Genomic DNA, 83,745 nt, shown 5'->3' with positions numbered 1-83,745 from the left:
GCTCGCCTAACTATTTCGGGCTCGCTGAACTCAGCGAGCCCGAAATAGTTAGGCGAGCGCCGGGGTGGGTAGGCTGGGCGGCCGTGTCCGAGGCGCAGTTGAAGTTGGCGGTCGATGCCGCGCTGCCGATCGCTGCCTGGGCCGATGAGATCGTCGCCGCGATCCGGGACAACCAGGTGGTGATCGTGGCCGGCGAGACCGGTTCGGGCAAGACCACCCAGCTGCCCAAGCTCTGCCTGGCCGCCGGACGCCAACGCGTCGGACACACTCAGCCGCGCCGGATCGCCGCCCGCAGTCTGGCCGAACGGATCGCCGAAGAGATCGGGACGCCGCTGGGCGAGGTGGTCGGCTACCAGGTCCGGTTCACCGCCAAGACCAGCCGGCAGACCCGGGTCAAGGTGATGACCGACGGCATTCTGCTCGCCGAGATCGGCCACGACCGCGACCTGCGCCGCTACGACACCCTGATCATCGACGAGGCCCACGAACGCAGCCTGAACATCGACTTCCTGCTCGGCTACCTGAAACAGCTGCTGCCGCGCCGTCCGGATCTCAAGGTGATCGTCACCTCGGCCACCATCGACACCGCCCGGTTCAGCGAGCATTTCGGCGACGCCCCGATCATCGAGGTCTCCGGACGCACCTACCCGGTCGAGTTGCGCTGGCGTCCGGTCATCGAGTCGGGTACCGACCGGGACCTGATCGACGGCATCTGCGACGCCGTCACCGAACTGATGCTGGACGGCCCGGACGGCGACATCCTGGTGTTCTGTTCCGGCGAGCGCGAGATCAGGGACGCCGCGGACGCCATCGCCGGCCTGGACTGGTCGCAGCTCACCCGACGCGAGGTGGAGATCCTGCCGCTGTACGCGCGGCTGTCGGCGCACGAGCAGCACCGGGTGTTCGCCCGGCACACCACGCTGCGGGTGGTGCTGGCCACCAACGTCGCCGAGACCTCGCTGACCGTGCCGGGCATCCGCTCGGTGATCGACCCCGGTTTCGCCCGGATCTCCCGCTGGTCGGCGCGCACCAAGGTGCAGCGGCTGCCGATCGAACCGATCTCGCAGGCGTCCGCGAACCAGCGGGCCGGACGCTGCGGCCGGGTCGCTCCCGGCGTCTGCATCCGGCTCTACGACGAGGAGGACTTCACCGCCCGTCCGGAGTTCACCGAACCCGAGATCCTGCGCACCAACCTGGCCTCGGTCATCCTGCAGATGGCGCAGGCCCGGCTCGGCGACATCGCAGCCTTCCCCTTCGTCGAGCCGCCCGACAAAGCACAGATCAGCGACGGGCTCCGACTGCTCAGCGAACTGGGCGCGATCGAGCCCGAGTCGCGCGGGTCGAGCGTGGCGAAACCCGATTCGGCGAGTCCAGGGGTCTCGACAAGCTCGACCAACCGAGGGTTGAGCTTGTCGAAACCCGACTCGGCGAGTCCAGCGGTCTCGACAAGCTCGACCAGCGGTGGTGGGGCTCCGACCAGCGGACGCGGGAGGCGGGGACGCGGCGCTCGTGACGGACGCGTCCGGCTGACCCCGATCGGACATCAGCTGGCCCGGCTGCCGGTCGACCCCCGGCTGGGCCGGATGCTGGTCGAGGCCGAACGCCAGGGCTGCCTGCGCGAGGCCCAGGCGGTGGTCGCCGGGCTGACCGTGCCGGACGTCCGGGAACGGCCCGCCGACAAGCAGGAACAGGCCGATCAACTGCACCGCCGTTTCTTCAGCGAGTCACCCGAAGACGGCAAGGACGCCCCGCGCGACCCGTCCGACATCGCCGCCCTGCTGCGGCTGTGGCGCTACCTGCGCCGCTCCCGGCGGGAACGTTCCGGCAACGCCTTCCGGCGGATGTGTCGCGAGGAGTTCCTGAACTTCCTCCGGGTCCGTGAGTGGGAGGACCTCAACGAGCAGCTGAAGACGGTCTGCCGCGACCTGGGCATGTCCCGCAACGCCGAGCCGGCGGGGGTGGACCGGGTGCACATCGCGGTGCTGTCCGGACTGCTCTCGCACGTCGGGTTGCTGGACGAGCGGTCCGCGCCCAAACCGGGGGAGAAGCGGCCCGGTGACAAACGCCGACGCGGTCCCCGCGAGTACCTGGGCGCCCGGGGCAGCCGGTTCGCGATCAGCCCCGGTTCAGCCGCGGCCCGGGTCAACCCGCCGCTGGTGATGGCCGTCGAACTCGTCGAGACCACCCGGCTCTGGGCACGCACCGTCGCCCCGATCGAGGAGGCCTGGGTCGAGGAGGTCGGCGCCCACCTGCTCAGCCGCAGCTACTCCGAGCCGCGCTGGTCGGCCCGCTCCGGACAGGTCGTGGCCACCGAACGGGTCACCCTGCTCGGCGTCCCGATCGTCGCCGGCCGGACCGTCTCCTACGGCCGGATCGACCCCGAGGAGTCCCGCCGGCTGTTCATCCAGTCCGCGCTGGTCGAGGGACAGTGGCACACCCGGCACCACTTCTGGGCCCGCAACGAAACCGTCCGTGCCGACGCCGAACAGCTGGCCGAACGAACCCGGCGGCTCGACCTGCTCGCCGACGACGCCTCGCTGTTCGCCTTCTACGATGCCCGCGTCCCCGCCGACGTGGTGTCGGTGGCGCACTTCGACCGCTGGTGGCGCGACGCCCGGCGCCGCGACGAGCACCTGCTCGACCTGGCCCCCGAGGACATGCTCACCGACCAGCGGGTGGACGCCGACCAGTTCCCCGACCACTGGAGCACCGGCGAGCTCGAGCTGCCGGTCAGTTACGTCTTCGACCCCGGCTCGGGCCACGACGGCGTCACCGTCGAGATCGAGCTGGCCCAGCTGAACCAGGTGGTTGCGGACGACTTCGGCTGGCAGATCCCAGGACTGCGGCAGGAGCTGGCGACCGAGTTGGTCCGCACCCTGCCCAAGCAGTGGCGGGCTCGGCTGGTGCCCGCGCCCGACACCGCGAAGCGGGCGATGGCCTGGCTGGCCGAGAACCCGGTGGCGGGGGAGTCGCTGCCGGACGGACTGGGCCGGGCGGTGCGGACGCTCACCGGCGTCCAGGTGCCGGCCGACGCCTGGCGGATCGACGCGGTGCCCGACCACCTGCGGGTCCGGTTCGTGGTCACCCGCGACGGCGAGGAGGTCGCCACCGGCAAGGATCTTCCCGCGCTGGCCGAGAAGCTCGGCGCGCAGGTGCGGGCCGAGTTGAACGCCGGCGCGGCCGAGCACACCCACGCCGGTGCCCGGGAGTGGGCGTTCGGCACCGTCGCGGAACGCGTCGACGGTGCCGTTGTCGGCTATCCGGCCTTGTCCGACCGGGGTGACGCGGTCGGCGTGACGGTCTACGCGACACCGGACGAGGCCGTCCGCTCCCACCTGCGGGGGCTGCGCCGGCTGGTCGTGCTGACCAGCCCCGATCCGACCAACTGGGTGGTCGCCCGGCTCGGCAACCCGGTCAAATTCGCGCTGGCGGCGTCCCCGTACCCGTCGGTGCCGGCCCTGCTCGCCGACGCCCGGCTGGCCGCCGCCGGTGCGCTGATCGGGCCGTCGGTGTGGCCGGCGTCGTCGAATCCCCGGCCGGGCGATCCTTGGCTGGTCCGGGACGCCGCCGCCTTCGCCCTGTTGCGGGACCGGGTCCGGGCCCAGGCGGCCGACCGGATGCTGACCATCGTCAGCACGACCGGCGAGCTGCTGCAGCGCCACCAGCGCGTCCAATTGGCGCTGCCGTCCGCGCCGGCCGGGGTCCGTGCCGACGTCACCGAGCAGCTCGCCGGGCTGATCCATCAGGGCTTCATCGCTGGCACCCCCGAGCCGCACTGGTCCCGGCTGCCGCGCTACCTGCACGCGGTCGAATTACGGCTCAGCTCCGTGCGCAGCAATCCGGGACGGGACCGGGCCGGCGCCGAGGTGATCGAGCAACTCGAGGACGAGTACGCCGCGCTGTGTGCCCGCTACCCGGCCGGCCCGCTGCCCACCGATGTCGCCGACGTCGGCTGGTTGCTGGAAGAACTCCGGGTCAGCCTGTTCGCCCAGACCCTGGGGACGGCCGCGCCGGTGTCCGCCAAACGCGTCCGGACGGCGATGGCCGCGGTCTCGACGACAGCCACCCGCTGATCCCCATCCCGGCCGCCGACCCATCCGCTCGCCTAACTATTTGGGGCTCGCCGAATTCGGCGAGCCCCAAATAGTTAGGCGAGCGCCGGGATGGGGCAGAGCATCGCCGCGCGTACGCCTTCGGCGTAGTCCCTCGGCGGTCGAGACCGCCCGCGCTAGGGTGGCAGGCGTGATCGATCCCCGGTTGCTCTACACATTCGACCCCGAGGTCTGGTCGAGCCTGGACGGCGCTCGTCCGGTGCTGATCCACCTCTTCGAGGGCTATGTGGACGCGGCCTCGGTGAACCGAAGCCTGGCGGCCCACATCCTCAAATACTGCGAGCACGAGGTGCTGGCCGAGTTCGATCACGACCAGTTGCACGACTACCGCAGCCGGCGTCCGCAGATGGTCTTCGACACCAACAGCTGGGTCTCGATGAAGGACTTCTCGCTGCTGCTGTACCGGGTGACGGACGCCCTGGGCGTCCCGTTCCTGCTGCTCGCCGGTCCCGAGCCGGACAGCCAATGGCGCCGGATGACCCACGCGGTGCTGGGCATCGCCGAACGGCTCGACTCCGCGATGCTGCTCACCGCGAGCGGCGTCCCGATGGCGGTGCCGCACACCCGGCCGACGCTGGTCACCTCGCACTCCACCGATCCGAACCTGGCCACCGGCAACCCGCTGTGGATCGACCGGATCCAGATTCCGGGCAGCTTCTCGGCGGCCCTGGAGTATCGCGCCGGCCAGACCGGGCTGACCGGGCTGGGTTTCGTGGCGCACGTGCCGCACTATCTGGCCCAGTCCAGCTTCCCGCAGGCCATCGCCGCGGTGCTGCGCCGGATGAACGACGCCACCGGGCTGGAGATCCCACTGGGCGACCTGGACGAGGAGGCCGAGCAGCAGCTGGCCACCATCGCCGCCGAGGTCCAGGAGGATTCGGAGTTCCCGGCCGTGCTGGCCGCGCTCGAAGAGCAGTACGACCAGCTCTCGGAATCGGGCCGGGCCTCGGTGCCGACCGCGGAGGAGATCGGTGCCGCGGTCGAGCAGTTCCTGGCCGAGCAGGACGACTCCTCCGACGGGCAGGGCTGATGCCCCGGACCACCGGAGAACTGCTGGGTCTGCTGGAACTGGAACAGATCGACACCGACCTGTTCCGCGGCCCACAGCCGGAGACGGTGCTGCAACGCTCCTTCGGCGGGCAGGTGCTCGCCCAGGCGCTGGCTGCCGCCTACCGCACGGTGTCCCCGGAGCGGCTGGCGCACTCGCTGAACGCCTACTTCCTGCGACCCGGCTCACCGGCCACCCCGATCCTCTACGTGGTCGAATCGACCCGGGACGGCCGCACCTTCAGCCAGCGCCGCGTGGTGGCTCGGCAGGACGGCCGGCCGATCTTCTCCATGGTCTGCTCGTTCCACGTCCACGAGGACGGGCTGGACCATGCCGACCCGTTCCCGCTCGGCGTCGCGGCACCGGACGCCTGCCGCCCCGCCGCCCAGGTGCTGGGGGAGCGCTCGTCGCGGACGGCCGCGGTCTGGGAGGCCGAGTGGGGAGCGCTGGAGGCCCGCTACGCCACCGAGCCCAGCCTCGGCAACGAATCGGGCCCGGCCCAGTTGCAGCTGTGGATCCGGGCCGAGTCGCGGCTGCCGGACGACCCGCGACTGCACCAGATGGTGCTGGCCTACCTCTCCGATATCTCGCTGCTGTCGGTCAGCGTGCTGGCCCACCCGGTGGAGTTCCTGTCGCCGCGCCTGCAGGCCGCCTCGATCGATCACGCCATGTGGTTCCACCGCCCGGTGCGCGCCGACGAATGGCTGCTCTACGACCAGTCGTCGCCCTCGGCGTCCGGCGGCCTGGGCTTCTCCCAGGGCCGGCTGTTCGGACGCGACGGCACTCTCGCGGCGTCCTGCGCCCAAGAGGGCCTGATCCGCTTCCTGGACGCCTGACCGGCACCATCGAGGACCCCCAGGGTCACTCGTAGCGCGTCCACATGCGCAGGACGTGAACGATCTGCTCGTCGGGGTGCACCTCGTAGAGAGTCGCCGCACATGACGAAGCGGCCCGCCCCGGGGGGATGGGGCGGGCCGCTTCCAAAAGGGGGTCAGGCGGCGATGTCCTGGGTGCTGCGCAGCTTGGCGATGGCGTGCCGTTCGATCTGGCGGACCCGCTCGGCGGTGATGCCCCAGACGGCGGCGATGTCGGCCAGCTTGGCCTGGCGTCCGTCGAGCAGGCCGTAGCGGCGGCGAACCACGTCCGCGGAGCGCTCGTCCAGGGCGGACAGCATGCCGTCCAGGCGGGCCCGGTCCTCGGCGTCCAGCACCATCTCGTCGGGGCCGGGGGACATCTCGCGGGCCAGCAGGTCGCCGAGCGCGGTGTCGCCGTCCTCCTCGACTGGGGCGTCCAGGCTGACGTGGTCGCGGGCCAGCCGCAGCAGGTCGATCACCTGCTCCTCGGTGAGGCCGAGCTCGTCGGCGATCTCCACCAGCTCGGGCTCGCGTCCGAAGCGGCGCTCCAGGGTGCGGCGCACCGCCGAGACCTGGTTGACCTGCTCGGCCACGTGCACCGGCAGCCGGACGATGCGGCCCTGCTGCGCGATGCCGCGCGAGATGGACTGACGGACCCACCAGGTGGCGTAGGTGGAGAACTTGAAGCCCTTGCTGTAGTCGAACTTCTCCACCGCCCGGATCAGGCCGGTGTTGCCCTCCTGAACCAGGTCGAGCAGCGGCATCTGGGCCCGGCCGTACTTGCGGGCCACCGACACCACCAGCCGGAGGTTCGCGGTGATGAAACGCTGCAGAGCGGCGTCACCCTCGGCGGCGATCTGTTCGAGCTCGTCGGTGGTGGCGCCCTTCGGCGGCGTGGCTTCGGTTCCGGTGGTGCCGTTCAGCAGTGCCTTCGCATACAGTCCGGCCTCGATCCGCTTGGCGAGGAAAACCTCTTCTTCGGCGGTCAGCAGCGGCGTCTTGGCGATTCCGTCCAGGTAAAGGCCAACAGCGTCCTTGCCGTCGATTCCGTCAGTGCTCCGGATCCGGTGCGCAGTCGAGATCATGTGTGTCCTTTCGCTCCGTGATCAGTACAACGCAGCGGGAGCGCCGTTGTTTCACTCGACGGCCCTCAATGAACCCTGAGCCCAGCCCTGAGCGGCAAACCAAGACCACGGTCGTACTCGGACGCCGACCCCGGGGGCTGGTGGTCGATCGGCAGCCGCCGGACCGGACCTGTCGGCGCGGTGCCACGAGGGGGCATACCCCTCGGGCGGCTCAGCCGAGCGTCTCCGGCGCGGCCTGATCGATGATCCAGGCCAGCTCGAAGGCGAGGTCACGCCAGGCCTGGTAGCGACCCGAGACGCCGCCGTGGCCGGCGACCAGCTCAGTGCGCAGCAGGATCGGACGGGTCTCGTCGGCCGGCACGGTGCGGCGCAGCTGGGCCACCCATTTGGCCGGTTCAGTGACCTCCACCCGGGTGTCGTTGAGGCTGGTGGTGGCCAGCACCGACGGGTAGCGCACCGGCTGGACGTTCTCGTAGGGCGTATAGCCCTTCATGCAGCGGTACACCTCGGCGTCGTGCAGCGGGTCGCCCCACTCCTCCCACTCGGTCACCGTCAGCGGCAGGTCCGGGTTGAGGATGGTGGTCAGCGCGTCCACGAACGGGACGTCTGCGTGCACCGCGCGGAAGGCGTCCGGCGCCAGGTTGACCGAGGCGCCCATGGTCAGGCCACCGGCCGAGCCGCCCTGGGCGACCAGCCGGTCGGCACTGGTCCAGCCGGTGTCGGCCAGATGCCGGGCGCAGGCGACGAAGTCGGTGAAGGTGTTCGGCTTGGCCAGCAGCCGGCCCTGCTCGTACCAGCCGCGGCCCAGCTCGCCGCCGCCCCGGACGTGCGCGATGGCCCAGACGAAGCCGCGGTCCAGCAGGCTGAGCCGGGGGATGGAGAACCACGGATTGAGCGAATGCTCGTAGGCGCCGTACCCGTACAGCAGCGCCGGTGCGGTGCCGTCGGGCACGACGTCCGCGCGATGCACGATCGACAACGGCACCCGGGTGCCGTCCGGTGCGGTCGCCCACTCCCGGCGCTGCACGTAGCGGCTGGGGTCGTAGCTGCCGTGCACGGGGTGGTCCAGCACCGTGGTCTGCTTCAGGGTGCGGCGCTCACCGGTGTCCAGCCGGTACTCGTCCAGCCGCCGCGGGCTGACCAGCGACTCGTGCACCAGCCGGATCCGGTCGGTGGCCGGGTCGTCGGCGGACATCGCTCCGGCGCTGTACAGCGGCTCGTCGAACCCGATCGGCACCGGCTCGCCCCAGCCGCCCTCGGCGTCCCGGGTGAGGATCTCGATCAGCGGCAGGCCGTCGCGGCGGGAGGTGAGCACCAGATGGCCGGCGTAGGCGTGCACGCCGAGCATCCGGACGCCGGGGCGCTGCGGCACCAGCGGCTCCCAGTCGTCGGTGCCGGACGCCGTGAACGGCGCGCGGGACAGCCGGAACTCCGGCGCGTTGCCGTTGTGCACGATGTAGAGGGCGTCGGTGCCGACCTCGACGCCGTACTCCAGACCGTCGCGGCGCGCGGCCAGCGGCCGGGGCAGGGCGGTCGGGTCGGCGACGTCCAGCAGCCGGTACTCGCCGGACTGCTTGCTCTCCGCGGCGAGCAGCACCCGGGCCCGGTCCCGCGATTCGTCGACGCCCAGCCAGAACCGTTCGTCGGTCTCGTGCCACAGCAGCAGGTCCGCGCCGTCATCGTCCAGGGTGTGCAGCCAGATCCGGTCCGGACGCCAGGCGTCGTCCACGGTCAGGTAGATCAGCCGGTCGTCGCCGCACCAGCAGCCGCCGCCGGCGACCACCACGTCCGGAGCCGGCAGGTCGGTGCGGGTGGCCAGGTCGATCACCCGCAGCCGGTACCGCTCGTCACCGGACAGGTCCTCGCTCCAGGCCAGCCGGGTGCCGTCCGGCGAGACGTCGCACATGCCGAGCGCGAAGAAGCTCTGGCCGCGGGCCAGTTCGTTCTCGTCCAGCACCACCTGCTCGTCTGCCGGCGCCTCGGTGACGTCGGGAATCAGGTCCGGATCGCCGGCGGCCAGCCGGCAGTGGATCGGGTAGTCCAGGCCCTCCACCGAGCGGCTGTAGTACCACCAGGTGGAGCCGTCGCCGTGCCGGACGAAGTCGGGCACGGTCAGGTCGGTCTGCCGGGTCCGAGCCAGGATGTCGCCGTAGAGCTCCTCGCGCAGGGCGTCCAGGTGCGCGGTGCGGGCCACGGTGTAGGCGTTCTCGGCGGCCAGGTGCTCCAGGAACTCGGGGGCGTGCTTATCGCTCATCCAGGCGAAGTCGTCGACGAAGTCGTCGCCGTGATGGCTGCGGACGACGGGACGGGCCGGCGGGCGCGGCGGCTCAAGCATGCCGACCACCCTAGTGCCGTGCCCGCCGAGGTCTCGCACGCTGCGCGGTGCCCGGGACGGGCCGTCGCGGCAGGTCCGTTTTGGATTGTCGGGCTCCGCGTGCCAGAATGGCTCAGGCGCTGGCCATTGACAACCCCCGGTTGTTGTGCGCCCAAAACCAAGAATCCGAGAGGCTACTTGTGTCACCACGCTCCACTGCCGCAGCCAGGTCCGAAACCGTACCAGTCGAGGCGGCGGCTCCTCGCCGACGTCGTGCTTCGACCGCAGCGAAGGGCCAGGCGTCCGGTCGGGTCCGCAAGCCCAAGGTGGTCCCGTCCCCGGACGAGCCCACCACCGATCAGATCGCCGGCGACGGCGAGGATCTGCCCACCGTCGAAGAGGTGCTCGTCGCACCCGAGGCGATCGACGTCAAATTCACCCGGGAGGGAGATGATGTCGTGCTGACCGTCGGTGGCAAGCGCCGTTCGCTCGACGACGTCGACGACTCCACCTTCGAGGAGGCCAAAGAGGCCGTCACCGAGAAGGAGCTCACCGAGGACGAGGGCTTCATCGTCTCCGATGCCGATGACGCCGATGAGCCCGAGCAGCAGGTGCTGGTCGCCGGCGCCACCGCCGATCCGGTCAAGGACTACCTCAAGCAGATCGGCAAGGTCGCGCTGCTGAACGCCGAGCAGGAGGTCACCCTCGCCAAGCGGATCGAGGCCGGCCTGTTCGCCGAGGAGTCGCTGAACAGCGGACGGTCGATCCCGGCCGCCGACGTCGACGACTACGAGTGGATCTCCACCGACGGCCGTCGCGCCAAGAACCACCTGCTGGAGGCGAACCTGCGCCTGGTGGTGTCGCTGGCCAAGCGCTACACCGGCCGCGGCATGCTCTTCCTCGACCTGATCCAGGAAGGCAACCTGGGCCTGATCCGTGCGGTCGAGAAGTTCGATTACACCAAGGGTTACAAGTTCTCCACCTACGCCACCTGGTGGATCAAGCAGGCGATCACCCGCGCCATGGCCGACCAGGCCCGGACCATCCGGATCCCGGTGCACATGGTCGAGGTGATCAACAAGCTGGCCCGCGTGCAGCGCCAGATGCTGCAGGATCTGGGTCGCGAACCCACTCCGGAAGAGCTGGCCAAGGAACTCGACATGACCCCGGAGAAGGTCGTCGAGGTGCAGAAGTACGGACGTGAGCCGATCTCGCTGCACACCCCGCTGGGCGAGGACGGCGACTCCGAGTTCGGTGACCTGATCGAGGACTCCGAGGCGGTCGTCCCGGCCGAGGCGGTCAATTTCACCCTGCTGCAGGAACAGCTGCACGACGTGCTCGACACCCTGTCCGAGCGCGAGGCCGGCGTCGTCTCGATGCGCTTCGGGCTGACTGACGGCCAGCCCAAGACCCTGGACGAGATCGGCAAGGTCTACGGCGTCACCCGGGAGCGGATCCGGCAGATCGAGTCCAAGACGATGAGCAAGCTGCGGCACCCGTCCCGCTCGCAGGTGCTCCGCGACTACCTGGACTGACCGAGCATCGAAGCGCCCGGCGTCCCTCGACCTGAGGGACGCCGGGCGCTTTCGCGTCCGAGCGGGATGGGTTCCCGGGACGGACAGGCCTCAGTCGGCGATCAGCGCGGGAATCGCGCGGAGATCGTCCACCACCGGCGCGCCCAGGGTCTCCAGGTGCGCCCGGGCGTGGTGGCCGCCACTGAACAGCACACAGCGCGCCCCCAACGCCTGCGCGATCTCGAAGTCGTGCGCGGAGTCGCCGACGAAGACCACCTGTGCGGGTTCCAGCCGGTTGGACTCCAGCCAGCCCTGAGCCAGGGTCTGCTTGGAGGCGGCGTAGATGTCGCTCAGCCCCAACGCCTGCTCGATCCAGGCGTCCAGCGCGAACGGAGCCAGCTGCGCGGCCAGGTTCTGCTGTTCGGACGCCGAGATCACCACTTGCCCGAGGCCGGTTCGCCGCAGCGCCGCGAGGGTCTCCACGGCGCCGTCGTGCAGGACGCAGCCGTGGGCCGCGCTGCGGTACAGCTCGATGTAGCGATGCGATGCCGCCTCGAAGTTGCCGCCGGGGGAGGTGTCGAAGCCGAGGTCGGCGTAGTATTCGGCGATCGGGAACCGGAAGATCGCCTGATAGCTGGGCAGGTCGGTCAGCACCGGCAGGCCGAACTCGGTGAGCAGCTGGTTGGTGACGTCGAGGACGCAGGGCAGATCGTCCAAGAGCGTGCCGTTCCAGTCCCAGACCACATGCGTCACCACGGCGGTCACCCTACCCGGGACGCCGCCGCGGTCCTCCGCTGCGGGCTGGGGATCGCTCCGCCACCCGCAGTGGGCGCGGGTCAGGTCAGAGCGTGCCGGAAGGCGTCCAGCAGCCGGTCGCCGAACAGCACGAAGCGGACCAGTTCGATGCCCGGCTTGGGGTGCTCCCGGACCGCCTGGACCGCGATCCGTGCCACGTCGGCGGGGTCCCAGCCGTAGGCGCCGGCGCTGACCGCGGGGAAGGCGATGCTGGTGGCGCCCAGTTCGGCGGCGATGTCCAGGCTGCGGGTGAAGCAGGACGCCAGCAGCGCCGGGTCGGTCTGCCCACGGTGGGCGTTCGGACCGACGGTATGGATCACCCATCGGCAGGGCAGGTCGAAGGCGTCCGTGGCCACCGCCTCGCCGATCGGCAACCCGTCCGGCCAGCTGGTCCGGCGGACCCGCCGGCAGGCCTCCAGCAACCGCGGCCCGGCCGCCGCATGGATGGCGCCGTCCACCCCGCCGCCGCCGAGCAGCGAGGAGTTGGCGGCGTTGACGATGGCGTCGGTGGTTTCGGCGGTGAGGTCGCCCCGGACGGCTTCGATGCTGGTCACGGTTTCCACCCTGGCACTCGGGGGCGGGTTTGCCCAGACCGCTCCCGGACGGGCCCGTCCGGCGCGTCGGAGCGCTTCCGCGGCGCACTATTCTGGCGGCCATGCCCGATCACAATCATGCGCGCTTCAACGAGGCAGTGGTGGCGCACCTGCCGGTCGCCATGGAGGCCCAGGAGGCCCTCGCCCAGGCGGTGGACCTGAACGGCCCGTACCAGGCCGACATCGAGCAGGGCATCGTGACCATCGCCGGGCGTCCGCTGCGGGTGCTGCTGCTGGGCACCGTGTCCAAGGGCAGCGGAACCTGGCTGTGGTCCTGGGCCAACCAGGGCTTCTCGTCCGTGATCCCGGCGATCGCGCCGGTGCGGCGGGCCGCCGAGATGGCTCAGCAGTGGGGGCTGTGGGAACTGGCCGAGCCGCAGTTCAGCCTGGAGGGCGTCCTGGACGCCGGGCTGGGCGCCGGGGCCAGTGTCGCTCTGGTGGCCGCCCCGCTGGTGGGGGCCACCGCCTTCTACTCCGCCGACTACGGGGCCGGCATCGCCTACTTCGGCATCGTCGATCCGGCCGTGCCGCGTCCGGTCGCCCAGGGCGTCACGTTCCCGCGGCGGATCATGGCGGCGGTCGACCTGCAGCCGTCCAGCCCGCGCGGCCAGGTGCTCACCTACGCGGCGGTGCACAACCTCCGGGTCACCGGCGACCAGCGTCAGTTGAAGGTGCACATCGGCCCCGACGTGCTCAGCGTGCTGTTCGACGAGCAGGGCCGGATCACCACGATCAGCGGAACGTTGAGCCCGAACCCCGCCGGGTAGCCGCCGCGGTCGCCGACGGCGTCCGGGTAGGGGGAAGACCTCGACCTGGTCAGGAAACGTCGAACGCCCTGGACCTGGTCCGGGGCGTTCGAGGTTGTCGATTGGTCAGTTCAGTTTGTCCGTCTCGTCCTGAATGGTCAGTGCCACCTGCTTCAGCCGATCGGCGTGGGCCTTGCCATGGTGTGCACAGAAGAGCAGTTCGCCGGCGGGCAGGGTCACCCTGAGGTAGGCCTGCGCCCCGCAACGATCGCAGCGATCCGCTGCGGTCAGCTCCTCAACCGCTGTCATGCTCATCCGCGTCCCTTCTCTCGCCGGTTGAGTCTATCAGTATCAACTCTTGACCCAGTCGGTTTGTTCCGTGCGGAGAGACTACTCCCGCACACCAGCCCTGTAGGTTCTCGCCCAACGTGTCGGTTTCTCATTATCTTGTCGGCGGCGTGTCGGTCTCTCATTAACTTGTCGGGCTGCGAGGCTCCTGCGTATGGGTAGTGCGGCCCTGCAGGACACGGAGTTCCGTTACCGCGCGGTGGCGGGTGACTGGGTGGTGACACGCCTCGGTGAGGCTGATCTTGCTGAGGTGGTGCGGGGGCTGCCGGTGCGGGCGTTCCCGACGTACCGCGGTCAGCGCAACTATCCGGGGTGGCTGTGGCTGTCTACGACGTGCTCCTTGGTGGGGTACGAGAGTCTCCTCGAGCGAGACCGGCTATGGCTTGCCGATTTTGATCCGGCGGTGTCGTGGGTGTCGAGTCAGCCGTTCTGGGTCTCGGGCCGCGATGGCTCGCAGGTGCGGCGGCATGTCCCCGACTTCCTGTTGCAGACTACGACCGGGTTCGTGGTGGTCGACGTGAAGCCGGCCGAACTGGTCAACGATGCCCGGGTGGCCGCAGTCATGGGCTGGACCCGGAGGCTCTGCGCAGCGAGAGGGTGGCGCTACGAGGTCTGGTCGGGTGCGGACCCGGTGCTGCTACGGAACGTCCGATTCATGGCCACAGTTCGGCGCCAGGTCCTGGTCGCCGAGGACGTCGTCGGCAGGGTTGCCGACGCAGCACGGGCGGGCATGACGATCGCCCAGGTCGAAGCGGCGGCCGGCGTCGAGGTCGAACAAGGCCGCCCAGCGTCGTTGACGCTGTTGTGGACCCGTCGCTGGTCGGTCGATCTCACGCGCCCATTGACGGGTTCGTCGGTACTGAAGGACGTCGCATGACCGCCGGTAGCGTCGAGGTGCGGGTAGGTGACCGAGTCTGGTTCGACGGGCAGGGCTGGGAGGTCTCCGAGCTCACGAACGGAGTGGTCCGCCTTACCGATGGGGGAACAATCCGCGCCGTCAGCATCACGACGCTGCTGGCCAGTTTGCACGAAGCCACCGGCGCGGCGGAGGACCCCGACGCCACCGCTGACCAGCACACTGACATGTGGACGATCCCAGCCGTCCTGCTGGCTGCCCTGTCGACTCGACAGCGCAACTCGCTGGAGGCCAAGCTGACGGTGCTACGTCGACTCCTGGAGCCCAGCACCGAGGATGAGCGGAGCCTTGGGCAACGCTATGAGGACCTTGCCGCATCGCTTGATGTGAGCCGCCGCACACTGGAACGGCAGGTTGCCCGGCTCAGCGAGCTCGGCCCAGCGGGGCTGATTGATGCCAGGTTGCGGCAAGACGTTCGACGCGCTGTCGACCCACGCTGGGACAGCGCCTGCTTGGAGGTGCTCGCCTCCTACGGCAAGGCCAGCAATCCGACCAAGCAGGCGGTGATCCGTCGCGCGAACGAGGCGTTCCGAGCAGCTGCACCCGACGGGAGGGTGCCATCAGCCGCAGTGGCATACCGCCGCCTCGACGAGTTGGATAAGGGTCGTTACACGTTCGGTCCGGCGAAGCAGCGCCGGTCGGTCGCGAAGCGGCCGACCGGTGTGTTGGGTCGGCTGCGGGCGGACCGGCCGGGCCAGTACGTGCTGATGGACTCCTACCGGCTGGACGTGTTCGCGATGGAGCCGGTCACGCTGCGCTGGGTGAACACCGAGTTGACGGTGGCGATGGACTTGTTCGATCGCTGCATCACCGGGTTACGGCTGCGGCCGGTCGCGGCGCAGAGCCCGGACGTGGCGTCGGTGTTGTTCCAGACCGTGACCCCGCAAACGTGGGGCTGGCAGCACGGGGCGCCGCAGGGCCCCTACGGGGGGTTGCCGGACGGCATCGTGCTGGCCGATCCGGGTGGGGTGTTGCCGGACACGATCGTGGTCGATCACGGCAAGATCTACCTGTCCGAGCACACCCGGTCGGTGTGTGAACGGTTGGGGATCTCGATCCAGCCGGCTATCCCGGACAAGCCGACCGACAAGCCGGCGTTGGAGCGGTTCTTCCGGACGTTGCGGCAGTCGCTGTTGGAGCAGCTGCCCGGCTACAAGGGCCCGGACGTGTGGTCGCGCGGCAAGGACGTCGAGTCCGACGCGTTCTACTACGTCGGCGAGTTGGAGCAGCTGATCCGGGAATGGGTCGGCCGGGTCTATCACCACAGCCCGCACGACGGGCTGGTCGATCCTTTGGAGCCGCGGCTGAGGTTGTCGCCGGCGGAGATGTTCGCCCGTGGCGTCGCGGCCGCGGGCCGGATCCGGTTACCGACCCGGCAGGACCTGATCTATGACTTCCTGGAGGTGGAGTGGCGCACCATCCAGCACTACGGCGTCGAGATCGACGGCCGCCGCTACGACGGGCCCGGGTTGAACGACTACCGCGGTGTCCGCTCACCCTATGGCGGGGCGCATCCGGGGAAGTGGCCGGTGATGGTCGACCGTGACGATGTCCGCACCGTCCGGTTCCGGGACCCCGCCACCCGAACCTGGCACGAGCTGGAGTGGGAACACGCACCAGGCATTGATGCCCCGTTCTCGGCCGACGCCGCCCGCTACACCCGCACGATCGCGACCCGCACCGGCCGCCATGTCGACCCGCAGCAGGCCGTCGCTGACCTGCTCGCAGACTGGGCCGCTGGTGCAGTGACCTCGCGCCGGGACCGCAACATCGCGATCCGGCTCGCCACCCAACGCGCCCACCACGCCGGGTCGGACAGTGTCGTGGTGGAGGAACGGGACCGGGTATCGGTGCCTGGGGTGATCGATCTGCTGCAACGCCGGCAGGATCGCGAGCAAGGACTGCGAAGTGACGACGAGGACGTGTTCGCCGCCTACTACGCCGCCCATCCCGACGCGGACGGGTTGGAGGTGTTCGACGAATGAACCCGTGGGCACGCTGGTTGCAGGACAACGGCCCTGGCCGGTTCCAGCTTTCCTACAAGGGCGGCTGGGACGCGTTCGTCAATGCCGCGCCGCGCCAGGATCTGGAGGTGTTGACCCGGCAGCAGATGGGCCGGCTCGACCAGGACAGCCTGGAGGACTACAACGAGGCCCGGCTGGTCTGGAACGCGAACCTGCCGACCGTGAAGACCCACCAACTCAGCGCCGCGTTCGGGGTGATCGATCAGGTGATGGCGTCGAACCGGCGCGACGCCGACCGGCTGCGTGGCTCGGTCGTTGTCGATGCCGCGCCAGGGTTGGGCAAGACCACGATCGCGACCCGCTACGCCCGCGACTTCCACCGCCGGATCATGCGCCGCAACCCTGCCCGCACCACGTCGGGGCATCAGCGGCTGCCGGTGGCGTTCGTGCCGCTGTCGGCCGGGATGACCTTGAAGGGGCTGAACCAGAAGATCCTCGCCTTCTACGGCCACCCGGCCGCCGACCGGGCCTCCTCGGCACGGCTCGGCGCGCTCGCGGTCGACTGCGTCGCCTCCTGCGAAACCCAGCTGATCGTGATCGACGACTTGCACTTCATCGATTTCCGGCACCGCAACGGGCAAGAGGTGTCGAACCACCTCAAGGGACTGGCCAACGAAATGCCGGCCACGTTCATCTATGTCGGTGTCCGGCTGAAGGAGAAACGGTTCTTCGACGAAGGCATCCTCGGCCCCGACGCCGTCTATGCCCAAACCTCCCGCCGCGCCACCCGCTGCGAGGTCGCCCCGTTCGACATCCGCACCAGCCCCGGAGCGCAGGCCTGGACGCATCTGTTGCGGGCGATGGAGGCCCACATCAAGCTCGCCGACGCCAGGCCGGGAATGCTGACCGACCATGCGAAGGTGCTACACCGCCGCACCCAGGGCCACATCGCGTCCCTCACCAACCTGATCGACCGAGCCTGCTACCTCGCGATCGCCACCGGTGTCGAAACCCTCACCGCGGAACTCCTGACCGCCTCCACCGTCGACAATGCCGCCCACACCGCCGCAGCAATCAGCTGAACCACCCCACCGCGCCCAGCCGGCGCGGCGGCCGCCCGCGCTGCGTCTCATCCCCGCCGGCTACGACATCGACACGGTCCCCATCCACCTGCCGCCCCACCACGGGGAAGCGGTGCTGTCATGGATCCGGCGGCTCGCCGTCCGCTACGACGTGCCCGTGCGTGACCTGCTGCGCCACGCCGGCGCGAAACGTCGCATCAGCAGCAGCCGCGGCGTCGCCACCCGACTCCGCAACCTGCCCGGCATGGCTGCCCGGCTCGGCCTGACCCCGGAACAGATCAAACTGCTGGTCAACGTCCAGCCGCTGGCGACAGCGACAAGCAGCTACGCCGCCGCGTTCGGTCACACGAAACCCGTCCAGCCACAGTTCCGCTACTGCCCCCACTGCCTCACCGACCCCGATCCGTGGTGGCCAGACCACTGGCAATCACCCCTGTCGTGGATCTGCCCGATCCACCACACCTACCTGGTCAACGCCTGTCCGGCCTGCGGCCAACCACCACACGCCAGATTCGGCTGGATCGGGCGGGTCATCGAGCTGCATCGCTGCCCCTCCCAGCTACCCGCCACCGACCCGGCAGGCCGAAGGCGACTGCGGGACTGGTGCAACACCGACCTGACCACCGCCCCCACCCGTGCCGCACCGGCAGCCGCGGTCACCACCCAGCAACTCCTGCACGACTGGGCGGCAGCCCCGTCGACCACCCCGGTCACCGTCGCCGGTCTCACCGTGACCCGCCAGATCGCGTTCCAAGCCCTCGCCGAGCTTCTCGACGCAGGCACCCCCGGCTTCGACATCCTCGATGCCGCCAGCGACCCCGCCGAGACCGGCGCCGCGCTCGCCGAAGCAGGCCCGGTGCTGACCGCCACCGATCTGTCCTCAGCAGCCCAACACGCCACGATGCTGACCTACGACGGCGCCCACGCCCCCATCCGGCCGAACTGGCGCTTCACGAACCACCGCTACAGTCCGCTGCTGGCCGCCATCCAGCTCGCCGGCATCCGCGATCACCTACCCCCAATCGACCAGCTGATGTTCCGCACCGCCCAGCACGCACCCCGCTACCCGACCAGCCAGCTGCAGGACCCGACGCAGGCCCGCCGGCTCCGGCTGCCCGAGCACGAACCCAGCCTTCCCGAGCCCACCCCGGCCTGGATCCCGCAAACCATCTGGCCGCTGTGGGTGCCCGGCCAACAGCTCGGCTGCACCGCCCCAACCCTGCGCGACGCGCTGCTCGCCATGGTGCTGGCCAAGATCGGCAACCACGAACCATGGATGACGATCTGCCGCCACCTCCACCTCCCCGCGACCATGTCCAGCCGGATCGGTGCCTACCTGCGCCACGCGCGAGCCCACGGCACCTGGCCGGCCGTCCACACCGCGCTCGACAACCTGATCACCCACCTCCAGCACCACCCGCCACCCATCGACTACCAACAGCGCCGGGCACTCGGCCGCGACATCGATCTGCTCGTCGACGCCGTGCAAGCGGGCCGGCGGCGGCACCCCACCGACACCGACCTACTCACCCTGACAAGGCAGTTCTGGGAGAGATTCACCGGCGGCGCCATCGCCTATGCACCCGAACGACTCTGGCTCGACCCAGCCACACCCGCCTACACCGACTACCGCTGCACCAACCCGCTCCTGCACGCCGACCTTTTCCACAGCGCCCACCTCCACCTACGCACCCACCACCACGTCGACGGCCCGCTCCGCTGGACACCACCAACACCATCACGACACCACGCGGGAGGGACTCACAGCCCCACGGCGCCGACAAACCAGGCTTGACCGGACGCGTCACCGCCAGCTGTCGGCCGCCAGGACCCAAGGTGATGGGACGATTGCCTCGCAGCCAAGCACCCACCCGTCGGGAAGCGAAGAGGTAAGCCATGGCCGACAAGACCCCCAAGACGGGGCGGCGGCGTGGCCGCTGGTCACTACGCGACCTGCCGCTGCCGGCCGCGGCGGCCCTCACCATCGGGGTGCTGCTCCTGGCGGCGTTCGCGGTGCTGTGGGCGACCGGCCGTCCCGAGGGCGGTGACTGGTGGCTGCTGCACGAGAAGCCACTGGGCTGGAAGGACCGCCTCACCATCGCCGGGGCAGTCGCGGCCGGCGCCGGTGCCGCCGTCGCGCTGGTAGTCAGCTACCGCAAACAACGCGACGCCGAAGACAGCAAATTCGCCAACGACTTCGCCGCAGCCGCCGCCCAACTCGGTGACGCCGCACCAGCCGTCCGCATCGCCGGCGTCTACGGCCTCAGCGCACTCGCCGACCGCCACCACGCCCGCCGCCAACAATGCATCGACGCCCTCTGCGGATACCTACGCCTCACCTACGACCCCGACGCGCACGCCCGCAACCTCTCCACCACCACCCGAGCCAGAACCCTCGAAGACAACGACAGCCAGGAAACCGACACCATCAGCTACCGACCCGACGACCGCGAAGTCCGGCTCACCATCATCCGCACCATCCGCGACCACCTCCGCGACCCCCGCTCAGCCACCAACTGGTGCAACAACGACTTCGACTTCTCCAACGTCACCTTCGACGGCTGCGACTTCTCCCGCGCAACCTTCAACGGCCGGGCCTCGTTCAACCGGGCGACGTTCAGCGACCGGGTGTCCTTCGACGAGGTGACGTTTGGCGGCGACTTGGTGTCCTTCGACGGGGCGACGTTCAGCGGCGACTTGGTGTCCTTCGACGGGGCGACGTTCAGCGGCGACCGGGTTTCCTTCGAAGAGGCGACGTTCAGCGGCGACCTGGTGTCGTTTGACAGTGCGTGGTTCGAAGGCGACCAAGTGAGGTTCGACGAGGCGACGTTTGGCGGCGGCCGGGTTTCCTTCGAAGAGGCGACGTTCAGCCGCGACCATGTGTGGTTCGACGGGGCGGGGTTCAGCGGCAGCCGGGTGTCGTTCGACCGGGCGGGGTTCAGCGGCAGCCGGGTGTCCTTCGACGAGGTGACGTTCAGCGACGGCCGGGTCTCGTTCGACGAGGTGACGTTCAGCGACGACCAGGTGACGTTCGACCGCGCGAGGTTCAGCGGCAGCCGGGTCTCATTCGACGGGGCGACGTTCAGCGGCGATCAGGTGTGGTTCGACGGGGCGAGGTTCGACGGCGGCCAAGTGTCGTTCGACCGGGCGACGTTGGGTGGTGATTGGATGTCGTTCGTCAAGGCGAGGTTCAGCGGCGGCCGGGTTTCCTTCGACGAGGCGACCTTCAGCGGCGGCCGGGTGTCCTTCGACGTGGCGACCTTCAGCGACGACCAGGTCTCGTTCGACCGCGCGAGGTTCAGCGGCGGCCGGGTTTCCTTCGACGAGGCGACCTTCAGCCGCGGCCGGGTCTCGTTCGACGAGGCGACGTTCCGCGACGGCCACGTCACCCGCGACGGACACCCGTTCCATGGATGGCCAGAGTCTGACTCGACGCACGACACCCCAGCAGCAAGCGTCGAATGAGGACGCCATCGGCGATCCAACCCACCGGCGAACAAAACCTGAGCCGAGCGGGACAATCGGCAACTGCTGGCAGGTGCCTGAGGGAACTGACAATCTAGTGAGAAACGGCCGCCCGCAAGCAACCTGTCGCTCCGCTAGTCAACAACATGTCACCCACGACAGATCGCGCGAGAACCTACAAGCCCTGACCGCAAGGTGGCCGCGCCGCGCCGGTCCACCGTGCTGTCAGAGCCATCCGTTAGCCTCGTCGCGTGACGATCAAAGGCAAACCCGCCGCCGAGGGGCGCGACTATGAGGCCCGGCACCTGCTCGTCCTGGAGGGTCTGGAGGCGGTGCGCAAGCGGCCCGCCATGTACATCGGGTCGACCGACACCCGCGGCCTGATGCACTGCCTGTGGGAGATCATCGACAACGCGGTCGACGAGGCGCTGGCCGGGTTCGGCGACTCGATCCGGGTCGAGCTGGGCGCCGACGGCAGCATCGCGGTCGACGACGTGGCGCGCGGCATCCCGGTCGACATCGAGCCGCGCACCGGGCTGTCCGGGGTCGAGGTGGTGTTCACCAAGCTGCACGCCGGCGGCAAATTCGGCGCCGGCTCCTACAACGCCACCGGCGGCCTGCACGGCGTCGGTGCCTCGGTGGTGAACGCGCTGGCGTCCCGGCTCGACGTCGAGGTCGACCGCAACGGCGGCACCTGGGCGATGTCGTTCAGGCGCGGGGTCCCGGGCAGCTTCGACGGCCCCGGTCCGGACGCCCCGTTCACCCCCGGCGCCCAGCTCGCCAAAGTGCGCCGCGCCGCGCGCGGCCGCACCGGCACCCGGGTGCGGTACTGGCCCGACCGGCAGATCTTCCTGCCCGACGCCGAACTTTCGCTGACCCATCTGGTGGCCCGGGCGCGGCAGACCAGCTTCCTGGTGCCCGGCCTGGAACTGATCGTCACCGACGCCCGCGGCGACGAGCCGACCACCGAGGTGTTCAAGCACGACGGCGGCATCTCGGAGTTCTGCGACTTCCTGGCCACCGATGCGCCGGTCAGCGACATCCTGCGGTTGCAGGGCAGCGATTCGTTCACCGAGACCGTCCCGATGCTGGACGACGACGGCGCGATGACCCCGACCGACGTCGACCGGACGCTGGAGGTCGACATCGCGCTGCGCTGGGGCACCGGCTACGACAGTCACGTCCAGTCGTTCGTGAACATCATCGCCACCCCCAAGGGCGGCACCCACGTCAGCGGCTTCGAGCGCGGCCTGGTGCGCGCCTTCGGCAAGGCGCTGGAAGGCACCCGGCTGCTGAAGTCCGGCGAAGAGGTGGTCAAGGACGACATCCTGGAAGGGCTGACCGCGGTGGTCACCGTCCGGCTGGCCGAGCCGCAGTTCGAGGGCCAGACCAAGGAGGTGCTCGGCACCCCGCCGGTGACCCGGCTGGTGGCCCGCATCGTCGAATCCGAACTGACCGAGTTCCTCACCTCGAACCGCGCCGCGCAGCGTCCGCAGGCCCGGGCGGTGATGGAGAAGGTGGTCTCGGCGTCCCGCACCCGGGTGGCCGCCCGTGCCCACAAGGAGAACCAGCGCCGCAAGAACGCGCTCGAATCGAGCACGCTGCCGTCCAAGCTGGCCGACTGCCGCAGCACCGACGGCGACCGCACCGAGCTGTTCATCGTCGAGGGCGACTCGGCGATGGGCACCGCCAAGCTGGCCCGCAACTCGGAGTTCCAGGCGCTGCTGCCGATTCGCGGCAAGATCCTCAACGTGCAGCGGGCCAGTGTCGGCGACATGCTGAAGAACGCCGAGTGCGCCTCGATCATCCAGGTGGTCGGGGCCGGTTCGGGACGCACCTTCGAGCTCGAGCAGGCCCGCTACGGCAAGGTGATCTTCATGGCCGACGCCGATTCCGACGGGGCCCACATCCGCACCCTGCTGACCACGCTGTTCTTCAAGTACATGCGGCCGATGATCGAAGCCGGGCGGGTGTACACGGCGGTTCCGCCGCTGCACCGCTTCGAGTTGAGCAACCCCCGCAAGGGGCAGGACCGGTACATCTACACCTACAACGAGGCCGAGTACCAGCGGAAGCTCGCCGAGCTCACCAAGCGGGGGGTGAACTTCAAGGAGCCGCAGCGCTACAAGGGTCTGGGTGAGATGGACGCCGACCAGCTCAAGGAGACCACGATGGATCCGCGGCACCGGACGCTGCGCCGGATCACCGTGGAGGAGGGCGAGTCGCTGGAACAGGCGATGGCCACCTTCGAGAAGCTGATGGGCAACGAGGTCGGTCCGCGCAAGGAGTTCATCGTCGCCGGCGCGTATGCGCTGGATGCCGAGCGGATCGACGCCTGAGCGCTGGCCGCACCAGCGGCGAGCGGCGTGGTTGGGCCATGCCCAGGCGCGTGCCGCTGAGGCCACCGGGGCGTGGGCGATAGCCTGCGGCCATGACAGCGAGCCACTCGACACCGACGATTCTGCTGCGCTCCGAAGAGCGGGCCAGTGAGCGGCGCACGCCGATCACCCCCGCCGGCGCCGCCACCCTGCGGGACGCGGGCATTACCGTGCTGGTGGAGTCGTCACCGGTGCGGGTCTTCGACGACGCCCAGTACGCCGCGGAGGGCCTGGAGATCATCCCGCCCGGCTCCTGGGTGCGGGCCGATCCCGAGGTGGTCGTGGTCGGCATCAAGGAACTGCCGGAGGAGCCGGAGAAACTGCGGCACCGGCACGTCTACTTCGGGCACGCCTACAAGGGACAGCATGGCGCGGAGGAGCTGTTGCGCCGGTTCGTGGCCGGCGGGGGAGAACTGCTCGACCTGGAGTACCTGGTCGACGACGCCGGACGCCGAGTGGTCGCCTTCGGCTACTGGGCCGGCTTCGTCGGCGGGTCGCTGGGTGCGTTGCAGCTGTGCGGCACGCTGCCGGCCCCCCTGGAGCCGATGACCCTGGACGGACTGGCCGGGAGGCTGGAGGACGCGGCCGAGAAGCTGTCCGGAGCCACCGCGGTGGTGACCGGCGCCTTCGGCCGGGCCGGCCGCGGCGCCAGCGACGCCCTTCTGCTGGCCGGGATGGGGGTGTCGCGGTGGGATCGGGAACACACCGCCAACCTGGATCCGGATGCGCTGGTGGCGCACGACCTGCTGGTGCACTGCGTCCACGCCGCGACGCCGCAGCGGCCGTTCCTCACCGAGGCCGACCGGGACCGTCCCGGACGCCGGCTGCGGGTGCTGGCCGATGTCACCGCGGACGTCACCTCGAACCTCAACCTGTTGCCGGTCAGCGACCGGCACACCACCTGGCCCGAGCCGGTGCGGCGGATCTGGGACGACCCGGTGCCGCTGGACGCCATCGTGATCGACAATCTGCCCTCGCTGCTGCCGTTGCAGGCCAGTCAGGACTTCTCCGCCGGCCTGTTGCCGATCCTGCCCGGGTTGTTCACCGGCGAGCCGGTCTGGACCCGGGCCGCCGGGACCTTCGCCGAGGCGACCGGCCGGTTGGGCTGACCCACCTGGGGCTCTCGCGTCCGGCGTCCGGGTGCTGACATACCCGGTATGGCCCTGCCTAATCAGTTCTGCCCTCCCGTCGACGGGAGGGCAGAACTGATTAGGCAGGGCCTTGTGGGTCGGGGCGAGCGGGGCCTGGCGGCGTGGGCGTCGGGTCGGTGCCGACGGGGTGGAGGGGTCAGCCGAGGGCGTGGATCCGGTGGCGAGCCTCGACCAGGGCGCGGCGTTCTGCCGGCAGGTCGAGCGGACGCTTCGCGGCGTCCACCGGGTGCTCCGGCGAGGCGGCGTGCCGATCGCGCTGGGCCCAGCGGATCAGGGCCAGGCCGCCGTGCAGTGCCAGCCGATCGAGAATGCTGAGGCGTCGCAGTTCCGTCGGCCGGGTGTATTCGTGGACGGGGTTCAATAGTGTGTTCATGGCGTTGGAATTCTTGAATCGAGGCAGACTTCAATAACGTGTCCGCGAATTGGCGCGGACCCGGTGGGGCCTAAAAGTGGCTTTTTCATATATTGCGGGCGACGCGGTGGCTGGTTGGTGTCGCGCAGGCACGATCGCCGACGGGCAGCACGCTGCCCAAGGTGGCGTGATCGTCTAGAGTGCGCGGACCAGCATCAGCAGGACGTGAGCGAAAGCTGCCGCATCGCTAGCTGACTAGCGGCGATGAACCGCCCACGGGGCCAAAAGCCGGCGCGACGGTGCCGCCGATCTGCAGGTTCAATCCTGTCATCATCTCTCAGCCTCCCTTCTGTGGTCGCGGTCGTAAGGCTGATCCGACGATATGCCCGAACTCGGGGAATTGCAACCTGGCAGAGGGAATTGATGAGGTGCTAACCAGCGGCGGGTTCTTGCCGAAAGCCTGCCCGGTCGAGAAATGTCGTGTTGACCTGGGGTTTCGAACGGCCAGGTAGGTGCCGGTGCGGGTCGCTTCGAGGACGGGTTTCGAGAAGCGTAACCAGCGACTGGGCCGGCTCGACCAGCGGCTGGATAACCTCACCCGGCGACCGGACCGGCTCACGCAGCGACTCGACGAGGCCGGGCTAACCGGCCAGGGAGAGTGCGAACGGCAGTACGGCGTCCGCCCCGGCCCGGCGCAGCAGCCGGGACGCCACGGTGATCGTCCAGCGAGAGTCGACCAGGTCGTCCACCAGGAGCACCGGACCGTTCAGGTCCCGCAGTTGCGCGGCGAGTTGGTCGGGGACGGCGAAGCGCTCCCACAGGTCCCGTACCCGGTAGGCGCTGTTGCTGGAGCCGCGAGGATCGGCGTCCGGGTTCAGCGCGAGCGGACCGAGCAACGGCAGGCGTCCGGCGGAGGCGATGCCGGTGGCCAGCGACTCGACCAGTCGGGGACGTCCCACGCTCGGCACCCAGACCACCGCTGACGGGCGTTCGGCCCAGTTCCAGGCCGCCAGCACCCGCAGGCTCGCCCGGCCCAGTTCGGCGGGCACCTCGGCGTCCACCGGGCAGCCGTCGGCGTCGGTGGCGAACAGCTCGCGCAACGGGCCGCCCCAGCCCAGGTCGGTCAGCCGGGCCACCACCCGCCCCTCGGACGCCTGGTCCGCGGCGGGAATCTTGCCGGACACGGCCTTGCCGTCGGCGCGGATGCCGAGGCGATCGAGCCCGGTCGGCCACAGCGCCCGGGGCGGCACCGGCACCCCCACCCGGTCGAGCGCCTCGGACGCCGTCTGGGTGCTCGTCACGGTCACGTCGGTGGGATACCAGGGTCCGGCGCAGGCGTCGCAACGACCACAGGGCGCGGCGTGCGGGTCGTCCAGCTGGCGGGTGAGGAACGCCATCCGGCAGTCGTCCAGCTTCTGGTAGGCGAGCATCGCGTCCTGCTCTGCGACCCGGGCGGCGGCGATGCGTTCGTACCGTTCGGCGTCGTAGTGCCACGGACGTCCGGTGCCGATCCAGCCGCCGGCCACGTACTCGACCGCGCCGTCGACGGCCAGCACCTTGAGCAGCAGCTCCAGGGGTCCGCGGCGCAGGTCGACCCGGGCCTCCAGCGCGGGCACCGACAGCGGACGATCGGCGTCGGCGAGCGCGCCCAGCACGGTGTCGGCGCGGGCCTGGGTGGGCATCGCGTTGGTGGCGAACCAATGCCAGATGTCGCGGTCTTCGACCCCGGGCAACAGCAGGACGTCGGCGCGGTCGGTGGCGCGTCCGGCACGTCCGACCTGCTGGTAGTAGGCGACCGGCGAACTGGGCGCGCCGATGTGCACCACGAACCCGAGGTCGGGCTTGTCGAAGCCCATGCCCAGCGCCGAGGTGGCGACCAGCGCCTTCACCCGGTTCGCCTTGAGCGCGTCTTCGGCGGCCAGCCGCTCAGCGGCGTCGGTGCGCCCGGTGTAGGGCAGCACAGTGTGCCCGGCCTGGCTGAGGAAGGCCGCCGCGTCTTCGGCGGCCGACACCGTCAGGCAGTAGACGATGCCGCTGCCCGGCAGGCTGGGCAGGTGCTCGGCGAGCCAGGCCAGCCGGCGGTGCGCGGTGCCGAGCTCCAGCACCCCGAGCCGCAGCGAGTCGCGGGCCAGCGCGCCGCGCAGGGTGAACACGTCGCGGCCGCCGGTGCCGAGCTGCTCGGCGACATCGTCGACCACTCGCTGGTTCGCCGTCGCGGTCGTGGCCAGCACCGGGACGTCGTCGCCGAGCTCACCGATCAGGTCGCGGATCCGGCGGTAGTCGGGCCGAAAGTCGTGACCCCAGTCGCTGATGCAGTGCGCCTCGTCGATCACCAGCAGGCCGAGCGAGGACACCAGCCGAGGCAGCTGTTCGGCCCGGAACCGCGGGTTCACCAGGCGTTCCGGTGAGACGAACAGGACGTCGACGGCATCGGCGTCGAGCAGGCCCTCGACCTCGCGCCATTCGGTGACGTTGGCCGAGTTGATCGCGGCGGCCCGGACGCCGGCCCGCTCGGCGGCCTGCACCTGGTCGCGCATCAGGGCCAGCAGCGGCGACACGATCAGTGCCGGACCGGCGCCCTCGCGGCGGCGCAGCAGGGCGGCGATGAAGTACACCGCCGACTTGCCCCAACCGGTCCGCTGCACCACCAGGGCACGACGCCGGTCGGCGACCAGGGCCTCGATCGCCTCGTACTGGCCGGGGTGAAAGGCGGCGCCGGGGCGTCCGGTGAGGTCGGCCAGGATCGCGGTCGCACGCGCGCGCAGATCACTCGTCGGAGGCGCCGGCTCGGTCGCGGAAGGGGTCATGTCTGCCACCGTCTCACGGCCCACCGACAGTTCGTGCATGCAGAGCGCCGGTGACGGCTCTTCAGCGTCGGGGTCGTGGTTTCGAGAAGCTCAACCACCGGTGATCGAGCTTGTCGAGATCCTCCGAGTTTCGACAGGCTCAACCGGTGAGCGGTATCCGCTCAGCAGACCTGGCTGAGCAGGCCGGTGTCGACGTCATAGAGGAAGCCGCCGATCTGTGCCGTGCCCTCGATCAGCGGATGCTCCCTGAGCAGCGTCACGTCGGCGCGCAGCTTGGCTTCCTGATCGGTGGTGGCGCCCACGCTGAGACCGGAGGCGTCCCGTCCGCTGGCCTCGGCGACCCGGCGTCGCATCTCGGCGTCGTCGCAGGCCGCCATCGCGCACCGGGTGTGGGCGATGACCAGGATGCGCTCGACCCGCAGCAGATGGACGCCGAGGATGCAGCCGTTGACGGCGTCTTCGGTGACGTGGCCACCCGGGGTGCGCAGGATCTTGGCCTCGCCGAGCATCAGCCCGAGCATCTCCAGCGGCTGGAGTCGCGAATCCATACAGGTCACCACCGCGACGCCGGCATGCGCGTAGCCGTCGAAGTTGCGGGGAGCGGAGGTCGCGTAGCGACGATTGGCCTTCAGCAGATCATCGAACTCATCGGTCACGCCGCTCACCATAACGGCACCCGCCGGCCCTCCTACCGAACGCTCGCCTAAGAGGTTCCGCAGGTAGGCACGATCGGTTGGCCGCCGCCCCAGCACGCACCTGAGCACCTTCTCCTCACTCGACGTGGCTCCGCCACGACTTCGCTCGTCGGCGGCACTCAGGCACGCACTGGAACGACGTCCAACTCGACCGCCCTACCTGCGGAACCTCTAACTACTTGCCGCTCGCCGAACTCGGCGAGCGGCAAATAGTTAGGCGAGCGTTCGGCGGGGAGTGGGACGAAAGGAACCGTCCCCCGCGTACCGGAACGGTCTCGGGGTACCGGGGTCAGCGGTGGGCGCGCGTCGAGACCGCGGCGATGGGTTGGCCGACGGAGACGCCCGAGCCGTCCCGGCGGGGGTCGATCGCGGGCAGGTCGACGGGTGCTCCGCTGGCGGCGGACGCCACGGCGGGGGAGGGGCCGACCCAGGCCAGCTGCAGGACGTCCTCGCCCTTCAGGAAGCGCTGGCAGCGGACGCCGCCGGTGCCGCGTCCCTTGCCCGGGTACTCCTCGAACGGGGTGACCTTGACACTGCCGGCGTCGGTTCCGGGCAGCGCTGTGGACGACCCGGCCACCGAGACCACGACCGCATCGGACGCCGGGCTGACCCCGAAGAACACCACCCGGGCACCGGCGGGCAGTTTCACCCCGGCCATGCCGCCGCCGGAGCGGCCCTGCGGACGCACCCCCGCCACCGGGAAGTGCAGCAGCTGGGCGTCCGAGGTGACGAAGACGAGCTCGTCGGTGTCGTCGCGCAACTCGGCCGCGCCGACCACTCGGTCGCCGTCGTCGAGCCGGACGATCTCCCAGGAGTCCTTGCCGAGAATGTCCGGGTTGACCCTCTTCACCACGCCGCGCTCGGTGCCCAGCGCCCAGCCGAAGGTGTCCTCGCTCAGGCTGGTCACGGCGAGGATCCGCTCGTCGGCCTCCAACGCGAACAGCTCGGACGCCGGCGAACCGCCCTGCAGATTGGGCGCCTGCGCGGTGGGCGGCACCGACGGCAGGTCGATGGTCTGGCCGCGGATCACCCGGCCGTGGCTGGTGATCAGCCCGAACTCGCCGCGGGCGGTGGACGCGCAGGTGCTGACGATCACGTCGTGCACCGCCCGGCCGCCGGCGGACGCCAACGGCTCGGCGTTGTCGGTGCGGGCCAGCAGTCCGGCCGACGACAGCAGCACCCGGCACGGATCGTCGGCGATCTCCAACGGCGTCGCCTGGGCCTTCGCGGCGGCCACCGAGCCGCCACCGGAAGCCAGCAGCACGGTGCGTCGCGGTGTCCCGTGGGTGCGGGCCACCTCGTCCAGTTCGTTCGACACCAGCGACCGCAGCAGCGCCGGATCGTCGATGATCGCCTGCAGGTCGGCGATCCGCCTCTGCAGCTCGTCCCGCTCGGACTCCAGCTCGATCCGGGAGAATTTGGTCAGCCGGCGCAACTGCATGTCCAGGATGTAGCTGGCCTGCACCTCGGACAGCTCGAACGCCTCGATCAGTTTGGCCTTCGCGACACCCGCGTCGTCGCTGCCCCGGATGATCGCGATCACGTCGTCGATGTCGAGGATCGCGATCAGCAGGCCCTCGACCAGATGCAGCCGGTCGGACGCCTTGCCCAGCCGGAACTTCGTCCGGCGCAGGGTGACCTCGAGCCGGTGATCGAGGTAGACGGTGAGCATCTCGCGCAGGCTCAGGGTGCGCGGCTGCCCCTCGACCAGCGCGACCGCGTTGATGCCGAAGGAATCCTCCAGCCGGGTCTGCTTGTAGAGCTGCTCCAACACCGCGTCGGGGTTGAACCCGTTCTTGATCTCGATCACCAGCCGGGTGCCGTTGGCCAGGTCGGTGAGGTCCTTCAGGTCGGCGATCCCGGTCAGCTTCTTGGACTGCACCAGGTTCTTGATCTGCTCGATCACCCGCTCCGGGCCGACCATGTAGGGCAGCTCGGTGACCACGATGCCCTTGCGCCGCGGATGCACCTGCTCGATCCGGGCGGTGGCCCGGATCCGGAAACTGCCGCGTCCGGTCAGGTAGGCGTCCCGGACGCCGTCCAGGCCGACGATCTTGCCGCCGGTGGGCAGGTCGGGGCCGGGGACGAACCGCATCAGCTCTTCGGAGTCGGCCCCCGGATGGGCGATCAGGTGCTTCAGCGCCTGGACGCATTCGATCAGGTTGTGCGGCGGGATGTTGGTCGCCATCCCCACCGCGATGCCGGTGGTGCCGTTCACCAGCAGGTTCGGGAAAGCGGCCGGCAGGACGACCGGCTCGGTCTCCTTGCCGTCGTAGTTGGGCTTGAAGTCGACGGTGTCCTCGGCGAGCCCGGCGGTCATCGCCGTCGCCGCGGTCGCCATCCGGCACTCGGTGTAACGCATCGCGGCGGGTCCGGCGTCCAGCGAACCGAAGTTGCCGTGCCCGTCCACCACCGGCAGCCGCTGCGCCCACGGTTGCGCCAGCCGGACCAGCGCGTCGTAGATCGCCGCGTCGCCGTGCGGGTGCAGCAGACCCATCACCTGGCCGACCACCCGGGCCGACTTCACGTGCGGACGGTCCGGGCGGATGCCCATGTCGTCCATCGTGTAGAGGATGCGGCGCTGCACCGGCTTGAGGCCGTCGCGGGCGTCCGGCAGGGCCCGGCTGTAGATCACCGAATAGGCGTATTCGAGGTAGCTGGTCTCCATCTCGTCGGAGATGTCGATGTCGACGATGCGTTCGACCACGTCGTCGTCGGCCGGGGGACGCGCCACCGCTGCCTCGCTTTCCGTTACGTCAGGATCCAGAGCTTCCGCTCAGCCGATTGTGGCCCCTCAGGCAAGCCGGGCGTCCGCCTGACACGCTCCGGACGCCGGGTTTCGGCGAGCCCCACCCCGTCGCGGACGGACCGAGACGACCGGGCCGAGGCGTCCTACCAGCGGGGCGAGGGGCTCAGCAGGCGACGGTGGGGCGTCCCGTCGATCAGCCGGTGGACGAGCCGAGCAGACCGCGGAGCTTGGCGGCCAGCCCGCGTCCGTCCGGCGCCTCCACCCAGCAGGAGTCGGTGCCGGGCAGTTCCTCGGTCTCCTCCAGCGGCATGTTGGTGCCGTGCGCGAGCACCTGTTCGGTGGCGGACAGCTGCCGGATCGCCACCGCCGCGACGTGGTCGGGATGCAGATTGGCGAACTCGGCGTAGATCTCCGGGTCGTGCTGGCCGTCGTCACCGACCAGCACCCAGGCGATTCCGGGGAAGTCGGCGGCCAGCCGCAGCAGACTGGTCCGCTTGTGCTCCATGCCGGACCGGAACCAGCCGGTGTTGGTCGGTCCCCAGTCGGTCAGCAGCAGCGGCCCGCGCGGGTAGTGGTGGCGCTGCAGGAAGCGGCGCAGGAAGTCGTAGGTGTTCCAGGCCCCGGTGGAGAGGTAGATCATCGGCGCGCCCGGGTGGGCGTCCAGGCAGCGGTGGTAGAACCGCGCCATCCCGGGGATGGACTGCCGGTTCGACTCGTCCCGGACGAAGCTGTTCCAGGCCGCGATCATCGGACGCGGCAGCCAGGTGGTGAGCACCGTGTCGTCGATGTCGGAGAGCACCCCGAACCGGGCGTCGTCGCCGACCACCAGGATGTCGCACGGCACCGGATCCGATCCGGCGCTCTGCACCGTCACGGTCTGCCAGCCGGGCTCCAGCCCATGCCCGACGATCCGGTGGTCGAGGTAGCCGCCGCGGTCGGTGTTGACCGTCACGGTGCGGCCGCCGACGGTGATGGTGACCCGGGCACGGACGCAGGGCGCGGTGATGAAGCTGCGCCAGCCCCGGCGTTTGACGAACTCCTTGGTGGCCCGGCCGAGTTGGCTGCGGGACCAGTGCGGGACCAGCTTCACCCGGGCCATCACCCGGACGAAATCGGACGAGCCGTACCCGGTGTAGGCGATCACCCGTTCGCGCCAGCCGATCACCCGGAACAGGGCCTCCAACCGCCGGTCGAGGAATTCCTCGATCCGCGCGGCGATGAACGGCTTGGTGCTCACCGGCCCCACGGTAGACGGCGGCCCCGTCGGGGGCGAGCCGCCGCACCCGTCCGCAAGAGAGTTGGCGGCCGTGGATCGTGGATCGCGGACTTGGGGGCACGCGGCGAGCGGTGACAAGATGAGTCGGTGACCTCGCCCGCCCTGCCTGCCGCGCTGCGCCGGGATATCGACGCCTGCGGGTACTTTCCCGACCTGATCGCCGAGACGATGGCGATGGCGACCGCCGGTGAACCGGTGCTGCACCACGTCGTGCATCACGAGGCGACCTTCGCCCGCGACGAGATCCAGCGGCACATGTCGGTGCTGGTGCTCACCCCGACCCGGTTGATCGTCGGCCACACCGACGAGTCGGACGCCCCCGGCGAGTCCGGCCAGGCGATGTCCACCACCGAGTCGGTCGGCCTGGACAAGATCAGCTCGGTGGCGCTGACCCGCGTGGTGGCGCACCCGGAACGGCACGGCAGCAACCGGTCGGCCACCGTCGAGACCTGGCTCAGCGTCGGCTGGGGGACGGCCCGGCGGGTCGACCTGGAACCGGCACACTGCGGGGATCCGCAGTGCGACGCCGACCACGGCTACTCCGGCACGCTGGCCGCCGACGACCTGACCGTCCGGATGAGCGCCGCCGCCGACGGCGCCGAGAACGTCGCCCGGCTGGTGTCGTTCGCCACCGCCCTGCAGGTCGCCAGCGGCGGTGGCCGGTGAGCGGTCCCGCGCTGCCCGCCTACGGTGCTGGGACGCTGTCCGACGTGCTGCCCAGCCTTTCCGGGGTGCTCGGCATCCCCGGCCGCGACGACGTGCTCGGCCTGCCGGCGGGGCAGCGGTTCGTGCTGCTGCTGGTGGACGGGCTGGGCCGCGACCTGCTGGCCGGACGCGAGGCCGTCGCGCCCTTCCTGTGCTCGCTGCTGGAGGCGCCGGAATCGCTGACCATCACCGCGGGTGCGCCCAGCACCACGGTGACCTCGATCACCAGCCTCGGCACCGGGCTCGCGCCCGGGCAGCACGGCCTGGCCGGCTACAGCTTCCGGCTCGGCGGCCGGCTGCTCAACGCGCTGCTCTGGGAGGACGGCCTGGACGGCCTCGACGTGCAGCCGCAGCTGACCGCCTTCGAGCGGCTGGCGAAGGCCGGCGTCCGCTGCGCCACCGTGACCCCGGCCCGGTTCCGCGGCACCGGGCTGACCACCTGCGCGCTGCGCGGCGCCGACTTCCTCGGCTACGACGACGGGGCGTCCAGCGCCCGCCGAGTGGAGCTGACCGTGCAGGCCGCGCTGTCCGGGCCGCGCAGCCTGGTCTACCTCTACGACCGCGACCTGGATCACGCCGGGCACAAGCACGGCACCGCGTCGGCCGAATGGCTGGCCGAACTGAGCCGGATCGACGCGCTGGCCGCCGGGCTGCGGGCGGCGCTGCCCGACGACGTCCGGCTGTTGGTCACCGGCGACCACGGCATGGTCGACATCGCCGTGGAGCGCCGGATCACCATCGAGGACCATCCCGACTTGCTCGCCGGGGTCGGCCTGATCGGCGGCGAGGGCCGCTTCCGGCAGCTCTACGTCACCGGGGACGCCCCGACGATCGCCGCCCGCTGGGCCGACCGGCTGGGCGAGGACGCCTGGGTGCTGACCCGCGACGAGGCGTCCGAGGCCGGCTGGTTCGGGCCGGTGCAGCCGCGGCTGGCCGACCGCTTCGGCGACGTCCTGGTGGCGATGGCCACCGACCGGGCGATGATGACCCGGACCCAGCCCAACGAGTTCAACCTGATCGGCATGCACGGCTCGCTGACCGCCGCCGAGCTCACCGTCCCGCTGCTGATCGGCTGAGACGATGACGCAGCTGATCTTCTTCACCGGACCGATGAACTGCGGCAAGTCGACCCTGGCGTTGCAGACCGACTTCACCGAGACCCAGGCGGGCCGTTCCGGACGGGTGTTCACCCGCAACGACCGGGCCGGCGCCGCGACCATCTCGTCCCGGATCGGGCTGGAGCAGCCGGCGATCGAGGTCACCGACGACTTCGACTTCTGGCGGTTCGTGATCGACGAGTTGACCCACGGCCGGCGGGTCGACTACCTGATCTGCGACGAGGCGCACTTCTATGCTCCCGAGCACATCGACCAGCTGGCCCGGATCGTCGACGAGCTGCAGCTGGACGTGTACTGCTTCGCGATCCTCACCGACTTCCGCACCGAACTGTTCCCGGCCACCCGCCGGCTGGTCGAGCTGTGCGACCGGATGGAGCTGCTGCAGGTGCGGCCGCGCTGCTGGTGCGGCGAGCCGGCCACCCACAACGCCCGCACCGTGGACGGCGCGATGGTCACCGAGGGCAGCCAGGTGATGGTCGGCGACGTGGTGCCGACCGACGACCGGGTGATCGCCTACGAGGTGCTCTGCCGCCGGCACCACCGGCGCCGGATGACCTCCGCGGTCGCCTCGGTGACGCTGAACCCGGAGCCGCTGCCGTTCGGGTGATCGTGGCGTCGGTCCGCAACGAAACCGCCTTGTGGTGAATCGTTAGGGTGTGACGAGCCACTTCCCACCGGGACCGTCCGCCGACACGGACGCGGACAACCCGCCCGTGCGCTCGTTCGAGGACTACGTCCGGGCTCGTTCCGACGGGCTGACCAGGATGGCGTGCCTGGTCACCAGGGACTGGGACGAGGCACGCGACGCCGTGCAGGACGCGTTGGTCGGCCTCTACCCACGCTGGGCAACCCTGCCCGAGCAGCGGCTCGACGCCTATGTGCATCGATCGGTGATCAATGCCTGCCTGATCAGGCTGCGGCGGCGCCGCCGGGTGCTCCCGGTCGCCGAGCCGCACCGCTTGCCGGACGAGCTGGCGTTCGGCGATCCCGCCGCGGGTGTGGCGTTGGCCGACCTGGCCTGGAGGCTCTGTTCCGAACTGCCGCCGCTGCAGCGGGCCGCCGTGGTGCTGCGCTTCTACCGCGATCTGAGCTACGCCGACGTCGCCGAGGCGTTGGGCTGTTCCGAATCGACCGCTCGGTCGCACGTCCATCGCGCGCTGGCCGCCTTGCGTACCCGCTATCAGGAGGGAGAGAACCATGGATGAGTGGGACCAGGGCTTCCGTTCGGCGCTGCGCCGCGTCGATGAACTCGACCCGTCGGTGGCCCCGATCGACCCGGAAGCGCTCGTGACGCGGGCCGGGCGTGCTCGCCGCTCGCGCGCGGAACGGGCGATCGTGCTGCTCGCGGCCGCGGTGCTCGCCGTGGTGGCGCTGGCCAGCTGGACGGGGTTCGGCAGAACCGCCGTCCCGGCCGTTCCGGAGCCGATGGCGTCCACGACTCCGCCGGACGCCGGGGTGGGCTGGGTGCGGATCGCCGCCGGTCCGCTGTCCGCGCGGTGGGGCGCGGCCGGGGTGTGGGTGGACGACCGCTACCTGGTGGTCGGCGGCCGGGAGGGTGTTCCGTGCCCAGCCGGGGCGAATTGCGCCGACAGGCGGAAGCCGCTCACCGACGGGGCGCTGTACGACCCGGCCACTGACTCGTGGCAGCGGATCGCGGATGCCCCGTCCGAGAACGGGGTCGGTTCCCAGGCGGTCGTGGTGGGCACGTCCGTCTACCTGATGGAGGGGCGGCCGTCGCGCAGCCTGCTGCGCTACGACCTGGCCAGCGACGCCTGGCGGACCTACCGATTGCTCGAATCGTTCAGCGGAACGCTGGTCGCTACCGACCGCGCGGTGATCCTGCTGTCCGACACGGACGAGTTCGGCACGGTTCCCGATCGGGTGTTCGACCCGGCGGACGCGTCCTGGTCGACGCTGCCCGACGACCCGCTCGGTTCCAGCTTCGACCGCACCGCCGTCTGGCTGGGCGACCGGCTGCTGCTCGCCGCACATGATCTGGTGGACAACCCCGGCGGGAAGAAGCCGTCACTGATGCGGCTGGCCGAACTGGACGCCACCCTGACCAGGTGGCGCACGCTCGCCGACTCACCGATCCTCGGCAACGGTGCTCAGCAACTGGTCGTCGCCGGCCGGGTGGTCTGGCCGTCGATCGGATCCGCGGACGGCGGCAAGGTCGGCAACTGGGGCCGCGCCTACCCCTACGGAGGAATTCTCGACCCGGCCACCGGAGCCTGGACGGAACTGCCCGAAGCCGGGCGCAAGACCGGCGGGCTGGGGGACTATCGAGCGGCCACGGCCCGGCTGGTCACCGTCGCCGGCAACCTGCTCGACCCGGCGGCCCGAACCTGGGTGGACGTCCCCCGATTGCCCGACGGCGAACGGACGGAGGCGACGGTCGTCGGCGGACCGCAGTCGGTGCTGGTGTGGGGCGGCAGCGACGGCACGGTCAGCCGGACCGAGGGCTACCTGTTCCGCGTCTGACCGAACCGCTGCGAACGGGGGTGCGGGAATCTCTGTCGGTGTCGCGTGGTTGAGTGGCACCGTGAGCCTTACTGGATGGCAGGTGATGAACTCGCTGACCCGGGACGCCTCGGTCCGCGACCACCGGCTGGCGCCCGGAACCCGGCGTCGGGTGGTGTCCTACGCCTCCGCGTATCGACGGTCGATCGCCGTCTTCATCGGGCTCACCGTGCTCGATTCGCTGTTGGTGGTGGCCTCCCCGCTGATCCTGCAGCGGCTGGTCGACGACGGGGTGATCCCCGGCAACGCCGCCCTGGTCGTCCAACTGGCCGTCCTGGTCGCCCTGCTGGCGGTGGCGGACGCCGCGCTGACCCTGGTCGAGCGCTGGTACTCGTCACGGATCGGCGAGGGCCTGATCTTCGACCTGCGCACCCAGGTGTTCAGCCACGTGCTGCGCCAGCCGATCGCGTTCTTCACCCGGGCCCAGACCGGTGCCCTGGTGACCCGGCTGAACAGCGACGTGATCGGCGCCCAGCAGGCCTTCACCTCGGTGCTGCAGAACCTGGTCGGCAATGCCATCGGCCTGGTGGTGATCGTGGCGGCGATGGCGTCGCTGTCCTGGCAGTTGACCATCGGCGCCTTCCTGCTGGTGCCGCTGTTCCTGATCCCGGCCCGAGTCATCGGACGCCGGCTGGCCGGCCTGACCCATCGGCAGATGGTGCTCAACGCCGACATGGGCGCCCAGATGAGCGAACGGTTCAACGTCGCCGGGGCCCTGCTGGTGAAGCTGTTCGGCGACCCGCGGCGGGAAGACCGCGACTACGCCGAGCATGCCTCCGGGGTGCGCGATGTCGGCATCAAACTCGCCGTGAACCGGTCGGTGTTCTTCGTCGCGCTCGCGCTGGTGGCGTCCCTGGCCACCGCGATGGTCTACGGCTTCGGCGGCGTGATGGCGGTCAACGGAACCCTCACCGTCGGCACCCTGCTCGCCCTGGCCGCACTGCTGGCCCGGCTCTACGCGCCGCTGACCGCGCTGTCCAACGTCCGGATCGACGTGATGACCGCGCTGGTCTCGTTCGAGCGGGTCTTCGAGGTGCTCGACCTCAAGCCGCTGGTCGACGAGCGTCCGGACGCCGTCGACCTGCCCGACGCGCCGGTTCGGGTCGAGGTCGACCACGTCACCTTCCGCTACCCGTCGGCCGACGAGATCTCGCTGGTCTCGTTGGAGGGTGCGGCCAGCGGCGACCGGCGGGGCAGCGGGGACGTGCTGCACGACATCTCGTTCACCGTCGAGCCGAGTTCGATGCTGGCCCTGGTCGGGCCCAGCGGCGCCGGCAAGACCACCATCACCTCGCTGGTGGCGCGGCTGTACGACCCGAGCAGCGGGTCGATCCGGGTCAACGGCGTCGATCTGCGCGACGCGACCTGGGCGTCGCTGCACGACCGGGTGGGCGTCGTCACTCAGGAGGCGCACCTGTTCCACGACACCATCCGGGCCAACCTGCTCTACGCCAAGCCGGACGCCACCGACGCCGACCTGGAGTCGGCGCTGCGAGCGGCTCAGGTGTGGCGACTGGTGGAGTCGCTGCCGGAAGGCCTGGACACCGTGGTCGGCGATCGCGGGCACCGGCTGTCCGGCGGTGAGAAGCAACGGTTCGCGATCGCCCGGCTGCTGCTCAAGGGTCCCGGGCTGGTGGTGCTGGACGAGGCCACCGCGCACCTCGACAGTGAGAGCGAGGCGGCCGTCCAGCACGCCCTGGACGCCGCACTGCAGGACCGGACCTCCATCGTCATCGCCCACCGGCTGTCCACCGTCCGCGGTGCCGACGCCATCCTGGTGGTCGACGACGGCCGGGTGGTGGAGCGCGGCACCCACGTCGAACTGCTGGCCCGGGGCGGCGTCTACGCCGACCTGTACCGGACCCAGTTCGCCGACCAGGCCACGGTGAGCCCGTCCGCTCGCCCATCGCTCGCCTGACTGGCAACGAGAACTCAGCGCTCGCCTAACTATTTGGGGCTCGCCGAATTCGGCGAGCTTTTAATAGTTAGGCGAGCGGTGGGTGGGTGGCGCCGGTCAGACGGTCGCCGATTCCGGGTTCTGCGCCCACAGGTCCGGGCCGAACACCTCGTAGTGGATGTTCTCGCTGTGAATGCCCTTCTCCATCAGGGCCAGCCGGGCCGTTCGCATGAACGGCAACGGTCCGCACATGAACACCTGGGCGTCGGCGGGCACCTCGATGTCGGAGAGGTCCATGAAGCCGGAGCGCGCCGGGTGCAGGGTGGGCGCCTGCTCGGCCTGCTCCTCGTACCACATCTGGCACCGGGCGTCCGACATGGCGAGCACCTGCCGGCGCAGGCTGTCGTACAGGGCGTGATGGTCGTGCGACTTGTCGGCGTGGAAGAGCCGCACCATGCGGTCGGGCTGGCGCCGGGACAGATCCTCCATGATGGCCGCGATCGGGGTGATCCCGATGCCTGCCGAGACCAGCACCAGCGGGGCGTCTGACTCGTCGAGGACCAGGTCGCCGGCCGGCTGGGAGACGTCCAGGATCGATCCGGGACGGGCGTTGGCGTGCAGCCAGCCCGACACCTGGCCGTCCGGTGCGCCGTCGACGCCGTGCACCCGCTTGATGGTGACCCGCAACGAGTCGCCGCGCGGGCCGGAGGAGATGGTGTACTGCCGCGGCTGCCGTTCGCCGCTGGGCAGGTCGACGGCGATCGCCACGTACTGACCGGTGCGGTGCGACGGCACCTCGCCGCGCACCGGAGCGAGCAGCAGCGAGAAGACGTCCTCGGATTCCTCGAACCGCTCCACCACCCGGTACTGCCGCCACGGGTGCGCCGGGTCGGTGCCGGCCAGCGCGTACAGCTTGGCCTCCTCGGCGATCAGTGAGCAGCCGAACAGCCAGTACACCTCGTCCCAGGCGGCGGCGACCTCGGGCGTGATCGCGTCGCCCAGCACGGTCTTGACGGCCTTCAGCAGGTGGTGGCCGACGATGGTGTACTCCGGCGCCTTGATGCCGAGCGAGACGTGCTTGTGCGCGATCCGCTGCATCACCGGGGTGAAGTCGGGGGCGTCCGGGTCGATCAGTTGGACGGCGAACGCGACCACCGAGGCGGCCAGGGCCTGGGGCTGCTCGCCGATGGCCTGGTTCGCCTTGTTGAACACCCGCAACAGTTCCGGGTGGGCGGCGAACATGTCCGGGTAGAACACCCGGGTGATCTGCTCGGCGTGCTGGGCTACCACCCCCGCCGTCGCCGCGACGATCTGCTCCGATTCCGGGGTGAGCCGCATCCGGTTCCTCCTTGTCCTGCCCGCTCCCAGGCGCGCTGTCGATGACGACCACTGCCGGCTTGCCCCCGATGGCGAGCGGCGATCCGTCGCCGGCGCGGGATGCGGTCGGCGAGCGGGCGGTCTTCTGGAGAAGGGTGGCACAGCCGGGCCGGTTTGTCCGGGAGATTCGGAGAAATCACCCTCCGACTGCTGTGCGGACGGGGATCGTCCCGCTCCGGCTTCGGCAGGCTCCGGCTCGGTTCAGGCCTTGGGCTTGGGTGCGCCGAACATGATCTCGTCCCAGCTCGGGACGCTGGCCCGCTTGCGCTTGATCGGCCGGGACGGTTCGTTCGCCGCCTCGTCCACCAGGCTGGGCTGTTCCGGTTCGGCGGGGGAGGGACGGACCTTGCCCGGACGCGGCGTCCGGGCCGGCTCGGCCTCGGCGGGCTGCTCGTCCGAGCCGGTGACCGCAGCCTCGGTGAGCTGGTCGGACGCCTCGGTGGGCTGCTCGGGCGCTTCGGCGGGCTGGTCGGACACGGCGTCCGCCGCCGGCTGCTCGGGGGCGATGTCGTCGGCGGGCTCGTCGGGCCGGGGCGACTCCGGCTCCGGCAGGACGTCGGCGGCAACCTCGGCCGGCTCCTCGATCGGGGCGGCAGCCTCCGGCTCGTGCGCCGGGGCCTCGGGGGTCTGCCCGGCGTCCGTGGGCTCCTCCGCGGTGTCCTCGGGCTCGGTCGCCTCGATCTCGGCCGCGTCGGATTCGGTCTGTTCCTCGGCGAACGCAACCGGTTCCGGTTCGGGTGCCTCGTCCTCGGGGACGATCTCGGTTTCGGTGACGATCCGCTCGGTCGGCTCGCCGATCTCCTCGAACTCGATCTCCACCTCGACGACGTCGACCACCTCGGGGCCGTCGTCCAGCACCGGCGCCGCCGCCTGCTCGGGACGGGGCCGGACCAGGCCGGCGTAGATCTGCACCGAGTCCTCGTCGAAGCTGGACAGCATGTCGTACAGCACGTCCATGTTCGACCGGTCGCCCGGGACGATGTCGTAGACGCCGTCGACCTCGGCGAGATCGCCCTCGGCGAAGGCGTCCTCGTTGTCCGGGGTGCCGTCGTCCTCGAGCGGGCCGCCGTCGACAGGGGAGCCGTCGTCGAGCGGGGCATCGTCGTCCTCGACATCGGGAGTGACGGCGAACTGCGGCTGGATGGCGCGGACGATGGCGAGCTCGTCGTTGAGGTCGAGGGTGGACTCCTGGTCGGAATCGCCACCGCGGCCCTGGCGTCCGGAATGCTCCCCGGTCAGCCAGCGGGCGTCGTCGTTGGCGGCGGTGCAGAACCGCCCGGTCTGGTCGTAGCTGAAGTCCGCCTGGTGCTGGGTGCCGTCCGCCTGGTAGGTGAGCCGGACCGTCCAGCGCCGATTCTCGGTGCGCCAGGCGTCCCACTCGACGTCGTCGATGTCGATGCCCTGGGAGAGCAGCCGGTCCGACACCACGCTGCGCAGGCTGCGGTGCGCGACGGCGTCACCGGCGCGGCGGACCGGGTTGGTCTGCGCCAGGCCGGCGATGTGGTCGCGCTCGGCGATCACCGGCGCGGCGAACGGCTCGATCTTCGCGATCGGGACACCGGCGGCCTGTGCGACCGCCTCGACCGACTCCCCGGCCCTGATCCGGGCCTGGATGTCGCGCGGCCGCAGTGCACTTTCCATGTCGATCTCCAGTTGTCCCATGCGTGCTCGGTCGTTGCGCAGCGCTGCCCGGAGCCGTTCGTCGGCGGGAATCTCCACCTGCTCGCCGCCTTCGATGACGACGATCAGGTTGCTCCCGTCCGGGCTCAGCCCGAGTGGGCGGGCAGTGCGCATCGCTCGATCGCTCTCCTGTGTTCGTGCTATGCGTAACCTACCGGGTCGGACGCCGGACGGGTCGCCGGGCGCCCCGGCGGGCGGCGTCCCGTGGCTGAGACATGTCACGGCGGACCCGCAATGTTTGGACCCGTGTGATATGTATGCCTGCGACACATTGAGGAACCGAGTGATACCGCTGAGCGCGGCTGCCGTGGGCAGGCGTTCGGGATGGAGTTACGAAACATAATGGCAACCGACTACGACGCCCCCCGTAAGACTGACGAGGAGAGCGAAGACAGCATCGAGGAACTCAAGACCCGCCGGAACGACAAGAACTCCGGCAAGGTCGACGAGGACGAGGTCGAGGCTGCTGAGTCCTTCGAGCTGCCGGGCGCCGATCTCTCCCATGAGGAACTGACCGTCCGGGTGCTGCCGCGCCAGGCGGACGAGTTCACCTGCTACTCCTGCTTCCTGGTGAAGCACCGCAGTCAGATCGCCGTGACCCGCAACGGGCACTCCTACTGCGTGGACTGCGCCGACTGAGTACATACCGGTGCACGACCGGGCGCGCGGCGAGATCCTCCGGATCCGCCGCGTCCCTGGTTCGTGGGCACCGGCCGGGCCGAAGCGCCGTTCGTGCGCTGCGCTCGGACGGCCGGTGGCTCACAGGTGGAAGTTCACCCGCGAGTGCGTGGGTGCCGGGCTTCCCATCGTCTTCTCCCAGTGGCTGGCCGCGAACCGGTTGGTGAGCAGCTGAGCCACCCCGATCCCGACCCCGCCGGCCAAGGCCCAGATCAACGCCTCGCGCAGCGGGGTGGCCGGGTCGTTCGGGTCCGGCGGCTCGTCGCCGGTGGCCATCTTCCACGCGCCGCGGACCGCCTTCTGGGCGAGCATCGCGCTGAGCGTGCCGACGGCGCCGGCGTAGAGATTCCAGAGCAATCGCTGAGACAGGTTCATCGCTGATTCCTTCGTCGGATCGACCGGCCATTCCCGGCCGAGTCTAGGCGCCGCTCAGGGGTTGCCGACACACCCCTGGGGTGGGCGCCGCCTCCACCTCGCGCTCGCCTAACTATTTGGGGCTCGCTGAACTCAGCGAGCCCCAAGTAGTTAGGCGAGCGCGAGGGCGGGACGTGGTGGATTCGGGCGCCGTCGGTCCGGGACCGCTCGCCGGGTCGTTCGGGCGGGCCGGCCGGCGCGCGGGGCGCTAGGTTGGTCGGGTGACCAGCTCCACACCGGCGTCCGGCTACTCGGAGAGACTCAGCGTCCCGGCTGCCTACTGGGGGATCGCGCTGTTCTTCGGCGGCACTTTCGTCACCGCTGTGTCGTTCATGCTGGGCGAGCTGATCTTCGTGCTGAGCACGCTGGCCACCGTCGGGGTGATCGCCTGGACGCTGCTCGCCTGGGGTTCGCTGCGGATCAGGGTGGACGCGGCCGGAGTCCGGGTCGGGCACAGCCTGCTGGAGTGGCCCTACGTCGGGACGGTGGCGGTCGCCGACCGGGCGCTGCGGGGCCGGGTGCTGGCCCGTGAGGACGCCTTCCTGGCGCTGCGGCCCTACGCCGCCGGCACCGTGCTGATCGGCGTGAGCGACCAGGCCGATCCGCATCTGTGCTGGCTGGTCTCCACCCGCAACCCGGACGCCCTGGCACAGGCGATCGAGGACAACCGCCCTTCGGGCGTCGCCGAACCGCCGCAGGCGTCCCGACTAGACTCCGGCGGGTGACCTCACCCGAGACCGTCCAGGTGCTGATCCAGCGGCTGGACGACGGAGTTCCGGTGCCGCGCTACGCCCACCCCGGCGACGCCGGCGCCGACCTGGCGACCGCCGAGGACGTCACGATCGGGCCCGGCGAACGGGCGCTGGTCGGAACCGGGATCGCCATCGCCTTGCCGGCCGGTTGGGTGTGCCTGGTGCATCCGCGGTCGGGCCTGGCCGCGCGGCACGGGCTGACCATCGTGAACGCGCCCGGCACCGTCGATGCCGGCTATCGCGGCGAGATCAAGGTGTGCCTGCTGAACACCGACACCAGCACCGCCGTCGAGTTGCGCCGGGGAGACCTGATCGCGCAACTCGTGCTGCAACGGGTCGGGCAGGGGAGTTTCGTGGAGGTGTCCGAATTGCCGCCCAGTGACCGGGGTGCAGGCGGACACGGATCCACCGGAGGAATCAAGAGCTGGCTGGACGCCGCAGTACCCATGAAGGAGCAGTCGTGATCTTTCGCCGCAAAGCCAAGGCCGAGCCGGTCGACGAACCCGACGAGGAGGTCACCGACACCGAGGCCGCCGACGGCGAAGCCGAGCCGGACGCCGTCGCGTCCGACGACGCCGAGATCGACGACGCCGAGATCGAGGCCGAGGGCGAGCTCGATCCGGACGAGTTGCCCGCCGAATTGTCCGACGACGAGGAGCTTCCCGAGGAGCCCGAATTCGACCCGGACACCGACTGGCGATTCGACGGTCCGTTCGACCACGACGAGGTCGATCTGGCAGCCGACGAGGTGGAACGGCTCGACCTGGGTTCGCTGATCCTGACCCCGTGGGAGGGGATGGGCCTGCAGTTGCAGGTCAACGAGGCGACGCAGCAGGTGGTGGCCGCGCTGGCCTTCTGGGAGCAGTCGGGCCTGGAGCTCGCGCTGCTGGCGGCACCGACCAGCGGTGGCCTGGCCGAGGAGTTGCGCGAGGATCTCACCGAAGAGGCACAGCAGGCCGGCGGCAGCGCCAGCACGGTGGTCGGGCCGTTCGGTCCGGAACTGCGCCGGGTGCTGCCGGCCGAGGGGCCGTCCGGTGAGCAGCTGTTCCAGGTCAGCCGCACCTGGTTCGCCGAGGGCCCGCGCTGGCTGCTGCGCGGCACCCTGCTCGGCGAGGCCGGCCTGACCGAGGACGACGAGGGCGCCGCCGCGCCGTTCGTGGAGTTCTTCCGCAACGTGGTGGTGCGCCGCGGGGACGGTCCGATGGTTCCCGGCGAAGTGATCGGGATGACCATGCCGACGGTGCCGCAGGGCTGACCCGTGGCCGGCAACCCGATCAGTCGCGCCCTGCGATGGCTGGGCCGGTCGAGCGAGGAGCTCGACTCCGAGCAGGCCGTCCGGGTCGCGCACGGATCGGGCGCTCAGACGATCGGCGACTGCGCCGATCGCCAGCTGGCCACGCTGCGCGGACGGGTCGCCGTGCTCACCCTGCGGCCGCGCAGCGGGACGCCCTGGCTGGAGGCCGAACTGGACGACGGCTCGGGCAGCATCACGCTGATCTGGATGGGCCGCCGGGAGATCCCCGGGGTGGTCGCCGGGCGCGAACTCAAGGTGACCGGCCGGGTGTCCTGGGTGGACGGCCGACGCCGGATGTACAACCCGCACTACGAGTTGCTCTGAGCAGCCCGGTCGGGTAGCCCGGGCACGCTCGACACCCACAAGGCCCTGTCTAACTATCTGTGCCCTCCCACATGCGGGAGGGCACAGATAGTTAGGCAGGGGGATACCGGGTATGTCGCTGGTGAGCCGGTATCGGGTGCGTCAGCTCTGTCCGGACGGGCCGAGGTTTCAGCCGCGGACGTCGACCAGGGCCGCCGTGCCGCGCGGGCTCAGGTAGTGCGCCAACTCGGCCTCGTTGGCGGGATCGACCACGAACAGCAACTCGTCGGACGCCTCCACGGCGCCGTCGCGCTCCGGGGCACGGGCGGTGCCGTCCCGGATGATCGCCACCAGGACGGCGTCCCCGGGCAGGGCCAGGTCGGCCACCCGGACGCCCACCCGCGGGCTGGTCTCCGGCAACGTCATCTCGACCAGGTTGGTCTGCCCGCCGCGGAAGCTGAACAGCCGGACCAGGTCGCCTACCGTCACCGCCTCCTCGACCAGGGCGCACATCAGCCGCGGGGTGGAGACCGCCACGTCCACCCCCCACAAGTCGTCGAACATCCACTCGTTGCTCGGGTGGTTCACCCGGGCCACCGTCCGCGGCACGCCGAACTCGGTCTTGGCCAGCAGCGAGTGCACCAGATTGGCCTTGTCGTCGCCGGTCGCCGCGATCGCCACGTCGCAGGTCTCCAGCTCGGCCTCCTCCAGCGAGGCCAGCTCGCAGGCGTCCGCGAGCAGCCACTCCGCCTCCGGGACGCTGGCGGTCTTGATCGCCTCCGGAGCCCGGTCGATCAGCAGGATCTGGTGTCCGTTCGCGATCAGCTCCCGGGCGATGGAACGCCCGACATTGCCGGCGCCGGCAATCACCACACGCATGTCCGCCCCTCTCAGTGCTTGGCGGGCGGGGCGCCGAACAACTGCTCGACACCGGCCTCGCGGTCGTTGTGCACGGCGACGTAGAGCAGGTCGCCGTCCTGGAAAATGGTCGACTCGGCGGGGATCTGGCCCACCCCGAACCGGGTCAGGAACGGAATCTGGCAGTGCGCCGCCGCCGACATCGCGCCGATCGTGGTGCCCACCCAGCCCGGATCGACATGCATCTCCGACAGCCGGACGGTGCCGGACGGGTCGCGCCACTGCGGTTCGGCGCCCTCCGGCAACAGCCTGCGGAGCACCTGGTCGGACGCCCAGCGCACGGTCGCCACCGACGGGATGCCGAGCCGCTCGTAGACCTCGGCGCGTCCCTCGTCGTAGATCCGGGCGACCACGTTGTGCACCCCGAACGTCTCGCGCACCACCCGGGCGGCGAGGATGTTGGAGTTGTCGCCGCTGGAGACCGCGGCGAAGCCGTCCGCGCGTTCGATGCCGGCCTTCACCAGCACGGTGCGGTCGAAGCCGACGCCCTTGACCGTCTTGCCCTGGAAGGTCGGGCCCAGCCGGCGGAAGGCGTCCTGGACGGCGTCGATCACCGCCACCGAATGGCCGCGGCGTTCCAGGCTGCGGGCCAGTGAGGATCCCACCCGGCCGCAACCCATGATCACGATGTGCACGACCCGTGCCTCCTGCCTAGTGGACGACCGATTGGCCCGCCGATCAGTATACGGAGGTTGCTCTACGACCGGCGCCGGGCAACGCAGCGACGATGGACCTCAGGGCACCCCGTCACCACCCTCGAGGAGGCTGGTGACGAGACGGCGGGTAGACCACCGGTCGGATGCGGGGGATCGCCGCGTGCAACCCGGGTCGTAGCGGCTTATAGTCATCGGACGTGAGCATCACCGGTGCCGTGAAGCGGCTGCTGGTCGGGCGAAAGCTGGCCAGCGGGCAACTCGGCGAGACCCTTTTGCCGAAGCGGATCGCATTGCCGGTCTTCGCCTCGGACGCGTTGAGCTCGGTGGCGTACGCGCCGGACGAGATCCTGCTGACCCTGTCCATGGCCGGGGTCGTCGGCTTCAGCTACTCCTGGCCGATCGCCGTCGCGGTCGCCTTCGTGATGCTGATCGTGGTGTTGTCCTACCGGCAGAACGTGCACGCCTACCCGTCCGGCGGCGGCGACTACGAGGTGGCCACGGTCAACTTCGGTCCCAACGCCGGCCTGACGGTGGCCAGCGCGCTGCTGGTCGACTACGTGCTGACCGTCGCGGTCTCCACCTCGTCCGGGGTGCAGAACGCCAAGGCGCTGCTGCCCTGGATCGAGGGGCACGAGGGCCTGGTCGCCGCCGCGCTGATCCTGCTGCTGATGAGCATCAACCTGCGCGGGGTGCGGGAATCCGGCACCGTGTTCGCGATCCCCACCTACGGCTTCATGATCGCCGTGCTCGGGATGACCGGCTGGGGGCTGTACCGGATCTTCGCCAACGGCGAGAAGCTGGAGGCGCCGACCGCGCACCTGGACGTGGTGGGCTCGGCGACCTACGACCCGTTCGTCGGCTTCGCGATGGTGGCGCTGCTGGCCCGGGCCTTCTCGTCCGGCTGTGCGGCGCTGACCGGCATCGAGGCGATCAGCAACGGCGTCCCGGCCTTCCGCGAGCCGAAGAGCCACAACGCCGCCACCACGCTGGCGCTGCTCGCCTCGGTCGCGGTGTCGATGCTGGGCGGCATCATCCTGCTGGCCAACCTGACCGGGCTGAAACTGGTCGATCCGGACGGGCACAGCCACTTCATGCTGAACGGCCAGATGGTCGAGGCCAACGTCGGCACGGCGATGGGGCAGTTGGCGTCCACCGTCTTCGACAATTTCGCGCCCGGGCTGTACTTCGTGATCATCGTCACCTTCGTGATCCTGTTCCTGGCCGCGAACACCGCCTTCAACGGCTTCCCAGTGCTGGGCTCGATCCTGGCCAAGGACGGCTTCCTGCCCAAGGCGCTCTACACCCGCGGCGATCGGCTGGCGTACAGCAACGGCATCCTGCTGCTGGCGGCGGCGGCGATCGGCCTGGTGCTGGCCTTCAACGCCTCGGTGACGGCGCTGATCAACCTGTACGTGGTCGGCGTCTTCGTGTCGTTCACGGTCAGCCAGGCCGGCATGCTGCGGCATTGGACGCGGCACCTGCGGACCGAGACCGATCCGCGGCTGCGCCGGCAGATGCAGCGCTCGCGGGTGGTCAACGCGATCGGGCTGAGCTGCACCGGCGTGGTGCTGTGCATCGTGCTGGCGGTGAAATTCCTGCTCGGCGCCTGGATCGCGATCCTGGCGATGGCGGTGCTGTTCGTGCTGATGCGGGCGATCAACACCCACTACCGCAAGGTGGAGGCCGAGATCGCGGTGGAGCCCGGCCAGGACAATGTGCTGCCCAGCCGGGTCCGGGCGGTGATCGTGGTGAGCGGGATCAACAAGCCTACGGTGCGGGCGGTGAACTTCGCCAAGGCGTCCCGGCCCAGTTCGATCGAGGCGGTCACCGTGTCCGTCGATCCGGAGGAGACCCGGGTGCTGCTGGACGCCTGGTACGCCGAGGACCTGGGCGTGCCGCTACGGGTGATCGACTCGCCCTACCGGGAGGTCACCTCGCCGGTGCTGTCGTTCGTCAAGGGCGTCCGTTCGGACAACCCCCGCGACGTGGTCTGCGTCTACATCCCCGAATACGTGGTGGGGCACTGGTGGGAGCAGGTGCTGCACAACCAGACCGCGCTGATCCTCAAGGCGCGACTGAACTTCATGGCCGGGGTGATGGTCACCTCGGTGCCCTACCTGCTGGCGTCCTCGCGGTTCGCGATCGACCGGGCCCGGCGGGACAACCCGGCGGCGTGGCGGCGTCCCGGCACCGGGGCGGTGCATTCCGGTCAGCACGTCAGTTCGGAGTGATCGGAGTGCGATGCAGCCCGGCGAGCTGATCGGACCGCTCGAGGTCGGTCCGGTGGCGCACGGCGGTCACTGCGTGGCGCGTGCGGACGGCATGGTCGTCTTCGTCCGGCACGCCCTGCCCGGCGAATTGGTCCGGGCCCGAGTGCGGGACGTCACCCGCCGCTTCGCCCGCGCCGACGCGGTGGAGATCGTCCGGGCGTCCGAGGATCGGGTGGAGCCGCCCTGCCCGGTGGCAGGCGACTGCGGCGGTTGCGACTTCCAGCACGTCGCGCCGGAGTTCCAGGCCGAGCTGAAGCGCCGGGTGCTGGCCGAACAGCTGCAGCGGCTGGCCGGGATCGCCTGGGACGGTGTGGTCGAGCAGGTGCCGCCGCTGCTCGGCTCACGGTGCCGGATGCGGTTCGTGGCCGGCGCGGACGGACGGTTGGGGCTGCGGGCGCACCGCTCGCACGAGGTGGTGCCGCTGCCGTCCGAGGGCTGCCGCTTGGCTCACCCCGCTATGCCCCAGCAGGTTCGTGAAACAGCGACCGATTCGACGGCGCCGGCGCCTGGTGAGCGAGCGGGCCGGCAGAATCGGTCGCTGTTCGACGAGCCGGTCGAGTACCTGGGGGTGGTGAGCGCCGAGGGCGGACGGTTGGTCGTGGCGGGTTCGGCCGCGTCCCGGGGCGTGCTGACCCAACGGGTCGGGGCGCGCACCTTCACGGTGGGCGTCGACGGCTTCTGGCAGTCGCACACCTCGGCGCCGGAGGTGCTCACCGCCGCGGTGCTGGACGGGCTGCGTCCCCAGGCCGGTGAGCGGGCCTTCGACCTGTACTGCGGGGTCGGCGTGTTCGCCGGAGCCCTGGTGGACGCCGGCTGCCGGGTCTGGGGCGTGGAGGGCAACAAGGCGGCGATCGAACTGGCCAAGGGCAACGTGCCGCAGGCCCGGTTCCAGGCCGGAGCGGTGGAGCGGACGCTGTCCCGGCTGCCCGGACGCGCCGACCTGGTCGTCCTGGATCCGCCGCGCACCGGCGCCGGACAGGCGGTGATGGCGGCACTGGCCCGGCTGCGTCCGCGGGCGGTGGCCTACGTGGCGTGCGACCCGGCGGCACTGGCCCGCGACCTCGGCTTCGCCGCCGAGCACGGCTATCGGGCCTCCTCGATCCGGGCGTTCGACCTGTTCGGGATGACCCACCACCTGGAGGCGGTGGCGATCCTCGTGCCCGAGGCCCTAGTCGGCGAGCAGAGAGAAGACCACGGTGTCACGCCTGCCGTTCTTGAATGCCAGATGCGATCGGAGGAGTCCTTCGCGGTGAAACCCGCATCGTTGGGCGACCCGTTGTGAGGCGGTGTTGTCAGGACCGCAGGTCAGTTCGATGCGCTTCAGGCCGAGTTCGGCAAAGGCCCATCCGCTGAGAAGCTTCACTGACCTGGTAACCAGGCCACGACCGCGACCGCGGGGGCCGAGCCAGTAGCCGATCGAGGCGCGCTGGTGCAGGTGGCGGTCGATGTCATTCAGCGATATGCCGCCCATAGCGACCTCCGGCTGGCCTGCCTCGACGATCGCGAGATCGATCAGTTCACCACGCAACCGGCGGCGCTCTTGCTGGTCGATGCGTGCCATAACGCCTGCTTCGGATCTCGGCGCCCAATCCGAGAACCGCTCGAAGACCGGATCGACGAACGCCTGCAGTACGGACGGGGCGTCGGCTGGCTGCCAGGCTCGAAGGACGACGACGCCGTCGCTCAACGCGGGACGCGGGATCGCGTCCGTGGCCGGCCCGGTCCCATCGACCATGGTGAGGCCTTTCTCATTCGAGCCGGATAGTCACGTTCGGGGCGGTCGATGCCGGCCGCCACTGCATTCTCACCTAATCAATGCTCTTGATGCAGCGCCAATGGATGCAGCCATTGCGGCAGGCAGTGGGTTGGTCACCGGTGGGACGGGCGGCGCACGGACGGCCGGCGCGATATCACCGGGCGATCCCGAGGCCACCTGTCGATTGGCGTGCCGGCGCACGGCGGACTTTCCGTGACGCGCGGAATCCGATCCGACCGGGGGCTGCCATGCCGGCAAGGATTCGCTTCTTCCAGGACGAGTTGACGATCGACGCCGGCCTGCCCACCACTCTGCAGGCCGTCGGCGGCGACACCCTGATGCTCGCCGGACGGCTGGTCACCCTGACCGGGCTGGTGTCCACCCCGCCTGGCACCACACGGCCCTGCCTAATCAGTTCTGCCCTCCCGTCGACGGGAGGGCAGAACTGATTAGGCAGGGCCTAGTCGGGCGAGCCAGCCGAGGTGTGCCCGACCGGGCGAGGGGAGCACCCGGAGCCGCTACTTGCCCCAGATCTTCTTGTACTCGTCCCGGTAGCCGTTCTGCGGATCCCAGTTGGTCGACTCACCGACGTTGGAGCCGTCGGTGATGTGCACCGGGGAGACGTAGCCGCTGGCCGGTTCCTTGGCGAACGAGCGGTTGAACTCGTCCACGATCTGCCAGCCCTGCTCGTTCAGCGGCTCGGGGACGGTGGCGGCCTGGAACTGCTTGGCCGCGATCCGCTGGAATGCCGCCTCCGAGCCGTCGCCGGCGCCGATGTTGTACGGTGCGCCGCCGCCCTGCTTGCCGGCCGCCCGCAGCGGGGTCGCCGCGTTGTCGAAGTACAGGTCGTTGATCGCCACCGAGTAGGTCCACTTGGCGCCCAGGCTGGTGACCAGCGTCGAGAACGCCTGCGGGGTCCGGGTGCCGGCGTCCGGGATCGGGATGTTCTGTTTGCTCAGCACCGACACGCTGTTGCACTCGGTGAGGCCCTGCTCGATCATCTGCGCCTTGCCCGCCGCGAACGGGATCGAGTCGTCGGTGAACACCACCACGCCGGCGGTGCCCTTCGACTTGGCGATGATGTACTGCGCGCTGATCTTGGAGACGTCCTCGACCTTGGTGGTCACGTTGGTGAACAGCTTGGGCGAGTCGGACGGGCCCGGGTCGGCCACCGCGTGCCAGCCGATCAGCGGAATGCCGGCGCTGTTGGCCCGGCTCACCTCGGCGCTGACCGTCTTGGGGTCGAAGCCGGAGAGCACGATGCCGTCCGGCTTCTGCGCGATGGCCTGGGCGATGGCGCCGCCGATGTCGGACTGGTTGCCGCCGCCGTCGAGGATCCGGACGTTCCAGCCGATCGCCGCACCGGCCTCCTGGACGCCCTTCGCGACGCCCGCGACACCCGGGTTGGTCATCGCCTGGGCGATGTAGATGATCGACTTGCTGCCGCTCGCCTTGGGGCCGGACGTCGGTCCGGTCCACGGCGCGGCCACGTCCAGCGCCTTGGTGACGGCGGCCTCGGACGCGGTCACCACCTCCGGGCAGGTGCCCTCGGTGCTGGCGGTGGGACCGCCGTCGGCCTTCATCTGCGAACCCCGCTCGCAGCCGCCGAAGGCGAGCAGCGCCCCGGTGGCGACGACGGCACCGACCTTGTGGGCCAGCGTCAGCTTCATGGTCTTCTCCTTCATGCCGCGTGCGGTCACTTCTCGGTGGTGGGGCCGGACGGTGGATCGGCCGGTTTGGCGGGGTCGGGGGCCGGATTGCCTCGTCCGGCGGCCCCGATCACCGCGGCACCGGCTTGCCGGCGGCGGGCCGAGACACCGGCCAGGCCGACGGCGGCCAGCAGGGTCAGGCCGTTGAACAGCGGGGTGACCCAGAACGCGGCACCCAGCTGCTGCAGGCCGGACAGGCCGATCGCCAGCACGGCGACCGCGACGATGGTGCCGAACGCGTTGGCCCGTCCGGGCTTGATCGTGGTGGAACCGAGCAGGGCGCCGACGAAGGCCGGCAGCAGGTAGTTCTGCCCGGCGCTCGGGTCGCCGATCTGCTGCTGGGCGGCGAGCAGGACTCCGGCGACGGCGGTGATGCTGCCGGACCCGACGAAGGCGAGGATGACCACCTGGCTGCGCTTGATGCCGACCAGGTCGGCGGCGCGCGGGTTGGCGCCGACCACGTAGAGGTAGCGGCCCAGCGGCAGGTGCTCGAACAGCAGCCAGAGCACGATCACCAGCACCACCACGTACCAGAAGGTCACCGGCAGCTTGATGAAGGTCGAGTTGGTCAGGTCGGTGAACCAGTCCGGCAGGCCGGCGTTGGTCGGCACGATCCGGGCGCCGCCGGTGATCCAGCCGGTCAACGCGTAGAGCACCGAGCCGGTGCCCAGCGTGGCGATGAACGAGTCGATGTGCGCGAACTCGACCAGGAAGCCGTTCACCAGGCCCACCACGACGCCGAACACGACCACGATCAGCGACACCAGGATCCAGTGCAACCCGGTGTTGACCAGCAGGTACATGGCCAGCACGTGGGACAGCCCGATGCCGTAGCCGATCGACAGGTCGAACCGGCCGGTGACGATCGGAATGGTCGCGGCCAGCGCGAGCAGCGCCGGGATCGACTGGTTGGTCAGGATCGCGCGCAGGTTGTCGAAGGTGGGGAAGGTGCCCGGCAGGATGATCGCGAACATCGCGAAGATCGCCACGGTGAGCACCAGCAGGCCCCAGTTCCCGACGAACGAGCCGCCCGCCTTGGCCTTCTTGGCGGGCGCAGCCGCGGCGGTCATGCCGCCGCTCCGGTCGCCACGGCCACCAGCGACGGCACGGTCAGGTCCTCGCGATCAATCTGTGCGACGATCTGCCCGTCGCGGAACACCAGTGCTCGATGGCACACGGCTGCTACCTCCTCAAAATCGGTGGAGACGAGTAGGACGGAGATCCCTCGTTCGAGTGCCTCGTCGAGAAGGGCGTAGATCTCGCGTTTGGCGCCCACGTCGACGCCTGCGGTGGGTTCTTCCAGGACCAGCACCCTGGCCTCGGTGGACAGCCAGCGTCCGATGATCACCTTCTGCTGGTTGCCGCCGGAGAGTCCCTCGACGGCCAAGCTGGCGTCCGGCGGTTTGACCCCGAACTGGACGACCAACTCGTCGGCCTTGGCCCGCTCCGGGGCGTGCGCCATGTAGCTCAGCCCGGTCTTGCCGTGCAGCGCCGGGTTGGGGAACAGGTTCTCGGTGACGCTGAGCGGCATCGCCAGCCCCTCGTCCGCGCGGTTGCTGGTGACGAACCCGACGCCCCGGCTGACCGCGGTGTACACGTCGCTGGGCACGAACGGCTCGCCGGCCAGGCTCAGGGTGCCGTCGTAGAGGGCGGCCGCGCCGGCGATGGTGCGGCCGATCTCCTCCTGACCGGCGCCGGCCAGCCCGACCATGCCGACCACTTCGCCGGCCCGGGCGGCCAGCGACACCGGGCCGACCCGGTCGCCGACCACGTCGCGCAACTCGATCAGCACGTCGTTGCGGCCGCGGTTGGTGGGCGGTGGCGGCGGGATCGGCTTGCTGCCGATGATCAGCTCGATCACCTCGGACGGGTTGGTCTGGGCGACCTCCAGGTCGGCCACCACGAGGCCGTCGCGCATGATGGTGGCCCGGTCGCAGATCTCGAAGACCTCGTCCAGCCGGTGCGAGACGTAGACCAGGCCGAGGCCGTCGGCGCGCAGCCGGCGCAGCACCTCGAACAGCCGGTGGGTCTCGTTCACCGGCAGGCTCGCGGTCGGCTCGTCGAGCACCAGCACCCGGGCGTCCACCACCAGGGCGCGGCCGATGGCCAGCATCGATTTCTCGGTGCGGGACAGGTCGGCCACCCGGGCCCGGGGGTCGATGTCGGCACCGACCAGCTCCAGGGCGCGTTCCGCGCGGCGTCGGGACGCCGTCCAGTCGATCAGCTTGCCCAGGTGTCGCGGATAGCCGGTTCCCAGGGCGATGTTCTCGGTCACTGTCAGGCCGTCCACCAGGCCGAGATCCTGGTGGATGAAGGCCACCGTGTCGGCCGGCGGGGCGCCGCCTTCCAGCGGCTGGCCGCAGACGGTGATCTCGCCGGCGTCCTTGCTGTAGACACCGGCCAGGATCTTGATCAAAGTGGACTTGCCGGCGCCGTTGTGGCCCAGCAGTGCCAGCGTCGAGCCGGCCCTGATCTGGACGTCGACGCCGCCCAGCGCCTGGGTGGCACCGAACCGCTTCGACAGTCCGCGAATATCGACCAGCACCTCACCGGGTCGGCCGGGGGTCGCGCTCGATGCACTCGTGCTCACGTGATTCCTCCGTGGTCGTCATTGACAGGGACAGAATCATGGACGCCGTCCAGGATTGCAAGCACATCTGCGGATCTGTCGCCCTCTGTGGCGTTCTTTGGCTCAGCATCTTGACCGGCGTCCCGTATTGTGTACGATCGCCGCCATGTCGATCGGGGTGCGCCAACGGCTGACCGAAGCCGGCGAACGGCACCCTCAGGCGCCCGACCGGCCGCTCGTCCGCCCACGGCCGACGCGGTCGAGCGAGGGCGGCGGCACGGTGTGGGACGATGACCCTGCCCACCCCGGCCCTCGTCGCGGGTGGGATGCGATGCGGCGTCCGCGGCCACGCGGGCAGCAGGAGGTGGGCGATGTCTTCGACCGGGCAGTCTCCGGTCCCGGCGATCGAACGCGCCGCCGCGATTCTGGACGCCCTGGCCGACAGCCAGGGAGTGGCGGTCTCGGCCAGCGACCTGGCCCGGCGGCTGGGCCGTCCGAAGAGTTCGACGGCCAGCCTGTGCGCGGCGCTGGAGGGCGTGGGCCTGATCGAACGCCGCGAGTCGGGCTATCAGCTGGGCCGCAAGCTGGCCGAACTGGGCGGCCGCTACCTGTCCACCCTGGACGAGGTCTCGGAGTTCTACCAGTCCTGCCGGCGTTCGCCGATCCTCAGCCGGGAGACCGCGCGAGCCGCGATCCTGGACGGCACCGAGGTGCTCTACCTGGCCCGCTACGACGGTGTGCAGCCGCTGCGGCTGACCTCGCACATCGGCGACCGCTTCCCGGCGTCCTGCACGGCGACCGGCAAGGTGCTGCTGGCCAATCTCGACCCGGCCGTGCTGGCCGACCGGTACAGCCGGGTGAGCACGTTGCCGGCGCTGACGCCGCGGTCGCTGACCAGCGTCCCGGAGTTGATGGCCGAACTGGATACCATTCGCGAGCAGGGCTGGGCGATCGACGACGAGGAGACCACCATCGGGGTGACCTGCCTGTCGGTCGCGGTCGGTCCGCCGCAGCAGCCGGCCCGGTTCGCGGTCAGCGTCACCTTCCTGTCCTCTCGGCTGGACCAGGACCTGCATCTGGACGACCTGATCGGCGAGTTGCGTGCTCTCGCCGACCGGATGGCTTCACCCCTGACACCCCGGTAGGCGCCGCCCGGGGTGCGCAGATCGATCCGCGGCGCAGCTCACGAAGGAGTCGCCGATGAGGCCGTCCAACACCCCGCTGTCGGTTGCCGAGTTCCAGGACCTGTTCGACCGGCTGTCGCGCTGGGGTCGCTACGAGAATCCCGATCGCGGGGCCTGGAACCTGGTCGGTCCCGAGCAGGCCAAACGCGGTGCCGGCGCGATCCGTTCCGGCCGGGTGGTCGGCATGGCGCTGCCCTGGAACACCGTCGCCGAGGTCGACAACCCGAAGCCGGCGCTGCACTTCATGAGCGACCTGGGCGATGTCGAGCCCGGCCAGCCGACCTGCAACAAGGACTTCATCGGCATCGACTACCACGGCAAGTCGTGCAGCCACCTGGACGCCCTGGCGCACATCGCCTGGCAGGGCCAGCTGTTCAACGGCAACAGCTCTGCCGAGGTGGTCGGGGCCGGCGGCGCCAGCTTCGGCACCGTCGGCGCGCTCGGGCCGATCGTCACCCGCGGCGTCCTGCTCGACCTGCCCGCGGTGCGCGGGGTGGACTGGCTGGAGCCGGGGGAGGCGCTGCACGCCGAGGATCTGCAGGCCGCCGAGGACTTCGCCGGCGTCCGGATCGAGCCGGGGGACGCCGTCCTGCTGCGCTGCGGGCAGTTCGCCCGCCGCCGGGCGCTGGGGCCCTGGGACTCGGGTGAGGCCAGCGCCGGCATCCACGCCGACGCCGCGCCCTGGCTGCACGAACGCGACATCGCGGTGCTGGGCGCGGACGGCGACAGCGACGTCCGGCCCTCGCCGGTGCCGGGGGTGCATTCGCCGATCCATGTGCTGTCGCTGACCTGCATGGGGGTGCCGCTGCTGGACAACCTCGACCTGGAGGCGCTGTCCCAGGCCTGCCGCGAGGAGGGCCAGTACGCCTTCCAGCTGACCCTGGCGCCGCTGAACATCCCGATGGGCACCGGCTGCCCGCTGAACCCGGTGGCAGTGCTGTGAGCGACGGTGCCGCGAGCGGCTTCCGGGTCGGCATCAGCCGCGACTTCCTGGACCAGGCCGGGCGCAACGTCTGGGGCGACATCGGGCTGGACCGGCTGGACCGGGAAGGGGTGGAGTACCGCTACCTGGACGAGGACGTCGACGAGCTGCGGCCGTCCGACATCGCCGGCTTCGACGCGGTGCTGTTCGCGCGTCCGGCGGTGACCGCGGCCACCTTCGCCGGGCCGGGGCCGCACCCGAAGCTGCTGGCCCGGTTCGGGGTCGGCTACGACACCGTCGACCTGGACGCCTGCAGTGCCCACGGTGTGCTGGTCACCATCACCCCGGACGGTGCCCGCCGGGCGGTCGCCACCGCGGCGCTGACGATGATCCTGGCCGGCCTGCACCACGTGGTGGTCAAGGACCGGATCGTCCGCTCCGGCGACTGGGCGCCGCGCACCCGGTTCATGGGACGCGGTTTGACCGGCAAGACCGTCGGCTTCATCGGCCTGGGCAACACCGCGACCGACCTGCTCACCCTGCTGGAGCCGTTCCGCTGCCGGGTCGTGGCCAGTTCGCCCGGCATCGACCCGGATTGGGCGCGGGAGCACGGCGTCACCATGACCGATGCCGCCGGGGTGTTCGAGGCGTCCGACGTGATCGTGATCATGGCCGCGCTGAACGCCCAGACCCATCACCTGGTGAACGCCGACCTGCTGGCCCGGGTGCGTCCCGGAGCCCTGCTGGTGAACGTGGCCCGCGGACCGATCGTGGACGAGGCGGCGCTGGTCGAGGCGCTCCGCTCCGGCAACCTCGGCGGGGCGGCCCTGGACGTCTTCGAGACCGAGCCGCTGGCGTCCGACAGCCCGCTGATCGGCATGGACAACGTGGTGCTGGCGCCGCACTGCCTGGCCTGGACCGACGAGATGTCCCTCGGCAACGGCGGCAGCGCCGTCCAGGCCATCCTCGACGTCCGCGACGGCCGGACGCCGAAGTACGTGGTGAAGCCGCGCTGAGCAACCACCGGGGACGGTTCTCAACGGTTGGGGACGGTTCTCAACGGTCGGTTTTCGTCGGGTTGGGGACGGTTCTGCTGGCCGAGAACCGTCCCCAATGGTCGGTTTTCAACCGTGGAGAACCGTCCCCGGTGGGCGAGAACCGTCCCCAACCGACGAGAACCGTCCCCAATGGGCGATTTCCAACCGCCGAGAACCGTCCCCGGGCGATCGGGGTTGTACGGCGTCGGGGCGTCCAGCACTACGCTGTTCATCGACACTCTCGCCTAGTGATATTATCTCGACATCGAGATATCTCCCGGACGGTGACCACAGGAGGCACGCATGAGCATCAACAGTTTCGACGCCAGGACCACCCTCGAGGTCGCCGGGAAGACGTACGAGATCTTCGCGCTGGACGCCGTGGAGGGTTCCGACACCCTGCCGTTCAGCCTCAAGGTGCTGCTGGAGAACCTGCTGCGCACCGAGGACGGCGCCAACATCACCGCGGACGACATCCGCGCGCTGGGTGCCTGGGTGCCGTCCGAGGACCCGAACCGGGAGATCCAGTTCACCCCCGCCCGGGTGATCATGCAGGACTTCACCGGCGTCCCCTGCGTGGTCGACCTGGCCACCATGCGCGAGGCCATCGCCGAGCTGGGCGGTGACGCCAACAAGGTGAACCCGCTGTCACCGGCCGAGATGGTGATCGACCACTCCGTGGTGGCCGACCTGTTCGGCACCCCGGACGCCTTCGCCCGCAACGTCGAGCTCGAGTACCAGCGCAACCGTGAGCGCTACCAGTTCCTGCGCTGGGGCCAGGGCGCCTTCGACGACTTCGTGGTCGTCCCGCCCGGCACCGGCATCGTGCACCAGGTCAACATCGAGCACCTGGCCCGGGTGATCTTCCCCCGCGTCGTCGACGGCGTGCTGCAGGCCTACCCCGACACCTGCGTCGGCACCGACAGCCACACCACCATGGTGAACGGCCTCGGCGTGGTCGGCTGGGGCGTCGGCGGCATCGAGGCCGAGGCGGCCATGCTGGGCCAGCCGGTGTCGATGCTGATCCCGCGGGTGGTCGGCTTCAAGCTGTCCGGCAAGCTGCCCGAGGGGGCCACCGCCACCGACCTGGTGCTGACCATCACCGAGATGCTCCGCGAGCACAAGGTGGTCGGCAAATTCGTCGAGTTCTACGGCCCCGGCGTCTCCGAGGTGCCGCTGGCCAACCGGGCCACCATCGGCAACATGAGCCCCGAGTACGGCTCCACCATCGCGATCTTCCCGATCGACGCCAAGACCACCGACTACCTGCGGCTGACCGGACGCTCCGAGGAGCAGATCGCGCTGGTCGAGGCCTACGCCAAGCGGCAGGGCCTGTGGCACGCCGACGAGGCCGAGCCGCGCTACTCGGAGTACCTGGAGCTCGACCTGGGCACCATCGTCCCCTCGATCGCCGGGCCGAAGCGTCCGCAGGACCGGATCATCCTGGCCGAGGCGCAGCACGCCTTCGAGCAGTCGGTCGCCGCCTACACCGACGACGCCCACAAGCAGGTGCACGTCACCCTCGCCGACGGCGCCGACTTCGACCTGCCCACCGGTGCGGTCACCATCGCGGCGATCACCTCCTGCACCAACACGTCCAACCCGAGCGTGATGATCGGCGCCGGCCTGCTGGCCAAGAAGGCGGTCGAGAGGGGGCTGACCCGCAAGCCGTGGGTGAAGACCTCGCTGGCGCCGGGCTCCAAGGTGGTCACCGACTACTACGCCCGCTCCGGCCTGGACACCTACCTCGCCAAGCTCGACTTCGACCTGGTCGGCTACGGCTGCACCACCTGCATCGGCAACTCCGGCCCGCTGATCCCCGAGGTCTCCCAGGCGGTCAACTCCGCCGACCTGGCGGTCACCTCGGTGCTGTCCGGCAACCGCAACTTCGAGGGCCGGATCAACCCGGACGTGAAGATGAACTACCTGGCCAGCCCGCCGTTGGTGGTGGCCTACGCGCTGGCCGGACGGATGGACATCGACCTGCTCAACGAGCCGCTGGGCGAGGGCTCGGACGGCCAACCGGTCTACTTGCGGGACATCTGGCCCTCCACCGAAGAGGTCGAACAGGTGGTGAACAGCTCCATCTCCTCGGACATGTTCTCCAGCCGCTACGCCGACGTGTTCGCCGGCGACGACACCTGGCGCTCGCTGCCCACCCCGACCGGCGAGGTCTTCGAGTGGGACGCCGACTCCACCTACGTGCGCAAGCCCCCGTACTTCGAGGACATGCCGGCGCAGCCGAAGCCGGTCACCGACGTGGCCGGCGCCCGGGTGCTGCTCAAGCTGGGCGACTCGGTGACCACCGACCACATCTCGCCGGCCGGTTCGATCAAGGCCGACAGCCCGGCCGGCAAGTACCTCACCGAGCACGGCGTGGCCCGCAAGGACTTCAACTCCTACGGCTCCCGGCGCGGCAACCACGAGGTGATGATCCGCGGCACCTTCGCCAACATCCGGCTGCGCAACCAGCTGGCGCCGGGCACCGAGGGCGGCTTCACCCGTGACTTCACCCAGCCGGACGCCCCGGTCAGCACCGTCTACGACGCGGCCCAGAACTACGCCGCCGCCGGTGTTCCGCTGGTGGTGCTGTCCGGCAAGGAGTACGGCTCCGGCTCGTCCCGCGACTGGGCGGCCAAGGGCACCGCGCTGCTGGGCGTCAAGGTGGTCATCGCCGAGAGCTACGAGCGGATCCACCGCTCCAACCTGATCGGGATGGGCGTGCTGCCGCTGCAGTACCCGGAGGGCGAGACCGCCGAGTCGCTGGGCCTGACCGGCGAGGAGACCTTCACCTTCACCGGCATCGAGGAGCTCAACCAGGGCAGCACGCCGAAGACGGTGCACGTCAAGGCCGACGACAAGGAGTTCGACGCCGTGGTCCGGATCGACACCCCGGGCGAGGCCGACTACTACCGCAACGGCGGCATCATGCAGTACGTGCTGCGCAGCCTGCTGCGGTCCTGACTTGGCCAAACGGCTCGACAAGGCGGAGCGCGCCCGCAGGGAACGCGCCATCGCGGCACGCTCCGCGACGGTCGGCAAGCCGCGTCCGAAGTCGCCGCGACCCAAGGCCGAGGCGCCGCCCGCGAAGCCGGAGGTGCGGCGTCCGAGAGCGACCGGACGGACCCGGGCTTCGCGCAGCGGCATCGGGTCTGAGCTGGCCGAGCGGATCGCCTGGTCGATGCTGGCCGCCTTGGCGGCGCTGGTCGGCGCCGGCATCGCGCTGGCGCTCGGTGGGGCGATCGTGCCCTCGCTGTGCCCGAACGACGACGGCACCTGCTCGTTCGGCTGGATGGTGCTGATCGGCATGACCGGCTACGCGCTGGCGTTGCTGCCGGCCTGCGCCATCGGCGGCCTCGGCATCTGGTTCTGGGTCGCCTACCTGGCCGGCTACGCGCCGCTGATCATGGTGTCCGCGGCGGGGGAGTGGTGGTGGTGGACGGCCCTGGTGTTGCTGCCCGCGGCCGCCGCGGTGGCCAGCGCTCCGCTGGGACGGCAGTCGCTGCCGGGTCCGCAGCGGGGCGGATTGCTCGGCTTGGCGGTGATGGGTCTCGCAGCCGTCGTCTGGTGGTACGGCTGAGCAGTTGCCGCGACGCGTTCTATTCGCCTCACGGGCACTCTCGGTTCCACTCGCGGTCGGTTCTCGGTTCCACTCGTGGTCGGCTGTCGGTTCCACTCGTGGTCGGTTCTCGGTTCCACTCGTGGTCGGTTCTCGGTTCCACTCGCGGTCGGCGATCTCGACATCGCTCTCCGAAGGCGGGATGCCTCGGCGATTTCGCGTCTTGACTTGAAATCGGACGGCTTTCCCTCCATCCGACAGCGATCTCGACATCGCCGCGGCCGGCTTCCGTCCCGGTGGCTCGTCGAACCCCTGAGATCGGGCGTGACGTCGGTCGTCCGGGCGGCTAGCGTTGTCGGAACAATTCAAAGCTCGGGAGCTCGCACCAGATGGCGGGCTGAGAGGGCGGAGTGCCGATCCTGGCGATCGCGGGTCCGCCGACCGACCGAACCTGTCCGGGTAATGCCGGCGTAGGGAGGTTTTTCGTCCATGACGACGTCCGATCAGATCATCGCGCCCACCGCGTCCCGAGCCGTCGAGGCGCCGGTGGTGCTCACCGACGCGCCGCCGCGTCCGCTGCGGTTCCTCGACCAATTCGCGATGTGGGCCAACCTGGGGATCAGCCTGTTCGGTCCCTTGACCGGGGCGCTGATCGCCGCCACGACCGGCTCGATGTGGACGGCGATCGCGGCCATCGTGCTCGGCTGCGGCATCGGTGCGGCACTGCTCGGCACGGCCGCGGTCTTCGGCGCAACCACCGGCGTGCCGGCCATGGTGGCGCTGCGCGGGCTGCTCGGACGCCGGGCCTCGGTGGTGCCTACGCTGCTCAACATCGGCCAGAACATCGGCTGGGCCACCATGGAGATCATCGTCATCTCGACCGCGGCGACCGCGATCGTCGGGGACGCCTGGCGCTGGCCGTTCGTCGTCCTCGCCGGGGCGGTGGCGACGGTGATGGCGGTGCGACCGCTCGGCAGTGTGCGGATGCTGCGCACGGTGATGGTGTGGCTGGTGCTGATCGCGTCGGTGGTGCTGTTCGTCCAGGTGTTGCTGCAGCCCGCCGGCGAGATCCCGCAGGACGCCGTGCTCGGCTTCTGGCCGGCCGTCGACCTGGCCGTCGCCGGGGTGGTGTCGTTCGCGCCGCTGGCCGCCGACTACAGCCGGCACTCTCGCACCAAGCGGGCGGCCTTCTGGGGCTCGGCGCTGGGCTACGGACTCGCCGCCGTCGCCTACTACACGCTCGGCGTGTTGGCGGTGGCGCACCTCGGCGCCACCGACGTCCTGGGCGCGTTGATCGCGCTGCCGGCGGGCGGGATCGCGCTCAGCATCCTGCTGGTCGACGAGGTGGACGAGGCCTTCGCCAACGTCTACTCGACCACCATGTCGATCCAGAACATCGCCCCGAACCTGGACCGTCGGGTGGTCGCGGTCGCGGTGGGTGTGCTCGCCACCTTGCTGGCCGGACTGCTCGACTTCGGCCAGTACCAGTCCTTCCTGTTCCTGATCGGTTCGGTGTTCGTCCCGCTGTTCGCCGTAGCCGCAGTCGATTTCCTGATGGTGAGCAAGCAGCGCTGGGACGTCAGTGCCGGCTCTCGGCTGCGCTGGGCGCCGGTGCTGGCCTGGGCCGGCGGCTTCGGCATCTACCAGCTGATCAACCCGGGGTCGGTGCCCGTCTGGTCGCAGTTCTGGACCGAGGTCGCCGCCGCGATCGGCTTCGTCGCGCCCTCCTGGCTCGGCTCGTCGGTGGCCGCCATCGGGGTCTCCGGGGTGCTTATGCTGGTGCTGGGACGGCGCCGCTAGGGCCGGGGCCCTAGGTCAAGTCGCTACTGCCAGGTTTTGGTGGTTATCCGGGTGGTGTCGGCGCTCTACCAGCGTTCGGACCGCTTTCTGGTGGATACGAATACCCCCTGGGGGTAGCTCATACCCACCAGAAAGTGGTTCGAGTTCGAATCGTCCTGCTCCTCGGGCGCGATAACCACCAGAATCCGGTTCGCTGCGGATCGGCGACCGAGCACGACGGTGGGCGTGTCCACCCCCGTCCTGCCGCGGACGGCGGAGGGCGCGGCGCCGGGTCGGCGTTACGTTGATCCGGTGCGCAATCCCACCCTGACCCGGCAGATCCTGGGGCTGGCTGTCCCGGCGTTCTTCGCGCTGGTGGCGGAGCCGCTGTTCCTGCTGGTGGATTCCGCGATCGTCGGGCACCTGGGGACGCCGCAGCTGGCCGGGCTGGGGGTGGCCGGGTCGGTGCTCGGCACTGCGGCGGGTGTGTTCGTCTTCCTCGCCTACGGCACCACCGCCACCGTCTCTCGGGCACTGGGCGCCGGCGCCGCCGAGCAGGTGGTATCCGCCGGGGCGGACGGCACCGTGCTGGCCGGCATCCTCGGCGTCCTCACCGGCGTCGGTGTCGGCTTCGGGGCGGAGCCGTTGTGCGCGGTGCTCGGCGCCGGTGGTGAGGTGTTGCAGCACGCCACCACCTACCTGCGGATCTCGGCCCTCGGGCTGCCGGCCATGCTGGTGATGATGGCGATCACCGGGGCGCTGCGCGGCGTCCAGGACACCCGCACCCCGCTGGTGGTCTCGGTCGTCGGGTTCACCCTCAATGCGCTGCTCAACGTCGGCCTGGTCTACGGCCTCGGCTGGGGTATCGCCGGGTCCGCCTGGGGAACCGTGGTGTCTCAGTACGCGATGGCATCGGCCCTGGTCGCGGTCTGGTTCCTGCGGCTGCGGGCGTCCGGCATGGCGCTGCGATTGCATCCGGCCGGCGTGCTGGCCGCCGCCGTCAGCGGCGTCCCGCTGATTGTCCGGACGCTGTCGCTGCGGGCGATCCTGCTGCTCACCACCTGGGTGGCGGCGGTGCTCGGCGAGGTGCCGCTGGCCGCCCACCAGGTGGCGTTCACGGTCTGGACCATGCTCTCCTTCGCGCTGGACGCCCTGGCCATCGCCGGCCAGGCGCTCACCGGCAAGGGCCTGGGCGCGGCGGACGTCGCGGGCGTCCGGGCGGCGACCGCCACCATGGTGCGGTGGGGGATCGTCGGCGGGGCCGTGGTGGGCCTGGCGGTGGCGCTGTCCGGCCCGCTGCTGGCGCCGTTGTTCTCCGCCGACCCGGCGGTGCGTGCGGCCGTGGTCGCCGCCCTGATCGTGGTCGGCATCGGGCAGCCGGTCTCGGGCTACGTCTTCGTCCTGGACGGGGTGCTGATCGGCGCCGGCGATGCGCGCTGGCTGGCCGGCGGGATGGCGCTGGTGCTGCTCGGCTACCTGCCGGTGGTCGGGCTGCTGCGGTTGAACGCGGACGCCCTGGCCGCCCAGGGGCCGGTGCTGGCGACCGTGGCGCTCTGGCTCGGGTTCACCGCCTTCATGCTGATCCGTTCGGCGATGCTGCGCTGGCGGGAGCGCGGGGACGCCTGGCTGGTCACCGGCCTGAACTGATCCGGCCGAGCTCTGGACGGCGCGCGTCGCACACTCTAGAATAGAACATATGTTCGATCATGAGGAGGGGCGATGGCAGCCCGAACGGAACACCCCTGGCCGAGGGTCGAGCCTCCGGAGCCGATCGGCTACGCCCCGCCCGGCTGGCCGGATCGGGTGCGTCCCCCCGGGGCGCCCGACTGGGAACTCACCGCCGCCGAGTTCCTGCTGGACTGCTGTCCGGCCGACTATCGACGGTACCGGCTGCTGCGCCGGCACCCGGTGGTGCTGGCCAGGTTCGCGGCGGTCTTCGTCGAAGCGCAGGAGCGGGCCAGTCGGGAAGGGCTGGCCGGGGTGCGGGTCAGCCTCGCCGACCGGGTCGCTCCCGAGGTGGTCGCCGGCGCGGTCGAGGTGTGGTCCAGTCAGCAGGCCGCGCTGGCGCGGCTGCGCCGCGAGGTGGCGATGGTCGAAGAGGCGCTGCGAGGCAGGCGGTTCGTCCCCAAGTTGTGAGGCCGGGCGATCGTGCCGTGCCGAAAGGTGGCTTCGGGGCGACAGCTGGGCTCAGGGCATGTTGCGGAAGTCGGGTTCGATCGGTGAGCGGGGTGTCCGCGCCCGGTCCGGCAAGGCCGAGGAGGGCGTCATGCCCGGGTCGTATGGCAACTGACGAGAACGCGGCCGGTCGGGATGCGGAACCCCGTGAGCCGGACCGGACTTCCTTAACCGGCCCTAGGGCGCCGCACCGGCGTCCGGCAAGCTCTCGGACGTAGACTGCTCGCCATGCCGTTGCTCCACCGGATCACCTGCCCCGCCGACCTCCGCGAGCTCACCCCCACGGAGCTGGAGAGTCTGGCGGAGGAGATCCGGTCCTTCCTGGTCGCCCGGGTGTCGCGCACCGGCGGGCATCTGGGCCCGAACCTGGGTGCGGTGGAACTGACCATCGCGCTGCACCGGGTCTTCGACTCGCCGCGCGACCCGATCATCTTCGACACCGGTCACCAGAGCTACGTGCACAAGATCCTCACCGGACGGCAGGACCGCTTCGACACCCTGCGCCAGCCCGGCGGCCTGTCCGGCTACCCGAGCCGGGCCGAGTCCGAGCATGACTGGGTGGAGAGCTCGCACGCCTCGGTGTCGCTGTCCTGGGCGGAGGGGCTGGCCAAGGGTTTCGCGCTGCGCGAGGAGGAGCGCACCGTGGTCGCCGTGGTGGGCGACGGCGCGCTGACCGGCGGGATGACCTGGGAGGCGCTGAACAACCTGGCCGTCCAGCCCGAACTGCGACTGGTGATCGTGGTGAACGACAACGGCCGCTCCTACAACCCGACGATCGGCGGCCTGGCCGCCCGGCTGCGCGGGATCGGGCAGCAGCTGTCGGTGATCCGCACCGACCGGCGCTACGAGCGCACCCTGGCCGCGATCAAGCGCTGGGTGAACCGGACGCCGGTGGTGGGCGGGCCCACCTACGGCCTGATGCACGGCTTCAAGGCCGGGGTGAAGGACGTGCTGGCGCCCCAGGGCATGTACTCCGACCTGGGCATCAAATACCTGGGGCCGATCGACGGCCATGACCTGGACGCGCTGGAGCACGCCCTGGAACAGGCCCGGCGGTTCAGCGGCGGCCCGGTGCTGGTGCATTGCATCACTGAGAAGGGACGCGGCTTCCCCGCCGCCGAGGCGAACGAAGAGGACCGGTTCCACGCCGTCGGCCCGATCGACGAGGTGACCGGGGCGCCGCTGGCCAGCAGCACCCCCCGCACCTGGACGGAGGCCTTCGGCGATCACCTGGCCCGGATCGGCGCCACCGACGACTCGGTGGTGGCGATCACCGCCGCCATGCTGCACCCGACCGGACTGACCCGGTTCGCCCGGCACTTCCCGCACCGCACCTTCGATGTCGGCATCGCCGAACAGCACGCGGTCACCTCGGCGGCCGGCCTGGCCCGGGCCGGGCTGCACCCGGTGGTGGCGCTGTACGCCACCTTCCTGAACCGGGCCTTCGACCAGGTGCTGATGGACGTCGCGCTGCACGGCGAGGGGGTCACCTTCGTCCTCGACCGCGCCGGCATCACCGGAGCCGACGGACCCAGCCATCACGGCATGTGGGACCTGTCCCTGATGGGCCTGGTGCCCGGGCTGCACCTGGCCGCCCCGCGCGACGAGCGGCGGCTGCAGGAGGCCCTGGAAACGGCGATCGGCATCGACGACGCGCCCAGCGTGATCCGGTTCTCCAAGGATCCGCTGCCGGCGCCGCTGCCCGCCGTCCGTACCGAGGGCAGCCTCGACGTGCTGTTCGAGCAGGGCGATCCGCGGGTGCTGGTGGTCGGCTGGGGACAGTTCGCCGGCGTCGCGGTCGAGGTCGGCCAGCGGCTGGCCCAGCACGGCATCGGGGCTCAGGTCGTCGATCCGGTCTGGGCGCTGCCGGTCTCCGCCGACCTGATCGCGCTGGCCGGCGCGCACGACCTGGTGGTCACCATCGAGGACGGCGGCCTGGCCGGCGGTCTGGGCTCCCGGTTGGCGCAGGAATGCCGGCTGGCCGGGGTCTCCGCCAACGTCCGGGAGTTCGGCATCCCGCAGCAGTTCATCGACCAGGGCACCCGCTCCGGCATCCTGGCCGACCTCGGGCTCACCGCGCAGCAGATCGCCCGGTTCGCCACCGAGGCCGTGCTGGCCGGCGAGGGCGAGATCGCGGGACACCCGGCGTCCGACCGTCCGGCCTGACATCCGGCGCGCGGACGCCATCGGTGCCCACTTTGACCGTCGGTGACCACTGTCGGGCTATAGCGCGAAAGTGGTCACGGATCGGGTCATCGGCTACCGATCTCGTCAGCCGATCGGACGCCGGGCCGGCGCCACCGCGATCGCCAGGCAGCCGACCACCGCGGTGAGGAACAGCGGGGTGCCGAGCAGATAGTCGCCGCTGTCGGCGAAGACGGTGACGTCGAGGGTGTCGCCGCTGCTCCGGGTCAGGGTGACGAAGGCGGCCGAGGTGACGCCCAGCAGGGCACTGGCGCAGAACAGCAGCACCCGGGCCGGAACCGGCCAGCGTCGCGTCCCTTCGTGGGTGATGTCACCCTCGGTGAGGATCCGCCAGATCAGGCCGAACAGCACCGCGCCGATGCCGCTGAAGCCGAGCAGGGCGCTGATCGGGTCGTCCAGGATGGCCCGGTGCGGGTAGATCAGGCAGAGCAGGATCCCGGACGCCAAGGCGGCCATCCGGATCGCGGTGAGCCGGCGTCCGATCAGTTGCACCGCCGCGGCCAGCAGCAGCGCGATCAGCAGCAGCCCGGACATCTGCGGCACGGTATTGCTCGCCCAGTCCTCGAACCCTCGGTTGCGGAGCAGCTGGAACAGGCTCAGCACGCTCAGTGAGCTCAGGAACATCGCCGCCCAGGGTCGGCCGCGCCGGGCCAGCGGGACGGTGATGCAGAGCCCGATCAGGCAGACCAGCAACCGGGTGGCGATCATCGTCAGATCGGAGCCGGTGACACTCAGAAAGGCGTCCGTGCTGGTGAACAGCCACTGCGCCCCGGTCACCCGGGCCACCTCGCGCAGAATGGAGGCGGCCGGCTGGAACAGCAGCACGGCGATCGTACCCAGGGCGACCAGGTAGTTCACCGGGGTGGAGTCCTCGTCCAGATCCGACCAGGCCGGTGCTCGCCCAGCGGCCGCCATCACGATCAGGTGCAGGGCCGCGATCGCCGCCAGGGCCAGCGCCGAGCCGATCCAGCCGGGCGCCGCGTTCTCCGGGTCGCCGAAGGACCGCACCAGCTCCGCCACCGCCCCGCACAACAACAGCAGCGCGGTGACCTGGAGCGGACGCCGGGGGAGTTCCCGGGTGACCGCCGCCACTCCCGCGAACGACGCGGTCACCGCGATCTGGGCCAGTGCCGCGCCGGCCACCAGCAGGGACGGGACGGCCAGGACGCTGAGCGTCTGCAGGGCGCCCTCGGCCGAGTAGCCGCGCCAGTCCATGTTCAGGCCCCGGGTGGCGGCGTTGCCGCGCAGCGGGACGAACAGCGTCCCGGCGAGCGCCACGGCGACGAACACGAACTCCCACCAGGCGAACTCGGACTGCCAGCGCACCACGGTCAGCACCACCAGCGCCAGCAGGCCGATCAACGGCCAGACCGCCAGCAGCGGGTCGGTCGCCCCGCCGATGGCGAAGTAGGCCATGATCACCGACACACTGGCCAGCGAGTACAGCTTCACCCACCAGGGCAGATGCAGCGCGGCGGTCTGCAGCAGCACCAGCGCCAGCAGGACGCCGGCGATGCACAGCCAGGCGCCGACGTCCGGAATGGTCCGGCCCAGCGGGGTCACGATCAGGGTCTCGGCGTTCCGCAGCGGTCCGGCGAACACCACGGCGAGGGCGAGCAGCGCGTACAGGGTCAGCGCGCTGATCATGATCGGACGCAGCCCGACCGGCCAGCCGGCGGTGCGCGGACGACCCTCCCGCACCGGCTGGACGATGGTCAGCCACACCACGTCCCGGACGACGTTGACGGCGGCGGTGAGCGTCCTCATCAGGTCTCCCGGCGGTAGGCGGACGGGCCGAAGAAGCAGAACAGCTCGCCGGCCCCGGCGACCAGGAAGGTGCCGGCGCCGAAGGACAGATCCTGCTCCTGGGTGACGTAGCGGGCCAGCTCGGTGCCGGCGCCGTCCAGCAGGTGCAGGGTGGTCCGGTCCGCGACCAGCAGCCGGTCGCCCTGCACCGCGACCTGCACCGCGTTCAGCGGGGCGCTCCAGGACCGGACGCCGTCGGCGGCCCGCAGCCCGATCAGCGAATCCGTCGTGCCCAGCGCCACCGTCGTTCCGAAGGCATGCATCGACCTCCGGCCGCCCGGTTGCTGGATCCGCCAGAGCTGCTCGCCGTCGGTGAGCCGGTAGCCGCGGAGGTAGTTGTCGCCGCGGCTGGCCACCACCGCGACCCCGTCGGCGACGGCGAACAGCTCCGGCGGATCGGTGCTGAACTCGTGCAGCGGGACGCCGTCCGGGCCGAGGGTGAGCAGGTTGCCGGCCTGATCGAGCACGGTCAGGGTGCCGCCGTCGGTGACCATCGGACGCCGGATCTCGGTCGGGGTCTGGGCCGTCCAGGCGATCGCGCCGGTCTCCGCCTGGTAGGCGGTGACGACACCGTCCAGGCCGGCCACCACGGCCAGCCCGGCGAACCGGGCGATCGGCACCGCGCTGGCGTCGCCCAGCGCGGCCTGCCAGAGGAACTCGCCCTGGTCGCCATAGGCGACCACCCGGCGCTGCGTGGTGACCGCCACGACGACCCGGCCGATCGCTTCGACCGAGGTGATCTGGCCGCCCGGGTGCGCGTTCCAGCGCGGCGCGGTCGCCGGATCCGACCAGCCGCGGGCGACCAGGTCACCGCCGGGGCTGTTCACGTAGACCACCACCGGCCCGGGCAGCAGCACTGGACGGACGGTGGCGTACAGCGCCAGTGGCGGCACCTTGAGGTCCTTGCGGACGAAATTCCACCCCCCGCTCAGGTCGGGTGGGGCGTACGGAAGCACCCGGCCCAGCGACTGCCAGCGGGGCGCCCGGGGCACCGCCGCGGCGGTCCGGCCGCTCTGTTCGGTGCCGACGATGCCCCGTCCCGGGCACCAGGTCTCGGACGTGCGGGCCGGGGTGGCGTCGTCGCCCACGGTGAGCTCGGTGCCGATCGCCACACAGCCGTCGTTCAGGGCACGCGCCGACATCGTCGCGGCGTAGGGCTTCCGGCCGGAGGCGGTGTTTCCGCTGCCCAGCGTGGCGGTGCCCGCGGCGGTCCAGCGCTGACCGTCCCGGACGCCGGCCGGCAGCACCGGCAGCCCCGGCTCGAAGGCCACGAAGTCGTTGTCCGAGACGTCCGCGCGCAGGTTCAGACCGGTCGGCTCGGCGGCCAGCAGCCGGCTGCGCCGGGCCCGCACCTTTCCGTCGGCGCCGGCGGTGAACTCCGCGATGCGCACCCAGCTCTTCGCGGTCAGCTCGTCGTAGTCGGTGCCGTAGCCGAACGCGACCGGGCCGCTCTGCCAGACCTGCGCGCCGAAGGTGCTGTAGTACTCGGCGACGGTGTCGGTGCCGTCGGAGTTCTGCAGCACGACCCGGTCGTCGGAGGCCGGCAGGTAGGACATCGCGGCCGAGGCGTCCCGGGCGGAGACCGGACGCCCCAGGTTCGCCGCGGCCACCACGATGCCCAGCACCACGGCCACCACCAGGGTCGTGGCCAGGACGGGCCGTGGTCGGCGGGGAGGCGGCGGGGTCTGTGGGCCGGCTGGGTACGGCGGGGGAGCGAGCGGCGGGGGCGCAGCCGGAGCGGCCTGCGGCCGGGTCGGACCGGCGGACCCGAACGCTCCGTGCGGCAGATGACCCGGGTCGGACATTCGCTCACTATAGGCAGCGGACCGGCCCCGGTCGGGTCATCCCGCCCGGCGTATCGCCGTTGCGACGGTGTGGACGCCGCTCAGCCGGCCAGCCGCTGCACGATCAGCGACACCAGCTGCTCCCGCTGCCAGGGCCGGACCAGCTCGGCGGCGAGCGCGGCGTCGACGGCCTCGGCGGTGAGCGGATCCGGCGGCTGCCAGAGCAGCCGGCGCAGGGCGTCCGGGCTGATCAGGTTCTCCACCGGCAACTCCAGCTGCTCGGCGCGTTCCACCACCGCGGGTCGGACGGCGTCCCAGCGGGCGGCGGCCTCGGGGTTGCGCGACTCCCAGGTGCGCGGCGGCGGCGGGCCGTCCGGGCTCAGTTGCCGGGCCGGCAGTTGGGCCCGGGTGAGCGCGGCCACCCGGTCGAGGGCGGCCAGCCAGCGGGCCCGGTAGCGGGACGGGAACCGCCAGGCGAACTCCGGCACGGCGGCCAGGTCGGACGGGCCGAGCCGCTTCACCTCGGCCGAATTGGCCCGGGCGGCCAGTGTGGTGATCGCCCGGTCGGGCAGCACCTTGCCCGGTGCCCGGTCCATCCCGGAGGCGAGCTGGTCGCGGACCTGCCACAGCTCCCGGACGACGGCCAGCGCCCGCGGCGTCCGGACGGCATGCAGCCCGGAGGTGCGGCGCCACGGATCGGTCCGGACCGGTGCCGCGACGGTGGCCCGGTCGACCAGGTGGGCGAACTCCTGCGCCGCCCATTCCTCCTTGCCGGCGGCCTGTAGCCGGACCTCCAGCCAGTCCCGCAGCTCGACCAGCTTCTCCACGTCGAGGGCGGCGTAGTTCAGCCATTCGTCGGGCAGCGGACGCCGTGACCAGTCCGCGGCGGAATGCTCCTTGCGCAGGGTGAGGCCGAACGCCTCCTCGATCAGGGTGCCCAGCGCGACCCGGGGCATGCCCAGCAGTCGGGCGGCCAGCTCGGTGTCGAACAGCCGGCGGGGCAGCAGCTTCACCTCGGCCAGGCAGGGCAGGTCCTGGGTGGCGGCGTGCAGCACCCATTCGGCGTCCGCCAATGCGTCGGCCAGTTCGGAGAAGTCGGCCGGATCGTCGCCGGACATGAACGGGATCGGGTCGAGCAGGACGGTGCCGGCGCCCTCGCGGCGCAGCTGGATCAGGTAGGCGCGCGCCGAATAGCGGAAGCCCTGGGCGCGTTCGGTGTCGATCGCGACCGGACCGCTGCCGGCGGCCAGGGCGGCGGTGGCGGCGGCGAGTCCTTCGGGGGTGCGGACGACCTCCGGCACCCCGTCGGCCGGCGCGTCCAGCGGCACCGTCTCGTTGGCGAGGACGGCGTCGTCCTCAGGCTGTTCGCTCACCGGCGCCGCCGTGCCGACATCACCACCACACCCTCGGGCAGCGGTGGCAGTCCGGCGGTGGTGCACAGTAGTTCCGACCAGCTCATCAGGTGGCGGGTGACGTCGTCGGCGGAGGCCACCAGCGGCGTCCAGGAGGCCCGGATCTCGATCTCGGCGCGCGGCGGATCGGCCTCCATGGCTCCGAACGCCCGCGACGACACCGCGGTCACGGTGCCGCTCGGTGCGGTGTAGTCGGCGCCGTAGCGGTCCAGTGCGTCGGTCAGCCACGACCAGCCGACCTCGGTGAGCAGCGGGTCGGCGACCATTTCGGCGTCCACTTCGGCGCGGGCGTAGGTGACGCAGCGGAAGTCGCCGTCCCAGGACGGGTTGCCGGCCGGATCGTGCAGCAGCACCAGCCGGCCGTTGCCCAGGTCTTCGCCGCCGGAGACCACTTCGGCGGCCACGGCGACGGCGTGCGGAGCGATCCGCTGCGGCGCTGGGATCTCCTCGATGACCAACTCGGGACGCCAGTGCATGGCTTGCAGCGCAGCCACCGCGTCGTCGAACAACCCGGGACCGCTCACCATGGTCTTTCGCGCACCTCCCACGGCACTGAATCTAGCCGCGGGGACTGCCCACGCCCGGGTGACTCGCCGGGCGGGGGCCACGATCACGCCGGCTGTTCGGGCTCCAGCGTCAGGCAGATCGAGTTGATGCAGTAGCGCTTGTCGGTCGGCGTGTCGTAGCCCTCGCCGGTGAACACATGGCCCAGGTGGGAGTCGCAGGTGGCGCAGCGCACCTCGGTGCGGACCCGCCACAGTGAGCGGTCTTCGATGTAGCGGACGCTGTCCAGCTCGGGGGCGAAGAACGATGGCCAGCCGCAGTGCGACTCGAATTTGGTGTCGCTGGTGAACAGCTTCGCGCCGCAGCCGCGGCAGCGGTAAGTGCCGGGCGTGGTGGTGTCGGTGTACTCGCCGGTGAACGGACGCTCGGTGCCGGCCTCGCGCAGCACGTGGTACTCCGCGGGGGAGAGCATGGCGCGCCACTGCTCCGGCGTCCGGAACTGCTTCGGATCGAGTTCCATGGCGGCTCCTTCGGATGATCGGCTGTCCAGCCTAGTGCTGCCGACTGCGCGCCCCCAGGAGAGGCCGTCCGCCGTGCGCGAAACTGCCCGTGGGTCTGTCCCTGCGCACCGTACTCGCGCACCGGATGTGTGGGGCGATCCGCAGGGTCTGTCCCCGCACCGAGTCCGGGTGCTGTCAGAACCGCCCACTAGCCTGTGCCCATGGCCAGTAGCCCCGCCGCGATCGTTGAAGCAGCCGGACGTGAGGTGCGCGTCACCAGCCCCGACCGGGTGGTCTACGCCGCCACCGAACGGACGCCGGAGATCAGCAAGCTGGCCGTGTGCGCGTACTACGCGCGGGTCGGCGACGCGCTGATGCGGTCGATGGGGGAGCGTCCGACGGCGATGGAACGCTGGCCGGACGGCTGGCGCGAAGGCATGCGGCTGGCCACCGGCCCGCAGGACCGGGACGCCGACGGCTTCTACCAGAAGCGGCTGCCGCGGGGCGTCCCGGACTACGTCCAGAGTGTTCGGATCACCTTCCCCAGCGGACGTCCCGCCGACGAGTTGTGCCCGTCCGAGCCGGCGGCGTTCGTCTGGGCGGCGCAGATGGGCACGCTCACCTTCCACCCCTGGCCGGTCCGGCGTCCGGACGTCGACCATCCCGACGAGCTGCGGCTCGACCTGGATCCGCAGCCGGGCACCGGCTTCGCCGACGCCCAGCGGGTGGCGGCCGTCGCCAAGGAGCTGCTGGAGGAGCTCGGGCTGCGCGGCTACCCGAAGACGTCCGGCAACCGCGGCATCCACATCTACCTGCGGATCCGGCCCGAGTACAGCTTCGAGGACGTCCGGCACGCCGCCATCGGCTTCGGTCGGGAGCTGGAGCGCCGCGACGCCGGCGTCACCACCGCGTGGTGGAAGGAGGAACGCGGCGAGCGGATCTTCATCGACTTCAACCAGAACAACCGCGACCGCACCATCGCCGGTGCCTGGAGCCTGCGGGCCCGGCCGGGCGCGCCGGTCAGCACCCCGATGACCTGGGCGCAGCTGGCCGAGGTGAAGGATCCGCGCGACTTCAACCTGATCACCGTCCCCGACTACCTGGCGCACGGCGATCCGTGGGCCGAGATGGACGCCGAGGTGTTCCCCCTCGAGCCGCTGCTGCATCTGTGGCGGACGCTGCCCGGCGGCGAGTTGAACTTCCCGCCCGACTATCCGAAGATGCCCGGCGAGCCGCCGCGGGTGCAGCCGTCCAAGAAGGTCGCGGCGCACTGGGACGCCGACGGCAACCGGGTCGAGAAGTAGCGACCCGGCTGCCGGATGGTTCGGCCCCGGCTGCCGGATGGTTCAGAGCGCCTTGGCGACCTCGGTGGAGGGCAGCGGGTGACTGAACATCGGGTAGTCGTAGCGGATCGCGTTGGCGTGCTCCTCCTCGGAGGTGGCTGCCACGCAGTCGGTCAGGGTGATCACCCGATACCCGTTCTCGTAGGCGCTGCGCATGGTGGACTCGACGCAGCAGTTGGTCAGGAAACCGCCCAGGATCACGGTGTCGATGCCCTTGCTGCGCAGGATGAAGTCCAGATTGGTGCTGGCGAAGGTGTCCAGCCCGCGCTTGCCCTCGATGAGGATGTCGCCCTCGGCCGGGGCCAGGTCGTCGACGATGGCGGCGCCCCAGCTGCCCTTCACGAAGGCGTTGCCGCCGACCACGCCGGCCAGGATGCCGTAGGGGTGCCGGGTCAGTTCGGCGTAGCCGGGTGCGAAGGTGATCGGCGCGTGCATGATCGTCACGCCGGCGGCCCGGGCGGCGTCCACGAAGGCCTTGGTGTTGGCCAGCATCGAGGTGGACTCCATCACGCCGGCCACCGCCTCGTGCAGCACCCCGCCCTCGCTGGTGAACTCGTTCTGGTACTCGATCAGCACCACGGCCGTGGTCGCCGGGTCGAGCTTCAGGGTGTCGTCGGACATCGTTCCTCCTCGTCGAGTTGATGAGCCTGCTGGGGCCAATCGAAGCACTGCCGGACGCCGTGCGCACCGTTTGCCGGCGATCGGCCGCACAATGGCTGCCATGCAGCTGCCCGTGATGCCGCCGGTGAAGCCGATGCTGGCCAAGTCCGTCCCGCAGATCCCCGCCGGGGAGCTGTGCTACGAGCCCAAATGGGACGGGTTCCGGTCGATCATCTTCCGGGACGGGGACGAGGTGGAGATCGGATCCCGCAACGAGCGTCCGATGACCCGGTACTTCCCCGAGGTGGTCGAGGCGGTGAAGGCGAATCTGCCGGAACGCTGCGTGATCGACGGCGAGATCGTGGTGGTGATCGGCGACCGGCTGGAGTTCGACGCGCTGCAGCAACGGATCCATCCGGCGGCCAGCCGGGTGAAGCTGCTCGCGGAGCAGACACCGGCCAGCTTCGTCGCTTTCGACCTGCTGGCGCTGGGCGACGAAGACTACACCGAGCGGCCGCTGCGGGAGCGGCGTGCCGCGCTGGAGCAGGCGCTGTCGACGGCGCGCCCGCCGATCCACCTGACCCCGGTCACCCACGATCCGGCGCTGGCCCAGGAGTGGTTCGCCCAGTTCGAGGGCGCCGGTCTGGACGGAGTGGTGGCCAAATCGCTGGACGGCGGCTATCAGCCCGACAAACGGACCATGTTCAAGATCAAACATCAGCGCACCGCCGATTGTGTGGTCGCCGGCTACCGGCTGCACGCCAGCGGCGACGACGCCGTCGGCTCGCTGCTGCTCGGCCTGTACAACGACGCCGGCGAACTGGCCTCCGTCGGTGTGATCGGGGCGTTCCCGCTGGCCCGTCGCCGCGAGTTGTTCGCCGAGCTGCAGCCGCTGGTGACCACCTTCGACGACCATCCGTGGGCCTGGGCCCGGCAGCAGGAGGGCGCCCGCACCCCGCGGAACTCGCAGTACAGCCGGTGGAACAACGGCAAGGACCTGTCCTTCGTGCCGCTGCGTCCCGAACTGGTCGTCGAGGTGCGCTACGAGCACATGGAGGGCGTCCGGTTCCGGCACACCGCCCAGTTCAACCGCTGGCGTCCCGACCGGGATCCGCGATCCTGCACCTACACCCAGCTGGAGGAGCCGGTGAAGTACGACCTGGCCGACATCCTGACCACCCCGGGGGCGTCCGAATAGCCGAGCCGCCGGTGATCGAGCATGCCGCGACTTCTGGCGGTATCCCGCGGTACGCGGCGGGACGCTGGCGACGGTTCTTTTCGTCCCACTGGTACTACCAGTGAGACGCTGGGGACGGTTCCTTTCGTCCCACTGGTGCTACGAATGGGACGAAAGGAACCGTCCCCTCCGTCCCACCACCATGCCGCGGGCCCAGCCAGGTGGGAGACCCGGGACGCTGGTGTGACGCCTGGCGGTGCGTCAGACTACGTGGATGGCAGCCAAGAAGAAGTCGAAGACCAGCGAGGGGACGCCGTCTCAGCCCACCGAGCCGCTCAGCAGGCTGCTTCGGCTGCCGTCCGGACCGGTCGACATGGCGGCGCTCGATCCGGCGGCGACGCACGGCTATCCGGGCGTTGGCAAGGACGACGCCCCGGCGCTGACCGAGGCGCTGGCGCCCGAGCTCTCCGACCTGCAGGAACGCCTCTACGCCAATGGTCGTTCCGAGCCGGAGCAGGCGCCGAGCGTGCTGGTGCTGCTGCAGGGCATGGACACCTCGGGCAAGGGTGGGGTGATCCGGCACGCCATGGGCATGGTCGATCCGCAGGGCATCCAGCTGACCTCGTTCAAGGCGCCCACCAAGGAGGAGCTCAGCCACCACTACCTGTGGCGGATCCGGCGGGCCTTGCCGCGCCCGGGGATGATCGGCATCTTCGACCGGTCGCAGTACGAGGACGTGCTGGTGGTGCGGGTCGATCAGCTGGTGCCGGTCAGTGAGTGGAGCGGCCGCTACGACGAGATCAACGCCTTCGAGCGCAAGGTCGTCGAATCGGGAACGACGGTGATCAAGTGCTTCCTGCACGTCTCGTTCGAGGAGCAGAAGCAGCGCCTGGCCGATCGGCTGGCGAGCCCGGAGAAGTACTGGAAGTACAACCCGAAGGACGTGGATGCCCGGGCCAAGTGGCCCGCCTACCAGCAGGCCTACGCGGACGCCCTGGAACGCTGCAACACCGAGCATGCACCGTGGTTCGTGATCCCGTCCGACCGCAAGTGGTACCGGAATTGGGCGGTCGCCCAACTGCTCCGCGAGCATCTGGTCGGGCTCGACATCGGCTGGCCGGAGGCGACCTTCGATGTCGCGGACGAGCAGACTCGGGTGGCTGAGTCCTGAACCGCGGGTCCGGAATCGCCCGGTAACGGACGCCCGGTAACCAGCCCAGCAAACCAGCGCTCGCCTAACTATTTGCCGCTCGCTGAACTCAGCGAGCGGCAAATAGTTAGGCGAGCGATTGATGCGGGCGGACGCCCTCCGGTGCGGTTGGTGCGGGTGCCTGGCTCAGGCGATGGTGAGGTGTCGGGCGGGCGCCTCGTCCTCGATCTCCTCGAAGCCGAAGTCGAGCAGGTCCATGGCGGCGAACGCGTAGCGGGCCAGGATCAGGTCCATCACCTCGTGCGCCGAGCCCAGCGGCTCGCTCACCGAGACGGCGCCACAGTGCTCGGCCAGTTCGGCCTGAGCGTGGAACAGCTCGGTTGCGGTCAGGAAGAACGAACCGACCGCGATGTGCCGGCGGCCCTGGGCGCGCAGCCCCTGGATCGCCTGGGACACGGAAGGGCCGGAGCCGTCCGCGACCGCGGTGAGGCAGGGCAGCCGATGGTGCGTCGACCATTGCCGGGCCCGGCGGGCCAGCAGAGCATTGCCCCGGACGTCGCCGCTACGGGCCGCGGACAGCACCAGGCCGTCCAATTCGAGGACGCGCTGGGCCGACAGCGAGGAACGCAGCCGCTGATCGAGGACGGTCAACAGGCTGACCTCGGGGCCGACCGGACGCGACACGCTCACCCGCAGATCGGGGAACAGGCTGCGCAGCTTCACCGACTGGCCGATCACCCGTTCGTCGGCATCGATCGCGTGGGTGAGTTGGAGCGGCACCAACACCACCTCGGTGATGCCCTGCTTGATCAGCTGCGACACCACCTGCGTGGTCGAGGGGGAGCAATGTTCGAGGAAGGCGCAGTGCACCGAGAGCCCGGGACGCATGCCCTGGAGACCCTGTCTCAAGGAGTGCGCGACTTGGGCCACTCGGGCATCGGTGCTGCCCATTCCCACCATCACCAAGGCTGGAGCGGTCATGATGTGCCTCTCTTGCTCACATGTCCTGCGGCTCCATTGCCGGCGCTTTTTCGTAGCACCAACATCTCTCGGAGCTTGTACCAGATGCAAATCGGTTGCTCAACATGTGAGACATCAATCCCAAATCCCGGGAATCGGGCCGATCGAAGGGCCTCGGGGGCGCGACTTCGCTGAGTACACCCTGAGAATCTCACTGTGTGGACGGGGTGGTCAACCGGGACCGCGGCGCTCGGCCCTGCTCAGCGGTCACGGCCGAGCGGGATCGGTCGAGCGGGGTCGGCGCAGCGGTCAGGGTCGAGCGGGATCGACCAGCGGGATCGGCCCAGCGGATCGGCCGGACCGGGGATGGGGACGCCGGCGGCCGCCGGGCGAGCAGCGAACTCGCCCGACGGCCGGCAGGATGGCTACTTCTTCGGGAAGGCCGGTTGGGTGCTCACCTCCCAGATCGCCGGGCTGGCGGCCAGCGCGTCGGTCAGTGTCGCGAACGGCTTCTGCAGCGGCTTACGTCCGGTGACCGTGCGCACCGCGAACTGGGCGACCTTCTGCTGCATGTAGGCCATGTTCTCGGCGCCCTGCATCACCTCGGAGTGCGGACCCCGCACGTAGACGATCTCCTTGTGGCCCGGTCGAGCCCGGAGGTAGGCGTCGAAGGCGCCGGCGGTCTGTCCGTTCTCGTCCCAGATCCCCTTGCCGAAGAACACCGCCGGCCAGGAGCCGATGTTGCCCAGCGGTTCGGAGGTGGGGCGCCACCAGAAGTGGTTGATCTCGGCATTGGCCCCCACCAGGGCCAGATCGGTCTGTTCGATGTACGGATGGCCCCACAGATTGGCCAGCAGGATCGCGCCCTTGATGTTCTTGTGGCCGACGGCCTTGTGGCAGGGCTTGCCGGGGGTGTCGTAGGAGCACCACCGGTTGAAGTTGGCGTTCATCGCGGTCTGGGTGGCGTAGCCGCCCTGGCTCGACCCGCCCAGCAGGATCGGCATCGTGTAGGCGCGGGAGCGACGTCCGAGGAGCGCGTCAGCGGCCTTCGCGCCGCTGAGGGTGCGCCCCGACGGGGTGGCGACCCGCAGGCCCTTGCCGGTGCCGATGGTGTCGATCGCCCGGAGCATGTCGAGGCCCTGGTTGAGGACGTTGTCGGCGGTCAGGCCGCCGGAGATGCCGTGACCCCGCTTGTCGAAGGTCAGCACGTCGAACCCGGCCTGGTTCAGGCTGTACAGGTACTGGCGCCAGCCTCGGCTGCCCCATTTCTCCGTGGTCGCGTTCGGGTACACCTGATCGACGAATTTGCCGTCGGCGTCCACCGCGTAGACGCCGTCGTCCGGGTGCTGGATGGCGGTGGTCTCGATCGTCCGTCCGCCCATGTAGATGACCAGAGCCCGGGTGCGCCGATGGCTGCCGGCCTTGGCCACGCCGCTGCCCTTCAAGTACCAGCCGCGCAGCTTGGTGGTCGGCCCGGCGCCTCGGTTGAGCTGGTCGTACAGGTCGGCGGGTGCGGACATCTCGAAGATGTAGGTGCGCGAATCGGCCTTGGCGATCGACTCCTTGTAGGGCGCTCGGCCGAAGAAGGACGGCCGGCGAATCGCCGTCAGGTCCACCTTCTCGGCCAGCGGGTCGATTGCGCCCTCTTTGCTCACCGTTCCGGTATTGCGGAACTGGGAGCCGACATAGGATTTCGCGGTCTCGACGGCGGCGCAGCTGCTCCCGGCCTTGCACGCGGCCAATGCCTCTTCCGCCTTGGCGAAGCTGAATTCCTTCACCCGATAGTCGCCCTGGTACCCCGCCGGCGCCGGCGAGAGCTGGGCGAACGGCAGGCAGACGCTGCCCAGCATCTCGTCCGGGACCAGCAGTCCGGGAAGCTCCTTATTGGACGGGAATCCCACCTTTCCGGTGCAATTCGTCGCGACGGCCACCGTCGGGTCGAGATAGCGGGCGCCCGCCATGGCGGCGGTCGGGGTCGGTGTCGTCTTCGACGGGTTGGCCGCGGTATCGCGGCCCACTGCCTGTCCGATGTCTGCGGACGCGAGGGTGGCCGCCATCGAGGCGACCGCCAGGGCCGTGAGCGTTCGACGGCCGATGGATAGCTTCATTGCTTTTCCTTCCCGGTGTGTCGGGGTCAGCCGGCCACCCGCTGAGCCGATGCGGGGACGGGGCGGGTTGCCGTGTGGGGACGTCGCGAAGCTAGGGGCGGCGTCGGCATGCTGGGAAGCGGTATCGCTCATGTCCCGCCATGCGGGTCGTTCGATGCCGGTCAGCGGTTCGCCCGGCGGCGGTGCGGGATGCGTCCAGGTCCGGGGGATCGTCGGTGGAAGGCTGTTGGGGACGCCGCACGTCCGGCCGCGCGTCGGTAGAGTCCGGCCATGAGCGCGACCTCGCGTCGTCCGGACGATCAGTTGCTGCAATCGGTCCGCAACGCACTGCGGATCCTCCGGATGCTCAAGACCCGGCCCACCGTGAAAGCCCCGGCGATCGGGGAGGAGTTGAATCTGGGCAGGTCGACGGTGCATCGCCTGCTGGCGACCCTGGAAAGCGAAGGATTCGTGCAGCGCGACCACCTCGGGAACGGCTACCGAGCGGGCCGCGAGCTCATCACGGTGGGCATCGCGGCGGTGGGGGACATCGACGTCCGAAAGAAGGCCCGGGAGCATATGGAGGCGCTCAGCGCGACCACCGGCGAGACCGTTCATATGTTCATTCCGGAAGGCTCGAACACCCGCATTATCGACGGCGTGGAGGGGAGTCGTCCGGTGCGTGTGGCCACCGCGATCGGTGCGTTGTATCCGGCGCATGCGACCGCCGGCGGCAAGGCGCTGCTGGCCGCCCTGCCGCCGGAGCAACTGGATTCGCTGTTCCCGCGCGGACTGCCGCGACTGACCTCGGCCACGACCGTCGACCGGGAGACACTGGCCGCCGAAATCGGCCGAATCCGAAAACAGGGCTACGCGGTCAATCGCGGCGAGTCCACCGACGAGGTGTGCGGAATCGCGGTCCCGATCCTGGACAAGACCCGCCGGGTGGTCGCCTCGCTGGCGTTGGCGATCCCGCAGAGCCGGATGGACGACGAGCGCACGCCCGGGCTGGCGCACGAACTGCGGTGCCGGGCGGACCGCATCGGCGAGACCCTGATCTAATGCCCCGGCCACCAACCTTCACCCGCTACGCGACGCCCGGATCGGCGCCTCGCCGCGTTCTCCTCGGTCACCAGGCGTCTTGTTATCAGGCCCTCGCCGGCCTGCGAGGCAGCCGACCGGACGCCGCTCGCCAGGCGTGATGACGCCAGCGGGCGGGGATCGCCGAGGCATCGCCGGCCGGCGCGGCGGTACACCCCAAGAAGAACCACAGGAGCCCGGCTCCATTGCAGGAACCGGGCTCTCACTAGGTGTTCTTCGCGGTGGGCGATACTGGGTTCGAACCAGTGACCTCTTCGGTGTGAACGAAGCGCGCTACCACTGCGCCAATCGCCCGCGGCTGACAACGATAGCGGATCCGGGCGGTGGTTCGCACGTCGAGCGCCGCAACCGTCCAGCAGGAGCCTCGGTTTGCCGACCGCGAGTCAAGGTTGTTAAGGTTGCATCCGCACCGGGGAGCCCGAGAGGGTCCGGAACGCACGCGGACGTGGCTCAGTTGGTAGAGCATCACCTTGCCAAGGTGAGGGTCGCGGGTTCGAATCCCGTCGTCCGCTCGGAGTTGGTCTCGTACCTGCCGAGGCCGGTTCTCACCGGTGGAGTGGCCGAGAGGCGAGGCAACGGACTGCAAATCCGTGTACACGGGTTCAAATCCCGTCTCCACCTCGGGCGGTTGGCGCAGTTGGTAGCGCGCTTCCCTGACACGGAAGAGGTCATCAGTTCAAGTCTGGTACCGCCCACCACGCAGGAACACCCGACATCGGCCGATGTCGGGTGTTTGCCGTTTCCGGGGTGCTATGGCCGTCTGGACGTCGCACCAGGCGTGCCACGACCACGGAGCTGGGTGATCCGCTTCTGCAGCAGGGTGCGCTCCAGCGCGTTGAGCCCGTCCAGCACCTCGATCAGGACGCCGACGCCGGCCAGGCTGTCCAGGGCGGCCTCGGCCCCGGCCGGGTCCACGCCCTCGTACAGTTCCAGGCCGATGAAGGCGGCGCCGATCGCCCGGGCCAGGGCGTCCACGTCCACCAGATCCCGGACGGGGGAGTCGGTCAGCAGCCTCCGAACGGCCCGGGCGACCTCGGCGAACCACAGTTCCAGGCATTCCCGCGCGGTCTCCGCGTGCTCGGGATCGGACTGGCCGGCGGCCAGCAGTTGCGCCATCACCCGGACGGCCCCGCGAGCCGACTCTTCGGCGTGCAGCCGGCGTCCGACCGCCAGCAGCGCGGTCAGCGAGGACGCCTGCGCGAGGGCGGGGCGATAGCGCTGCACGGCCAGCCGGGTGCTGTGCCGGGCCGACTCCCGGACCAGCAGCGGCACCGAGGTGAAGTGGTAGAACACCAGCGCCTGATTGACCCCGGACGCCGACGCCACCGCGCGCGCCGACACGCCGCCGATGCCCGGCCCGGCCAGTAGGTCGATGGTGGCCCTCAGCAGCCGTTCCCGGGTCTCGGACGCCGTCACCGGTCGAGCACCCCGCGGTCCGACCCCCAGGCCACCCAGCGGGCAGCGAAGGATCCGCACAGCGCGGCCACCACCGCGCCGGGCCAACTGAGCGCGAACAGCGGTGCGCAGACCGCGGCAGCCGTGGCCGCCGCGGCGGCGCCACCGAGCAGTCGGACCGCCAGCGGCGCCGCGCCGGCACGAG

The 83,745-nt window shown here is 70.4% G+C and carries 68 protein-coding genes, 4 tRNA genes and 1 riboswitch; of the genes, 42 read left to right on the top strand and 30 right to left on the bottom strand.

The window, feature by feature from the left end:
* The first annotated feature begins 83 nt into the window (after window positions 1-83).
* The 3 genes from hrpA (at window position 84) to QM582_RS04420 (ending at window position 5,996) form a co-directional block, all read left to right on the top strand.
* Complete coding sequence (gene hrpA / locus QM582_RS04430) at window positions 84-4,073, top strand: ATP-dependent RNA helicase HrpA (protein WP_415082107.1); 3,990 nt, start codon at window positions 84-86, stop codon at window positions 4,071-4,073.
* 169 nt (window positions 4,074-4,242) lie between these two features.
* A complete protein-coding gene (locus tag QM582_RS04425) occupies window positions 4,243-5,142 on the top strand; it encodes a PAC2 family protein (RefSeq protein WP_415082103.1) in 900 nt (299 codons plus the stop codon).
* Window positions 5,142-5,996, top strand: coding sequence for an acyl-CoA thioesterase (locus QM582_RS04420; RefSeq protein WP_415082101.1), 855 nt, complete (start codon window positions 5,142-5,144; stop codon window positions 5,994-5,996). The genes QM582_RS04425 and QM582_RS04420 overlap by 1 nt, the downstream gene beginning before the upstream one ends.
* A 155-nt stretch (window positions 5,997-6,151) precedes the next feature.
* Here the strand turns inward: QM582_RS04420 and QM582_RS04415 are convergent, their stop codons facing one another.
* On the bottom strand, window positions 6,152-7,099 hold the full coding sequence (locus QM582_RS04415; RefSeq protein ID WP_415082100.1) for an RNA polymerase sigma factor RpoD/SigA: 948 nt from the start codon (window positions 7,097-7,099) through the stop codon (window positions 6,152-6,154).
* A 211-nt stretch (window positions 7,100-7,310) separates the two neighbouring features.
* Complete coding sequence (locus QM582_RS04410) at window positions 7,311-9,434, bottom strand: S9 family peptidase (RefSeq protein ID WP_415082098.1); 2,124 nt, start codon at window positions 9,432-9,434, stop codon at window positions 7,311-7,313.
* A gap of 179 nt (window positions 9,435-9,613) precedes the next feature.
* On the opposite strand from QM582_RS04410, the gene QM582_RS04405 reads away from it, so the two are divergent.
* The gene (locus tag QM582_RS04405; RefSeq protein WP_415082096.1) at window positions 9,614-10,948 is read left to right on the top strand and encodes an RNA polymerase sigma factor; all 1,335 of its coding nucleotides are present in this window, start codon (window positions 9,614-9,616) and stop codon (window positions 10,946-10,948) included.
* Window positions 10,949-11,038: 90 nt separating this feature from the next.
* On the opposite strand, the gene QM582_RS04400 is transcribed toward QM582_RS04405, so the two are convergent.
* Both QM582_RS04400 and QM582_RS04395 read right to left on the bottom strand, forming a co-directional pair.
* A complete protein-coding gene (locus QM582_RS04400) occupies window positions 11,039-11,683 on the bottom strand; it encodes an HAD family hydrolase (protein ID WP_415082094.1) in 645 nt (214 codons plus the stop codon).
* Between the two features lie 80 nt (window positions 11,684-11,763).
* Entirely contained in the window at window positions 11,764-12,276 is a 513-nt protein-coding gene (locus QM582_RS04395) for an O-acetyl-ADP-ribose deacetylase (protein ID WP_415082092.1), read from the bottom strand.
* Between the two features lie 101 nt (window positions 12,277-12,377).
* On the opposite strand from QM582_RS04395, the gene QM582_RS04390 reads away from it, so the two are divergent.
* Entirely contained in the window at window positions 12,378-13,082 is a 705-nt protein-coding gene (locus QM582_RS04390; RefSeq protein WP_415082090.1) for a DUF6882 domain-containing protein, read from the top strand.
* Window positions 13,083-13,187: 105 nt separating this feature from the next.
* On the opposite strand, the gene QM582_RS04385 is transcribed toward QM582_RS04390, so the two are convergent.
* The gene (locus QM582_RS04385; RefSeq protein WP_415082088.1) at window positions 13,188-13,376 is read right to left on the bottom strand and encodes a hypothetical protein; all 189 of its coding nucleotides are present in this window, start codon (window positions 13,374-13,376) and stop codon (window positions 13,188-13,190) included.
* A gap of 187 nt (window positions 13,377-13,563) precedes the next feature.
* Here QM582_RS04385 and QM582_RS04380 point away from each other — a divergent pair, with 187 nt between their 5' ends.
* The 7 genes from QM582_RS04380 to QM582_RS04350 all read left to right on the top strand — a co-directional run bounded on the left by QM582_RS04380 (window position 13,564) and on the right by QM582_RS04350 (window position 24,323).
* Complete coding sequence (locus QM582_RS04380) at window positions 13,564-14,286, top strand: TnsA-like heteromeric transposase endonuclease subunit (protein WP_415082086.1); 723 nt, start codon at window positions 13,564-13,566, stop codon at window positions 14,284-14,286.
* Window positions 14,283-16,310, top strand: coding sequence for a hypothetical protein (locus QM582_RS04375; protein WP_415082084.1), 2,028 nt, complete (start codon window positions 14,283-14,285; stop codon window positions 16,308-16,310). Before QM582_RS04380 ends, QM582_RS04375 begins: the two co-directional genes overlap by 4 nt.
* Window positions 16,307-17,371, top strand: a complete 1,065-nt coding sequence (locus tag QM582_RS04370) for an ATP-binding protein (protein ID WP_415082082.1) — start codon at window positions 16,307-16,309, stop codon at window positions 17,369-17,371. The genes QM582_RS04375 and QM582_RS04370 overlap by 4 nt, the downstream gene beginning before the upstream one ends.
* Window positions 17,340-19,166, top strand: coding sequence for a TniQ family protein (locus tag QM582_RS04365; protein WP_415082080.1), 1,827 nt, complete (start codon window positions 17,340-17,342; stop codon window positions 19,164-19,166). The genes QM582_RS04370 and QM582_RS04365 overlap by 32 nt, the downstream gene beginning before the upstream one ends.
* 101 nt (window positions 19,167-19,267) lie before the next feature.
* Window positions 19,268-20,836, top strand: coding sequence for a pentapeptide repeat-containing protein (locus tag QM582_RS04360; RefSeq protein ID WP_415082079.1), 1,569 nt, complete (start codon window positions 19,268-19,270; stop codon window positions 20,834-20,836).
* 251 nt (window positions 20,837-21,087) lie between these two features.
* Complete coding sequence (locus QM582_RS04355; protein ID WP_415082077.1) at window positions 21,088-23,175, top strand: DNA gyrase/topoisomerase IV subunit B; 2,088 nt, start codon at window positions 21,088-21,090, stop codon at window positions 23,173-23,175.
* 92 nt (window positions 23,176-23,267) lie between these two features.
* Window positions 23,268-24,323: a hypothetical protein gene (locus QM582_RS04350; RefSeq protein ID WP_415082075.1), complete on the top strand. Its 1,056-nt coding sequence runs from the start codon at window positions 23,268-23,270 to the stop codon at window positions 24,321-24,323.
* Between the two features lie 178 nt (window positions 24,324-24,501).
* Here QM582_RS04350 and QM582_RS04345 read toward each other — a convergent pair whose 3' ends face one another.
* The 5 genes from QM582_RS04345 to QM582_RS04325 all read right to left on the bottom strand — a co-directional run bounded on the left by QM582_RS04345 (window position 24,502) and on the right by QM582_RS04325 (window position 32,205).
* Window positions 24,502-24,738 carry a hypothetical protein gene (locus QM582_RS04345; RefSeq protein WP_415082074.1) on the bottom strand — a complete coding sequence of 79 codons (237 nt, stop codon included), beginning with the start codon at window positions 24,736-24,738 and terminating at the stop codon, window positions 24,502-24,504.
* Between the two features lie 620 nt (window positions 24,739-25,358).
* On the bottom strand, window positions 25,359-27,524 hold the full coding sequence (locus QM582_RS04340; protein ID WP_415082072.1) for a RecQ family ATP-dependent DNA helicase: 2,166 nt from the start codon (window positions 27,522-27,524) through the stop codon (window positions 25,359-25,361).
* Between the two features lie 161 nt (window positions 27,525-27,685).
* On the bottom strand, window positions 27,686-28,180 hold the full coding sequence (locus QM582_RS04335) for a beta-class carbonic anhydrase (RefSeq protein ID WP_415082070.1): 495 nt from the start codon (window positions 28,178-28,180) through the stop codon (window positions 27,686-27,688).
* Between the two features lie 328 nt (window positions 28,181-28,508).
* Window positions 28,509-30,953, bottom strand: a complete 2,445-nt coding sequence (locus QM582_RS04330; protein WP_415082069.1) for a DNA gyrase/topoisomerase IV subunit A — start codon at window positions 30,951-30,953, stop codon at window positions 28,509-28,511.
* Window positions 30,954-31,161: 208 nt separating this feature from the next.
* Window positions 31,162-32,205 (bottom strand): App1 family protein, encoded by a 1,044-nt coding sequence (locus QM582_RS04325; protein WP_415082068.1) that lies wholly within the window; start codon window positions 32,203-32,205, stop codon window positions 31,162-31,164.
* Window positions 32,206-32,331: 126 nt separating this feature from the next.
* Here QM582_RS04325 and QM582_RS04320 point away from each other — a divergent pair, with 126 nt between their 5' ends.
* The 6 genes from QM582_RS04320 (at window position 32,332) to QM582_RS04295 (ending at window position 38,505) form a co-directional block, all read left to right on the top strand.
* On the top strand, window positions 32,332-32,910 hold the full coding sequence (locus QM582_RS04320) for a DUF5998 family protein (protein WP_415082066.1): 579 nt from the start codon (window positions 32,332-32,334) through the stop codon (window positions 32,908-32,910).
* Window positions 32,907-34,025, top strand: coding sequence for an alkaline phosphatase family protein (locus QM582_RS04315; protein ID WP_415082065.1), 1,119 nt, complete (start codon window positions 32,907-32,909; stop codon window positions 34,023-34,025). Before QM582_RS04320 ends, QM582_RS04315 begins: the two co-directional genes overlap by 4 nt.
* Before the next feature lie 4 nt (window positions 34,026-34,029).
* Window positions 34,030-34,674 carry a thymidine kinase gene (locus QM582_RS04310; RefSeq protein WP_415082064.1) on the top strand — a complete coding sequence of 215 codons (645 nt, stop codon included), beginning with the start codon at window positions 34,030-34,032 and terminating at the stop codon, window positions 34,672-34,674.
* Window positions 34,675-34,723: 49 nt separating this feature from the next.
* Complete coding sequence (locus QM582_RS04305) at window positions 34,724-35,272, top strand: sigma-70 family RNA polymerase sigma factor (RefSeq protein WP_415082062.1); 549 nt, start codon at window positions 34,724-34,726, stop codon at window positions 35,270-35,272.
* A complete protein-coding gene (locus tag QM582_RS04300; protein WP_415082060.1) occupies window positions 35,265-36,548 on the top strand; it encodes a hypothetical protein in 1,284 nt (427 codons plus the stop codon). Before QM582_RS04305 ends, QM582_RS04300 begins: the two co-directional genes overlap by 8 nt.
* 61 nt (window positions 36,549-36,609) lie before the next feature.
* Window positions 36,610-38,505: an ABC transporter ATP-binding protein gene (locus QM582_RS04295; protein WP_415082058.1), complete on the top strand. Its 1,896-nt coding sequence runs from the start codon at window positions 36,610-36,612 to the stop codon at window positions 38,503-38,505.
* 96 nt (window positions 38,506-38,601) lie between these two features.
* On the opposite strand, the gene QM582_RS04290 is transcribed toward QM582_RS04295, so the two are convergent.
* Window positions 38,602-39,822: a globin domain-containing protein gene (locus QM582_RS04290; protein ID WP_415082056.1), complete on the bottom strand. Its 1,221-nt coding sequence runs from the start codon at window positions 39,820-39,822 to the stop codon at window positions 38,602-38,604.
* Between the two features lie 240 nt (window positions 39,823-40,062).
* Complete coding sequence (gene sepH / locus QM582_RS04285) at window positions 40,063-41,655, bottom strand: septation protein SepH (protein ID WP_415082054.1); 1,593 nt, start codon at window positions 41,653-41,655, stop codon at window positions 40,063-40,065.
* A 228-nt stretch (window positions 41,656-41,883) separates the two neighbouring features.
* Here sepH and QM582_RS04280 point away from each other — a divergent pair, with 228 nt between their 5' ends.
* Window positions 41,884-42,180 (top strand): DUF4193 domain-containing protein, encoded by a 297-nt coding sequence (locus QM582_RS04280; RefSeq protein WP_105185533.1) that lies wholly within the window; start codon window positions 41,884-41,886, stop codon window positions 42,178-42,180.
* Between the two features lie 120 nt (window positions 42,181-42,300).
* Here the strand turns inward: QM582_RS04280 and QM582_RS04275 are convergent, their stop codons facing one another.
* Window positions 42,301-42,594, bottom strand: coding sequence for a DUF4235 domain-containing protein (locus QM582_RS04275; protein ID WP_415082052.1), 294 nt, complete (start codon window positions 42,592-42,594; stop codon window positions 42,301-42,303).
* A 260-nt stretch (window positions 42,595-42,854) separates the two neighbouring features.
* On the opposite strand from QM582_RS04275, the gene QM582_RS04270 reads away from it, so the two are divergent.
* From QM582_RS04270 to QM582_RS04255, 4 genes are read left to right on the top strand one after another with little or no spacing between them, the layout of a single operon-like run.
* A complete protein-coding gene (locus QM582_RS04270; protein ID WP_415082050.1) occupies window positions 42,855-43,358 on the top strand; it encodes a DUF3093 family protein in 504 nt (167 codons plus the stop codon).
* Window positions 43,355-43,849: a dUTP diphosphatase gene (gene dut, locus QM582_RS04265; RefSeq protein WP_415082048.1), complete on the top strand. Its 495-nt coding sequence runs from the start codon at window positions 43,355-43,357 to the stop codon at window positions 43,847-43,849. Before QM582_RS04270 ends, dut begins: the two co-directional genes overlap by 4 nt.
* The gene (locus tag QM582_RS04260; RefSeq protein ID WP_415082046.1) at window positions 43,846-44,640 is read left to right on the top strand and encodes a DUF3710 domain-containing protein; all 795 of its coding nucleotides are present in this window, start codon (window positions 43,846-43,848) and stop codon (window positions 44,638-44,640) included. The genes dut and QM582_RS04260 overlap by 4 nt, the downstream gene beginning before the upstream one ends.
* 3 nt (window positions 44,641-44,643) lie before the next feature.
* Entirely contained in the window at window positions 44,644-45,003 is a 360-nt protein-coding gene (locus QM582_RS04255) for an OB-fold nucleic acid binding domain-containing protein (protein ID WP_415082044.1), read from the top strand.
* Between the two features lie 168 nt (window positions 45,004-45,171).
* Here the strand turns inward: QM582_RS04255 and QM582_RS04250 are convergent, their stop codons facing one another.
* Window positions 45,172-45,861, bottom strand: coding sequence for a potassium channel family protein (locus QM582_RS04250; RefSeq protein WP_415082042.1), 690 nt, complete (start codon window positions 45,859-45,861; stop codon window positions 45,172-45,174).
* A gap of 11 nt (window positions 45,862-45,872) precedes the next feature.
* Window positions 45,873-46,622, bottom strand: a complete 750-nt coding sequence (locus QM582_RS04245) for a potassium channel family protein (protein WP_415082106.1) — start codon at window positions 46,620-46,622, stop codon at window positions 45,873-45,875.
* Between the two features lie 131 nt (window positions 46,623-46,753).
* Between QM582_RS04245 and QM582_RS04240 the strand changes: the two genes are divergently transcribed.
* Both QM582_RS04240 and QM582_RS04235 read left to right on the top strand, forming a co-directional pair.
* Complete coding sequence (locus QM582_RS04240; protein WP_415082040.1) at window positions 46,754-48,787, top strand: APC family permease; 2,034 nt, start codon at window positions 46,754-46,756, stop codon at window positions 48,785-48,787.
* A 10-nt stretch (window positions 48,788-48,797) separates the two neighbouring features.
* Window positions 48,798-50,108, top strand: a complete 1,311-nt coding sequence (locus tag QM582_RS04235; RefSeq protein ID WP_415082038.1) for a class I SAM-dependent RNA methyltransferase — start codon at window positions 48,798-48,800, stop codon at window positions 50,106-50,108.
* Here the strand turns inward: QM582_RS04235 and QM582_RS04230 are convergent.
* The gene (locus QM582_RS04230) at window positions 49,995-50,561 is read right to left on the bottom strand and encodes a GNAT family N-acetyltransferase (RefSeq protein WP_415082036.1); all 567 of its coding nucleotides are present in this window, start codon (window positions 50,559-50,561) and stop codon (window positions 49,995-49,997) included. The two genes, QM582_RS04235 and QM582_RS04230, sit on opposite strands and share 114 nt — an antisense overlap.
* A 269-nt stretch (window positions 50,562-50,830) precedes the next feature.
* Between QM582_RS04230 and QM582_RS04225 the strand changes: the two genes are divergently transcribed.
* Window positions 50,831-51,031, top strand: coding sequence for a hypothetical protein (locus QM582_RS04225; protein WP_415082035.1), 201 nt, complete (start codon window positions 50,831-50,833; stop codon window positions 51,029-51,031).
* A gap of 69 nt (window positions 51,032-51,100) precedes the next feature.
* Here QM582_RS04225 and QM582_RS04220 read toward each other — a convergent pair whose 3' ends face one another.
* Genes QM582_RS04220 through QM582_RS04210 form a run of 3 tightly spaced genes read right to left on the bottom strand, consistent with a single transcriptional unit; the run spans window position 51,101 to window position 54,881 of the window.
* Window positions 51,101-52,252, bottom strand: coding sequence for a substrate-binding domain-containing protein (locus QM582_RS04220; RefSeq protein ID WP_415082034.1), 1,152 nt, complete (start codon window positions 52,250-52,252; stop codon window positions 51,101-51,103).
* A gap of 26 nt (window positions 52,253-52,278) precedes the next feature.
* A complete protein-coding gene (locus QM582_RS04215) occupies window positions 52,279-53,361 on the bottom strand; it encodes an ABC transporter permease (RefSeq protein ID WP_415082032.1) in 1,083 nt (360 codons plus the stop codon).
* Window positions 53,358-54,881 (bottom strand): sugar ABC transporter ATP-binding protein, encoded by a 1,524-nt coding sequence (locus QM582_RS04210; RefSeq protein ID WP_415082030.1) that lies wholly within the window; start codon window positions 54,879-54,881, stop codon window positions 53,358-53,360. The genes QM582_RS04215 and QM582_RS04210 overlap by 4 nt, the downstream gene beginning before the upstream one ends.
* 350 nt (window positions 54,882-55,231) lie before the next feature.
* Here QM582_RS04210 and QM582_RS04205 point away from each other — a divergent pair, with 350 nt between their 5' ends.
* From QM582_RS04205 to dxs, 9 genes are all read left to right on the top strand, one after another.
* The gene (locus QM582_RS04205; RefSeq protein ID WP_415082029.1) at window positions 55,232-56,005 is read left to right on the top strand and encodes an IclR family transcriptional regulator; all 774 of its coding nucleotides are present in this window, start codon (window positions 55,232-55,234) and stop codon (window positions 56,003-56,005) included.
* Window positions 56,006-56,060: 55 nt separating this feature from the next.
* Window positions 56,061-56,987 (top strand): cyclase family protein, encoded by a 927-nt coding sequence (locus QM582_RS04200; RefSeq protein ID WP_415082027.1) that lies wholly within the window; start codon window positions 56,061-56,063, stop codon window positions 56,985-56,987.
* Window positions 56,984-57,982: an NAD(P)-dependent oxidoreductase gene (locus tag QM582_RS04195; protein ID WP_415082025.1), complete on the top strand. Its 999-nt coding sequence runs from the start codon at window positions 56,984-56,986 to the stop codon at window positions 57,980-57,982. Before QM582_RS04200 ends, QM582_RS04195 begins: the two co-directional genes overlap by 4 nt.
* Before the next feature lie 324 nt (window positions 57,983-58,306).
* Window positions 58,307-60,967, top strand: a complete 2,661-nt coding sequence (acnA, locus tag QM582_RS04190) for an aconitate hydratase AcnA (RefSeq protein WP_415082023.1) — start codon at window positions 58,307-58,309, stop codon at window positions 60,965-60,967.
* Window position 60,968: 1 nt separating this feature from the next.
* A complete protein-coding gene (locus tag QM582_RS04185) occupies window positions 60,969-61,583 on the top strand; it encodes a hypothetical protein (RefSeq protein ID WP_415082022.1) in 615 nt (204 codons plus the stop codon).
* A 341-nt stretch (window positions 61,584-61,924) separates the two neighbouring features.
* Window positions 61,925-62,057: riboswitch (TPP riboswitch) on the top strand.
* Window positions 62,052-63,362, top strand: coding sequence for a purine-cytosine permease family protein (locus tag QM582_RS04180; RefSeq protein WP_415082020.1), 1,311 nt, complete (start codon window positions 62,052-62,054; stop codon window positions 63,360-63,362). (Overlaps the previous riboswitch by 6 nt.)
* Window positions 63,363-63,653: 291 nt before the next feature.
* Window positions 63,654-64,988, top strand: coding sequence for an MATE family efflux transporter (locus tag QM582_RS04175; protein WP_415082019.1), 1,335 nt, complete (start codon window positions 63,654-63,656; stop codon window positions 64,986-64,988).
* A gap of 72 nt (window positions 64,989-65,060) precedes the next feature.
* A complete protein-coding gene (locus tag QM582_RS04170) occupies window positions 65,061-65,477 on the top strand; it encodes a hypothetical protein (protein WP_415082017.1) in 417 nt (138 codons plus the stop codon).
* A gap of 267 nt (window positions 65,478-65,744) precedes the next feature.
* A complete protein-coding gene (gene dxs, locus QM582_RS04165; protein ID WP_415082015.1) occupies window positions 65,745-67,682 on the top strand; it encodes a 1-deoxy-D-xylulose-5-phosphate synthase in 1,938 nt (645 codons plus the stop codon).
* A 105-nt stretch (window positions 67,683-67,787) separates the two neighbouring features.
* Here dxs and QM582_RS04160 read toward each other — a convergent pair whose 3' ends face one another.
* From QM582_RS04160 to msrB, 5 genes are all read right to left on the bottom strand, one after another.
* On the bottom strand, window positions 67,788-69,488 hold the full coding sequence (locus QM582_RS04160) for a hypothetical protein (RefSeq protein WP_415082013.1): 1,701 nt from the start codon (window positions 69,486-69,488) through the stop codon (window positions 67,788-67,790).
* Entirely contained in the window at window positions 69,488-71,161 is a 1,674-nt protein-coding gene (locus QM582_RS04155) for a PQQ-binding-like beta-propeller repeat protein (RefSeq protein WP_415082012.1), read from the bottom strand. Before QM582_RS04155 ends, QM582_RS04160 begins: the two co-directional genes overlap by 1 nt.
* 251 nt (window positions 71,162-71,412) lie before the next feature.
* The gene (locus QM582_RS04150; protein WP_415082010.1) at window positions 71,413-72,684 is read right to left on the bottom strand and encodes an HRDC domain-containing protein; all 1,272 of its coding nucleotides are present in this window, start codon (window positions 72,682-72,684) and stop codon (window positions 71,413-71,415) included.
* Window positions 72,681-73,271: a DUF3000 domain-containing protein gene (locus QM582_RS04145; RefSeq protein WP_415082008.1), complete on the bottom strand. Its 591-nt coding sequence runs from the start codon at window positions 73,269-73,271 to the stop codon at window positions 72,681-72,683. Before QM582_RS04145 ends, QM582_RS04150 begins: the two co-directional genes overlap by 4 nt.
* Window positions 73,272-73,333: 62 nt before the next feature.
* Entirely contained in the window at window positions 73,334-73,747 is a 414-nt protein-coding gene (gene msrB, locus QM582_RS04140) for a peptide-methionine (R)-S-oxide reductase MsrB (RefSeq protein WP_415082006.1), read from the bottom strand.
* A gap of 201 nt (window positions 73,748-73,948) precedes the next feature.
* On the opposite strand from msrB, the gene QM582_RS04135 reads away from it, so the two are divergent.
* On the top strand, window positions 73,949-75,031 hold the full coding sequence (locus tag QM582_RS04135) for a DNA polymerase domain-containing protein (protein WP_415082004.1): 1,083 nt from the start codon (window positions 73,949-73,951) through the stop codon (window positions 75,029-75,031).
* A 42-nt stretch (window positions 75,032-75,073) separates the two neighbouring features.
* On the opposite strand, the gene QM582_RS04130 is transcribed toward QM582_RS04135, so the two are convergent.
* Window positions 75,074-75,691: a cysteine hydrolase family protein gene (locus tag QM582_RS04130; RefSeq protein ID WP_415082002.1), complete on the bottom strand. Its 618-nt coding sequence runs from the start codon at window positions 75,689-75,691 to the stop codon at window positions 75,074-75,076.
* Between the two features lie 100 nt (window positions 75,692-75,791).
* Between QM582_RS04130 and QM582_RS04125 the strand changes: the two genes are divergently transcribed.
* On the top strand, window positions 75,792-76,868 hold the full coding sequence (locus QM582_RS04125) for an ATP-dependent DNA ligase (protein WP_415082000.1): 1,077 nt from the start codon (window positions 75,792-75,794) through the stop codon (window positions 76,866-76,868).
* A gap of 253 nt (window positions 76,869-77,121) precedes the next feature.
* Window positions 77,122-78,018 (top strand): PPK2 family polyphosphate kinase, encoded by an 897-nt coding sequence (locus QM582_RS04120; RefSeq protein ID WP_415081998.1) that lies wholly within the window; start codon window positions 77,122-77,124, stop codon window positions 78,016-78,018.
* Between the two features lie 165 nt (window positions 78,019-78,183).
* Here the strand turns inward: QM582_RS04120 and QM582_RS04115 are convergent, their stop codons facing one another.
* Together QM582_RS04115 and QM582_RS04110 are read right to left on the bottom strand one after the other, a co-directional pair.
* Entirely contained in the window at window positions 78,184-78,948 is a 765-nt protein-coding gene (locus QM582_RS04115; RefSeq protein ID WP_415082105.1) for a sirohydrochlorin chelatase, read from the bottom strand.
* 434 nt (window positions 78,949-79,382) lie between these two features.
* Window positions 79,383-81,065 carry a hypothetical protein gene (locus QM582_RS04110; protein WP_415081997.1) on the bottom strand — a complete coding sequence of 561 codons (1,683 nt, stop codon included), beginning with the start codon at window positions 81,063-81,065 and terminating at the stop codon, window positions 79,383-79,385.
* 270 nt (window positions 81,066-81,335) lie between these two features.
* Between QM582_RS04110 and QM582_RS04105 the strand changes: the two genes are divergently transcribed.
* Window positions 81,336-82,106, top strand: a complete 771-nt coding sequence (locus QM582_RS04105) for an IclR family transcriptional regulator (RefSeq protein ID WP_415081996.1) — start codon at window positions 81,336-81,338, stop codon at window positions 82,104-82,106.
* A gap of 261 nt (window positions 82,107-82,367) precedes the next feature.
* Here the strand turns inward: QM582_RS04105 and QM582_RS04100 are convergent.
* Window positions 82,368-82,439 (bottom strand) — tRNA-Val (locus tag QM582_RS04100).
* 145 nt (window positions 82,440-82,584) lie between these two features.
* Here QM582_RS04100 and QM582_RS04095 point away from each other — a divergent pair.
* The 3 genes from QM582_RS04095 to QM582_RS04085 all read left to right on the top strand — a co-directional run bounded on the left by QM582_RS04095 (window position 82,585) and on the right by QM582_RS04085 (window position 82,843).
* Window positions 82,585-82,657 (top strand) — tRNA-Gly (locus tag QM582_RS04095).
* A 38-nt stretch (window positions 82,658-82,695) separates the two neighbouring features.
* Window positions 82,696-82,766: transfer RNA gene (locus QM582_RS04090), tRNA-Cys, on the top strand.
* A gap of 1 nt (window position 82,767) precedes the next feature.
* Window positions 82,768-82,843: transfer RNA gene (locus QM582_RS04085), tRNA-Val, on the top strand.
* Window positions 82,844-82,895: 52 nt separating this feature from the next.
* Here QM582_RS04085 and QM582_RS04080 read toward each other — a convergent pair.
* Window positions 82,896-83,561 (bottom strand): TetR/AcrR family transcriptional regulator, encoded by a 666-nt coding sequence (locus tag QM582_RS04080; protein WP_415081994.1) that lies wholly within the window; start codon window positions 83,559-83,561, stop codon window positions 82,896-82,898.
* Window positions 83,558-83,745, bottom strand: a 188-nt coding sequence (locus QM582_RS04075) for a hypothetical protein (RefSeq protein WP_415081993.1), incomplete at its 5' end; no start/stop codon positions are given. The genes QM582_RS04080 and QM582_RS04075, both read right to left, overlap by 4 nt.

This window comes from Micropruina sp. (assembly GCF_047607385.1).
GTDB lineage: Bacteria > Actinomycetota > Actinomycetes > Propionibacteriales > Propionibacteriaceae > Micropruina.
The sequence above is the reverse complement of the archived record's forward strand: the minus strand, read 5'-3'. Positions and strand labels throughout refer to the sequence as shown.

Coding starts and splice junctions, on each gene's coding strand:
- QM582_RS04420 (WP_415082101.1), top strand. CDS start 5,142: ATGCCCCGGACCACCGGAGAACTGCTGGGTCTGCTGGAACTGGAACAG.
- QM582_RS04415 (WP_415082100.1), bottom strand. CDS start 7,099: ATGATCTCGACTGCGCACCGGATCCGGAGCACTGACGGAATCGACGGC.
- QM582_RS04410 (WP_415082098.1), bottom strand. CDS start 9,434: ATGCTTGAGCCGCCGCGCCCGCCGGCCCGTCCCGTCGTCCGCAGCCAT.
- QM582_RS04390 (WP_415082090.1), top strand. CDS start 12,378: ATGCCCGATCACAATCATGCGCGCTTCAACGAGGCAGTGGTGGCGCAC.
- QM582_RS04385 (WP_415082088.1), bottom strand. CDS start 13,376: ATGAGCATGACAGCGGTTGAGGAGCTGACCGCAGCGGATCGCTGCGAT.
- QM582_RS04380 (WP_415082086.1), top strand. CDS start 13,564: ATGGGTAGTGCGGCCCTGCAGGACACGGAGTTCCGTTACCGCGCGGTG.
- QM582_RS04375 (WP_415082084.1), top strand. CDS start 14,283: ATGACCGCCGGTAGCGTCGAGGTGCGGGTAGGTGACCGAGTCTGGTTC.
- QM582_RS04370 (WP_415082082.1), top strand. CDS start 16,307: ATGAACCCGTGGGCACGCTGGTTGCAGGACAACGGCCCTGGCCGGTTC.
- QM582_RS04365 (WP_415082080.1), top strand. CDS start 17,340: ATGCCGCCCACACCGCCGCAGCAATCAGCTGAACCACCCCACCGCGCC.
- QM582_RS04360 (WP_415082079.1), top strand. CDS start 19,268: ATGGCCGACAAGACCCCCAAGACGGGGCGGCGGCGTGGCCGCTGGTCA.
- QM582_RS04350 (WP_415082075.1), top strand. CDS start 23,268: ATGACAGCGAGCCACTCGACACCGACGATTCTGCTGCGCTCCGAAGAG.
- QM582_RS04345 (WP_415082074.1), bottom strand. CDS start 24,738: ATGAACACACTATTGAACCCCGTCCACGAATACACCCGGCCGACGGAA.
- QM582_RS04340 (WP_415082072.1), bottom strand. CDS start 27,524: ATGACCCCTTCCGCGACCGAGCCGGCGCCTCCGACGAGTGATCTGCGC.
- QM582_RS04310 (WP_415082064.1), top strand. CDS start 34,030: ATGACGCAGCTGATCTTCTTCACCGGACCGATGAACTGCGGCAAGTCG.
- QM582_RS04300 (WP_415082060.1), top strand. CDS start 35,265: ATGGATGAGTGGGACCAGGGCTTCCGTTCGGCGCTGCGCCGCGTCGAT.
- QM582_RS04290 (WP_415082056.1), bottom strand. CDS start 39,822: ATGCGGCTCACCCCGGAATCGGAGCAGATCGTCGCGGCGACGGCGGGG.
- sepH (WP_415082054.1), bottom strand. CDS start 41,655: ATGCGCACTGCCCGCCCACTCGGGCTGAGCCCGGACGGGAGCAACCTG.
- QM582_RS04280 (WP_105185533.1), top strand. CDS start 41,884: ATGGCAACCGACTACGACGCCCCCCGTAAGACTGACGAGGAGAGCGAA.
- QM582_RS04275 (WP_415082052.1), bottom strand. CDS start 42,594: ATGAACCTGTCTCAGCGATTGCTCTGGAATCTCTACGCCGGCGCCGTC.
- QM582_RS04250 (WP_415082042.1), bottom strand. CDS start 45,861: ATGCGTGTGGTGATTGCCGGCGCCGGCAATGTCGGGCGTTCCATCGCC.
- QM582_RS04235 (WP_415082038.1), top strand. CDS start 48,798: ATGCAGCCCGGCGAGCTGATCGGACCGCTCGAGGTCGGTCCGGTGGCG.
- QM582_RS04230 (WP_415082036.1), bottom strand. CDS start 50,561: ATGGTCGATGGGACCGGGCCGGCCACGGACGCGATCCCGCGTCCCGCG.
- QM582_RS04225 (WP_415082035.1), top strand. CDS start 50,831: ATGCCGGCAAGGATTCGCTTCTTCCAGGACGAGTTGACGATCGACGCC.
- QM582_RS04220 (WP_415082034.1), bottom strand. CDS start 52,252: ATGAAGCTGACGCTGGCCCACAAGGTCGGTGCCGTCGTCGCCACCGGG.
- QM582_RS04215 (WP_415082032.1), bottom strand. CDS start 53,361: ATGACCGCCGCGGCTGCGCCCGCCAAGAAGGCCAAGGCGGGCGGCTCG.
- QM582_RS04205 (WP_415082029.1), top strand. CDS start 55,232: ATGTCTTCGACCGGGCAGTCTCCGGTCCCGGCGATCGAACGCGCCGCC.
- QM582_RS04200 (WP_415082027.1), top strand. CDS start 56,061: ATGAGGCCGTCCAACACCCCGCTGTCGGTTGCCGAGTTCCAGGACCTG.
- acnA (WP_415082023.1), top strand. CDS start 58,307: ATGAGCATCAACAGTTTCGACGCCAGGACCACCCTCGAGGTCGCCGGG.
- QM582_RS04180 (WP_415082020.1), top strand. CDS start 62,052: ATGACGACGTCCGATCAGATCATCGCGCCCACCGCGTCCCGAGCCGTC.
- QM582_RS04170 (WP_415082017.1), top strand. CDS start 65,061: ATGGCAGCCCGAACGGAACACCCCTGGCCGAGGGTCGAGCCTCCGGAG.
- dxs (WP_415082015.1), top strand. CDS start 65,745: ATGCCGTTGCTCCACCGGATCACCTGCCCCGCCGACCTCCGCGAGCTC.
- QM582_RS04160 (WP_415082013.1), bottom strand. CDS start 69,488: ATGAGGACGCTCACCGCCGCCGTCAACGTCGTCCGGGACGTGGTGTGG.
- msrB (WP_415082006.1), bottom strand. CDS start 73,747: ATGGAACTCGATCCGAAGCAGTTCCGGACGCCGGAGCAGTGGCGCGCC.
- QM582_RS04135 (WP_415082004.1), top strand. CDS start 73,949: ATGGCCAGTAGCCCCGCCGCGATCGTTGAAGCAGCCGGACGTGAGGTG.
- QM582_RS04130 (WP_415082002.1), bottom strand. CDS start 75,691: ATGTCCGACGACACCCTGAAGCTCGACCCGGCGACCACGGCCGTGGTG.
- QM582_RS04125 (WP_415082000.1), top strand. CDS start 75,792: ATGCAGCTGCCCGTGATGCCGCCGGTGAAGCCGATGCTGGCCAAGTCC.
- QM582_RS04120 (WP_415081998.1), top strand. CDS start 77,122: ATGGCAGCCAAGAAGAAGTCGAAGACCAGCGAGGGGACGCCGTCTCAG.
- QM582_RS04115 (WP_415082105.1), bottom strand. CDS start 78,948: ATGGGCAGCACCGATGCCCGAGTGGCCCAAGTCGCGCACTCCTTGAGA.
- QM582_RS04110 (WP_415081997.1), bottom strand. CDS start 81,065: ATGAAGCTATCCATCGGCCGTCGAACGCTCACGGCCCTGGCGGTCGCC.
- QM582_RS04105 (WP_415081996.1), top strand. CDS start 81,336: ATGAGCGCGACCTCGCGTCGTCCGGACGATCAGTTGCTGCAATCGGTC.